Genomic DNA, 115343 nt, shown 5'->3' with positions numbered 1-115343 from the left:
GCGATGCAGGTACGCGCGAGAAGCCGACGGGTCTCGCCATCGTCAACCTGCGAACTCGGGAAATGACCATCGCAGGTCAGACCCCATCGGGCAGCGGGTTGTGGCACGTGCACGGCTCGCCCGACGGCCGCTTCGCAGTGGGCGACGACTTCAGCCGCAGCCTCTACCTGATCGACCGCAAGACCCGCGAGATGATCGTGCTGACGGCGGGCCACAAGACGACGGCGCGCGACCATCCGCACCCGACCTTCAGCCCCGATGGCCGGAAGATCCAGATCCAGTCAGCCATGCTGTCCGCCGATGGGCGCGAGATGAATATCTGCGTCGTGCCGGTGCCCCAGGCCTGGTTGGATCGCAAGCCCTGATGTTTTTTGAAATATCGATATTCATAGGGCAACTTTGGTCCGGGGTATTTGATATTCCGGAATATTGGGCTGGACTCTTTGCGAAAAGGGGTTCGGCCCATATTCATTCAGATCGCCGCTGCGGCCTAGCGCCCGAACTGCTGGGTGTGTCATGGCAGACCGATGCGCTCGTGGGAGCGCGGGCTCATGGGGGCGGCGATCGAAACCGGCCCGGGATAATCACGAACGTGATCGAAATTCCGGCGGCGCAAGGGTTTTCTCGGGGGCGAAGCAATCACGGTCGTGATTCTTTGCTGGCACGTGAACGCGGCGTAAAACCCTCGGCCTAGACTGTCCGCGGGGCAGTAAAGAAGAGGGCTCATATGGAGCCCCATCCTGGTAGATATTCTGGAGACAGACAAAATGCTGAAGAAGATTCACGGCGGCATGCCGGTTTCGCGTTGGACGCCGTTGGCCTTGGCCATCTCGGCTGCATTGGCCGGCCAGGCTCACGCCCAGCAGACCTCGGCGCCTGCCGAGAAGCCCGCCGAGAAGGCCGAGGCTGAGCCCAAGGCCGCCGACAAGAGCACGCAGCAGCTCGACACAGTCACCGTCACCGGCATCCGCCGCTCCATCCAGAGCGCCATCGATCGCAAGCGCAACGCATCCACGGTGACCGACAGCATCGTCGCCGAGGACATCGACCAGTTCCCGGACAAGAACGTCGGCGAGGCGCTGTCGCGCATCACTGGCGTGCAGCTGTCGCGCGAGTTCGGCGAGGGCTCGCAGGTGTCCATCCGAGGCGTCGAACCCGACCTGAACCGCGTCGAGATCAACGGCATGTCGGTTCTGGGCACCAACGGCGGCGCCGGCCGTGGCGCCGAGCTGCGCGAGCTGGCCTCCGAGCTGATCGCCTCCATTGACGTCGTCAAGGGCTCAACGGCCGATCTGACCGAAGGCGGTGTGGGTGGCACCGTGCGCATCAACACGCGCAAGCCGCTGGACTTCACCAAGCGCACCATTGCGGGCACGCTGGCGGCCGAGCAGGGCAGCCTGCGCGGCGGCACTCAGCCGCGGGCGACGCTGCTGCTGGCCGACAAGTTCCTTGACGGCAGGCTGGGCGTCATGGCCAACCTGGTCTACGACAACATCCACACGCGCGGCGACTTCGCCCGCAACACTTCTTGGACCTTCCTGCGTGACTGGGATTTCTCGGACGAGAAGACCATCACGAGTTTGAACCCTGCGGCAGCGGCTGTGACGGCGCGAACTGGTTGTAATGTCTTTGCAACTGGCACGACCAATCGCAATGATTGCGAGCGGCAGTGGTTTGACTACGCACCGCGCATCTCGCGCTACGGTATCTGGGAGCGCGACCACAAGCGCAGCTCCGCTGAGCTGACGGCGCAGTACAAGTTCACCAAGGACTTCGACGCCTACGTCAGCCATCAGGTCAACACCCAGGCGCAGAAGCTCAACGACATGAACTTCGGCACCGATTTCACCGCGGTGAACCGGCTGGCCGTGAGTGGCAGCGCACCGGTGTATGCGGCCAACGGCACCGTCGCCACGGCGGGCACCTGCACGGACGTCAGCGGCAGCGCGACGCCGGCCGGCATGGTGGTGGAGAACCACCACGTCACGCAGTACACGGTTGGCAACTGCCTGAACGTGGCCGGCCGGGGCGGCCAGGGCGCCTTCAGCACCTCGGCGCGTGACTTTGCGCTGGACATCAAGTCCAAGTACACCACCGCCGGATTCAAGTTCAAGAACAACGGCTGGCGCATCGAAGGCCTGCTGGGCGACTCCAAGTCCGACTACAAGAGCGAGAGCAACAACATCGTCCTGACGCAGAACGCGCCGGGCCTGGTCGTCAAGCTCGACGGCTCGCGCCTGCCGCAATTCAGCTTCCCGAGCGGCTACAGCCCCGACGCTGCCAGCTCCTACGTGCAGGCTCAGCTGCAGTACCGTCCCTCTGCCACGCAGAACAAGGAACGCCAGGGCAAGCTGGACTTCCAGTACGACTTCGACCACGATTTCTTCCACAGCCTGTGGTTTGGTGGCCAGGCACGCGAGTCCAGCTCGCGCCAGTACAACGGCGGCGGCTACCTGGTCCAGAACAACGGCAGCCTGACTGCGACCGACGAGGCGGTGGACATCAACGCTCGCGGTGCTAACGTCAACCAGACCATCATCTTCGACCCGCTGTACACCGGCACGGCGCAACGCCCTAACGACGCGCAGACCTACATCAACAGCGGTTTCAAGACGTCCTACGTGAACGGCGCTCGCATGCAGGAGATCGTCAACACGCTCCTCACGAAGTCGCCCGGCACCTTCATGGGCGGCTATGGCAGCGTGTCGGGCCTGCCGGCCAACTGGACCGCACCGAGCTACTCCGCTGCTGCGGCCTCGGGCATCTTTGATACCAGCGCCTTCAATCACAACTACCTGTACACGACGCCCGGCAGCGACGGCAAGACCTATTCGCAGATCCCGGCCTTCGACATCACCGAGAAGATCAAGTCGGGCTACGTGCGCCTGGACTGGGGTACTGAGATCCTGGGCATGCCGCTGGATGGCAACGTGGGCGTGCGCTACACCCGCACCAACGTGACGTCGACCGGCATCCAGACAGACCGCATCTGCAACCCGGCCACCGTCTCCAGTTGCTCTGCCCTCGTGATCAGCAACAAGGTTGTCTCCCTCAGCAACAGCTACAACGATGTGCTGCCTAGCCTGAACGGTACGCTGCAGCTGATCAACGGCAAGCTGCTGGTTCGTGGCGGCCTGGCCAAGGTGATGGCGCGTCCGGCGCTGAACCTTCTGGCGCCCAACGTCACTTGCACGACTGGCAGCGGCGACCCGGCACGGGGCGGTGACGGCACGGATGACTGCACGGCCGGCAACCCCGACCTCAAGCCCTACCGCGCCACCAAGTACGACCTGAGCGTGGAGTACTACCCCAGCCGTGACACGCAGGTCAGCCTGGCCACCTTCCGCACCGAGATCGACACCTACGTGCGCACCGGTATCTACCGGCCGAGCGTGGATTTCTATGGTGACGGCCGCCTGTTTGACGTGACGCAGGCCATCAACGGCGAGGGCGCCAAGACCCAGGGCATCGAGCTGGCGGGCCGCACTGCGCTGTCGTTCCTGCCAGGCTGGCTGAGCGGCTTCGGCGTGGACGCCAACTACACCCGCATGGCCTTCAGCTATGCCAAGGGCAACGAGCTGATCAGCCCGCTGGACAACTCGGTGCTGCCCTACCCGGGCCTGTCGAAGAACTCGTACAACCTGGGCCTGTGGTACGACGACGGCAACTTCAACGCACGCCTGGCCTACGCCTATCGCGACAAGTACTACACGGGCGGAAACGACGTTTCGGGCAACCCGAACTTCCGCGACAAGACAGGCTACCTGGACGCCAAGTTCCAGTGGAAGGCGACGAAGAACCTCACGTTCTCGGTCGAGGCCAAGAACCTGACCAACCAGGCCGAGCTGAGCTATGCAGGCGACCTGAGCCGTCCGAACGAACTGGCTTGGTCGGGCCGCCGCTACTACCTGACGCTGGGCTACAAGCTCTGACGTCGATTCCGAAAAGTTTCTCCGGGCCGGCATGGCCTCAGTAGTTGCGCTGACAGCGCGCCGGCCCCCGCCTCCGCTGGGGCCGTTTTTTTTGCCATCGACACCATGAGACTGCTAAGCCATTTCGTTGTCTGCCTGATGCTGGCCCGCGCGGGGCTGGTCGAGGCCCAGCCCCTTGCGCCCAAGCAGATGGAGCGACTGGACCGTGGCGTCGTGGCACTGGCCACGCCCTCTGGTGTCTTCGTCAGCTGGCGTCTGCTGGGTACCGAGTCGGCCGGCGTGCGATTCAACATCTATCGTGACGGCCGGCGCGTCAACCGCGAGCCGCAGGAGCTGACCAACCTTGTCGATGCTCAGGGCCGTGGCGACAACCTTTACACCGTGCGTGCCGTCGTCGGCGGCAAGGAGCAGCCCGCATCCGGCACCGTGGCGCCTTGGACCCAGCCCTATCTGCGCGTGCCGCTGCAAAAGCCTGACGGTGGTGTGTCGCCCGACGGCGTGGCCTACCGCTACGAGGTCAACGACGGCGCGGCTGCCGACCTCGATGGCGATGGTCAGTACGAGATCATCGTCAAGTGGCAACCCACGAATGCCCACGACAACTCGCACAAGGGCTACACCGGCCACACACTGCTTGACGCCTACAAGCTCGACGGTACGCGGCTGTGGCGCATCGACCTCGGGCCGAACATCCGCGCCGGCGCCCACTACACCAGCTTCCTGGCCTACGACTTCGATGGCGACGGCAAGGCCGAGGTCATGATGAAGACCGCCGATGGCACAGTGGATGGTCAGGGCAGGATCATTGGCGATGGCACGGTCGACCACCGCAACGAGGCTGGCTATGTGCTGGCCGGCCCTGAGTTCCTAACCGTCTTCAACGGTCAGACGGGTGCAGCGATGGCCACTGCCGACTACGCGCCGCCGCGTGGCGACGTATCGGCCTGGGGCGATGCCTACGGCAACCGCGTGGACCGCTTCCTGGCTGGCGTGGCCTACCTGGACGGCCAACGCCCCAGTGCTGTGTTCTCGCGTGGCTACTACACCCGAGCCGTCATCGCCGCCTGGGACTGGCGCGACGGTAAGCTGGACAAGCGCTGGGTGTTCGACAGCGCGGCCGATGCAGCAAGCAAACCCGCTGCGGGCCAGGGCGCGCACTGGTTCTCGGTGGCCGACGTTGATGGCGACGGTCGCGACGACATCGTCTACGGCGCGGCCACCATCGCCAGCACTGGCAAGCTGCTCTACAGCACCGGCCTGTGTCATGGCGACGCGCTGCACGTCAGCGCCTTTGATCCGTCGCGCGAGGGCCAGCAGATCTTCATGGTCCACGAGAGCCCGCGCTGCTACGGCGAGCACGGCCTGGAGATGCACGACGCCGCCTCCGGCAAAGTGCTGTGGAGCATGTCCGGCGGCAACTCTGACGTGGGCCGCGGCGTCTGCTTCGACATCGACCCTGCTTACCCCGGCGCCGAATGCTGGGGCAACGTAGGCGGTCTGATGAACGCGAGCGGCAAGCTCATCAGCGAGCGGCACCCCAATCGCTACAACTTCGCCCTCTGGTGGGACGGCGACCTGTTGCGCGAATCGCTAGACCACGTGGCCATCGACAAGTGGAACCCCGCGGCCTTCCGGTTCGAGAGCCTGTTGAACGGCAAGCCATACGGCGCGGCGTCCAACAACGGCACCAAGGGCAACCCGGTGCTGTCGGCCGACTTGTTCGGCGACTGGCGCGAGGAAGTGGTCTGGCGCAACGAGGACAGCACCGCGCTGCTGGTGTTCTCCACCGCGATTCCAACCGAGCACCGCCTCGTTACGTTGATGCACGACCCGCAGTACCGCGTGCAGGTTGCCGCGCAGAACGCGGGTTACAACCAGCCGCCGCACACCAGCTTCCACCTCGGTGCCGCGATGAAGCCGCCGCGCTATCTGCCCATCACCACGCCATGAAGTCCATTGCCCTGCTGGGCCTGATGCTGGCCCTGGCCGGCTGCGCAAGCGTCGAGCCGGCGCCGCGGCCCCTGTACCGCGACCCCGCGCTGGATGGTGCGGCCGACGTGTCCCTGGTCTTCAACCGGGGCCTTGGGCGCTGGGAGATGTTCTACACGAATCGCCGCGCTACCTTGAGGCTCGACGATCCCAAGGATGTGAGCTGGGTGCACGCCACGCCCATCGGTATCGCAACGACGGACGATGGCAACCACTGGCGCGCCGCGGGCGAGGCGAAGTTCCCCGCCGAATGCACTGGCGCCACGCTGTGGGCGCCGGAGATCCAGGAGTTCGACGGCGTCTATCACCTGTGGCTCACCATCGTGCCCGGCGTGCACAAGAGCTGGACGGGTGAGCGCCGCATCGAGCATCTGACCAGCACCGACCTGCGCCGCTGGCAATGCGAGGGCCGCGTGGACCTGGGCTCGCCCAGGGTCATAGACGCCTCCGTCATCCGCGCGCCGCAGGGCGGCTGGCGCATGTGGTTCAAGGACGAGCAGGGCGGCAGCAAGCTCAAGGTGGCGGACAGCGCCGACATGAAGTCCTGGACCGTGCGCGGCCCGGTCAGCCAACTGCCCGGCGAAGGCCCCACGGTATTCCAGTTCGCCGGAAAGTGGTGGCTGGTGGCGGACCTGTGGAAGGGCCTGCTGGTGCTTCGCTCGGACGATGCGCTGACCTGGGAGGAGCAGCCCACGCGGCTACTGTCCGACATCGGCCAGCATCCCACCGATCGTGCGAAAGGCCAACACCCCGGCGTGACCGTCGTGGACGGGCGGGCTTACCTTTTCTACTTCACGCACCAGAGCGGCGAGCCCGAGGCAAAGACGGACGACCGCTGGCACCAGCGCACCGTCATCCAGTCGGCGGAATTGACCGTCAAGGATGGCTGGCTGAGCGTGGACCGCAACGCGCCGCCGCCGGATCTGAGATCTGCCTTCAGGGCCCGCTGACGTGCGCGCGATGCTGCTGGCTTGGCTGTTGAGTGTGGCCGGCGCGGCGCACGCCGGCCTCTCCGTCGACATCAACGCCTCGCCGGGCAGCGTACCGCTGGACGGCGCGGTGATCATCACTGCGACGGGAGCCGATCCGCTGGAGGCCTTCGTCGCGCAGGACCTCGCCGATGACATCAAGCGCGTCGGCCTGCGCGCCAGCGTCGGCGGCAAGGGCGCGGTGCAGGTGTGGATCGGCACGATGGGCAAGCACAAGGCCATCGACACGGCCGGCCTCGACCTGAGCCGCCTCCAGGGTTGTTGGGAGTGCTTCGAGATCACGTTGCTGCGCGACCCTACGCCGGGTGTCAAGGCTGCACTCGTCGTCGTCGGCTCCGACCGTCGCGGCACGGCCTACGGTGTCTACACGCTTAGCCAGGCGCTGGGCGTATCGCCCTGGCACTGGTGGGCCGATGTCGCGCCGCTCAAGCGCGGACCACTGCACGTGAGGCTCGATGCACCGCTGCGTGACGGCCCCGCCGTGAAGTACCGAGGCCTTTTCATTAACGACGAGGACTGGGGCCTCTTCCCCTGGGCTGCGCACACCTTCGAGCCCGAGGCCGGCACGATAGGGCCGCGTACCTACGAGCAGGTTTTTCGCCTGCTGCTGCGCCTGAAGGCCAACACGCTGTGGCCGGCCATGCATAAGGTATCGGGCGCCTTCAACGCCAACCCGCGCAATGCCGAGCTGGCGCAGCGCTACGGCATCCTCATGGGCTCGTCCCACGCGGAGCCCCTGCTGCGCAACAACGTGTCGGAGTGGAGGGCGCCGCACGAGCAGTACAACTATGCGACGCACCCGCAGCTTGTTCGCGAATACTGGGTCGAGCGACTAAAGACCAACGGCCGCTTCGACAACCTTTATTCGTTGGGCATGCGAGGCATCCACGACTCCGGCATGCAGGGTGCCAGCACGGTGGCCGAGAAACAGGCGCTGCTGAACCAGTTGCTGGCCGACCAGCGCGAGCTCATCCGCCAGCACGTCGGTGATCCCACCCAAGTGCCCCAGATCTTCGTGCCCTACAAGGAAGTGCTGCCGCTACTGCCCGGCCTTGCCTTGCCGGACGATGTGACGTTGGTCTGGCCAGACGACAACTTCGGCTACCTGCGCCAGTTTCCCGACGCCGCCCAGGCCAATCGCCAGGGTGGCTCCGGTGTGTACTACCACCTGAGCTACCTCGGCGCTCCACTGTCCTATCTGTGGCTGAGCACGACGCCGCCGGCCTTGGTGGCCGAGGAGATGGGCCGTGCCTTCGACGCCGGAGTGCAACGGCTGTGGGTCGTCAATGCGGGAGACATCAAGCCGCACGAGGTCAACCTCAGCCACTGGTTCGACCTGGCCTGGAACCCGGTCGCCGTACGGGCGCAAGGCCAGCAGGCCTGGCTGCGCGGCCTGGCCGAGCGACTGTTTGGTGTCGCCGAGATTGCCGATCTCTGGGACGGCTACTACCGCGTCAACTTCGAGCGCCGCCCCGAGCACCTGCAATACCACCTGCCCGGAGAGAAACCGCGCCGCAGCGGCCTCGCGCCGGCATTCGTCAACGAGCGGCTCGGCCGCTTCGCGCAGCTTTTGGTGCGCCTGGATGCCTTGCGCCCGCGAATCGCCGCCGCGCAGCGCGATGCTTTCTACCAGCTCGTCGAGTACCCGCTGCGTGCCTCGGCGCTGGCCAACGAGCGGTTCTTCGCGCTGGAGCGCTACGCCGCGACGATGGAGCGCGATCCGATCGCTGCACGCGGCCTAGCCGCCCAGGCCGTGCGTGCCGACCTGCGCCTCAAGGCCCTGACAGCGCGCTACAACGCCGGCCGCTGGGCGGGCATCCTGGCCGAAGAGCCGGCCGACGGGCTGTGGACGAGCTACCGCATGCTCCCGCCCGTGCTGCCGGCCGCCGGCCTGGGCGGCGTGTCGCCTGATTCGCTGGACGATCTTGGCAGTGCCACCGTCGACTTGGCCCCCGTGGGTGCCGCCGAGGCGCCGTCCTCATTGCGCGTGATCGCCTCTGAAGGCTGGCGCCTGGTTTCCGGCCTCGGCCGTGGCATTGGCGTGCTTGCAGCCCGCCAGCCCGGCGCGGTCCTGGGCCTGCAGGCCGATGCCACGACCGCCCCAGTCTGCCTGCACGTCCATGTGCTGCCCAGCTACCCTCGGCAGCAGGGTGAGGCTTGGCAGGCTGAGCTGATCGCCGGTGGGCAGCTGCATGCGCTGCGTTGGCCGCGTGGCATGCAGGACGTGCCCTGGGGCCAGGGCGTGCTTGCCAACCGCCTGACCGCGACACTGACGCTGCCCAGGCTCGACGCCGGCCCACTGCGCCTGATTGCTGGTCAGCGCGACCTGATGTTCGACGGCGCGGAACTTCAACCCGGCGTTTGTCGCTCCTGAGGAGGGATCATGAAGCTCGTTTTGACCGCCCTTGCCGCGCTGCTTGCCACCACAGCCTGCCAGGCCCAGAACCCGCTTGCGCTCGGCCAGGGGCTGCGCACCGCCGACCCCTCCGGCCATGTCTGGCCCGACGGCAAGATGTGGCTCTATACCTCGCACGACGAGGAATGCCAGGCCGATTTCCATATGAAGGACTGGCATGCCTTCTCATCCGACGACCTCGTGAACTGGACTGCCCATGGCGCAGTGATGTCGGTCAAGGACCTGAAATGGGCTGATGACTATGCCTGGGCACCGGACGCCGCGTACAAGAATGGCAAGTACTACCTCGTCTTTCCTGCCGGCACCGGCGTGAAGGACCGCCAGAACCCGGGGAACAGCACCAAGTGGATGGGCATCGGCATTGCCGAAAGCGACTCGCCCGCCGGCCCCTTCAAAGACATGATCGGTGCGCCGCTGTGGCGCAAGCCCTACGCCAACGATCCGGCCCTCTTCATCGACGACGACGGGCGCGCCTATCTCTACGTTCACGCGTCTGGCGCCGACTACCACGTGGTGGAGATGGCCGAGGACATGCGCAGCGTGAAGGGCGGGCTGCAGAAGATGGACATGGGTGGCTATGAGCCCAAGATGGAAGGCCCTTGGGTCTTCAAGCGCAACGGCCTCTACTACTTCACGATGCCCGAGGGCAACCGCATCCTGACCTACTACACGGCCCGCACGCCCAAGGGGCCATGGGCCTATCGCGGCGTCATCATGGAAGCGGAGGGCGGCAACAACCACCATTCCATCGTGCAGTACAAGGGCCAATGGATCTTGTTCTATCACCGCTGGCTGGAGACGCCGGGGGCGGCCTGCGCGAAGACGCAGCGGCATGTGGCGGCGGAGTACCTAGCGTTCAACGAGGATGGCACGATCCAGCGGGTCGTGCGGACCAAGGAGGGCATTGGCGACTTTGCGCGGCGAACAGGCGGGCGCTGAAGTCGGGTAGAAACCACCCGGATGGTGCATCGATGCCGGCGGGCATAGTGCGCCGTCCCGGTCGATTGCAATGGCGCCCAGTCCGATGAAACCTCTGGTCCAAATGATGACCTGGCTGTGCTGCGTCGTGGGTGTCGGTGTTCTGACCTGGGTGGCGGGTGCCTGGCGTGACGCCGATGGGCTTGCGCCACAGCGGGCGGTGTGGTCGCCATCGCCGGCCTCGATGCCCGCCTCTGGGGTGGTGCACGTGGCCGAAGCTGTCTTGGCCGGGCCTGCGCAGAGCGTCGGACGGGTAATGGCGACCCCGCCAAACTCGCTGCCAGACGTTTCCCGCCTGCAGCGTGAGATCCAGTTCGCCTTCAGTAGCGACCAGCGCGGCAAGGCTGGCGAGGCGGCGCGGCACATCAAGGCCTGCGCAACCTTGGAGCGGCTGCATGGGCGGACCGAAGCGGGTTGGCATCACAAGTCCGAGGCCGATGGGCGTGCCCTGCTGACCTACACCCAGCAGGAGCTGGTCGCTTGCCAGGCAGTGGACGCGGCATCGCGTGAGCAACTGGTGCCGCTGCTGCGGCGCAGCTTGGCCGAGGGCCACCGGGGAGCGGCTGCAAGTCTGATCGTCGAGTTGGGGGCGGGCTTCGATCCTTCGGCGGAGCCGGATGTCGTTGCCGGGTTGCGGCGCGACAGCTGGGCTTGTGATGGGGTGTCGCAGGCGATCCTCAGGGGAAGTGCCTTGATGCACCCGCGGCTGCTGGTGCCCAATGAACTGGGGGCGCTGAATGAGCTGGAGCGAATGCGTCTTGGCGCGCGTACCGAGCAGTTGCGCCGCATGACTGATGCCGATCCCAAGTCCAAGGTGGCGTTCGACAAACTGATGGACGGCCTGAAGCTACCCCCTGACGCCGATGCCGCCGAGGTGGCACGCTTGGTGGCGGAGGTGCAGGCGCGATGTGCCGACAAGCCGAGGTCCTAGACCACAGCGTGACCCAAAAGTGATCAGGGCTGCAGCCGCCCCTGCATCCACCTCGCCGCCAGTGCCGGCCACTGGTCTTGCGTGCCCGCCAGCTCACGCAGCGCGAAGCCGTGCTCAGCCTGGGCGAAGACATGAGCCTCAACGTCCAGCTTCTCCTGCTGCGCAGTGACGACGAGGTTGAGCGCGTGCTGGATGGGCACGATGGGGTCATGCAGCGCATAGGCCAGGAACACCGGGCATTTCGGCAGGCCGTGGGGTTCGGTCGCGATGCCGATGGGCCAGGCATCGTAGAAGGCCTGCTTCTCGGGCGGCGGGAAGTCGGGCTTTCCCACCGGGAACTTGTGGTCGCGATGGTTGGCGTTGATCGGTGCGTAGGCGATGACGGCGCCAACGCTGTCGCGCTGGCAGGCCATCACGCCGGCCAGGTGGCCTCCAGAAGATAGGCCCACGTGCAGCAGCGGCAGCGGCGCCAGCGTGGCGAGGTGGTCCAGCGCGAGCAGGCCATCCTGCAGCGCGATGTCGGCCGCATGGCCGTCCTGGCCGGGCAGGCGGTGCACGAGCACGTAGGCATCCAGCCCGAGCGTGTTCAGCCACTGCGCGATCTCCACGCCTTCCTTGTCGTGCATCAGCTGCAGGTAGCCACCGCCCGCGTAGACAAGGGCGCGACCGCGCGCTGGCGTATGTGACAGGTAGGCGTGCAGCTCGGCGCGCGTAGGACGGCGGCAGATGCGGTCGGGGGGGGCGCCGTCGAAGGCGTTGGGTTCGCCGGCGGACAGGGCAATAACGTTCATCGTTTCTCTGGCAGGGGGAGGCCGAAGTCAGGCATACCGTCCGCGGTGATGCGCAGTGGCTGCACACGCGTGGCACGGCCGGTGTCCTTCAGAGGGTCGCCGACGATGTCGCGGTAGTTGCGGGCGTGGAAGACGTTCAGTACCGTGCCGTCTGGCTCCACGAGGAAGCTGTTGTGCCCTGGGCCGTACTGGGCATTCTCCGGGCTGCTGCTGAAGACGGGGCCCGGCGACTTGTGCCAGCTTCTCGCATCCAGAAGGTCGGCGTTCTCGTCGGCCCACATCAGGCCCAGGCAGTACTCGGCGCCGGTGCCGGCGGCAGAGTAGGCCATGAAGACGCGGCCCCCGTGCACCAGTACGGCTGGTGCCTCGTTGACGATGTGGCGTACCTTCTCCCAGGAGTATTCGGGCCTGCTGAGGAGCACCTGCGGGCCTTCCAGTTCCGTCGCACTCTTCATGCCCGAGAGGTAGATGTTGGTGCTGTGGTTCTTGCTCGCCGGATCGTTCTGCGCCCAGGCCATGTAGCGCTTGCCGCGGTGCTCGAAGATGGTGGCATCCAGTGTGAAGCTCTCCCAGGCGGTCTTGACCTGGCCGCGCTCGGTCCATTCGCCCTGCATCGGGTCTGCGCTGGCGTTCTCGAGCACCCACAGGCGGATCTTCCAAGGCTCCTTGGCTTCGCCGGCACTGAAGTGGATGTACCAGCGTCCGTCCAGGAAGGCTAGTTCGGGGGCCCAGATGTGGCGACTCATCGGGCCGCTGTCGTGCTTGCGCCAGACGATCTTGGCCTCGGCCTTTGCGAGGCCGGCGATGGTGCGCGCGCGGCGCAGTTCCAATCGGTCGTATTCAGGTACCGTGGCCATCAAGTAATACCAGCCGCCGTGGCGAAGGATCTGCGGGTCGGCTCGTTGCGGTAGCAGCGGGTTTGGCCAGGACGGGGGCGCGGGTGGGGTGGCAGGTACCTGTGCAAGGGCGGGCAGCGTGGCGGCCAGCAGGCCTGCTGCGAGGAGGCCGCGGCGCAAAGGTTGGGGGGAGGTCAAGCGGAAGTCTCCTTGCGTTGCAATTGGCCGCCTTGGCGCTCGAAGTGGGCGGTCTCGCCAGCGGCAATGCGTAGGCGCAGTCTGCCGCCACGCCAGCGCAGTTCGGTGCTGCCGCCGGTGTCGCTCCGCAGGGCCAGTGACTGCACCTCGCCGGCGTGCCAGCGCATGGCCACCTCGAAGCCGCCGCGGGCGCGCAGGCCTGACACGCTGCCGGTTGGCCAGGCGGTCGGCAGCGCCGGCAGCAGTTCGACGCGGCCGCGCTGGCTCTGCAGCAGCATCTCGGCGATGCCGGCTGCACCGCCGAAGTTGCCGTCGATCTGGAAGGGCGGGTGGGCGTCGAACAAGTTGGGGTAGCTTCGGCTCGGGTGCAGCAGGCGCTTGAGCGTGGAGTAGGCGTGCTCGCCGTCCTTGAGCCTCGCCCACAGGTTGATGCGCCAGCCGATGCCCCAGCCGGTGGTGTCGTCGCCGCGGCGCTCCATCACGTTGCGCGCGGCAGCGGCCAGGGCCGGCGTGTCGTCCGGTGTGATCTGTTCGGAGGGGTAGAGCGCATAGAGGTGCGACACGTGGCGGTGCTGCAGTTCGGGCGCTTGCAGGTCCCAGTCCTCCTGCCATTCCTGCAGTTGGCCGGCGGCGCCGATGCGGTCGGGCGGCAGTCGGTCGCGCATGGCCACGCAGGAGCGTTCGAACGGTCGGTCGGTGCGAAGTTCGCGCGCGGCCTCGGCGGCGTAGCTGAACAGGTCACGCAGTAGCTGGCTGTCCATTGCCGGGCCGGCCGCGAGTGACGAGCCGAAGGGATGGTTGTTCTCTGGCGAGATGCTGGGATTGGTGACCATGAAGCCACTCTTCGGGTCCCTCACCAGCGTGGCGAGCTGGAACTCGGCGGCACTCTTGAGCAGCGGATACAGGCGCTTGAGCAGCGCCGGGTCGCGGCGGAACAGCCAGCTCTGCCACAGGGTGTTGACGAGCCACACGCCGCCCATGGGCCACAGTCCCCACTTGGCGCCGTCGGTCGGCGCGGCTACGCGCCAGCCGTCGGTGTTGTGGAAGGCGACCCAGCCCGGCGCGTCGTACATCGCGCGGGCTACCTTGGCGCCGGTGATGGCGAGGTCCTCCACCATCGCGATCAAGGGCTCCACCGTCTCGCCGATGTTGGCGATCTCGGCCGGCCAGTAGTTCATCTCCGTGTTGATGTTGATGGTCCACTTGGATCCCCACGACGGATTGGTCTTCTCGTTCCAGAGGCCTTGCAAGTTGGCAGGGAAGCGCGTTCCGGGCCGCGAACTGGCCAGCAGCAAGTAACGGCCGTACTGCAGGTAGAGGGATGCGAGGCCGGGATCCTGGCCTTCGGCGAAGCGGGCGATGCGCTCATCGGTGGGTAGCGCGCCGTTGGGGCCGGCGCCGAGGTCGAGGGCCACGCGACGGAACAGTCGTTGGTGGTCTTCCCGGTGAGACTGGCGCAGCGTCTCGGGGCCGCGCGCCACGGCCGCGGCCAGCGTTGCCTTGTTGGCAGCAGCCGGGTCGCCAGACACATCGTCGAAGCGCTTGTAGCCGGTGGCGCCGGCGATGAGGATGAACACCTCGTCGGCGCCCTGAACGGTCAGTCCGCCGTTGCGCGGGGATACTTTCCCGCCGCGCGCGACGACCTGGAGTCTGCATTCGAACGGCAATCGGCCCTCGATGCCCTGCACCGTGGGACTGGTGCCGGCCACCCACAGCGTGTGGTCGCCTTCACCACCGCCGGTCTTCTGGTGCGGTGCGGTCAGCGTGATGTCGGCAGTGATCCACCTTGGCTTGTCAGCGGCCAGGCGCACGACGAGGAGCTGGTCGGCCGCGGAGGCGTAGACCTCGCGCACCACCGTGGCGCTGCCAGCCCGAAAGCTCGTGGTGGCAACTGCCTCGTCCAGGTCCAGGCTGCGTTCGTAGCCGCGCACGCCGTCCAGCCCGGGGAAGACCAGCAGCAACTCGGCCAGCGGCTGATAGGTCATCTGCCGGTTGGGTACACCCAGCAGCGTCTCGTTGGCAAGCTTCTCTGCGTCAGCGTAACGGCCGGCGAAGACGAGTTCGCGCACCTTGGGCAGGCCTTCCCGGGCACGCGGATTGGTCGTGTCATACGGGCCACCGGAGAAGAAGCTGCTTTCGTTGAGCTGCAGCCGCTCGGTGTGCGTGCCGCCGAACACCATCGCGCCGAGGCGACCGTTGCCGACGGGGAGGGCCTGCACCCACTCATCGGCGGGACGGCGGTACCAGAGGCGGTAGGGCTGGGACTTGGTGTCCTGCGCTTGCGCCGGTGGGGCTGCGAGCAGTGGCGTCGATGGCAGGCCGAAGCCCAGCAGTGCGGCTTGCAGTTGCAGCCAGTTGCGGCGTGAGGTGGTCATGGCAGCTTGTAGAACTCCGCTTCGACGATCGACAGTGCGCTGCGGCCTAGACGGGCGGCGCCGGTGTCGACGATCTTCTGGTTGGCGACTTCGGTCTTGGCCGTCTCGACACCGCCCTTGGCTTCGCCCGTCAGCTCGATGCCGACGACCTGGCCGTGGTGGGCTTTCAGCGGCAGCGTGACGTAGCCGAGGCTGCGCTCCGTCAAGCCACGCCAGACCTCGGTGCCGTCCACTCGGATGACGAGCGGGTACTGGCGCTCGCGCCAGCCACCGAACTTGATCGTGATCTCGCTCAGCGTCGTGGCCTCGGCCAGCTTGAAGTGGATGCTGCTCTTGCCGGACTCACTCGTCCATGACGTGCTCTCGTCGTCGTCGATGGCGTTGGCTGCGATGCCGCTGTCGGCCTCGGCGGAGGCCACGGGCACGGCGACGCGGCTGGTGGTGAACGATGGTGTTGTGGGCGTCGGGCCGCGCGTGGACTGGATGGGCACGCCGTCGGCGGGAAAGCGCGTGCTCAGGCCACCAATGACGGGCACGGGCTGCGAGTGCAGCTCCAATGTCGCTGGCACCAAGCCATGGCCTTCCGCGCGGAGTCTGACGACGCCAGCCTCCGTCGTACTGCGTATCAGCACGCGGTTGACGCCGCCTTCCACCGGTAGCTCCTTGGATAGCACATAGTTGCCCGGCCCCTGCGCGATGCCACCGCGCCATTCGGCCGGGCCATCGAGTGCGAACTTCACCATGTCGAGGGCGACAGGGTTTCGACGGCCGGCTGCGTCGACAACCTCGACCTGTACCAGCGCCAGGTCCGCACCGTCGGCCTGCAGGCCCTGCGGGTGAGTCTGTACGGTGAGCTTGAGCGCGGCTGGCGCGCCGGCGGTGATGCGCACGTCTTCGCAGACCTTGTCGCCGGCTTTGTCGAGGCCTATGGCACGCAGCTCGCCGGGCTCGAATTCCACGCCGGGGAAGTTGAAGACGAAAGGCTCGCTGGCCTCGACCGTGCCGACCAGCTTCCCGTTCAGTGCCAGCTGCACACGTGCGGCGCTGGAAATGACGGTGACGGTCTTCACCGTGCCGGCCGCGTAGTTCCAATGGCCAAGTACGTGGGCGCGCGGCTTCTCAACGTCCACCCATCCGTCCCAAATCACCTGGTGTGCGAAGAACCCGTCCTTGGGTATGCGCATCGCATCGACTTCGCCGCTCCGGCGGTAGTTCTCGGCGCCGCGGTGGTGGGTGTTGCTGTCGCTGAAGATGATGTTCACGCCGCCCGACGACACGCGCGTGCCTGTACCGGGGCGTTCGCGCCAGTAGTCCACCCAGCGCCTCACGTCTTCCAGCGCGTGCGAGTCCTGGTTGCGGTTGTAGGTGGGCGCGGGTTGACCCTTGTGCTCGGGGCCGTCGCCGTCGCGATGGAAAGGGGGAGAGAGTTCGTCCCAGAACTTGCGGGCACCTTCGTCACGCGAGTACTCCATGGCCCACATCGGGCGGCGTGCGCTCTTGTTGACATAGAGCATTTCGCCGCCGTACTCCGCAACGTGCTGCAGCGCCTTGGACAGCATCTCTCGGCTGCCGGCCGCACGGCCACCGTGCGGGTCGAAGCGGTCGCGTAGCGCACGCACCTCGGCCATGTGCTCAAGGCTGACACCGCGATTGCCCGCCTCGTACATCAGGATGCTCGGGTTGTTGCGGAAGTAGACGATGGCATCGCGCATGGCCTCCATGCGTTGTTCCCAGCGCCGGCCGGTCACGTCGGCCTCGGAGTCCCCCGTAGGCATGGCTTGCATCAGGCCAATGCGGTCCAGCGACTCGACGTCCTGTTTCCACGGCGCCGTGTGCATCCAGCGCACGAAGTTGGCATTGCTGACCAGCATCTGGCCGTTGCTGTAGTCGCTCAGCCAGGGCGGCACGGACAGGCCGATGGCCGGCCATTCATTGCTGGTGCGCTGTGCGTAGCCCTTGAGCTGGATGACGCGACCGTTCAGCGTGACCATGCCGTTGGTGAAGGCCGTTTGGCGGAAGCCCGTGCGCGTGACGACGGAATCCACGGGCTTACCGTCGACGACCAGCCTTGTCTCCACGTCGTAGAGGGCGCCGTGGCCCCAGCTCCAGAACCTCAGGCCCGTGACCGGTGCCTTGGCGCTCACGGTCGCAGTGGCGCCGGCGGCCAGGGTGTGGGTCGGTGTCTTGATGACAGCGACGACAGGTCCGGCGGGCTGGCGCAGAGTCACTTCATAGCCAAAGCGGCGCGGCCCGTGGTGCTCGTTGCGCACTTGCGCCTCGGCAGTGACGATGGCCTTGCCGGCCTGGATGTCGAAGCCGGTTGCATGCACATAGACGCCTGTGGTTCCGAGACTGCTGTATAGCGGCAGCGTCTGGTAGAGCTTGTCCGTCACGTGCAGGCGCAAGTTCTTGGGCAGGCCGCCGTAGTTCGCGTTGAAGTTGCGATCGGCCCATTGGTAGCGCTGGTTGGTTGCCCGCTCGCGGTAGTCCCAGCGGTTGTCGGTGCGAACGGCGATGACGTTGTCACCAGGCTTCACGACATGGCTCAGATCGAAACCGAAAGCCGTGACGCCGTTCTCGTGCATGCCCATGCGCTGGCCGTTGACCCAGACCTCGGCTGCCTGGCGCGCGCCCTCGAACTCGATGAAGACCTTGCGGTTGGCGACGTCGGCCGGCAGCGTGAAGCGCTTGCGGTACCAGGCGATGCCGGTGCGGTGGTCGACGATGTCCTTGGCGAAGGCATCGTCCTCATTCCATGCGCGCGGCAGTGTGACGGCCTTCCAGGCCTGGTCGGCGAAAGCCGGGGTCTCGGCCCCCTGCACGTCGCCGACGTGCACGCGCCAGCCGGTGTTGAAGTTGTAGGTCTCCCGGGCGGCCTGGGCCGTGAGCGCGAAGGCGAGGCCGAGCAGCAAGGGGGCGGTGCGATGGGGTGTCATGCTGGGGGGCATCAAGCCATTCGTCTCGAAGTCGGGCAGAGGCGCTGCAAGTCCGGGGTTCAGGGGCGGCCCGCACTGGCAGCTTGGTGTTTTGCGCCCGCGCCTCGCGCACGATCAAGCTGCCACCGCTGAAGCGACCATAGGCCGGATCTGCGTGGGTCTGGGCCAGTGGCACGAGCGGGCGCCGGCGGCCTCGGGCGAGCCAACACCAGCAACGGCGCGCCCTGCACCGACCTCATGCGGCTCAGCTTTTCACTAGGCCGGCGGCTCGCGCGGCCTCGTCCAGTGTGTCGCCGATCAGCGCGAGGTTCTGGATGGCGGCCAGCCCCCATTGCGCCGAGTCGTTGGTGCTGATGCCGGGTTGCTCGATCAGCGGGCGGATGACGTCCACGCCGCCGATCTGCCGCGCCGTTCCGCCGCCGCGCAGGGCGCGCGACGTGAAGAACTCGCGCCAGGCGCGCAGCGCCAGCGCGCGGTCACGCTCCTGGAAGGCTGCGTAGGCCGTCATGCGCGAGCCGGTGTCGCCCAGGCTACGGCCGCCGGGGTCCTTGCCCAGCAGCGCGACGATGTCAGCCTTGGGTGCGTTGTAGTAACGACAGTACTCCAGCCAGGCGCGGCGGTAAGCAGGCACATCAACGAGAGTCAGCAGTTCCGAGCTCAGTTCGATGACACCAAACACGCCGTTCAGGTGGGAGATCGAGACCTGATCGCCCGGGCCAGCGAACTTTCCGGTCCTGGCGTCGTAGGGCGCACCGCCAGCGAACCAGCGGCGCTTCATGTCACCAATGCTCTGCATGCCGTTGACCAGCTTGTCGCGCCAGCGCTTGTCGCCGGTGCGCTCCCATTCGGTCAGCCAGGCAGCGATCCACGAACCCCAGGTGGTGCCGAAGCCGACGCCGGGCAGGTCAGAGGTTTCTGGCGGTGCGGCGTTGCGGGCGAGCTTGCGTGAGATGTCCACCTTGGCGATATCGGAGTCAGAGTCCAGCAGTTCGCGGATCAAATCGCCGCAGCGCTCATCGGCGGTCAGGTAGAAGTAAAAGCGTCTGTAGGCGGCGTTGGAGATGCGAGGCTGCTTGGACGAGTCCGACCAGTGCTGCACGCCATGGCGGGTGCCGAATCCCTTGAATTCACCAAGGTGATAAACGTCCACCTCGCCGGTGTGGCGAGTCATGGCCTCGGCCAGCCGGAAGACATCGGCGCGGCCGGTGCGCAGATAGCTGTACCAGAGCCACAGGTCGGTGGACAGCTCCGAGTTATCCCAGGCATAGCCGCCGATGTCGTAGCGCCACATGTGGCGATCGGCGTCATAGGCATGCATGACATCGCCGTAGTTCCAGAAGCCGTACCAGCGGTGCTGCTCCACTTCCTTCAGGTATTGCTCCAGCTGCAGCGTCATCCGGTCTTCGATGAGCCTGCGGGCCGGCGAGCCGGAACTTGCCGGATCCCAGTCACCAAACACACCCGCGGCGTGGATGCGCTGGGGGGACAGCACGAGCCTTGCCGGCTGGGCGACCTGCTGGGCCATGTCCGAGAAGGCCTGGTGGGTGGGCGTGGCGCCCAGCACCCACAGCTGCAGCTCCGACGTGCGGGCCACGCCTACCGACGTGTCCCAGCCCGGCTCGTAGTCCTCGTAGGTGATGTTCAGGCCTTCGATCTGCTTCTCGTGCGTGTCCATGTCGCCGGGCGAGCGGTAGGAGCGCATGTCCATGGCCGGCGCCGACGGCGAGTAAAGCCAGGCGGTCACGTCGGCCAGTTCGGTGGCCGCTCCGCGCACGTCCAGCCGCACCGGGGCGCGCTGCCAGAAGTCCTTCAGTCCGAGTGCCACGCCACCAGCGGCACCGCCGGCGTAGAGCAGACCGTGGGTGCGGCTGCCGCCGTTGGAGGCTATCCAGGCCTGGCCGGCCTGCGTGCGCTTGGCGACGGTGAAGCCATCGGCATTTGCCTGCGTCAGCGAGAAGTCGTTCCACTCGGGGATCCACTGCAGCCGCTCCGAAACGCGCTTGTCCATGCCGGAAAGTGCTGGCAGCGCCTTGCCGGCGACCTGGGCGTCCTTGTAGGCCTGGCCGGGGTCTCGACGCAGGCCGGTGACGGGCCGCACCGCCTCGCCCCAAACGCCCACGCCCTCGCCCGAGAAGCGAATATGGCGGTCGTGCGTCGCGTTGGTCATGGGCACCTGGGCCGTCACGCCGAGGCCGGCGATGAAGTCCTTGGCGGGGTCACCGTCCCAGACGAAGCTATGCACTATGCGCACGCTCTCCGTGCCGGCGTAGAAGTACAGCCTCACGGAGAAGGGCAGCCAGTCGCGGCCCTTTCCATTGGCATTCGCGGAATGGATGCCGTCGAGCTTGATCACCGCGCGCACGGGGCCATGCTGCTCGACGGTGACCTTGTTGACCTTGCTGGCAAAGGACTGGCGAGCAACCTTGCCGTCCAGCTCCGGGTCGGCGCCGTCCTGGCGCAGCGCGATGAGCTTGAGATTCTTCAACGTCACGCGGCCGGCGCGGGTGGCTTCGGCGATGAGCGCCTCACCCCGTGTTGGCACGGCCCACACCAGGTCGCCGGCACTGACGACGATCTGCGTGGCTGATTGTCTGACCGTCACGCTGCCCGGCGCGGGCGTGCCGTTCTCCAGCTTGAGCTCGCCCGCCGGCACACCACCGGCTACTGCGTGCGCCGTCCACTTCAGAGAGCCGTCAGGCCAGTAGGCCAGTGGCCAGGATTGCACGGGCTGGTTGGCGATGCGGAACTCCGGCGCCTTGCCGGACGGCAGCCTGAGTTGGCCGCGCGGCCAGGGTACGCCGAGCGTCGAGCCCTCGAAGCGTGCAGGTGCCTGGCCGTCAAGCCAGCGCAGCACCGTGTCGCCGATTTGAGCAGGTGCTGCCGGCAGGTTGGTGGTGGCCGCATGCACGGCGGGCAGGGATGAGGCGAGGGAAGTCAGTGCCGTGGTTTGCAGAAATCCGCGGCGCGAGAACGGGGACGATGTCATGAAGACCTCAGGGGTGAGCAGTGCGCGTGTCAACGTGGCAGGCCGCGGTAGTGATCGGCGAGCAGTCGGAAGGCCAGCTTGTGTTGGCCGGTCTCTGAAATCAGGCCCTTGCGATTCCAGCCGTTCTGGAACACCGGGTGCTCGCGGCGCGGAGAGCGGAAGTCTTTCAGTACCCAGGGCGAGATGCCTCGCAGGTTGGGGATGCGGGCCAGCATGGACAGCGTCGCGCGGTAGTAGGCGGCCTGGAACTCCTCGCTCCATTTCCTGGGCTGTTCGCCCAGGTCGTGGTAGCCAGCCAGCGCGTCGGCCCCGAACTCCGACACCAGCAGCGGCTTGGTCGTAGGCAGCGCCCACTGGAGTCGGTCCAGGTCTTCCAACTTGTCATCGCCGTACCAGCCTGCGTAGGTGTTGACAGCCATAACGTCCAGGTGCGGCAGCAATGGGTCGGCGATCCTGACCGTGTCGCCCTGGCGCTCCACGAGCAGCGCGGCGCTGACGAGGCGGCTGGGGTCCAGCGCGCGTACGGTGGCGGCAAGCGCGGCGTGGAAGCGCGTACGGTTCTCGGCCACCGGCGTCTCGTTGCCGACGCTCCACAGCGCCAGCGCGGCGCGGTTGCGGTCGCGGTATATCGTTTCAGCCTGCTGGCGCTGGGCCTTCAGCAGGACTGCGGGGTTGTCCCAGTCCACCGTCCAGTAGACCGGTATCTCGCTCCAAACCAGCAGACCCAGCTCGTCGGCCGCGCGCAGCACGGTCTCGGAGTGCGGGTAGTGCGACAGGCGCACATAGTTGCCGTTGAGGCCCAGCTTGACCTCGCTAAGCAGTGCACGGGCCGCCGAGTCGTTGAGGCGGCGGGCCGGGTTGGCGCCCAGCTCTTCCTCATGGATGGACACGCCGCGCAGCGTGATGGGGTTGCCGTTCAGCAGGATCTCGCTGCCCTTCACAGCCAGCGTGCGGAAGCCCATGCGCTCGCCTACCGTGTCGCCGGCGCCCGAAAAGCGCACCGCGTAGAGTTGTGGCGACTCGGGCGACCAGCGCTTCAGCATGGCCGGTGCCGGGATGTCGAAGTGGGCCTCGCCGCGGACGTCAGTCGTCGCCTGCGCCTTCACACCCAGCCCCTCGATCTGCACGCTGACCGAAGTATTTGCGGCCTGCGCGCCGTTGAGCTGCAGGCTGCCCACTAGGCGCCCGGTGTCGGTCAGGCGCAGTGTCGCGTCATCGATGAAGGTGGCGGGCGTCTGGATCAGCTTCACGGGCCGCGTGATGCCGCCGTAAAGATCCCAGTCGGTGATCTCGCCGGGGATGCTCTGTGCGTCGTGGCGCGAGTCCACGCCGACGACGAGGCGGTTGCCACTGGTGCGCAGCGCGTCAGTCACTTCCAGCACGAAGGGCGTGAAGCCACCTTCGTGGCGGCCGACCTCTTTGCCGTTCAGGTAGACATTGGCGCGGTAGTTGACGGCCTCGAAGCGCAGGAAGCTCCGCTGGCCAGGCTTTGCGGCTGCAGCGTCGAAGCGGCGTTGGAACCAGATCAGACCGTCGTACCAGCGCAGCTCGGGCGTGGCAGCGTTCCAGGCGCCGGGGATCTCCATGGCCGGGCCACGGTCCAGGTCAAACTCGAAGAAGCCCGTACCAGGCTTGGTCTCCGCGGCGGCCACGTCCACGTCGCGGTGGCGCTGCATGCGCGACTTGGCGACCCAGCCGTTGATGTCGGTCAGGCCCGTGCGGTAATAGTCCTTGGAATAGGTCCAGCGGCCGGACAGGTCTTGAACGTCAGCGCGCTGGCCGGTCAGCAGCAGCGGCGGGCGCAGTGCGTCGGCGGGCGCGGCGGCGAGGGCCAGCGGAGTCAACATGGCCAACAAGGCGGTGAGGCGACGGATCATGGCTGAACCTCCACGACCAGCACTGACTTGGCCGGTAGCGTCAGGGCCAGCCGGCCATCTTTGGCCTGGGCCTGAAACGGCTGTGGCTTGACGCGCTCGGGAGCATCGAAGCGGTTCTCGGCGTCCATGGCCGCGGCGGTCAGCAACTGGCCGCTCACAGCGCGCACGCCCTTGCCGCCCACCGCCAACTGCAGTGGCAGGTCCTGGTTCGGGTTGGTGTTGGTGAGGCTGAGCAGCAGCTTGCCGTTAGCGCCCTTGGCGGCGCTGGCGGACAGGGCCGGGATGCTGTGTTGGCCAAGCGAGTAGTTGGGCACCCCGGCCAGTTGCACCGGCAGAGAGGTCGCGTCCATGAAGGGCAGGTGCATCGCGAACGAGTGGTAGGTGGGGGTCAGCACCATGCGTTCCTTGTCGGTGATGACCAGGGCCTGCAGCACATTGACCATCTGCGCGATGTTGGCCATCTTCACTCGCTCGGCGTGGCGGTGGAAGACGTGGAAATGCAGCGCCGCCAGAACCGCGTCGCGCAGCGTGTTGCGCTGGACCAGGAAGCCTGGGTCGGTGCCGGGCTCGGGGTCGTACCAGCTGCCCCACTCATCGAAGTAGATCGCCAGCTTCTTTGCCGGGTCGTTGCGGTCCAGGATCTCGCGATGCTTGGCGAGGTAGCCATCGATGACCTGCGGAACGGCCAACGTGGAGATCCACTCGCTCTCTGGGAAGGCAACGGCCGAGCCTTTCTTCTTCCAATCACGCGTGGGGAGCGAGTACTGGTGGTGCGTCACGGCGTCCATGCGCTGCTTGATCTCGGCGCTCAGCGTCTCCACCCAGTTCAGCTCCAGCTCCTGACCGCCGCTGGCGACCAGCTTGGGCCGATTGCCGCGCGGTGCTTTGGCGAAAGTGGACCAGTGCTTGTAGAGGTCGGCGTAGTAGGTCGGCTTCATGTGACCGCCACAGCCCCAACTTTCGTTGCCTATGCCCCAGTATTGGACTTTCCAAGGCTGCTCGCGGCCGTTGGCCCGGCGTTGGCGGGCCAGCGCCGTGTCGCCCTCGGCCGTCAGGTACTCCAGCCATTCGGCCATCTCCTGCACGGTGCCCGAGCCCAGATTGGCATTGATGTAGACCTCGGTGCCCAGTTGCTCGGCCAGGTCCATGAACTCGTGCGTACCCACTGCATTGGGCTCGATGACGCCGCCCCAACTGGTGTTGACACGTGGCGGGCGCTGCCCCTGCGGGCCAATGCCGTCGCGCCAGTGATATTCATCGGCGAAGCAGCCGCCGGGCCAACGCAGCACCGGCACCTTGAGGGCCTTCAGCGCGCCAACGACGTCGCTGCGCCAGCCCCGCACGTTGGGGGTCTTGGCGTCGAGTCCTACCCACAGGCCGCCATAGATGCCAGCGCCGAGGTGCTCGGCAAACTGACCGTAGATCTGGCGCGCGATGACCGGGCCGGGCTTGTCAACCTGAATGTCAATCTTGACCGGCTCCGCTGCCCGGGCAGCGAGCGACATCATGGTGGCGAGGGCGAAGCTGAGGGCGGGGAGCAGGTGTTTCATCGGCATTGGAGGATCTGGAAATCTCTGATCTGCAATCGGCTGGCTGTTGTCCTCAGCGCGAAGTAGCCGTGCAGGCGGGGATTGGCGTCGGCGCGCGTAAAGACTTCGTTGCTGTCGGCGGACCAGCGCAGGTGAATCGGGTCCGCAGCCGTCGGTTGACGCGAAACAATCTCGACGCTGATTGGTTTGTTGGTTAGCAGACGGGTCGCAGGCGTCATGGGTAGCTCGCCCGGCTCGGCGATGGACGCGTCGGCAAAGCCGGCCAGCAAGCGGCGCTGGCTGCCGTCGTACAGGCGCAGCCGCGTTGTCGTGTTGGCGTTGGCGCCGAAGCCGACGTAGTAGGTCGGCAGCCCGTCGTAGCCGGCAAACTTGCCGCTGCGCGGGTAGGGTTCGCCACCGTCGGTCTCCAGCGCATTCCAGAACATGTTGAGGTCCGAGATGCGGCCGGCATGCGGCCCGGCGCTGGCCGGTGCGGGTAGGGCCGCGGCCGTGAAGCGGATCGCGTAGTCGCCGCCCAGCGGCTCGCGCCACCACAGCGACAGACCGGCGGGCGTGGCGATGTCCAGCACGCCGTTCTCGGCTGTGACGATGGCGCGAGTGTCCTCGGCTTCCAACCGCCAGCGTGCGAGGCCGGCTCGGAAGTCGTCAGTGGCGACCCGTTCGAGTTTGCGTGGCGCTTCACACCATGCCGCTGCGGTCAGCGGCAGGCTGAGGATCAGCCCGCAAAGTGGAAGACGGAGGGGAGGTCCCATTGGCGCGGCTTGTTGTCGGGTTCAACGTCCATCAGCGGGGCCATGTAGTCCCACCAGCGGCGCATAACCGGCTGCAGCGGCAGCTCGGCAATGGGATAGCCAGGCTTGAGCTTGAGCACTGCGAACAGGCTCAGCGTGCTCTCGTCGAGGAAGATGGAGTAGTCATGGATGCCGGCGCCGCGCAGCGCCTCGGCCAGCTCAGGCCACAGCTCGTCGTGGCGCTTCTTGTACTCGGCCACGACGCCGGGTTTCAACTGCATCTTGAAGGCGCGAATCTCGTCGCTCATCGATTTGTCTCCTTGTTCTATTGAACGTCCTGTTCGGCCATGGTCAGGGACGACACATCGCGCCGCAGCAGATTGGCTTCGACGCGCCAGTGCGAGGCCGAGAGGCCCTCGAGCTGGCAGCCTGTGCCCACTTGGATGGGGGAGCCGAGCAGCAGGCGGCAGGAGTCGTCGAACTGCCAGGCCCTCACATCCTGTACGTGGCCGCCGCGGCGGGCCTCGATGTCGATGGCACTGAAGTCGAATCGGCGCAGCGGCATCTCGGCTGTCGCGTCGACCTCGAAAGCCACGTCTGCGCCACGCGCGCTCAGACGTTGGATGCGCACGCCTTCGATCCGCGTGCGTCCCTGTTCTCGCGATACGGGCTGCGCCAAGGCCCGCCAATGTCGTGGCGCGAGGGGCTGTTCGGCGTCGGGAATCCGGGACTGGCTGTATGCCGGGTTCCAGTTCATCGTGGCGCGCATTGCGACGGGGACATCGTGCAGCGCGAGGTCCGTGATGGAGACATCCTCGATGAAGCCGCCTCGGCTGGGCGCGCTCTTGAATAGCAGACCCACAGGGACCGGCGCATGCACCGCGATGCGCTGAGCCGTGACGCGGCGGAATCCACCTGAGGTCTCGCTGCCGAAGGTCAGGCCGGCGGCTCCGTCGCGGACGATGCAGTCGCTAATGGTGATGTCCTCGCAGGGGCGTGCCACACGCAGGCCATCGGCGTCGCGGCCGGCCTTGACGCATAGCGCGTCGTCGTTGACGGCGATGTCGGCGTGGCGGATCGTCACGCGACGCGAGGAGTCAATGTCGATGCCGTCGGTTGACGGACCGCGGGCCTCGTCGTTGTTGCGGATGGTGACGCCGTCGACGGTCACGTCTTCCGAATAGCACAGGTGCAGTGTCCAGAAGCCTGAGCGACGCAGCAGCAGACCCTCGCCGATGCGGATGCGTGCCGATTCGAAGACCTGTACGAGGCGGGGGCGCTGCGCATCGTAGTCCGATGCCCAGCGCAGGCCGCGCGGCTCGTAGGCAGCGCGCAAGGCCCAGTAGCTGTCCCAGAACACCTGGCCGTCGCCGTCGATGCAGCCCTCGCCGACGAGGCCTACGTCGTGTTCGCCGTAGACATTCACGAGGGCCGCCGGCCAGCGCATCTCGATGCCGGCCACGCGCGTGGGCAGTAGGGGGTAGTCGGCGAGGTCGCGGGATCCAAGCAGCGTGGCGCCGCGGTCGAGCCGCAGCGTCATGCCGCTCTTCAGGAAGAGGGCGCCAGTGAGATAGACGCCGGGCGGCAGTCGCAGCTCCATGCGCTGCAGCGCCGCGGCGTCGATGGCAGCCTGCAGCGCCCGCGTGTCGAGCGAGATGCCGTCACCGCGTGCGCCAAAGGCCTTGGCATCCACCTCAGACGATGCCGGAGCCGCTCGCGCCAGCCTTGGGCGGGCGCGTCACCGCCACCTGGTTGCGATAGCCGCTGGCGCGGTACGCCGCGACGGGATCGATCGCACCACCCGAGCGCAGGCGGGCCATCGCAAGGATGGGACTCACATCGGTGCGGAAAGCCTTCTTCAGCGTCTGTGCGGCCTGCAGCACGTCGTTTGCCTCCTGGAAGCCTGCAAGCGCCGCGCGGTCCACGAGCGCGGCCTGGACGAAGGCTCGCTGCACTTCGACGGCGCTGCTCATCAGGCTTTCGATGGGATCGGTCACGTTGTGCGACTGGTCCAGCATGTAGGCTGGATTGAACGCGCCGTCGCGCAGTGTGGCGTCGGCCAGCTCGTTGAAGACGAGGAAGAGCTGGAAGGGGTCGATGGAGCCCGAGTCCAGGTCGTCGTCGCCGTACTTGCTGTCGTTGAAGTGGAAGCCACCCAGCTTGCCGAACTGCGCCAGGCGCGCCACGATCATCTCGATATTGGTGTTGGGCGCGTGGTGGCCCAGGTCCACCAGGCACTTGGCCTTGTCGCCCAGCTGCTGTGCCACCGCGAAGCTGGTACCCCAGTCGGCGATGACGCTGCAGTAGAACGCCGGCTCGAACAGCTTGTGCTCGATGTACATGTGCCAGTCGGCCGGCAGCGCGGCGTAGATGCCCTTGGCGCTGTCGATGTAGCGCTCCAGCGCGCCGCGCAGGTTGCTCTGGCCAGGGAAGTTGGCACCGTCGCCGACCCAGACCGTGAGACCCTTGGAACCCAGCGTCTTGCCCAGCTCGATGCAGTCGATGTTGTGTGCAACAGCCTGTTCGCGGGAAGCCTGACTCGTCGAGGTCAGGCTGCCGAACTTGTAGGTATGGGCCTGGCCGACCTGGTCCTGGAACGTGTTGGAGTTGACGGCGTCGAAGCCCAGCCCCAGCTCGTCGGCCTGTTGGCGCAGGGCCTTGGGGTCGCTTGGCTTGTCCCAGGGAAAGTGCAGCGACACGGCAGGCGTGGCGCGAGTCAGTTGGTTGATGACGGCGCAGTCTTCCAGCTTCTCGGTCACATCACGGGGTTCGCCCTTGCCGGGGAAGCGCGCGAAACGCGTTCCGCCGGTGCCGGCGCCCCAACTAGGCACCGCCACGGCAAAGGTCTGGGCCTTCGCCGTCAGGGCCTCGATGTCCACGCCACGGCGCGACAGCATTCCGCCCAGCGCGTCGTAGTCGGCCTGTAGCGCGGAGCGCTGCGAGGTGTTGTGCTGCTCGACCTGGGCTGTATCGATGATGGTCTTGCTCATGCTTGTCTCCTTCGCGCCGATTCTCAGCGGGTGAACGCGGCGGCGTTGCCAGCGTCCACGTTGAGGACGTTGCCCGTGCTCTTGCCGGACTTGTCGCTGGCCAGGAAGTACACCGCCTCGGCAATGTCTTCGGGCAGCACGCTGAGCTTGAGCATGCTGCGCTGGCGGTAGAACTCTTCGATGTTGTCGCTGTCGATCTTGTTCGACGCGGCGCGCTCTTCCTTCCACTTGCCGTCCCAGATGCGCGAGCCGCGGATGACGGCGTCGGGGTTGACGACGTTGACGCGCACGCCGACGGCTGCGCCTTCCAGTGCAATGCAGCGGGCCAGGTGGATCTCGGCCGCCTTGGCCGTGCAGTAGGCCGACGCGCCAGCAGATGCGACCAGGCCGTTCTTGCTGGCGACGAAAACCATGCTGCCGCCGATCTTCTGCTGCTTCATCAGGCGGAAGGCGCCGCGGCCGACCAGGAAATAGCCGGTGACCAGGATGTCCTGGTTGCGTTGCCAGATTTCCAGCGTCGTGTCTTCCAGCGGCGCGGCGGAGGCGATGCCGGCGTTGGAGACGAGGATGTCCAGGCCGCCGAAGCGCAGCGCGGTGGCCGAAAGCACGGCTTCCACTTCGGCTTCAGACGTGATGTTGCCCTGCACAGTGGCGATGTTGTCCTTGCCGGCCACCTTCAGCAGGTTGGCCTGGGCTTCGGCGAGTGCACCGGCATCGATGTCGGTCAGCATGACGCAGGCGCCTTCCTGCAGCAACTGGCGAGCCACGGCCTGGCCGATGCCGCCGGCACCGCCGGTGACCAGGGCCACGCGGCCGGCCAGGCTCTTGGGCTTGGGCATGCGCTGCAGCTTGGCTTCCTCAAGCAGCCAGTACTCGATGTCGAAGGCTTCCTGTTCGGGCAGGCCGACGTACTTGTCCACGCCATTGGCGCCGCGCATCACGTTGATGGCGTTGATGTAGAACTCACCGGCGATGCGAGCAGTGGCCTTGTCCTTGGCGAAGGACAGCATGCCTACGCCTGGGATCAGATAGATGACGGGATTGGCGTCACGCACGGCAGGGCTGCTCGGGCGCTTGCAGCGCTCGTAGTAGGCCACGTAGTCGGCTCGGTAGTCCTCCAGGGCCTTGTCCAGGCCGGCCAGCAGCGCGTCGACGTCAGGTTTGGCCGGGTCGAAGTTCAGCACCAGCGGGCGGATCTTGGTGCGCAGGAAGTGGTCGGGGCAGGAGGTGCCCAGCGCGGCCAGCTTGGCCAGGTCGTTGCTGGCAACGAACTCCAGCACCGCGGCGCTGTCGTTGAAATCGCCCAGCTTGCGCTCGCCAGCGCTGATGCGGCCGCGCAGCGCGGGCATCAGCTTGGCGGCCAGCGCGGCGCGCTGCTCGGCGGGCAGGGTGGACGTCTTGACGCCGCCAAACACCGGTTGCTTGACGTTCTGGCCCAGCCACTCCTCGGCCAGTCGGATCATCTGCAGAGTGATCTCGTAGCAGCTCTTGGCCGTGTCACCCCAGGTGAACAGCCCGTGGCCTTCCAGGATGATGCCCTTGAGGTTCGGCTGCGACGTGGCCAAGGCCTCGAGCTTCAGACCCAGGTCGTAGCCGGGGCGCTGCCAGGGCAGCCAGCCCAGTTGGCCACCGAAGATCACTTCGGTCAGGCGCTTGCTGTCGGCGCAGGCGGCGATGGCGATGATGGCGTCCGGGTGCATGTGGTCCACATGCGCCTTCGGAATATAGGCGTGCAGGGGGGTGTCGATACTGGCCGCGCGCGGATTCAAATTAAAGGTGCAGTGCGGCAGGTAATCCACCATCTCGTCTTCATGCTCCAGGCCGCGATAACGCTTCTTCAGCGCATTCAGCTTGTCCATGTAGAGCGTGGAGAAACCATCCAGCTTGATGGATCCCAGGTCGCCGCCCGAGCCCTTGACCCACAGCACCTCGACATCCTCGCCGGTCAGGTGATCACGCATCTTGACCTTGGCCGAGGTATTTCCGCCGCCGAAATTCGTGACGCGCAGATCCGACCCCAGCAGATTGGAGCGATAAAGCAGCAGTTCGGGTTCGCTCAGTTTTGCCGCCACGTCGTCGTCCCACTTCGAGACGATGGGGTTTTGCGTGGTGGTTTGGGAAATTGCAGTCATCAGCTTGCCTGTATTCGGCCTGTCATTTGCCCTCAGGGTCGCGGCCTGCGGTCCCGGGGCCCGCTTCTGGCGGGTTAGCGGCACGCAGTGTGAAGCGAAACACTGCGCCATGCGCGGGGGCTGCGCAGTAAATCAAAAGGATGAGCGAAAGCGTGGGCGGTCGTGCCGGCGCTCACGAAACGCTCACGGCCGTGAGCGTTTTTTGATTGACGCTGTCATGCCGCTGACGTAATCTGCACTTGGAACGGCGTTTCACCCAGGCTTTGATCGGTTCTGAGCGTGAGTGGAAGTGCCGTCGGCGGCTGGCGCCTACGCACACCGGCCGCATGCCCTGACCCGGCCTCAGCCGGGCTGCCAAGCCAAGCGATGCCCGCCCTCCAGAGGCTGGGTCCCATAAGTACGAGACAACGGTCGCCGCCGCTTCTGCGAGGCGCCCGAGAAGGTGATCCACATGATCAATCACAAGCGCCACAAGCGTCTGCTCAAACTGCTGGACGAGCGCGAACACGCCAGCGTCCAGCAACTGATGGAATGGTTGTCGGCTTCTGCTGCGACCGTGCGCAGGGATATTTCCTGGCTCGCGGCGAAAAATCAGCTGACGCGAACCCGCGGCGGAGCGCAAAGGCTGGAGCAGAAGAAAAAATCTTATACGCTGTCCAGCGAAACATTCCAAAACAACGCTCAACAGAATACTGCGGCCAAGCGCGCCATTGCCCGTTATGCCACTTCCATGTGCAATAACGGAGAAACCATCATCATCAACGGTGGGACCACCACTTTCATGATGGCGGAGTTTCTCGTCGAGAAGCAGCTGAAGATTCTCACGAACTCCTTCCTGATGGCCGAGCGCCTGCTCGTGACCAGCGACAACGAGATCATCCTGCCGGGTGGCAAGGTTTACCGCGAGCAGAACGTCATCCTCAGCCCGTTCGAGAACGACGTGGCCCAGCACCACTACGCGGCCAAGATGTTCATGGGTGTGTATGGTCTGTCCATCCTGGGTTTGATGGAAGCCGACCCGCTGCTGATCCAGGCCGAGAAGCGCCTGATCGGCCAGGCCGAGGAACTGGTCGTGTTGGTCGACAGTTCCAAGTTCCAGCGCAAGGCCGGCTTGGTGCTGTGCGGACTGAACCGCGTCTCCACCGTCATTACCGACACCGGTGCCTCCGACAGTGCCGTGCAGCTGCTGGAGCATTACGGCGTGCGAGTCATCACCGTGGAGCCCGAAGCAGTGGACCCTCGGGTCGTGGAGGCCTCGGCCATGAGTTCGCATGATTACGCGGCCGTGCTGGAAGCCGGCGCCTACGGGCGCCGCGTGGGGCTGAACTCTTGAACGCTGTTCCCGGCACCGTCGTCCTCGACATCGGCAAGACCAACGCCAAGCTCACGCTGATCGATGCGGCCGGCAAGACGCTGGCGGAGGTGCGCACGCCCAACACCGTGCGCCGTGTCGGCCCATACCCCCACCACGACACGGAGCGGCTGTGGGGCTGGATGTTGGGCCAGTTGCGTGAGCTGTCGGCGCTGGCGCACATAAGCGCCATCGTGCCGGTTACGCATGGCGCGACGGCAGCACTGGTCGACGAGGTGGGGCTGGTGCTACCGGTGCTGGACTACGAGCATGTGCCGGGCGATACCACCGATGCGACGCGCTATGAGTCTTTGCGGCCTGCCTTCAGCGAGAGCGGGTCGCCGTTGCTGCCGGCCGGCCTGAACCTGGGGCGTCAGCTGGACTGGCTACAGGCACGCTTCCCCACCGAGTTCTCCCGTGCCAGGCATGTGCTGATGTACCCCCAGTACTGGGCCTGGCGCCTTTGTGGCGTCGCGGCCAGCGAGGTCACATCGCTGGGCTGTCACACTGATCTGTGGCGGCCGGACGCGGGGCGCTGGTCCAGCCTGGTGGAGCGCCACGGCTGGGAACCGCTCTTCCCAGAGCGCCGCGAAGCCTGGGCGCGCCTGGGCGTCCTTAGGCCCGAACTGGCGGCTGACACGGGACTGCCGGTCGATTGCGAGATCGTCTGCGGTATCCATGACAGCAATGCCTCGTTGCTACGCCACCTGCTGACGCTGCAACAGAGCGGCCCCTGCACGGTGCTGTCCACCGGTACCTGGGTTATCGCGGCGGCGCTGGGCTCGGCGACCAAGCCGCTGGTTGAGGCCCAGGACATGCTGGCCAACTGCAACGTCTTCGGCGAGGCAGTGCCCTGCATGCGTTTCATGGGTGGCCGCGAGTTCGGTGCCATCGCCGGCGAGCAGCCGGCCGCGTTCGTGGCCGAGGACGTCGAGCGGCTGATCGCGCGCGGCACGATGGCACTGCCCTGCTTTGCAGAGGCAGGTGGGCCGTTCGCCGGCCGGGTGGGCCGCGTGACTGGCGCCATGCCGCAGACCGACGCTGAGCGTGCGGCGCTGGCAACGCTCTACGTCGTGCTGATGACGGACCATTGCCTGGATGCGCTGGGTGCGAGTGGCCGTGTCGTCGTCGAAGGCGCTTTCACGGCGAATCCCTGGTTCGGCCCCCTGCTGGCCGGGCTGGCGCAAGGGCGCGACGTGACCGTGTCGGACGACAGCAGTGGCACCACCTGCGGTGCCTGGATGCTGGATGCCTGGGGGCGCGCGCCAGATGCGGGTGCGGCGCCGGTGCAGGTGTGGAGCCCGCCGGGGTGGCAGGGCTACCGCGATGGTTGGCGGGCCTGCGTCAGCCCATGGTTGTTCTGAACGCCTAACGAAACAGCCGGCTTGCGCCGGCTGATTCGTTTCGGGATGCCGGGCTCAGCCGCGGCGGCGGCGCAGACCAGCGACTCCCAGCCCTGCCAGCGAGGCCAGCGCCAGCGAGCCCGGCTCCGACACCGTGAAGGCGCGCACGCTGTCGATGGCCGGAGCGCTGTAGCCACTGGTGACGTTGGCGCTGTTGAAGGCGTAGACGCGCACCTCGTCGAAACCGACCGCATCGCTCAGCGCCAGCACGTCACCGATGCCGGCGCCGCCCAGCGACACGCGGCCGCTGCCCGTGAGCACGCCGTCCAGCCAGGTCTGCCACATCACGAAGATGCTTGCGTAACCGGAGTCGACGGCGAACTCGATGCCGTTCAGCGCGGTACTTGCGCTGCGGATGGACAGGTAGGCATTCAAGCCCGTGGCGGCGAAGTAGTTGCCGCTGAATGACTGGCTGTAGCTCTCGCCAGCGCCCAGGTCCACGCAGAATTCGCCGGCATAGCCGCAGCCGCCGTTGTCGTTGGCCAGGCCCGTGTGGCTGAACAGCAGCCCGCCTTCGGACCAAGGGCTCGCGAGGTCGGTGTTGGCCTCGAAGTCGGCGGCGTAGCTCAGGTAGTTGGCTGCGGGCGTGGCACTGCCGGCGCCGGTGGTCTGCACGACGGCGGCCATGGCCGGTGCGGCGAGCAGGCTGATCAAAGAAGGAACAAGGTTTTTCATCATGATGGTGTTCTAAATGGTGTTCTGGGCCGAGCGCCGGGAGGCCCAAGCCGGCCCGGGCTGGCGCTGTCCGCAGCTTGGCGTCGCGGGCATTGCCACCGTCCGTGGGCCGGTCAGTCCTTCCCACGCCCGGCGTGGCAGGCCGGGCGTGGGCTTCAGGGGAGCGCGACCAGATCGATCGCGTCGAAGGACAGGGCAGGGCTCAGGAAGGCAGCGCCCGCGGTGCCGCTGACGGTGTTGATAGTGAGCACGTTGGTGCCGACAACCAACTGCGCCGCCGGGATGTCGAAGGTGTAGGTACGGTTGAAGCCGCGATAGGTGCCCACCGTGAGGTTGCGCGAGACCTTGGGCGGGGCGGCCGGGATGCCCGACGTCCAGCTGTTGACGGTGACCTGCGGGCGGGCGCTGTTGTAGTCGGCGGTGGTGCCGATGCGCAGCCGTAGCGGGGCGGCGTTCTGACCGCGCTTGAGCGTGAAGCGAACCTGCAGGCCGTTGTTGACGTCCTTCCACTGATAGGCGGGCCAGTTGGCGTTGGTGGAGCTGCCGACGATGTAAGGGCCGACGTTCCACGACGCCATGCGCACGTCGCTGGGGTGCATGAAGGTCAGCTTGTCGCCATTGATGAACTCCTGCGGCGTGCCGTCCCAATGGCCGATGCGCCAGAGCGCCGGGGTTGTCTCCGGGTCCCCGGTGATGGCCACGGGGTTGAGCGCGTAGCTGGCGTTGGCAGTGACAGTCACCGTACCCGTCTGCACGGCCAGCTCACCCTTGTAGACAGTCATCGTGTAGACGCCCGGCAGCATGCCGGTAGCCGTGAAGTGTCCGTCCACCGGGTCGGCGTCTGCCCAGTACTGCGCCTGCGCGTTGGCGAAGCCAACGGTGTAGGGCAGGCCAGCGATGCGGCCCGTCAGGCCGGCGCCACTGACCGAGCCGCGGCCCACGGGCGGCACATAGCCCAACATGCCAACCTGCCCGTACCAGCTGGTGTCGGGCCTCGACGTAGGCGGCGTGCCGTCGTTGAAGATCATCGTGTACGTGTTCAGCACGCCCATGCGGAAGGCTTCGGTCTGTGCTTCGCCGTAGTTGACGATGTAGGTCAACTCGTTGGTCGTGTCGGTGATCTGCTGCAGCAGGCTGCGGTAGAACGGGCCGCCGGAGCCGCCCTCGTTGTTGTCGCGCCAGAACCAGACACCAACACCTGGGCCCGTGCCGCCGACGAACTCCCAGTCCTTCAGGCGGCGGTTGGCGTAGTGCTTGGAGCGCGACTGGCCGTAGCGCGGGTCGGTGGCTGCGAACCCGAACACATCGCTGGCTTCGATGGCGCCGCTGGTGCCACGGAGGTCTTCGGCCCAGTAGCTCTGACCGCCGTAGCTGACCAGGCCACCAGCCGCGTGTGCGGGGCCGCCGTTGGGCAGCCTGGCGATTGGGATTCGCGCGATGAAGCGCACAAGGCCGTGCACGTCGGGCTCCTCGGTGAAGTGAGTGCCCATGTGGATGTTCGACTCACCCTTCCTGACGACGTAGTAGTGCGTCAGCGTGCCGCCCTTGGTGCTGTTCACGGTCAGTGTGACGCGGATGTAAGCGTCGCCCGTGACGACGCCGTTGTTCACGGTGGAGGCCGGCACGACGCTGCCGTTGGCGTTTACCAGCTCTGCCTTCACGGCCACGGCGCTGACGCCGGTGTAGAGCCAGTCCGCACCCGAGTTCAGCTGCGTGCCGCGGGACGCGTCGGCGTACTCCACGCCTTTGTAGAGGATGCTGGAGAGGTCGCCGGAGGACGTGGTGCTGGAGCCGTTGTCCCAGGCACGCACCTTGAACACCAGGCCGGCATCAGTGTCGATAACGTACTGCGGACGCGCCGCGTTGCTGTTGTCGTGGACGGTGGTGATGCTGAATGCCGCCATAGCGGCCGGTGCCGAGGCGGCGAGCAGCCCCGAGGCCAGCCAGCGCGCCAGGCGCAGGCGCGTGCTTGTCTTGTGCATGAAGTCTCCTGGTTTCGTGTCGTTTTTCACGGTTGACGGCGGTGGCCGCGACCGGGAGCGGACTCTAGGCAGGGGGCTTCATCGCGTGTGCTCAAGCGCATGAGCGTTTGGAAAGCGCTCACGGACGTGAGTGATCTCGCGCCGCAGCGATAACTGCAGGGAATCGCGCGAGCGTTGCATCGCCATGATTGGCGATGGCTAGTGGGGGGCACACGGGCCGAACCTTCCGGCGCAGCGTGTGCGGGCCTTACCTGATGAGGGCCTGGTAGGTCAGCGTGCGCACGCGCAGATGCAGCGTCGAGCTGCCTGCAGGGCGCAGTTGCGTCATCAGCAGAATGATGAGGCGCTCCTTGGGGTCGACCGTGTACTGCGGGAAGTAGGCGCTGCCCCAGCCGAACGCGCCCTCGCTGCCGAGCTCCTTGAAGCCGCCACGTCGCACGTTGACCCAGAAGCCAAGGCCGAAGCCATCGGCGTCGCCGCGGGACTTGTCCGCGAGGTGGTCGGCAGTCATCAGCTCCACGGTCTTAGGCGCGAGCAGGCGCACGCCGTCCAGTTCACCCTTGTTGAGCAGCATCTGCAGGAAGCGTGTGTAATCGCTGGCGGTACTCAGCATGCCGGCGCCGCCGGACATCAGCTTGTGTGGTCCGTTGACGAAGTCACTCTTGTCGGACGTCTCCATCAGCTTGATCCGGCCGCCCTCCAAGCCGTAGACGTTGGCCAGTCGCGCAATCTTCTCTGGCGCCACGACAAAGCCGGTGTCAGGCATGCGCAGCGGGTCGGTGATGCGCGTCTTGATGAACCTGTCCAGTGACTGGCCGGATACCACCTCTACCAGCCGGCCCAGCACGTCGGTCGCATAGCCGTAGATGAACTGTTCGCCCGGCTGGCTCTGTAGGGGCAGGGCGGCAAAACGGTCGGTCCATGCGGCCAGCGTCTCGTCGTTGCCGACCAGGTACCAGTCCTTCATGCCGGCGGCGTCGTACGCGGCCTTGGCGGGGCCGGCGCCGTAGCTCATGCCGGCGGTGTGCGTGAGCAGGTCGTGGATGGTCAGTGGACGGCGCAGCTTCTCGGTGCCGCCGCCGGGCAGCGCCACCTGCACGTTGGCGAAGGCGGGCAAGTATCGGGACAGCGGATCCTTCAGCAGGAAGCGGCCTTCCTCGTAGAGCATCATGGCCGCCACAGTAGTGAGCGCCTTGCTCATGGAGGCAATGCGGAAGATCGTGTCCGTGCGCATGGCCTTGGCGTTCTCGACGTCCTGCTGGCCATAGGCCTTGAAGACGACAGGCTTGCCATCGCGCATGACGACCATGACGCCGCCGGCCAACTGCTTGCCGGCGATCTGCTCGTCGATGGCGACGTCCAGGCGCTTGAGGCGCTCGGGTGAGAAGCCTTGTGCCGTGACGGCCTCGGCGGCTTTGGGGGGAGCCGCCGTCGTGATGGGGGCGTGCGTGAGCGCGGCGCAGGCCAGCGCCCCGGCAAGGACATGGAATTTCATGGGCTCAGTCGCCCAGCGGGCGCTGTTGTGTGAAGCCGGGGCTTACCGCAACGTGGAACTGCTCCGGCGGCTGCGGCTTGGCGGGGGCTATGGAGCCCAGATCATCGCGCAGCTCGCGGGCCACGGGCACCTGGGCTTCCCTCAGGCCCAGCGCCACCAAACGTGCCAACTGGGCGGCGCCATAGTTGTTGTGGTGGGTGTTGTCCAGCTTGCCGTTGTTCAAGGGATGCGCCTGTTGCGAGCGCTCCGGCCCGAGGGCCTCGTAGAACTGGATGCTCATCGCGTTCAAGTCGATGAAGGCCAGCTTCATGTCCTGGGCCACGGTGCGCGCCGCGTTGGCGTACTCGGCCAGGCTGGGCCTGAGCTTGCCCGTCTGCGGGTCGAAGTTGCGGCGCTCCATGGACGACACCACCACCGGTACGCCGCCGTGCGCCAGGATGCGCTCGACATGCGTCCGCAGCTCGGCTTGGTAGGTCTGGGCGTTGCCGCTGCCGTCCTTCTGCTGCTTCTGGTCGTTGTGGCCGAACTGCAGCAGCACCGTGTCACCGGGCTGCAGGGTTGACAGGATCTTGTCGATGCGCCGACGCGCCAGCGAGTCGCGGAAGGTTTCGCCCGACTCGGCATGGTTGGATACGGCGACGGAGGCCTTGAACAGCGCGGGCAGCATCTGACCCCAGCTGGCATAAGGCTCGCCGGACTGGTCGGCTACCGTTGAATCGCCCAGCAGATAGACCGTTGGAACCTTGACTGGCTCGATGAGCAGGTGGGTGAGCGCCGGATGCGCACCGTTGATCTCCAACGTCAGGCGGCGGTCCCACGCCCAAGCCTCGCTGACGATTTCGCGCTCCTTCAGCTTTACGCGCCCGGCCTCTACGCCCGGCACGGCGGAGATGTTGGCGGTGCGCACGTTGACGATGAAGCTGTGCGTCTCAGTCTTGCCGGCGGGCAGCCGTACGCTGTTCAGCTGCAGGCGTCGGAGCTCCGCCTTGATCGTCGTATCGCTGGCGTCTCGGCCGCCCAATGTGGCGGTCACGCGGTAGTTGCCCTCGGGTACATCCACCGAGAAAAAGAAGGGTTGGCCGGCCGCGTTGCGTGGCGCATCGGCCTCGAAGCCATGGCCTTGCTCGCGGCTGTAGACAGTGTCGGCGGCTACCGCCACTTCACCGGCGGCGGGCTTGCCATCGAAGGCGAAACGCAGGGTTCCGTCCGCCCAGGCGGGAGCCGCCAGCAGGCCGGCGAAGAGCAGCAGATGCTTCATGTCAATCCTTGAGATGCTCGCCCACCAAGGCCAGGTTCTGGATGGCCGCAAGGCCCCATTGGGCGGTGTCGTTGGTGCTAATCCACGCAGCCTCGTCCACCGGGTTCAGCACTTGGGGACCGGTGATGCGCGTAGTTTTCAGTGGCTTGGCGCCGAAGCGCTCATCGGCCAGGAACTCCCGCCAGGCCCGCTGCGCCAGCGTCGCGTCCCTCCGTTGCGCTGCGGCGTAGGCAGTCAGGCGTGAATGACCCACGGTCAGCACCGGGCTGCCGCCGTGCGGCGCGCCTAGCACCTTGACCTGCTGCTCGCGCGGCGCGTTGTAGAGGTCGCAATACTGCACCCAGGCCTGCTTGAACGCCGGTACGTCGATCAGCTCCACCAGCTCCGTCATCATCTCCATGCCGCCGAATACGGCACTCAGGTGGCTGGCGCTAATCTTGTCGCCGCTGACGTTGTGCAGCGCGCCTTCGTTAGGCCCCGTGGGTTCGTAGCCACCGCTACCGGTGAAGAAGCCATGTGGCATGGCTGCGATGCCCTGCATGCCGCGTAGCAGCTTGTTGCGCCAGCGAACATCACCGGTGCGCTCCCACTCGGTCATGAAGTTGGCGACCAGCGAGCCCCAGTCGGTACCGAAGCCGATGCGGGCGGGCCAGGGACCTTTGTCCACGCGGCCGGCGATCTTGCGCACCGGGTCCACCTCGTCAAGCTTCTGGTCGACATCCAGCACTTCGCGCATGACGTCGCCGATGCGTTCGTCGGCGGTCAGGTAGTAGTAGAAGCGCCGGTTGGCCGACGTGGAGATGCGCGCCTGCTTGGCACTGCAGCCCCAGTGCTGCACGTTGTGCCGCGTGCCCAGGCCCTTGAAGCGGCCGGCGTGATAGATGTCCACGTCGGCGGTGTGGCGTACCATGGCTTCGGCGAAGCGGAAGATGTCGGCGCGCCCCGATCGCAGGTAGGCGTACCAGAGCCAGAGGTCGGGCGACAGCTCCGAGTTGTCCCAGGCGTAGCCGCCCACGTCGTAGCGCCATTCGTGGCGGTCGGCGTCGTAGGTGTGACGGATGTCGCCGTAGTCCCAGAAGCCGTACCAGCGGCGCTGCTCGACCTCACGCGCGTAGAAGGCGAACAGGAAGTCCAGTCGGTCCTCGATCTTCACGCGCGTGGGCGTGGAGCGGTCGGGCAGGCTCCAGAGCTTGCCGAACACTCCGGCGTGCAGGTAGCGCTGCGGCGCGGCGGCAAGCTGTGGCGGCGTCTGCACGGCGGCGGCCATCTGCACGAGGCGTTCGCGGGTGGGCGTGGCGGCCAGTGCCCATAGCGTGATCTCGCTGCTGCGCGCGATGCCCACGGGCGTGCCGAAGCCTTTCTCGTAGTCCTCGTACGTGACCTCCAGGCCCTCGAGCTCTTGCTCGTGCGTTTCCATGCCCAGGCCATCGTGATAGAAGCGCAGGTCCATGGCCGGCGCCTCGGGGGCGTGCATCCAGACGGTGACCTGGGCTGCTTCGGTGTGGGCGTTGCGGATGTCCAGCTGCACAGGGTGGCGCTGCCAGAAGTCGCGCAGGCCGAAGACCACGCCGCCGCCGGCGCCACCGATGTAGCCGGTGCCGGGGGCGCGGCGGCCGAAGGCAGCGGGGATCCAGCCATGGCCGGCCTTGGTGCGCTTCTTGATCTGGAAGCCGTCGGCGCTAAGCTGGCTCAGTGTGTAGTCGCCCCAGGTCGGGATGCGGTGGTGTAGCTTGCGTACCTGCGCTCCCCACTGCTCCAACGGCGGTGTTGCACGGCCGGCCAGTTGGGCTTCGCGCACGGCGGCGCCCGGCTCGCGGCGAAGGCCGGTGAGGTTGCGCACACCCTCGGCCCACAGGCCACCGGCCTCGCCCGCGAAACGCACGTGGCGGTCGTAGGGCGCGTCGCGCAGCGGCACATCGAAGCGCAGGCCGATGCCGCGCAGGAAGTCCTTCTGGTCGTCTCCGTCGAACACGAAGCTGTGCATTGCGCGCACGGACTCGGCGCCAGCGTAGAAGTAGAAGCGGACCGTGAACGGCAGCCACTCGCGGCCGGCGGCGCTGCGGTGCAGGCCTTCGACCTTGATGGTGGCGCGCACAGGACCGCTCTGCTCGACGCTGAGCTGGGTCGTGCGGCTCTCGAAGGCCGTCTGGGTGACGGCACCATGCTCGGCATCGGGCTTGTCGTCGGTCTGCGCGATCAGCGTGCAGCTGCCCATCACCACCCGGCCGTCGCGCTCGATGTGCTGGATGAGCCGGGCGCCCTGGCGCGGCAGCCGGCAGCGGATGACGCCGGTGTCGACCTCCACGGCATCCGCCTGCTCCTTCACGCTGACCCTAGTGCTGGCCATGGCCGCGGACTTGCCCGGACGGATGCTGGGCGCGGTGCCGGTATCCGCGCCGGCGGGCAGCGCATGCGCCGTCCACTTCAGCGAGCCATCGGGCCAGTAGGCCAGCGGCCAGGTCTGCAGCGCCAGCGGCTTGCCCTGGCTATCGACGGCGCGGAAGTCCTGACCCTTGCGCTGCTCGCCGCGCGGCCAGGGCAAGCCCAGCGTCGCGCCCAGCATCAGCTCGGGGGCAGAACCGTCCAGCCAGCGCAGCGCGGACGGGTCCGTGGTGCTGGTGGCGACAGCAACCGGCGCGGGTGCGGCTGCGGTGGATGCGGCGGTGGACAGGCCAGCCAGGCCGCTGACGGGCAGCGCGGCGGTCTTGAAGAAGTGGCGGCGGCTGAAGTCGGTCATGTGCGCTGGCGTTGGACGGAGGGCAGCTCGGACGAGGGGGCGGAGCCGCCGCCGCGGCCCCAGAGGCGGTCGTAGGGCCAGCCGGTGAGGTCTTCGACGATGCGACGGTTCTCGTCGCTCTCGGCCTTCGTGGCGCCATGACGCAGGCGTTCGACCTCGTGCACCAGCACCGCGTGCGTGCTGGCATTGAGCCGGAACGACCAGGAGGCGATGGCGCCCAGCAGCAGCATCAGCAGCGGCCCACCCACCATCAGCGCGGTGACGGTCTGGATGGCTTCGGGGCTTTGCATGACGACCTCGCCGGGCTTGGTCTTGATGTAGCCACCCCAGTCGATGATCCAGCCGCTGGCCATGATGGCGGCGCTCTGGGCCAGCTTGCGAACCAGCGTCATGACGCCGGCGAAGATGCCCTCGCGGCGCTGGCCGGTGACGGCTTCGTCGACGTCGGGCAGATAGTTGTAGACCGACCAGGGCACGAAGTTCAACGTGCCGCGGCCGAGACCCGCCAGCACGATTGGCACGAACAGCCAGAACAGCAGGCTGGCGGAGAAGCCGTCACGCGAGGGGTCCAGCGCACCGAAGAGGTTCGCGCCCAGCGCGTTGAAGCTCTCGGCGAAGCCTTCCGGACGCACCATGTAGAAGCCCAGGTACAGCAGCAGCGCGACGCCGAACAGCGATGCGGCCAGCCGGTAGGCCAGCACCGGGCCGGTGCGGATGACGATCTGTATGGCCACCATCACCGAAATCAGCTGGGCCACGTACATGACTGTCATCAGCTGCGAGATGACGAGCGTTGCGCCCATCAACACCGTCGCGACGAAGAAGGCAAAGGCGCTGTTGAAGATGTCCTGCGACAGGTAGCCGCCCAGGTAGATGGACAGGTGCTGGCGGAAGGCGCGGATCTTCAGCGTGGAGAAGAGGTCGCGGAACATCTTCACCGGCAGGCTCAGCGCCGCCTTGAGGCTGACACCTCCATAGGTCTGCGACAGCACGGCCTGCTCGCGGGGGCCATAGGGGCGCTCCCAGCTCGTCAGCACAACGATGAGTACCACCACCGAGAAGATCACGCCGAAGATGGCCGCCATCCAGAAGAAGGTGTCGGGCGAGTCCTTGCCGCCGAACTGGCTGATCAGAAGCGTGGGCAGATACGAGGCCAGGATGGCCGAGCTCTGCGCCACGATCATGCGCGCGCCAGCGAACTTGGCCTTGGCCTTGTAGTCCTTGGTCATCTCGGCCGCCAGCGTTTCCCATGGGATGAGAAACATCGTGTACAGCAGCTCGAAGAAGATGAATGCGAACAGGTAGTAGTAGAAGGTGTGGCCGGTGCGGAAGATCAGCGCGAAGCTGGGCAGCAGCGGGATGGTGATGAGCAGGAAGATCTTGCGCCGGCCGATCTTGCGGCCCACCCAGGTGTGGCGCAGGTTGTCGGACACATAGCCGATCAGTGGGCAGGTGATGGCCTCCAGCAGACGCGGCAGGCCGAGGATCAGTCCTGCCTCCACGGCGCTGAGGCCACAGAAGGTCGTGAAGAAATAGAACAGCCAGCCGGTGATGACGGCCTGGGCACCAGCGCCAAGCATGTCGCCGCTGCCCCAGCCCCAATAGTTGATCCAGTTCGGCTCGCGGGCCGCGGGGTGCAGGTTCTTCTGCTGCATGTCGGCCTCAGATGAAGCGGACGAGCAGCTCGCCCATGGCCAGCAGCGCCATCGCCTGGCCGAACGGCATGGACGTCAGCGGGATGTCCTTGTACTCCTGCAGCGTGTTGAACACCGGCGTACCGAAGCTCACCTGCGTCAGCTCGCCGGCATCGTTGATGTGCCTGCGCACGGCGAGTGCGGCCTTCACGCCGAAGGCCTCGTAGTCCTTGGAGATGTAGCCCTTGCGGACGGCCTTGAGGATGCCGTAGGCGAAGCCGGCCGAGGCGGCGGCTTCGTCATACGACGTCGGGTCGTCCAGCAGCGTGGGCCACAGGCCCGATGGCGACTGGCATGTGCTGAGCGCCTTGACTTGTGCCTCGAGCGTCGTGATGAGGAACTGGCGGAATGCGTCGCCCTCGGGCAAGTTCAGCAACTCGATGAACTCCGGGATGACGATGGTGACCCAGGAGTTACCGCGCGCCCACAGGGCGTTGGCAAAGTTGTGGCGGCCATCGAAGGTCCAGCCGTGGAACCAAAGGCCGGTCTTGCGGTCGGCCAAGTACTTGATGTGCACGAGGAACTGGCGCTTGGCCTCCTCGATGTAGCGCGGGCGATTCAGCAGCAGGCCGAACTTGGCCAGCGGCAGCACCGACATCATCAGCGTGTCGTCCCACAGCTGCTGGTCGTTAACGCTGTTGTAGACGATGTGCTGGAAGCCACCTTCCTCGGTGCGGGGCAGCTCGTTGTAGACCCACTCGGCCCAGCGGTCGATGTAGGGCAGGAATCGGCGGTCGCCGGTGCGGTCGAACAGGTTGGCCAGCGTCAGGAAGGGTGCGACCGTATTGATGTTGCGGCTGGGCATGCCTTCCTTGAAGCGCGCCTCGAACCAGCTGGTCATGATGTCCCAGGCCTTGGGGTCGCCGGTTAGCTCCCAAACCTTGTAGACACCGTACAGGCCCACGCCGTGTGTCCACTCGAAGCCGTTCCAGCCTTTGGTGTCCAGTACGCGGCCATCATCCAGGCGCAACAGGAACTTGCCGTCCTTGTCCTCGATGTTGATCAGGTTGTGGATCAGGCGGTCGATGGCGCCGCGGATGTCATCGCGGTCCGCGCCCAGATGGGCCGTGTGATGGGCCAGCAGCGGGTGGATGCGTGAGGAGTCGACGGGCTTGAGGACTTGGTTAGGCATGGCGTTGTCTCTGGGTACTGCTTAGAAGGACAGCTCGGCCGGCACGAGGCCGGGGGCGCTGACGCGCAGGCGCGCGGGTTGGGTGTTGTCGGTGCGGCGCAGGACGGCGAGGCCGCGGCCTTCGTAGGCTGCATGTTCGGCGTCACGCGGATCATCCACGTCCGCGAGGTTGCCGTTTCCGATGCCTAGGATCTCCAGCGCACCGGCGGGATCGAAGCGCAGCCGTTGGGCGGCGTCCGGCACGCGTCGGCCCCGGGCGTCGACGACGAAGAAGGCGATCTGCTCGATGCCGTCCCGGGCCGGGGCGACGCGCTGTAGCTCGATACGCGCTGCGGCGCCCGCGGTCTGCAGCCTGAACTCGGCGGCGGGCTTGCCGGCCTTCAGCCCGATGGCCTTCAACTCGCCCGCCTCGAAGGGCAGCGTCCAGCTCAGGATGCCTTCGATGGCGTCGGCGGCCTTCTGCGTGCCGATGAGCTTGCCGTTCAGCCACAGTTGCACCTCGGGAGTGTTCGCGTAGGCCGATACGACCATGGACTCGCCCGCTGGCCAGTTCCAGTGCTCGGCGACCTTGGCGCGTTTTTGCTGGTCCAGCAGTGGCGTTCCCTGGCCGGAAGCCGACGCGACCTGTGTGGCCGACGCCGTGGCGGCGGCCAGGTAGACGACCGGCTTGCCACTCCATAGGCTGGCGCGGAAGGCGCCCCGCGGCTTCATGAAGCCGGCCAGGTCGAAGAGGCCGAAGTCTGCCGCGCGCTGCGGCCAGCGACCAGCCTCGCCGAGGTAGTCGAAGCCGGTCCACAGGAACTGGGCGCTGATGTAGGGCGTGTCACGCACGACGGCCCAGGCGCGGTAGTCGTGGCGGTTCTCGCTACCGTAGATGACGCGTTGCGGGAACTTCGCATGGTCGGCCGCATAGCGGGCTTCCTGGTAGTTGTAGCCAGCCACATCGAAGAGGTCGGCGAATCCGACGGCATCGCTCATCTCCACTGAGGCCAATGCTGCCGTGACTGGCCGCGTCGGGTCCATGCGGCGCACGGCCTCCACCAACGGCCGGCCCCAGCGCACCAGGTCGCTGGCAGGCGGCGCGGTGGGGCGGTACTTTGCGCCCAGCACGGGGTGGGAGAACGGGTCGTTGGGGTAGTCGACCTCGTTGCCCACGCTCCACATGACGATGCTGGGGTGGTTGCGGTCGCGCCTCACCATGTCTTCCACATCGCGCACGCCCCAGGCAGCGAACTCTTCGCCGTAGCCCTGGCGGCCCGGAACGCCGACGTTCCAGCCCTCGATCCACTTGTTCTTGGTGGGCGTGAACTCGTCGAAGGCCTCGGCCTGTACGAGGAAGCCCATTCGGTCGGCCAGGTCCAGCAGTTCGGGCGCGGGCGGGTTGTGACTGGTGCGGATGGCGTTGACGCCGATGTCTTTCAGCTGCTGCAAGCGGCGCTCCAGCACAGCCACGGGGACGGCCGCTCCCAGGCTGCCGGCGTCATGGTGAAGGCACACGCCCTTGAGCTTCACCGCTTGGCCGTTCAGGAAGAAGCCCTGGTCGGCGTCGAAGCGAAAGCTGCGGATGCCGAAAGGCGTGTCGTTCTGGTCGACGGCTTGGCCGTTCACCAGCACGGTCTGGCGCAGCGTGTACATCTGCGGCGATTCCGGCGACCAGCGTTGTGGCTTGTCTACCGACATCACCTGGGTCAGCGTGCTGCGCTCTCCGGCTGAGAGCCGGGCCTGCGCCTCACGCGTGGTGACAACGTGGCCGTCCGGCGCGATCAGCTCGGCGCGCAGCGTGAACGCTCGGGCGGCCGGTGCGGCGTTGATCAGTTCGGCCTCGGCCTTGACGTCCGCGCGGGCGGCGCTGACGGCGGACGTCGTCACGAAGCTACCCCATGGCGCGATGTGCAGCGCGTCGGAGAAGCTCAGACGTGCGTTGCGATAGATGCCGGAGCCGGTGAAGTAGCGCGAGTCCATCTGACGTGAGTGATCCACGCGCACGGCCAGCACATTTGGGCTGCCATCGAACTTCAGGTAGGGCGTCAGCTCGACCTGGAAGCTGCTGTAGCCATAGGGCCGCCCGCCCACGTACTGGCCATTGATCCAGACCTGGGCATGGTCGTAGACGCCGTCGAAGGTGATGCGCGCGACGCGGCCCTTGTGCTCGGCCCCTACAGCGAGGCTGCGGCGATACCAGGCAATGCCGCCCGCGGCGTAGCCGTTGCCGCTGCCGTACTCGGCGCGCAAGGGTTCGTGCTGGCTCCAATCGTGTGGCACGCGGACGGCCTGCCAGCCGCTGTCGTCGAATGCGGGCTGCATGGCTGCGCCAGGGTCGGTCTTGCTGAATCGCCAGCCGGTGTCCAGAGTCTGCACCTGGCGCGCGACGGCAGGCGCCTGCGCCCAGGCCGGCGGCAGGGTAAGCGGCATTGCGAGCGTGAGGCAGAGCAGGGCGGACTTCATGGTTTGTCGGTCGTGGAGCCTGGCATGGCTGGGATGTGGGCCAGCGCCTGGAGGAGGGCACCGCGGGTCAGGAGCTGTTGCTCTTCGCGCGTGATCGTGGCGTCACCGTCGAAGAGCTGATGGCCGTAGTGGCCGAACTGTGAATGGTTGCCGCCCTTGATTTCCAGCCACTGCGTGCTGGCCGGCAGCAGGCGGCGATTGCCCAATACACGGCGGACTGGTGCAACCTCGTCGTTCGTGGCGTAGACCTTGGTGACGGGAAGTTGCAGGGCTGACAGGTCGTGATCCTTGGGGTGTGTGGTGCCCACCAGCACCAGCGCTGTCACACCCGGCGGCGGCGACTGCAGCCAGCGCGCCGCGATGGCGCCGCCCAGCGAGTGCCCCGCGGCTACCCAGCCCGTCGCCTCGGGTTGACTGGCGATCAGCGCGCGGGCCTGCGCGATGGCCTCGTCGCGGTGCGACTCCAGCGGCGCGAAGCGCCACGGCAGTCGCACGATGAACACGCGATGGCCGGCCTCGGCGACGGGACGCAACAGCGGTACATAGGCCTCGGCTGAGACGCCGGATCCACTGAAGAAGATCAGACCCCGGGCTTGCAAGCTGGCGATGGGGCGCAGCTCCAGTGCGTCCGCGGACGACAGCACCTGCACCCGCGTGTCGCTGTGCAACTGCGCCGGCGCCACGCCCTGCGTCCGCACCGAGTTCGCCAGGTACAGCATGAAACCCAGGCCCCACACTACCAAGCCGACTCGCGCCCAACGCCGCAGTGGGCGGACGGGCTTCGTGGCGAGGCGTGGCATGGTCATCACGTGCCGTGCAGGTTCAACGTTGGAGGTTGCGCGGCTGGGGCACCGCTTCTACCGGCACGCCGCCGCGGGCAACGGCCAGGGGCACAAGACGCATCGCCTCCAAAGCGTTGGCGGCCTGCCCATCGGTGGTGACGGCCAGCGTCAGCGTGTTCTCGCCATTGGGATTCAGGATGCCCGGCGGCAGCACGAAGACCCGCTGCGGACCGATGTGGGCGATGAACTGGCCGAGGTTCCAGCCGTTGACGAAGATCAGCGCGCGGTTCTCGCGCTCGGAGCGTGGCCTGCTCGTGTCGCCGAAGGCCAAGCCGAGCTGCACGTCGTGGCCTCGCGGAAGGTCCAGCTTGAAGTTCGTGCGCAGCCAGTAGGTACCGGGGGCGGGCGGCGCTGCACCCGGCGTGGTGGCGTCCCAGCCGGCCTGTGGATTGGCCGGATCGACCGGCAGGTGCCAGCCCATACGCTCGCCAAACAGGCCGCCGTTGTTCATGGGGCCACGCACCAGGTCGGCGATGTCCTCACCGCCCTTGTTGCCCTGGATCCTCCAGGCGATGGGCGTGCCGAAGCGCTGGCCACCCTTGGGGCTGAGCGAGGCGGAGATCAGGCCCCGGGCCTCCTTGTGAACGTCGTCGGCGAACAGGTCCCAATTGTGCGAGTTGTTGCGCACGACGACGGCGATGACGTGCTCGCCCGGCGGCAGGTCCTTCAGCAGGTGCTTGAAGGTGTCGGTCGTCTCGGGGAAGGGGCGGCCGGTGTCGTGGTCCTGCTGGCCGATGAATCTGCCGTCCACCCAGACCTGGATCATGCCTGCGCCGCCGCCGCCGAAGAACAGCTCAAGCTGCAGCGGCTTGGTGTCGACGGTCGTGAAGCGGCCGCGGTACCAGACGTCGCCGTGGTGGAATCCGTAGTCGCTCATGGACAGCACCGGCTGGCCCTTGTCGGGCGCGGTGTAGACGTTGGCCGCCGACACGGCAGCGTCGGCCTTGCGCCAGCCGCTGTCGTCGAAGCCGGGCGTTGCCTCCAGCGAGTCGTAGCGGCGCGTCCATACGGTCTGCGCCAGGTCGGGCAGCCGGACGGCATCCGGACCGGGCAGCGGTGCACTGGCGACGAGGCTATGGTCCCGAGTGGCTGCTGGGATGGCCTGGCCATTGAAGCTCAGCGCGTTGACGCCGTCGGGTGCCCAGGCGCGAAGACCGCTCGTCTGCGTCGTGTCCCCGGTCAGCTGCAGCGTCCTGCCGTTTACGGTGGCGGTGCGCACCAGCGCCGGGCTGCGCACCAGCACGGCTTGCCCGCCGGCCTTCAGCCGCCAGAACTCCCAGCCCGTCTTCTCGTCGGCCAGCAGCAGCAAGAGCGGTGCGCGGCCACCGCCGGTGACCAGAATTTCAAGGAGGCCCTTGTGGACGTAGTTCAGGCGCAGGTCGCCACTCTTGGCATCCCAGGTCACGTCCGCGTTGCCGCGCAGGAGCTTCACTGTCGGCTTGCTCGAATAGCGCAGCACGGTTTCACCGTCGTCGCCATCGCGACCATACAGCAGCGCCACGTCGCGCGCGCCCTGCTGCAGCTGTGTCTGAAGCTCGCTGGTGCTGTAGACCAGATGCTGGCGTTCCAGCGCGTAGCTGGCCAGCAGCATCTTGGCATCCTGGCCGGTCAGTGTCAGCTTGCCGGCCTGCGGCACCTGGTAGCTGCCGTCGCGCGTCTGCAGCTTGAAGCCAAAGGCCTCGCTGCCGCTCAGATGGTTGTGCTGGGCCAGCAGCACGTGGCTGCCTAATCCGTTGTTGACGTTGTGGTACAGCCTGACCTTGGCGTTCCCGGGGTCCAGCACCTCCCCCTTGTCCATTGCCGCCAGCACGGGCGTGGCGGCCTGCACGAAGCTGCCCATCTGCTTGAGCACCAGCGCCTTGTCGCGCATCACTCGCGACTCGTTGATGGGCGATCCGTAGTCATAGCTCGTGTAGACAACCGGTCCGCCCAGCCAGCCCCAACTGGTGCCGCCGTAGGCCATGTAGATGGAGTGGATGGTCAGCGAGTTGATCAGGCTGCCGCCGTAGACCACGCGCTGGTAGCCGGGGCCCTGGCGCTTGGCCGTGCACTCATAGGTGCCGTTGCTACCCCAATAGTCGAACCAGCCTGCGCCGATCTCAGCGACGAAGCCCGGCGTATTGGGCGAGGCGAGCGATCCCACCTTCGGGAAGTTCTTGCCGTAGATGCCCCAATCCTGCACAGGCGCAGGTGCACCAGGAGTGCCGTTCACGTCGCAGACGCCGCCCGGGTAGCCGTCGAAGGCGTACAGATCCGTCGGGCCTGGGTTGGCGAAGGGGGCGGTGGAGTTCTTCGGCGTCCAGTCCGGTAGCCGCGACGCGGCGTTATGGAACAGGGGCACGGTGATACCGTCGGCACGCGCCTTGTCCGCCAGGTGCTGCATGTGGCGGATGTTCTTGGGGTTCACCGCGAACAGCTCGTTCTCCAGCTGGTAGGCGATGACGCTGCCGGTGCCGTTGGTGATCTGGTGGCGGGCCAGAATGGCGTTGATCTGCGTCATCCATTCGTCGGTGGCGGCCTGGTACTCGGCCGCGTCGGTGCGGGCCTCGACGCGCTGGCGAAGCAGCCACCCGGGAAAGCCACCCGCCGTCAACTCGGCGTTGACATAGGGGCCCATGCGCGCAATGACGTAGAGGCCTTCCTCCTCAGCCATCTGGATCGCGCGCTCGACGTTGCGGATGCCGGTGAAGTCGTAGTGGCCGGGCTTGGCGGAGTGGTATCCCCAGCTGAAATAGAAGGCCACGGCATTCAGCCCGGAAGCCTTCATTTTCTGCAACACGTCGCGCCACAGGTCGGGCGAAGGCAGGCGGAAGGGGTGGAATTCGCCGCCGAAGATCATCTCGCGCTTGCCATCGATGATCAGCGAGTGGCGGTCCCAGGTGACGGTCCTGGGCTTGGTCTTGGGCGCCGCCGCGCGTTCCAGCTGTGCAGTGTCTTCGGAGATGACGGTGAAATGGCGCACGCTGCCCGACACGCCGCCTAGCTCCTTCTTGGGCGTCCAGGTCTGGAGCCCGTCGAAGCTGTCGGAGTACCAGTAGCGCTTCGTCATGTAGTCATCGAAGTAGATGCGCCAGCCAGGTTTGCCGTCCGAGCCCTTGATGGGCACTAGCGCCTGCCCCTCAGAGGGGCCGCCCCAACCGGCCCAGTCGCCGGTCTTCTGGATCGTCCACGGGCCGTCGAGCGACTGTGCGGTGGCCAGCTCGATGAACTTGGTCGTCTCGTTCTTCGCGAACGCGACGTAGCGGCCTTCGTGCTGGATAACGAAGGTGTCGATGTAGTTGTTCTCTAGTCCCCGCATGGGCATGGGTTCGGCAAACCTTGTGAAGCTCGCGTCCAATGCCTTCAAGGAGTAGGCGGCGAACGGCCCTTGCGTGCCCGTCTTGGACAGGCTCACGATGAGCTTCAAGCTTCCATCGGACTCGCGGAACCACTCGGGTGCCCATACGTTGCTGACTTTCTGATCGCTGCCCGGCAGCTTGACCGGCACGTCGGCCACATGCGTCCAGCTTCTCAGGTCGGCTGACCTGGCGATGCCGAAGGTGGAGCCCGACCAGTTGGTCGTGTAGGCGATGTAGTAGAGGCCGTCGCCCGCGCGGATGATGGAAGGGTCGCGCAGCAGGTCCTTGGGCGGCTGGTAGACCTCAGAGCCCAGCGAGGTGAAGGTGACGCCGTCCGCCGACGAGAACAGGCTCAGCTTGTTCTGCGAAGTGGCCATGAACGCCGACATCAGGAAGGTTTTCTCACCTTTGGCGGCGGCCAGGGGGGCCTTGGCCTGCGTGGCGCCGAGGGTAGTGGGCGCCTGGCCGGGCAAGTCCTGCGCACCGGCTGCGGCACACATCAGCAGTGAAGCGAACCAGATGGCAGTGCGGTTCGGCAAGGTGGGTGGCAGGACAGCAGGCATGGGCAGACCGGGAGTGCGTGGATCCGAGACCAGTGTCCCCGCGTTTGTCTGCGCGAATCGATCAAACGCTTGCGAGAAAGGCCGCTGCCGAGGTCCCGACGGGGACATGCCAAGACCCGGCGAAAATGCCGCCCATGTTCAGTTTCTTCAAGAAGTCGGCCCCGGCCCCTGCGCCCGCCGAAGGGCCCGAGTTGCTGCCCGAGGGTTGGACGGTCAAGCCCGCCCGCGCGCCTGCCCCGGTGCCCGTAACGCCGGCCCTCGCACCGGCTCCCGTGAGTGCGCCGCCTGTGCCAGCTGCGCCGATCGCGCCGCCTGTGGTGGCATCGGTGGAGGCGTCGCCGGTGGCCACTTCCGCGCCGCCTGTCACCGAGCCGCCCGTCGTGGTGCAGGCGCCAGCCGCACCGCCTCGTCAGGGCTGGATGGAGCGCCTGCGTGCCGGACTGCGCAAGACCGGCGGCAGCATCGCCAGCGTCTTCAGCGGCGCCAAGATCGATGATCAGCTCTACGAGGAGCTGGAGGAGGCGCTGCTGCTGGCCGACGCTGGCGTGAAGGCCACGCAATTCCTGCTCGACGACTTGAAGCGTCGCGTGAAGGAGTCCCGGGTTACTGAGCCGCAGGCCGTTCGGGGCCTGCTCGTGGAGGCATTGGCGCAGTTGTTGGCGCCGCTGGAAAAGGGCCTGGAGGTGGGCCGGCACACGCCGACCGTGATGATGGTGGTGGGCGTCAATGGTGCCGGCAAGACCACCAGCATCGGCAAGCTGACTCGCCATCTCGCCGAGGCCGACCAGCGCGTGCTACTGGCTGCGGCCGACACCTTCCGTGCTGCGGCGCGTGAGCAATTGGGTGTGTGGGCCGATCGCGCCAAGGTCGAGATCATCAGCCAAGAGGGCGGCGACCCGGCGGCGGTGTCCTTCGACGCGGTGAATGCTGGTCGGGCGCGCGGCGCCGACGTGGTCATTGCCGACACCGCGGGCCGGCTGCCGACGCAACTGCACCTGATGGAGGAGCTGAAGAAGATCCGGCGCGTCATCGCCAAGGCCCAGGAGGGCGCGCCACACGAGGTGTTGCTGGTCGTGGACGGCAACACCGGCCAGAACGCGCTGAACCAGGTCAAGGCCTTCGACGAGGCCCTGGGCCTGACCGGCCTGATCGTCACCAAGCTGGACGGCACGGCCAAGGGCGGCGTGCTGGCCGCCATCGCGCGGGAGAGACCGGTCCCGGTCTATTTCATCGGCGTGGGCGAGAAGCTGGAAGACCTGGAAACATTCAGTGCCCGCGAGTTCGCGCGGGCACTGCTGGAGTAAGGCGCATGCCGGAATGCTGATCCGCCGCATCCTGCTCGCAGCCGCGATGGTGGCCGGCGCCTTCAGTGGGCCGATGGCGCTGGCCTCGGCGGCCTCCAGCCAGCCGCCGACGACCTGGGGCGAGCTGGCCTTCATGGCTTTGGGCGCGCTGGTGGGCCTGCCATTGGTGCTGGGCCTGCAGGCCATGCAGGGCAACTTCAACGCCTTGCGTCTGGGTTGGACGCTATTTCTATACGTGGCTGCCTATTGCCTGACCGCCGGGATTGCGGCACTGGTTGTCGCGGCGCGCGGCCCGGGCGTGGCGCCGCATGCGTTCATGTTCCTGCTACTGGGTGCCGCGATGCTCGGTGGCCTGGCCCTGGTACGCATCGTCTTCAGGCGCCGCTTTACGGTTCACTAGGCGGCGCAGGGTTTACATCCCCGGCAGGCCCTTCATGCCGCCCATGCGCTTCATCATCTTCATCAGGCCGCCGCCCTTCATCTTCTTCATCATCCCCTGCATCTGGTCGAACTGATTCAGCAGGCGGTTGACGTCCTGGATCTGTACGCCCGCGCCGGCGGCGATGCGGCGCTTGCGGCTGGCCTTGCTCTTGCCGTCCATCAGCAGAGAGGGATGGGCGCGCTCCTTGGCGGTCATCGCACGCAGGATGCCTTCCATGCGCTTCATGTCGCGCTCAGCGCGGTCCATGTCGGCCTGGCCGGGCTGCTTGTTGCCCATCATGTTCTGCGGCAGCTTGTCCATCAGGCCGCCGAGCCCCCCCATCTTCTTCATCTGCGCGATCTGCTGCAGGAAGTCATTCAGGTCGAAGCCGCTGCCGCTCTTGAGCTTCTCGGCCATGGCCTGGGCCGAGGCCAGGTCCACGCTCTGTGTGACTTGTTCGACCAGCGCCACGATGTCGCCCATGCCAAGCACCCGACCGGCGTGCCGCTCGGCATCGAACACCTCCAGCCCGTCGATCTTCTCGGACACGCCAGCGAACTTGATAGGTGCGCCGGTGACCTGCCGTACCGACAGTGCTGCACCGCCGCGGGAGTCGCCGTCCAGCTTGGTGAGGATCACGCCCGTTAGCGGCAGAGCTTCCTTGAATGCCTTGGCGGTGTTGACCGCATCCTGGCCTTGCATGGCGTCGACTACGAACAGCGTCTCGACCGGGTTCAGGGTTGCGTGCAGCTCCTTGATCTCGGCCATCAGCGCTTCGTCGATGGCCAGGCGGCCGGCCGTGTCGACCAGGAGTACGTCGAAGTAATGGCGACGCGCATAGTCCAGTGCGGCCAGAGCGATGTCGCGTGGCTTCTGGTCGGGCGTGGACTCGAACCATTCGGCGCCGGCCTGGCGTGTGACGGTCTTCAGCTGCTCAATGGCGGCGGGGCGGTAGACGTCGGCAGAGACCGTCAGCACCTTCTTCTTGCGCTTTTCGATCAGGTGCTTGGCCAGCTTGGCCGTCGTGGTTGTCTTGCCGGCACCTTGCAGGCCGGCCATCAAGATCACGGCGGGAGGCTGGGCGGCCAGGTTGATGTCGGCCACGCCTTCACCCATGGTCGCGGCGAGCTCCTTGTGCACGACCGAGACCAGCACCTGGCCTGGGTTCAGCGAGCCGACCACCTCCTGGCCCAGCGCCTTCTCCTTGACCCGCGCGATGAAGTCGCGGACCACGGGCAGCGCCACGTCTGCCTCTAGCAGGGCCATGCGCACCTCGCGCAGCATGTCCTGCACATTGCTCTCGGTGATGCGGGCCTGGCCGCGCATCGTCTTCACGAGGCGACTCAGGCGGTCGGTGAGGTTGGAAGCCATGGATGGGGAAGGGCCGGTCCCGCAGAACGGCGGAGGCCAAAAGTACACTGCAGCCATGAGTTTATCGCCCGCCCTTCTCGCCGATGCCGGAGGTGCCGCCGCCACCAGTGCCAATGCGGCCGGGTCAGGCCCAGCGCTGGCGGTGGCCAGTGCCCTGGCATTGCTGGGCTATGTTTGGGTGGGGCTGCTGCGCGCCCGCGCCGCGGAGGGCGAGGTTGTCGCGCGGCGCCCGCTGCGCTCAGTACCGCCTATGGCCCTGGCCTGGACGGCGCAGTTCGCCGCGCTTTTCATCGATATCAGCGGCTATGGCCTGGAGACACGCGGCGCGCGCTTCGGATTCGCGCCAGCACTGTCGATGACGATCTGGCTGGTGCTGACCGTCTATCTGATCGAGAGCCGTTTCCTGCCACTGCACAGCGTGCGCCGCGTGCTGGCATGGCTGGCCGCGGCGGCGGTGCTGCTTGCCTGGGGCTTTCCCGGCGAGAGCCGGCCACTGGCGGCATCGCCCTGGGCACCACTTCACTGGGTGCTGGGGCTGGCGTCCTACGGGCTGTTCGGCGTGGCCGTGCTGCATGCATCGCTGATGAACCGGGCCGAGGCACGGCTGCGCCAGAAGCACGCTGCGCCTGGTGGATTGCCGCTGCTGCAGTTGGAGCGGCTGACATTCCAGTTTGTTGCCGCCGGTGTTGGCGTGCTGTCGCTGGCCATCTTCCTGGGCTGGTGGTTCACGCCGACTTGGCACTGGGACCACAAGAACCTGCTTGCCGTGCTGGGGTGGCTGGTGCTGACCGGCCTGCTCGTCGGCCGGCGCATCTATGGCTGGCGCGGCCGGCGGGCCACGCGCTGGCTCTATGCCGGTGCGGCGTTGCTGCTGCTGTCCTACGCCGGCTCGCGCTTCGTGCTTGAGGTCATCCTGCAGCGCGCCAATGGGGGAGGCGCATGAAGTATCTGCTGCTGCTCCTGCTGCTGGGAGGCCTCTTCTTCGTGCTGGGCGCCAGGCGCGCGCGGCCGCGTGAGCCCGAATCGCGTACGCCGCCACCGCCGTCGGCGGCACCGAAGGCGATGCTGCGCTGCGCCGAATGCGGTGTGCACCTGCCTGCAGATGATGCGCTGCCGGGCAAGGGCGGAGTGTTCTGCAGCGCCGCGCACCGGGCCAGCTTCGAAGCCCGGGACCAGGCTTGAGCGTGGGCGGCCTGGCTGGCGAGGGCGGCTGGTTCGTCGAGTCTGCGCCGGCCGAGCCGGCCGAGAGCAGCGCCAGCTTCAGGCGCCTATATCGTGCCTTCGTCGCGGCGCGCGCGGCGCTGGGCCTGGCCTTGATCGCCGCGCAGTTGATCGCGGCGGCATTGGGTACGTCGCCCGCTGCCTCGACGTTGGCCCTGAGCGCGTCGTACGCCGTTGCTGCGGTGGTGCTATGGCTGCTGCCTCAGTTGCAGCGCGGCGCGACGGCGCGCAGCCTGGCCCGCATCAGCAGCCCACACTGGTGGAGTGCCATCGGCATCGACTTGATCCTGTTCGGAGCGCTGCATGCGCTGGATTCGAGCGGGGTGAACTACGGCGTGCTCTTTGTGATGCCGGTGCTGATGGCGGCGGTGCTGAGCCCGCGCCTTCTGGCGCTGGCGACTGCGGCGATGGCGACGCTGGGGCTGTTGGGCGCGGCGGCGTGGTCGGTGCTGTCGGGCGCGGACGTCGGCTTGAAGACGACACAGGCGGGGCTGGTGGGCAGCGGCTTGTTCGCCGTCAGCCTGCTCGCCGGTGAACTGAGCGCGCGCCTGGCCCGCGAGGAAAAGGCCGCGCGTGGCAGCCTGGCGCTGGCGCGCCAGCAGGAGCTGCTGAACCGGCTGGTCATCGACGAGATGCAGGAGGGGGTGCTGGTCGTTGATCGGCGCGGCCGAGTGCGGGCGATGAACCCGGCGTCGCGTGCGCTGCTCGGAGCGGCCAGCGGCGAGCTGAGCTGGCAACTGCGTGGCCGTGCAGACTGGCAACCGCTGGTGCAGGCGCTGGAGAGCGCATATGCAGGAAGCACGGGCAGGGCGGGGACGGAGCTCGACGTGGCGCTTCCGCTGGACAGTGGCGCCAGCCGCAGTCTGCGGCTGCGCCTGCGTTTCACGCGTCAACGCGAGGGTAGCGAGGAGTTGTGCGTGCTGTTCGTCGAGGACAACCGTGAGCTGTTGGCCCGCACCCGCCAGGAGAAGCTGGCCGCGATGGGGCGCGTGTCGGCCGGCATCGCGCACGAGATCCGCAATCCGCTCGCGGCCATCGCGCAGGCGAATGCGCTGATCGCCGAGGATGTGGCCGGCATGCGAGCCGAGCAGCTGACGCGCATGGTGGCGTCCAACGTGCAAAGGCTCAAGCGTCTCGTCGATGACGTTGGCGAGCTTGCGCCAAGCGTGCAGCCGGCGACACTGAGTCTTGACGTCAGCGCGCTGGTGCAGGAGACCTGCGAGGACTGGGCCAAGGTCAACGGCGTGGCGTCCGGCGCGCAGGGCCGGTTCCAGCTCCGTGTCGCGGCGCCGGGGCTGAAGGGGCAGTTCGACGCCGAGCATCTGCGCCGCGTGCTCGTCAACCTGCTGGACAACGCGCATCGCCATGCCGATCCGGTTCCGGGCGCGATCCGGGTCACGCTGGAACGCCTGGGCGCCGGGCTGGAACTCGTCGTGGGCAGCACCGGTGCGCCGGTGCCGATGGAGATCGAGCGACATCTCTTCGAACCCTTCTTCTCGACACGCAGCCGCGGCTCGGGCCTGGGCCTCTATATTTGCCGCGAGCTTTGCGAGCGCCACGGCGCGCGCATCGAGTACCGCCGCGCTGCCGAGGCGGCGGCCAACGAGTTCAGCGTCCTATTTCGCACATGAATAACGCCACTCCTTCGCGCCTGCTGGTCGTCGACGATGAACCTGACCTGCGCACACTCTACGAGCTGACGCTGCTCCGCGAAGGCTATGAGATCGATAGTGCCGGCACGGTCGCGGAGGCGCTCGCGCATCTGCGTGATGCCACCTACAGTGCAGTCATTACGGACATGAAGCTGCCCGATGGCTCGGGCCTGGAACTGCTGCGCTGGCTGGAGCAGGCGGGCCGTCCAGAGAAGGCCATCGTCATCACGGCATTCGGCTCGGCCGAGAACGCGGTGGAGGCACTCAAGGCTGGTGCCTATGACTACCTGACCAAGCCCGTCGACCTGCGCCAGTTCCGCCTCGTCGTCGGCTCGGCGCTTGGGCGCGTGGCACCCGAGCCGGCGCCGGCTGCCGAGGAGAAGCGGGCGGCGGCGCCAGCCTCTGCACTGCGCCTGGTGGGCGAGTCGCCGGCCATGCAGGCGGTGCGCTCGCTGATCGCCAAGGTCGGACGCAGCATGGCGCCGGTGCTGGTGCAGGGCGAGTCGGGCACCGGCAAGGAGTTGGTCGCGCGCGCCATTCACGACCACGGCGCTCGTGCTGGACAACGCTTCATCGCCGTCAACTGCGGCGCCATCCCCGAGAACCTGCTGGAGGCAGAGTTCTTTGGCTATCGCAAAGGCGCTTTCACCGGCGCGAACGAGGACCGCGAGGGCTTCTTCCAGGCGGCCGACGGTGGCACGCTCTTCCTCGACGAGATTGGCGACCTGCCGCTGGCCATGCAGAGCAAGCTGTTGCGCGTGATCCAGGAGCGTTCGGTGCGACCGGTTGGCGCGACGGCCGAGAGCCCGGTGAATGTGCGCATCCTGAGTGCAACGCACAAGGACCTGGCGGCCGAAGTGGCGGCCGGCCGTTTCCGGCAGGACTTGTTCTACCGCCTGAACGTCATTCAGATCCGTGTGCCGCCGCTGCGCGAGCGGCTGGAGGACCTGGGGCTGATTGGCGCGCGGGTGCTGGCGCGCATTGCTCAGGACGCGGGCGTGTCGCCCACGCCACGGCTGACTGCGGCGGCGCTGCAGACGCTGTCGCGCTACGCCTTCCCCGGCAACGTGCGCGAACTGGAGAACCTGCTGCATCGCGCTTTGGCACTGGCAGGCGGCGAGTGGATCGATACGGACGACCTTGGGCTGCCCGAAACGCTGCTGGATGAAGACCGGAGCGAGTCGCAGTTCGCCGCACTGGAGGCGCCGCTGATCGTCGAGCCAGGGGGCGAGGGGCTGGTGTTGCAGGAAGAGCTTCCCAATGATCTGGCGCGCTATCTCGACGAGGTCGAGCGAAACATCTTGCTGCGTGCACTGGAGTTGCACCGCTTCAACCGCACCGCGGCGGCGGCCAGCCTCGGGCTGTCGCTGCGCCAGATCCGCTACCGCATGGCGCGGCTGGCCATTTCGGCGGGCGATAGCTGAAACACAGGAGCCGTCCCGCCTCCCGGCCCCGGGGGCGGGCGGGGCTGGCATCGTGGAACGGCATCGATCGGGCTTGCCGTTGCGTGCAGCAAGCAGCCCCCTGCAAAAGCCACCAAGGCCGCAAGGGCTACTCACGATTCGACACATGACAGGCCCTCGGGATTTGCCCTGCTTGAATCCAGTCCATCCAGTGCTTTGGCTGCTGGCTCCACCTTGAAAACCCAGTATTGGCGCGGCCTCGCGTCCCGCGGCGCCCCGCCAGCCCAATGGTGATGCGGGTCGTGCGCTTCGTGCCCCGATCTGATCGGACAAAGGCGGGTGTATCTGGTTTCTCGGGACAGATTCCGGCCAGGGTTTGACACTAGGGGTAGTGCTTGAGGGGGCTGCGAGCCATAGATATAGTGTTCCCTCGTGATATCCTGCTGACCCAGTCGATCCCATGACCACCCCCTCGGATTCGCTGTTCGCCGTGGCCTGGCCGCGGCGGCATTGCGCCCGAGGAACCAGCCGGAATGCCGGCCTGGCAACGGAGCGGCAGGGACGAAACACCCCCACTGAAGCAACGCATGATGCGCCGCCCCACCTCCGGGTTGCTGCTGCGCATTTGCCCGTCATTTCTCGATAAAGGATCCCCTCATGCTGCATGAAGCCGCCACGGGCCAGGCCGCCGCCTCGCTCACTCCGCTCTCCTCGGCATCCCCGGTCGCGTTTGGATCCGACGCGCAAGCCCCCAGCGCTCCCGCGCTGACGACCTACCATGCTTACCAGATCATTCGCCGCAACGGTGCCGTGGTCTCGTTCGAGCCCAGCAAGATCGCCGTCGCGTTGATGAAGGCGTTCCTGGCTGTGCACGGCACCAGCGGCGCGGCTTCGGCCAGCGTGCGAGAGACGGTGGAGCAACTGACGCAGAACGTTGTGCGCGCGCTGCTGCGTTCGCGCCCGAGTGGTGGAACCTTCCATATCGAGGACGTACAGGACCAGGTCGAACTGGGTCTGATGCGCAGCGGCCACCACGAGGTGGCGCGCGCCTATGTGCTGTACCGCGAGCGCCGCGCGCAGGAGCGCGCCGCGCAGGGCGAAGCTGCCCGTGCCGCAGAGCCGTCCCTGATGGTGGTGGATGGCGGCGAGCGCCGTCCGTTGGATCTGGGCGCTCTGAAATCGCTGATTGCCTCCGCCTGCGAGAACCTCGGCGCCGACGTAGCACCAGAGCCCGTGCTGGCCGAGACACAGCGAAACCTGTATGACGGCGTCGCCATCGACGAGGTCTACAAGGCAGCCATTCTGGCCGCGCGCACGCTGATCGAGAAGGATCCGGGCTATAGCCGCGCCACTGCCCGGCTGCTGCTGCACACCATCCGTCGCGAGATCGTTGGTGGCGAGGTCACGCAGGCCGAGATGCAGGCGCGTTACGCCGACTACTTCCCCGGCTATATCAAGAAGGGCATCCAGGCCGAGTTGCTGGACGAGAAGCTCGGCCAGTACGACCTGGCCAGGCTGGGTGCCGCGCTGAAGGCCGATCGCGACCTGCAGTTCGACTATCTGGGTCTGCAGACGCTGTATGACCGCTACTTCCTGCATGTGGAGGATGTGCGCATCGAGATGCCGCAGGCCTTCTTCATGCGCGTGGCCATGGGCCTGGCGCTGAACGAAATTGACCGCGAAGCCCGTGCCATCGAGTTCTACGAGGTGCTGTCCAGCTTTGACTTCATGTCCAGCACGCCGACGCTGTTCAACAGCGGCACGCGCCGCTCGCAGCTGTCGAGTTGCTACCTGACCACCGTCAGCGACGACCTCGACGGCATCTATGAGGCGCTGAAGGAGAACGCGCTCCTGTCAAAGTTCGCCGGCGGCCTGGGCAATGACTGGACTCCCGTGCGCGCGCTGGGCTCGCACATCAAGGGCACCAACGGCAAGTCGCAGGGCGTCGTGCCCTTCCTGAAGGTGGTGAACGACACGGCCGTGGCCGTGAACCAGGGTGGCAAGCGCAAAGGCGCCGTCTGTGCCTACTTGGAAACCTGGCACTTGGACATCGAAGAGTTCCTGGACCTGCGCAAGAACACCGGCGACGACCGCCGTCGTACGCACGACATGAACACGGCGAACTGGATCCCCGACCTGTTCATGCGGCGTGTCATCGAGGGTGGCGACTGGACGCTGTTCAGCCCGTCCACCTGCCCGGACCTGCACGACAAGTTCGGTAAGGCCTTCGAAGAGGCGTATGTCGGCTACGAGAGCAAGGTTGATCGCGGCGAGCTCAAGCTCTTCAAGCGCATGCCCGCAAAGGACCTGTGGCGCAAGATGCTGTCCATGCTGTTCGAGACGGGGCATCCCTGGATCACGTTCAAGGACGCCTGCAACGTGCGTAGCCCGCAGCAGCATGTCGGCGTCGTGCACTCGTCCAACCTGTGCACCGAGATCACGCTGAACACCAACGACAGCGAGATTGCTGTCTGCAACCTCGGCTCCGTCAACCTGGCCCAGCATCTGAAGGATGGTCAGATCGACCAGGTCAAGCTGAAGAAGACGGTGCGTACGGCGATGCGCATGCTCGACAACGTCATCGACATCAACTATTACGCCGTCAAGAAGGCGCGCGACTCCAACTTGCGCCACCGCCCGGTGGGTCTGGGCATCATGGGTTTCCAGGATGCGCTGTACGCGCTGCGCACGCCCTACGCGTCGCAGGCCGCCGTGGAGTTCGCCGACCGTTCGATGGAGGCCGTGTGCTACCACGCCTATTGGGCCTCGACCGAGCTGGCCGAGGAGCGCGGCCGCTATTCCTCCTACAAAGGCTCCCTGTGGGATCGCGGCATCCTGCCGATTGACTCGCTAGACCTGCTCGCCGACGCCCGCGGCGGCTACGTCGACGTGGACCGCTCGACCTCCATGGACTGGGACGCGCTGCGCGGTCGCATCGCCACGTACGGCATGCGCAACAGCAACTGCGTGGCCATCGCGCCGACGGCCACTATCTCCAACATCATCGGCGTGGACGCGTCCATCGAGCCCTGCTTCGGCAACCTGTCGGTGAAGTCCAACCTGTCCGGCGAGTTCACCGTGATCAATGAGTCGCTGGTGCGCGACCTGAAGTCGCTGGGGCTGTGGGACGACGTGATGGTCATGGACCTCAAGCACTTCGACGGTTCGCTGCGCCGTATCGACCGCGTGCCGGAGGACATCAAGGCGCTGTACGCCACGGCCTTCGAAGTCGACACCGTGTGGCTGATCGAAGCCGGTGCGCGCCGCCAGAAGTGGATCGACCAGGCGCAGAGCCTGAACATCTACATGGCTGGCGCCTCGGGCAAGAAGCTGGACGAGACGTACAAGCTTGCGTGGCAGCGCGGTCTGAAGACGACCTACTACCTGCGCACCATCAGCGCGACGCAGGCCGAGAAGAGCACGGTCACTCGCTCGGGCCAGCTCAACGCGGTGTCGTCGGGTGCTGCGCCGGTGGCTGCCGCGGCAGCCGCGCCGGTCGCTGTCGTCGAGTCCGAGTTGCCGGCGACGGACATGAAGTTCTGCGCCATCGACGACCCTGGTTGCGAGGCTTGCCAGTAATGGAAGCAGCGGCACCAACTTGTATAGACAAGTTGGTGCCGCGTGTTTTCGATGTCCTCGCGCAACAAAGATTGCGCGAATGATGCAAATAGCAGTTGCTGGTTCTTGTTGATTTGCTACAGCACTGCCGATAATTCGAAGCGATAGGAAGCACACCATGCTGGATTGGGACGAAGACCTGAAGTCCACTGACAACCCCACCGCGAAACCTCTCGCGGCCACACCTTCGGCGACGCAGTCGCGCGAAGCTGCCAGCGTCTCGATGCCTGCTCCCCAGCTGTCTGGCGAAGCTACCACCGCGCGTCGCGTGAAGGCTGCCGACAAGCGCATCATCAACGGCCAGACCGACGTCAACCAGCTGGTGCCGTTCAAGTACAAGTGGGCCTGGGAGAAGTACCTCGCCACCTGCGCCAATCACTGGATGCCGCAGGAAGTGAACATGAGCCGCGACATCGCGCTCTGGAAGGATCCCAACGGCCTGAGCGAGGACGAGCGCCGCATCATCAAGCGCAACCTCGGCTTCTTCGTCACTGCCGATTCGCTGGCCGCCAACAACATCGTGTTGGGCACCTACCGCCACATCACGGCGCCGGAGTGCCGCCAGTTCCTGCTGCGCCAGGCGTTTGAAGAAGCCATCCATACGCACGCGTACCAGTACATTGTGGAATCGCTGGGTCTCGACGAGAGCGAGATCTTCAATGCCTACAACGAAGTCCAGTCCATCCGCGACAAGGATGAGTTTCTGATCCCGTTCATCGACGCGATCATGAACCCGGACTTCAAGACTGGCACGCCTGAAACCGACCAGACGCTGCTGAAGTCGTTGATCGTCTTCGCCTGCCTGATGGAAGGCCTGTTCTTCTACGTTGGCTTCACGCAGATCCTGGCGATGGGCCGCCAGAACAAAATGACCGGGGCTGCTGAGCAGTACCAGTACATCCTGCGCGACGAGTCGATGCACTGCAATTTCGGCATCGACCTGATCAACCAGATCAAGCTTGAGAATCCGCACCTGTGGACTGCAGAGTTCAAGGCGGAGATCAAGGCGCTGTTCCTGAAGGCCGTCGAACTGGAATATCGCTATGCCGAGGACACCATGCCGCGCGGCGTGCTGGGCCTCAACGCCTCGATGTTCAAGGGCTATCTGCGCTTCATCGCCAACCGCCGTGCGGTGCAGATCGGCCTCGAAGCCCTGTTCCCCAACGAAGAAAATCCCTTCCCGTGGATGTCCGAGATGATCGACTTGAAGAAGGAACGCAACTTCTTCGAGACCCGTGTCATCGAGTACCAGTCGGGTGGGGCACTGAGCTGGGATTGACCCCCCAGCCTTAACAAGATCAAGACCTGGCCAATGCAGTTACCGAGCGAAACCCGCTTCAACACCCTCGAGGTGGCGGGGCTGCATGGCGATCCCATTCACCGTACCGAGGCGTTCCTCCTGAGCGACTCTCGGACGGTGAATAGCCGTATCCACGCGGACCGGTCCGTGTGGGGCGGTGACTTTTCCACTTGATCAAGGAGAAAACCATGGCAACTGCAAAGACCCCGGCCAAGGCCGCACCGAAGAAGGCTGCCGCCAAGAAGGCCGCTCCGGCCAAGAAGGCGGCTCCGGCTAAGAAGGCGGCTCCGGCCAAGAAGGCCGCTCCGGCCAAGAAGGCCGCTCCGGCCAAGAAGGCCGCTCCGGCCAAGAAGGCCGCTCCGGCCAAGAAGGCCGCTCCGGCCAAGAAGGCCGCTCCGGCCAAGAAGGCCGCTCCGGCCAAGAAGGCAGCTCCGGCTAAGAAGGCGGCTCCGGCCAAGAAGGCCGCTCCGGCCAAGAAGGCCGCTCCGGCCAAGAAGGCCGCTCCGGCCAAGAAGGCCACTCCGGCCAAGAAGGCTGCGCCCGCCAAGAAGGCCGCTCCGGCCAAGAAGGCTGCTGCGCCTAAGAAGGCTGCTGCGCCTAAGAAGGCTGCTGCCAAGCCTGCTGCGAAGAAGGCTGCTGCGCCCAAGAAGGCCGCTGCCAAGCCTGCTGCGAAGAAGGCCGCTGCGCCCAAGAAGGCTGCTGCGAAGCCCGCCGCTGCCGCAAAGCCTGCCGCTGCTGCGAAGCCCGCCGCTGCCGCTCCGGCTGCCAAGACGGCACTGAGCCCGCAAGCTGCCTGGCCCTTCCCGACCGGCAACAAGCCCTAATCAGGCGATCTTCTGACCCGCTGACCGGGCGGTCCTCCGCCCGGCCCGTGACGCCAGACCACCCGGCCCGAGCTTTCGGTGCCGGGTTTTTTTTGTCTGGAGGGGCCGTCGCGAATCCCCGCGACCTGGCTTGGTCACGCCCCTTGAAGTCTCAGGACTCCACGCGGTTCCGTCTCAGGGATAAAAGATGTTGACGCTGTAGCCGCTGATGCGCTGGCCACCGGTGCTGAAGACCAGGCTCAGGGCCTGCTCCGACTCGGCATTGATCTGTGTGAGCGCCGGGCTCATGGCTTCAGGGCCGAGCACGCGGCGCGCGAGCGGGGCGCCGTTGGTGTCGGTCAGGCTCAGCTCGATGGAGGGGGCTGCGACGTCCACGCCGGTCTTGTTGCGCAGCGCCAGATTGAGCTTGTAGCCGCCACTGCCGATGGGATTCAGCGAGGTGGAGTCGATGCTCAAGGCCTCGATGCGCTTCCAAGGCTTGATCTCGCAACCCGCGATACCGCATAAGGTGCTGAGCGGTTCGCGCAGCGGTGGATACAGGGCTGCGAGCGCATGGCGGAAGTGCAGCGCGACCTGCAGGGCAAGCAGCACGACTAGCAGCAGCGACACGCCAAGCAAAGCCAGGCGGATGCCGGGCCGGCTCCAGCGCGCGCTGCTTTCGGCACGGCGCATGAACTCCGGCACTACGGGCTCTGGTGCGAGTGCTGGCTCGGCCGCCGTGATTGGGGCTGCCTCGGGAACATGGGTGGGCGGAAACACCGCCGCGCTCTGCTCCTCATCGACCCATCGCGGTTCGTGCCGTGCAATGTCCGGCGACGGCCAGCCTGTGGGCAAAGCCTCTGCGTGCGGTTCGGGCTCGGGCGGTGGCATCCAGGGCTGCGACGGCTCGAAGGCTGGGGCCGGAGGAGGAGGCGGTGGGGAGGACGGAGGAGTTTCGGGCTCGTCCGTCGCGAATTGTGAGGGCCACGGCGGAGGTGCGTCGCGTTCGATGTCGAACAACAGTTCGCGGGCGTCGAAGATCTCGGCACAGCGACCGCAGCGCACCCAGCCATCGGAGACGCGCAGCTGGTCCTCGACGATCCGGAAGATCGTGCCGCAGGCGGTGCAGCGCGTTGCGAGGCTCATGCTGGGCGTTTGGCCGTCATCAGGATCCAGCCGTCCTCTTCGTCGCCGACATCGAGCGTCAGCCACGGTGCATAGGCAGCCTTCAGCTCATCGGCTTGGCGGCTGAGGATGCCGGCGAGGATCAGGTGGCCGCCCGGCGAGACATGGGCGCAGAGCAGCGGCGCGAGCAGCTTCAGCGGCGTGGCCAGGATGTTGGCGATGACCAGCGGATACTGGCCCCGGGCCAGCTCGGGCAGGCCGGGGTTCAGCGTGACGCCATTGGCCGTCGCGTTGTCGCGCGACGAGGTAATGGCTGCAGGGTCGATGTCCACCGCATCGATATCGTGGGCGCCGTGCAGGGCCGCGCCGATGGCAAGAATGCCAGAGCCGCAGCCGTAGTCCAGCACACGCGGCCAGGCTTGCGCGTGCATGGCGATCCAGCGTAGGCACATGCGCGTCGTCGGATGCGTGCCCGTACCGAAGGCCAGGCCCGGATCGAGTCGCATGACGCGCTGCGCCTGCGGCGGCGCCTCATGCCAGCTCGGCACGATCCAGAACTCGGGCGTGATCTCGACGGGGGCGAACTGGCTCTGTGTCAGCCGTACCCAGTCCTGCTCGGGCACGGCCTGGATAGCCTGTATGTGCACGTCGGCCGCCCAGTCTTGGGCCAGGATCAGCGTCGCCGCCTCGGTGGCCTCGGGCTCGGTGGGAAAGAGGGCCTTGACGACCGAGCGTTCCCAGCCGGCCTTGGGCGCTGGCATGCCGGGCTCGCCAAACAAGGCCTGCTCGGCGGCGGTGTCAGCGTCGGCGTCTTCCACCGACACCGCGAGCGCGTCGATCTCCATCAGCGCATCGCTGACGATCTCGACGTCGGCCTCGCGGCAGACCAGGGCAAGCTCAAACAGGTTGCTCATCAGCGTTTATGGGCGGCCATCCAGCCTTCGAGGTAGTGGATGGAGGTGCCACCTTCGATGAACTTGGCGTCAGCCATCAGTTCGCGGTGCAGCGGGATGTTGGTCTGGATGCCTTCGACCACTGTCTCGCTCAGCGCGATGCGCATGCGGGCCAGCGCCTGCTCGCGGGTGTCGCCGTGGACGATGATCTTGCCGATCATGGAATCGTAGTTGGGCGGCACGAAGTAGTTCGTGTAGGCGTGGGAGTCCACGCGCACGCCGGGGCCGCCGGGGGCGTGCCACATCGTGATGCGGCCAGGCGACGGTGTGAACTTGACTGGGTCTTCCGCGTTGATGCGGCACTCGATGGAGTGGCCCTTGAGTTCGATCTGACGTTGCGTGAACGGCAGCTTCTCGCCGGCGGCGATGCGAATCTGCTGCTGCACGATGTCGATGCCCGTGACCAGCTCGGTGACCGGGTGCTCCACCTGCACACGCGTGTTCATCTCGATGAAATAGAACTCGCCGTTCTCGTACAGGAACTCGAAGGTGCCGGCGCCGCGATAGCCCATCTTCTTGCATGCGGCGGCGCATCGATCTCCCACCTTCTCGATGGTGCGGCGGGGAATCCCGGGAGCAGGTGCCTCCTCGATGATCTTCTGGTGACGGCGCTGCATGGAGCAGTCGCGCTCCCCCAGCCAGACGGCGTTCTTGAAGGTGTCGGCCAGCACCTGGATCTCCACGTGGCGTGGGTTCTCCAGGAACTTCTCCATGTAGACCTCGGGGTTGCCGAAAGCTGCACCTGCCTCGGCGCGCGTCGTTTGCACGGCATGCACGAGTGCGGCCTCTGTGTGCACCACGCGCATGCCCCGACCGCCGCCGCCGCCGGCGGCCTTGATGATGACCGGGTAGCCCACCGAGCGGGCGATCTTGATGATCTCCTTCGGATCCTCGGGAAGGGCGCCTTCTGAGCCGGGCACGCAGGGCACGCCGGCACGAATCATGGCCTGTTTGGCCGAGACCTTGTCGCCCATCATGCGGATGGACTCGGGCGTCGGGCCGATGAAGGTGAAGCCGCTTCGCTCCACGCGCTCGGCAAAGTCGGCGTTCTCGCTGAGGAAGCCGTAGCCGGGGTGGATGGCTTCGGCATCGGTCACCTCGGCGGTGGCGATGATGGCCGGCATGCTGAGATAGCTCTGGGCCGAAGGCGCCGGGCCGATGCAGACGGCCTCATCGGCCAGACGCACATACTTGGCGTCGCGGTCGGCCTCGGAGTAGACGACGACGGACTTGATGCCGAGCTCGCGGCAGGCGCGCTGGATACGCAACGCGATCTCGCCTCGGTTGGCGATAAGAACCTTCTTGAACATCAGAAGTCCTTACTCAATCACGAACAGCGGCTGACCGAACTCGACCGCCTGGCCGTTTTCGCACAGGATCTTGGTGATCGTGCCGGTCTTGTCGGCCTCGATCTCGTTCATGATCTTCATCGCTTCGATGATGCAGATGGCCTCGCCTTCCTTAACTGCCTGGCCTACGTCCGCGAACGGCTTGGCGTTCGGGCTGGAGGCGCGGTAGAAGGTGCCGACCATCGGCGACTTGACGATGTGGCCGGTCTCGACCGGCGCTGCGGCAGCGGGCGCGGCAGCAGCGGCTACCGGTGTGGCGGCCGGCGCTGCGGCGGTGGCGACGGGTGTGACCGGTGCGGCGGCATAGACCGGCTGCACGGCGACGGCGGCGGCCGGGTCGGACTTGACGATGCGGACCTTGCCGTCGGCCTCGGTGATTTCCAGTTCAGAGATGTTGGATTCCGAGACCAGGTCGATCAGGGTTTTGAGCTTGCGCAGGTCCATCGTGGCTCCAGGCTATGTTGTTGTTGTGGGGGGGAAGAAAAAGCGGCGCCAACGCGGGGTCAGGCACCGGCTTCCAACGATTCGAGGGCGTGGCTCAGTGCGAGGCGGTAGCCGTTCGCACCGAGGCCGCAGATGACACCCACCGCCAACTCGCTCACATAGCTGTGATGGCGGAAGGCCTCTCGGCGGTGAATGTTGGACAAATGGACTTCGATGAAAGGCAGGGACACGGCCGCCAGCGCATCGCGGATGGCAACACTGGTATGCGTGTAGGCGGCCGGGTTGATGATGATGAAGCGCGTGCCGTCGCTGCGCGCTGCCTGGATGCGGTCAACCAGAGCGCCTTCGTGGTTGCTCTGGAAGCTGCTCAGCGTGGCGCCGGCATCCGTGGCGATCGTGGCCAGTTCGGCATCGATCTGCGCGAGAGTCTGCGCGCCGTAGACCTCTGGCTCGCGTGTGCCGAGCAGGTTGAGGTTAGGGCCATGCAGGACGAGAACTTGCATCAAACACGCGGCGACTCGCCTGACCTAGGGTCTAGAGAGCCGCCACTAAATTGAGGAAGGGCGAACTTTACGCGTTTTGGCGCCGATTTCCCGCCGGATAGGGAAATTCTCAGTTTTTGATCAGCAGCCTCAGATCTTCCAGGCTGCTGACACCCAAACGGCGCCAACTGATCTCCCCGGTCTCGTCGAAGACCACGGAAAACGGCAAGCCGCCGGCCGGATTGCCCAGCTCGCGCACCAGTCCCAGGCCCTCTGGCCCGGCCAGGGCGACTGCGAAGTCCAGTGGAGCCTTCTGCAAAAAGGCCTTGACCGGCTCGGCCTGGTCTACCGCCAGGCCCAGCACCTGCCAACCCTGGCCCTTGGCCTCCTTATAGAACTGGTTGATTTCGGGCAGTTCCTTCACGCAGGGCGGGCACCAGGTGGCCCAGAAGTTAACAAGCAGCGGCCGGCCGCGCCAGCGGGCGACGGCCAGTTCTGTGCCGTCCAGGCCGGGGAAGCGCCGTGCCCAGAAGGCCTGCGCAGTGGCGGAAGCTTGCGGCGGGTGAAGCTGGCGCCAGGCGATGCCAGTGCCCAGGGCCGCGGCCCCAAGGCCGGCGCCGGTCAAGAGTAGGCGGCGAGTGAAGGGGCTCATTCGGAGAGGTCCAGCAAAGTCTGGAGGGCCGCCAGGTCGCCGCGCTCGGTCTGGCCGCGTGAATCGGGCTTGAGGGCGCCTCGCAGGTCGTCGAAGTCCAGGATGGTCAGGCACAGCGTCACCCGCTCGCCCAGGGCGGCGCAGGGGACGTCAAGTATGAGCATATCCACTGGCCGGCCTCGGCCCGCCGTAGTCTCGGCGACGTCGAAGCTCAAGCCGCGGTTGAGCAACTCGATCTCGGCGGCCTTGCTGTCGTCGCAGTAGAGCTGCAGGTGGACGTTGGACAGGCGCGTGGCCGTGCCGCGCCAGACAGCGCCGGCCAGATGGGGGCGAAATTCTGCCAAGCGTGCCATCCATTGGGCGGCAAGTTCACGCAAGGCGCGCAACTCGGCCGGCTGAGTGTCGGCGTGGAAGATGGCGATGTGCTCGCGCACGGCGTTCTCAACCTCGTCGTTGCCTGGCAGGGCGGCGCGCGGAGCTCCCAGATCTCGGGCGGCGCGCTGCTTGGCGGGGCCCCAGTCCATGCCCTCGTCGACGATGAGGCGGGCCGCCATCGCGGCGATCTCGGCGGCGATCTCGGCGCCACTCATGGCAACTGGGCGCCGTTCATGCGACCGGCGATGAGGCCGGCTCGGCCCATCACATAGGCCGACGCCGGCTGGCGCTCGAAGCGCTTGGGCGCTGGCAGCATCACCGCCAGTCGAGCGGCCTCGAAAGTGCCCAGGCGGGCTGCATCGACGCGGAAGTAGTGGCGTGCCGCGGCCTGAGCGCCGAACAGGCCTTCACCCCATTCGACATTGTTCAGGTAGATCTCGAGGATGCGGCGTTTGTCGAGCAGGTTTTCGAGCATCAGCGTCAGGACGAGTTCCTGGCCCTTGCGCAGCAGCGTGCGTTCGCCCGACAGGAACAGGTTCTTGGCCAGTTGCTGCGTGATCGTCGAGCCGCCGATGACCTTGGCCGTTCTGCCGCGCGCCTCCGCGCGGGCCTGTGCCTTCTCGTTCTTCTTCCAGGCGCCCTTTAGGGCGTCCCAATCGACGCCGCCATGCTCGGCGAAGGAGTCATCCTCGCTGGCGATGACGGCGCGCTTGAGCGTGGCAGGCAACTGGGCGTCGTCCACCCATTGCTGTGCCCAGGCGACCTGGTGCTTCTCGCCGAGCAGGCGCAAGGCCTCGCTGCGCTGGAAGCTGGTCGACTGTGGCGCGACAAAGCGCATCAATGCGATGCGGCCGGCAAACCAGAGTTGCAGGCACAGCACGGCCAGCAGCAGCACGGCGAGTAGCCGGCCGAGGTGGCGAGTCACGGTGTGGTCCCCAGTTCGGCGCGCAGGGCTGCCAGAACTGGCGCCGTGTCGGGGCGCACGCCGCGCCAGAAGAAGAAGGCTTCCGCGGCCTGTTCGACCAACATGCCCAGTCCATCGCGGGACTCGGCACCGTGGGCTGTCGCCCAGTCGAGGAAGCCCTGAGCCTTGGGGCCGTACATCATGTCCAGCGCCAGCGCGCCACGGGCCAACACATGGGGCTCCACCGGCGAGGTCGCTCCGGCTAGGCTGGTGCTGGTGGCGTTGACGACGACGTCCTGGTTCGCGGGCGCCTCGGCCAGCGTCGCTGCAGCCAACCTGACGCCCGAGGTGTGACCGAGATGTGCATGGTTGGCGACCAGCGCCTGGGCCTTGTCCACCGTGCGGTTGACGACGCAGATGCGCTCTGGGCGTGCCGCGATGAGGCTGCCCAGCACGCCGGCCGCCGCGCCGCCGGAGCCGACCAACAGCACCTGCAGGCCAGCAAGCGGGCGGCCGGCGTTGTGCTGGATATCGTTGACTAGGCCGGCGCCGTCGGTGTTGTCGCCCGCCCAGCCGTCAGCGTCGAAGCGTAGCGTGTTGACGGCACCGCCCAACTGCGCGCGCTCGGTACGTCTGGCAGCCAGGACAAAGGCATCGAACTTGAAGGGCACCGTAATGTTGCAGCCCTTCGCGCCCGCTGCCGCAAAGGCGCGCAGCGTGGACTCGAAGCCGTCAAGCGGCGCCAGCAGACGTTCATAGGCCAGCCGCTGCCCGGTCTGCGCCGCAAACATTGCGTGGATGGCCGGCGAGCGGCTGTGCTCGACGGGGTTGCCGACCACCGCATATCTATCAGTCATGGGTTCTGTCCGGTCAGGGTCGCTTCCAGCCCTTCGTCGCGTGTGAACTTGAAGCGTGAGGTGATGACCAGCACTTCGGCGCCGCGCAGCATCTCGGCGCTGAAATTGCCGAAGGGCGAGGCCGCTTGCACGATGGCGACGGCGCGTCGGTCCAGCGTCGCGTTGCCGCTGGAGGCCACGATCTCTGTCTCGATGACGCGGCCCCTGTGGTCGATGTGGATGTTCATCGTCAGCTCGCCGTAGAGCTTCTTGCCACGTGACTCAGGAAAGTCGCGCGTGCCGCGCTCTTCGATGCGACGGCGCAGGCCATCGTAGTACTGCGCGTAGACGACCTCGCGCGTGGCCGGGCTGACGTAGCGCTTCTTCGGCCGAGCATTCTCGGCGTTGACTCGCTTCTCGATCTCGGCGAGCAGCTCGACAAGCTGGCGGCGCTTCTCGGCCAACGCGCGCTCGGCTGCGTCGCTTTTCTCACGCTTGGGATCGGGCGGCGGCAGTAGTGCCAGCTCCCGCCTCACCTGCGTCAGCAACTGCTGCTGCTGACGCTGCAACTGGGCGATCTGCGAGCTTTGCGCCTCGGCCGAATCGCCCATCTCGCTGTGACGCGCAGGCGGCAGGGGCGACGTGGCGCGGCCGGCCTCAAGGCTACCGCCGCCAGCGAGGTTGGCCTGAGCCAGGGCCGCCGCCTTGGTTGGCGCCTCGTTGGAGCGTGTATTGACGAGGATGACCTCCAGCGGTGTGTCCTGGAAGATGCGGTTGAAGGCCTCGGGCGCCGCGATGCGCAGGCTCAGCAGCGCCCCATGGACGCCGAGCGAGAACGCGAGCGCGATCTGTAGCGTGCTCGGCCGGCGCATCTCAGCCCAGGGGGGCGGCCGGCTCGGCCTCGCCGGCACCGTCGTTCAGGTCGATGGCCAGCGCGATAGGGGCCGCAGCGGCTTCGAGTTCGTCCTCGTCGCTGTCTGGTTCCTCGGCCGCCGCGGCTTCGTCCAGGCGTTCGATCAGTGTCGCGTGCACGTCCAGCGTCATCTCGTCGAGGCCGGTGATGCGGACCTTCACGTGGCTGCCGCGCGGCAGGCTCTCGCAGCCCAGGGCCTTGAAGACCAGCGGCAGTTCGTCGGCGCGCACCAGACCTTCCTTCATGACGGCGGCAGTGAGTTCGGTGACGCCGTTCTGCTGCAGCCAGCGCAGCGTCCAGAAGCGCTCGATGCCGTTCTGGAAACCGTTGTAGGCTGCGTAGGCGGACTCGAAACCCGAGATGATAGAGAACAGCTGCGCATCCTTGGGCTTGAAGGGCGCGGCCAGCGCTGCCGTCTTGCCATGGCGGGCGCAGGCAATGATCTGCCACTGGTTCACTAGGTCCACGTAGCGGCGCAGCGGCGACGTGGCCCAGGTGTACTGCGCCACGCCCATGCCTGCATGCGGCAGAGCCTTGACGCCCATGCGTACCTTGATGCCCGGCGCCAGGCTGGCCTGGCTGCGGTAAATGCCGGGCAAGCCCAGCTCGGCCAGCCAGCCGCCCCAGGCGGAGTTGGCCATGATCATGGCCTCGGCCACGATGAGGTCCAGCGAACTGCCGCGGGCGCGCACGCCGATTTCGATGGACTCGCTGCCGTCAGGTGCTTCAATGCGCTCGCCGGCGAGGCGGAAGTTGTAGTCCGGGCGGTTGAAGTTCTCGGGCTTGCCGCGCACAACTTCGCGCTGTGCCTTCAAATGCTTGGCCAGACGCCAGGCAAAGGCCAGCTCGGGCGCGAAGGCGTAGTCGGCTGACGCCTCACCGGACAGCGTGGCATCGGTGACGATGCCGTCCAGCTTGTCGTGACGCAGGTTGGCGGCGATAGGCACGCGCTCCAGTTTGGTTTCGCGCGACTTGACCTCGAATGTCGCCTCGTCCAGCGTGAAGTAGATTGATACCGCCGGACAGTCGCGACCTTCGATCAGCGTGTAGGCCTGCACGACGTCATCGGGCAGCATTGTGATCTTCCAGCCCGGCATGTAGACAGTGGACAGGCGCTCGCGTGCCACCTTGTCTACGGCCGAGTCCGGCGTGATGGCCAGGCCCGGCGCCGCGATGTGTACGCCGAAGATCACGGTGCCGGTGCCCAGGCCCTGCACGGAGAGGGCATCGTCGATCTCCGTGGTCTGCGAGTCGTCGACGGAAAAGGCGCGCACGGGCGCGAGAGGCAGCGCTTCCTTGATCTCGGGCGGGGCAAGGGCCGGGAAGCCTGTGCCTTTTGGGAAGTTCTCGAACAGGAAGCGCTTCCAGTGGAACTGGTACGCGCTGGTGATGGCGCCGGCTGCCTGCAGCAGGTCCAGCGGCGCCTTGTGCGAACGCTTGCTGGCCTCGACGACGGCTTTGTACTCGGGGCCGTTCTTGTCGGGCTTGAAGAGGATCTTGTAGATCTGGTCCTGAATTGGCTGGGGGCAGGCGCCCTTCGCCAACTCCTCGGCCCATGCCTCGATCTGCAACTGCTGCTGGCGCTTGCGCTCGATGCCCAGCAATGCAGCCTTGACTGTCTCCTCGGGCGCCTTCTTGAACTGGCCTTTGCCCGCGCGGCGGAAATAGTGCGGCGCATCGAAGAGGCGAAAGAGGGCAGCGGCCTGCTGCACGACGCCGGCTGATGCCGAGAAGTAGTCCCGTGCAAGGTCGGCGAAGCCGAACTCGCCCTCGGGCGCGAATTCCCAGGCGAGATCGAGGTCGATCTCGTCGGCCAGCTTGCGGGCCTCGGCCAGCAACATGGCTGGCGCTGGCTGCTCGAACTTCAGCAGCGCGTTGGCGGACTTCACCTTGACCCGCTTGCCCGAGTCCAGTTCCACCTGCAGCGAGGCGTCGGCCTCGGACATCACCCGGCCGGCGAGGAATTTCCCGGCGTCATCAAACAGCACAAACATAGGCGGGCGATTGTCCCTTACGCCAGCAAGTGCCCGACGATGCCCGCCAGGTGGTCCTCGAAGTCCGTCAGGGCATGGTCGCCGCCCTCGAGTACTTCGCCGTCGCAGCCGGAGTAGCGTGCCAGCATCTCGCGCCAGTCCAGCAGTTCGTCGCCCTTGGCGATCAGGGCGTAATAGCGCGCCGGGTTCGTCAGTCGCATCGGCGGCGACAGGCCGGCGAGCTCGGCCACGTGCTGTTCCGTGAAGTCGAACTGCAGTGCGGGGTCGTGCCAGGCGGTCAGCGTGCCGATGTGGCGCGACAGGTCTCGCGCCGGGTCTATGGCCGGGTTCAGCACCACTACGCGCCAGCCGCGACGGGCGCGCTGCTCGGCCAGCGACGTGGCGTAGAAGCCGCCCAGCGAGCTGCCGATGACGGCGGCGCCCTGAGCCGGCCAGCCTGCGACGATGTCTGCCACAAGGTCCATGGCGGCCAGCGGGGAAGGTGGTAACTGCGGGCAGGCGAAGACCAGGTCCGGCTGCCCGGCGGCCCAGGCCGCCATGCGGCGTGCCTTGGCCGAGGCCGGCGACGAGCGAAAGCCGTGCAAATAGAGCAGATGTGTGAGTTCCATGACGGAAGTTTTGAGCCGAGCTTTGTGCCCCCCGCGACGGGGGTGGATTTGAATTGACGCGAGTGTCGCCGCCCGCCACAGTCCCTGCCTTTTCCTTTCCTCGGACCCGTTACCCATGATTCCGACGCCCCGCACCGCCCTGGCCACCGCCATCCTGTTCGCGCTCGCCGCGGCCGCTCAAGCCCAGACCCCGCCCAACGGCGCCGCTTCCGCGCCCCCCGCTGCTGCCGCCGCTGCCGCCGCTGCCGCAGCCGCCCCCAAGCCATTTGCCGATGTCATCAAGGGCGCCAAGGAGCAGCCCGGCCTGTTCCCGATATGGCGCAAGGACGAGAAGGTCTGGATCGAGATCCCAAAGGAAGCCTTCAACAAGCCCTTCCTGTTCAGCGTCAACGTCGCCAACTCGATCGGCGAACGTGGCCTGTACGCCAGCCAGATGCTCGGTGATGAGTTGGCCGAGTGGCGCCGTGTCGGCAATCAGGTGCAGCTGATTGCGCTGAACACCAAGTTCCGCTCCGACAACGCCGCCAGCAAGCTGGCGCTCGAGCAGGCCTTCTCGCCTAGCCTGATCGCCGGCACTCCGGTGGCCAGCGCTGAGCACCCGGACCGCAAGTCGGTGCTGGTTGATGCCAGCGGTCTGCTGCTGGGTGATATCCCCGGCTACTCCACGCGCCTGGAGGCTGCCTACCGCCTGCCCTACGCGCCCGACCGCGCCAACTCCTACATCGAGGCAACGCGTGCCGACGCCCAGATCTCGACCCTGACCTCACGCGTGCACTTCGCCACGCCGCGTATCCCGGCACCCTCGCTGGTGCCCACGCCCGTGCCGATGCCGACGCCGCCGCAGGCCACGCCGGATCCGCGCTCGATGTTCTTCAGCTTCGTCTACAACTTCCGTGCGCTGCCGGAAACGCCCGCCGCGATCCGCCACGCCGACCCGCGGCTGGGGCACTTCATGGAGAGCTACAGCAACCTTGGCGACGACATCAAGGCCAACCCGCGCGTGCACATGATCGCGCGCTGGCGCCTGGAGAAGAAGGACCCGAGCGCTGCCCTGTCCGAGCCGGTGCAGCCCATCGTCTACTGGATGGACAAGAACATCCCTGCTAAGTACCGCGAGTCGGTCAAGGCCGGCATCGAGGAATGGAACAAGGCCTTCGAGAAGATCGGTTTCAAGGGTGCGGTCGTGGCCAAGCAACAGCCCGATGACGCCGACTGGGACAACATGGACTCGACGCACGCGTCTGTGCGCTGGTTCACCGGCGCCGACGTGGGCTTCGCCATCGGCCCGAGCAACAAGGATCCGCGCACCGGTGAAATCCTGGACGCTGATATCGGCATGAGCGACGTCTTCGGCCGTGGCTCGCGTCGCCTGGCTGCCGACGACGTGCTGCCCGGCGGCCTGCAGCCCACCACCAGTTGGATGGGCGAGCGCAGCGTGCATCTGACCGAGCAGCAATGCAGCTACATGGCCGACCAGGCCCATGAGTTCGGCTTCGCGCTGGATCTGCTGGCCTTGCGCGACGGCCTGGACATGGATGGCCCAGAGGCCGAGGCGCTGGCCCAAGCCGTCATCAAGGACGTGGTCATGCACGAGGTGGGCCATACGCTGGGCCTCAAGCACAACTTCAAGTCGTCCACGACGGTCACTCAAGCCCAGCTGAAGGACAAGGCCTTCACCGACGCCCACGGCATTTCCAACTCGGTGATGGACTACAACGCCTACAACCTGCCGCTCAAGGGCGAGGCCAAGACCACCGTCACCAACACGACGCTGGGTGCCTACGACTACTGGGCGATCGAGTACGCCTACAAGCCCATCCCGGCCGAACAGGAAGCTGCCGAGCTCGCCCGTATTGCGGCCCGCTCGACCGAGCCGCTGCTGGCCTACGGCGACGACTTCGACCAGGGCGTTGGTGGCCCCTATGACGGCTTCGACCCGCGCAGCAACCAGCGCGACCTCGGCGACGATCCGCTGGCCTATGCCAAGAAGCGCCTCAAGCTCAGCCAGGAGCTGTGGGAACGCGTGCAGTCGCGTCCGGCCGCCGTGGGTGACGACCCGTTGCGCAACCGTCGCTCCATCGCCGAGTCCTTCCGCCAGATGGGCATGACGGCCAACAACGTCAGCAAGTACGTCGGCGGCATGTATGCCGAGCGCGTGGTGCCGGGCGTCACCAGCGGCCCGGCCTTCAAGCCGGTGGAGAACGCGCAGCAGCGTGAGGCCCTGCGCTTCATCGCCAGCGGCCTGTTGTCCAGCGACTCGTTCAAGTTCAAGCCCGAGTTCCTGGTCACGCAGACGCTGGACTACAACGAGTGGGACCGTGGCCTGCCGCTGTCCATTCCTGACGCCGTCGCTGCAGTGCAGGGGCGCGTGCTGGACCGGCTGATGTCTGCCAACACGGCTCGCCGCCTTATCGAGCAGGGCGCTTACCTGCCCGAGGCCCAGCGCAAGGGCGCGGTGTCGCTCAGCGAGGTCTACGGTGCACTGCAGGGTGCGATCTTCAGCGAGCTCAAGACCGGCGCCGAGATTGACCGCATGCGCCGTAGCCTGCAGCGTGAGTATCTGAAGCGCTTGCAGGCCCAACTGAATCGCTCGACCAACGGTGCGACCGTCTATGCCGACGCGTTCTCGATGGCACGCTGGCACGCCAACCTGCTGGCCAACGACCTGCGCGCGGCCGCGGCCAAGCCGGGGCTGTCGGTCGAGACCAGGGCCCATGTGGTCGAGATGCAGGACATGCTGAACTCGATGCTGAAGGCATCTCTGACGCGCAGCTGAACGCTACCGTTTCAGCCCCAAGGCCGGCCGCTGAGTCGGCCTTTTTCATGCTCGCTAGCATGCGGGCTTGTGATCAAGGAAGCCCCATGAGCAGCGTGCCCGCACCCTCACCCTATCTCCCCGACCACCTCGGGATCGTCGTCACCCGCAATGCGGGCGGCGAGGTGCAGGGTGAGATGCCGGTGACGCAGCAGCTGATGGCGCCCAACGGTTTCCTGCATGCCGGCAGCGTTGTCACGTTGGCAGATAGCTGTGCCGGCTATGGCTGCATGGCCCATCTGCCGACGGGCGCCGTGGGTTTTACGACCGTGGAGTTGAAGTCCAACTTCCTTGGGACCGCGCGTGACGGCACGGTGGATTGTGCGGCGCGGCTGGTGCACGGCGGACGCACCACGCAGGTCTGGGATGCGGTGGTGACGCATCGAGAGACCGGCAAGACGATGGCCCTGTTCCGGTGCACGCAGATGGTGTTGTACGGGAAGGGCTGACCGCGGCTCGCCGGCCGCGACCGTCAGGCTCGGGCAGCCAAGCCTTTCAAGAGCTTGTCGTGAATGCCGCCAAAGCCGCCGTTGCTCATGCACAGGAGATGGTCGCCAGGCTTTGCGGCCTTGACGACGGCGGCCACTAGCGCATCGACATCCACTCCGACGAAGGCCTGCGCACCCATGGGGCCTAGCGCCTCCTTTGCGTCCCAGCTCAGCCCCTGCTGGTTGCAGAAGGCCAGATCGGCCTCTTCCAGGGCCCAGGGCAACTGCGCCTTCATGGTGCCTAGTTTCATCGTGTTGGAGCGCGGCTCGAAGATGGCCAGGATACGCTCGGCCGGCGCGATGCGGCGACGCAGCCCGTTGATGGTGGTGCGAATGGCCGTCGGGTGGTGGGCGAAGTCGTCGTAGACCCTCACGCCGCCCACCTCGCCGCGCAGTTCCATGCGGCGGCGCACGTTCTGGAAGTCGGCCAACGCGGCGGCGGACTGCTCGGGCGTCACGCTCACATGCTCGGCCGCCGCGATGGCCGCTAGCGCGTTGAGCTGGTTGTGCTCGCCGATCAAGCTCCACTCGACGCGGGCGACCTTCAGGCCGCCGCGCAGCACGTCGAAGGACTGCGGCTCGCCGCGGGCGCGCAGCATGCCGGCCTCTTCCTTCTTGGCGCCGAAGCGCTGCACCTCGCTCCAGCAGCCGCGCGCAATGACGCGCTGCAACGCCTCCTCGCGGGCGTTGACGACCAACCGGCCGCTGGCCGGCACGGTACGCACAAGGTGGTGGAACTGTGTCTCGATGGCAGCCAGGTCCGGGAAGATATCGGCGTGGTCGTGCTCGAGGTTGTTCAGGATGGCCGTGCGTGGGCGGTAGTGCACGAACTTGCTGCGCTTGTCGAAGAAGGCGGTGTCGTACTCGTCGGCTTCGATGACGAAGGGCGAACCCTTGCCGAGGCGCGCCGACACGCCGAAGTTCTGCGGCACGCCGCCTACCAGGAAGCCGGGCATTAGGCCCGCGTGCTCCAGGATCCACGCGAGCATCGATGTCGTGGTCGTCTTGCCATGCGTGCCGGCCACCGCAAGCACATGGCGACCCTGCAGCACATGCTCGGCCAACCATTGCGGGCCGGAGGTGTAGGGCAGGCCGGCGTCGAGGATGGCTTCCATCAGCGGGAAGCGCTCGCCGCGCGTGACGACGTTGCCGATGACGAAGACGTCCGGCTTGAGCTCAAGCTGCTCCGCGCCGAAGCCGGTAATGAGCTCGATGCCTAGCGCCTCGAGCTGCGTGCTCATGGGCGGGTAGACGTTGGCGTCGCAACCGGTCACGCGGTGGCCGGCCTCGCGCGCAAGTGCCGCCAAGCCGCCCATGAAGGTGCCGCAGATTCCGAGGATGTGGAGGTGCATGTCGGGATCGCTCCCGAAGGAGCGCCTCTGGTTCAGCGCAAGGCGGTGCGCGCGGCCGCGAGGGTGGCGTGGATGTCGGCCTGAGTGTGGGCTGCCGACACAAATCCTGCCTCGTACAAGGCCGGAGCAAGATAGATGCCGGCATCCAGCATCGCGTGGAAGAAGCTGTTGAAGCGCTCCTTGTCCGTCGTCATGACCGTCGTGTAGTTTTGCGGCAGCTCCGGCAGAAGGAAGAAGCCAAACATGCCACCCTCGCAGTCAGCGCTGAAGGGCACGCCGTTCTCGGCGGCGACGGACTTCAGGCCATCGACGAGCTGGCGCGTGCTGGCTGACAGTGCCTCGAAGAAGCCGGGCTTCTGGATCTCGCGCAGCGTTGCCAGGCCGCAGGCCGTGGCCACCGGATTGCCCGACAGGGTGCCGGCCTGGTAGACACCGCCCAGCGGCGCCAGGTGTTGCATGACCTCGCGCTTGGCGCCGAAGGCTGCCAACGGCATGCCGCCGCCGATGACCTTGCCGAAAGTCGAGATGTCGGGCGCGAAGCCTGGGATCAGTCCGGCGTAGTGAGCCTGCGCCGAGCCCAGGCCGACGCGGAAGCCCGTCATGACTTCGTCCAGCACAAGCAGAGCGCCATGCTGCGTGCACAGGCGGCGTAGCGCGGTCATGAAAGGCACCGAGGCGCGCACGAAATTCATATTGCCAGCGATGGGCTCGATGATGACGCAAGCCAGTTCGTGGCCAGCTTCGGCGAACGCAGCCTCCAACTGTTCGACGTTGTTGTACTCAAGGACCAGTGTGTCCGCCGCCGAGCCGGGCGTGACGCCTGCGCTGGTGGGGTGGCCGAAAGTGGCCAGGCCCGAGCCGGCCTTCACAAGCAGCGCGTCGGTGTGACCGTGGTAGCAGCCCTCGAACTTGATGAACTTGTGTCGACCGGTGGCGCCGCGTGCCAGCCTGATGGCGCTCATGGTCGCTTCGGTGCCGGAACTAACCAGGCGCACCTGGTCCATGCTGGGCACCAGTTTCAGGATCTCTTCGGCCAGCTCGATCTCGCGCTCGGTCGGCGCGCCGAAGGAGAAGCCCTCTGTAGCGGCCTTCTGCACGGCCTCCAGCACGGCCGGGTGACCGTGGCCCAGGATCATGGGGCCCCAGGAGCCGATGTAGTCGATGTAACGCTTGCCTTCGGCATCGACGATGTAGGCGCCCTCGCCTCGGGCGATGAAGCGCGGCGTGCCGCCGACGGCGCGGAAGGCGCGCACGGGAGAGTTCACACCGCCGGGGATGACGCGGGCGGCGCGCTCGAAGAGCTCGGAATTGCTGGCCATGGGAAGGGAATTTGGAGATCAGTGCATGCGCCGCGGCGTCTTGGGCGGCTGCTCGGGTTCGGGGTCGGGCTCGAAGTCGGGCGGCTCGCCGCCTTCCTCGTCCGCCGCTGGTAGGGCCCAGAAGAAGCGGTCGGGGATGACGTTGCCCATGCCGGGGCGAAAGCCCGCATCCAGCGACTGGTCGAGGAAGGAAAGTGCCTCGCTGACGGCCGAGTGCAGCTCGGCGCCCACCGACAACAGCGCTGCCAGCGCTGCCGACAATGTGTCGCCGGCACCGACGAAGGCGGTCTCGAAGCGCTCGAACTTCTCGCCGGTGATGGGCCCTTGCGCGTTCGCCAGCACATTGTCCACGTACTGGTTGGGCAGTTGCACGCCGGTCACCAGCACATGCTGGGCGCCGGCCTGCGCGGCGGCTACGGCCAACTCGCGCGCTGAGGGGCTGCGCTCGCTGTCCCAGTCGGGCAGCAGGAAGTCGGTCATGGTCTTGTGGTTGCCCACCAGCACGGCCGTCTGCGGCAGCACCAGCTCGCGCAGTGCGTCCAGGTAGCTCTGCTGCTCGTCCTCGTCGATCCAGGCGACTGAGGGCAGATAGGTTACCAGCGGAACGTCCGGGTAGTCGCTGAGCACCTCGGCCACGGCACTGACCGCTTCGGCGTTGCCGAGGAAGCCGACCTTCCAGGCGGTGATTGGTACGTCCTCCAGGATGTGGCGAGCCTGTTCGGCGACGGTGTCGGCGTCGAGGTTCTCGTGTTCGAAGACCTCGGCGGTGTCGCGCAGCACGACCGCAGTGACCACGGGCAGGCAGTGGGCGCCCATGGCGGCGATGGTGGCGACGTCGCCGGCCAGGCCGCCAGCGCCGGAGGCGTCACTGGCGTTGAAGCTCAGCACGCAAGCCGGCGGGGGGCTTTCCTGCTCGTCTTGGGGGGCATCGACCTCTGGGTCGGCGGGATGGGGTGTTGGGCTCATGGGGAAGTCATGGCGGGCGCGGCCGAGGAGCTGCCGCAAAGCGTGGAGTCTGCCGCTAAAAGGGCGTTTCCGAGGCCCTGGGCACAGGCGTTTGCCCTCAGCATTGCGCTCTCGGGCCCTGGCTAGAATGATTTGATTGTAGTGAGCAAACTCTAAGCACCGTGAGCGAACCCAGTACCTGGATGTGCCTGATCTGTGGATGGATCTATGACGAAGCCACGGGCGATCCCGAGCATGGCATTGCGCCCGGCACGGCTTGGGCCGATGTCGACATGAACTGGACCTGCCCGGACTGCGGCGCGCGCAAGGAAGATTTCGAGATGGTGCGCATCTGACCCTGCCTCACAGGCGGCCGAACGGGCCTGGCCTCGAGCTGAAGTTCCCAGGAGACGACGTTTGAACGAGCAAGTTTCCGGTGCGGGACCCACCCGCATCCTGGTCATCGACGACAGCAACACCATCCGCCGCAGTGCGGAGATCTTCCTGAAGCAGGGCGGTCACGAGGTGGCCCTGGCCGAGGATGGCTTCGATGCGCTGGCCAAGCTGGGCGACTTCCATCCCGATCTCGTGTTCTGCGACATCCTGATGCCGCGTCTGGACGGTTACCAGACCTGCGCCATCATCAAGCGCAACCCGCAATTCTCGGGAGTGCCGGTGATCATGCTGTCGTCAAAAGACGGTCTCTTCGACAAGGCCCGCGGCCGTATGGTGGGCTCGCAGGACTACCTGACCAAGCCCTTCACCAAGGATCAGTTGCTTCAGGCTGTGCTGCAGCACCGGCCCTGAGAAGCGCCTACCGAGAGAGACCCGCCATGAGCATTCACAACATCCTGCTGGTTGACGATTCCAAGACCGAACTCCATGTGCTGTCGGAGATGCTGACCAAACGCGGCTTCAGCGTGCGTACGGCCGAGAATGGTGAAGAGGCGCTCAAGCGACTGGCCGAAGGCAAGCCCGACCTGATCCTGATGGATGTCGTCATGCCCGGCCAGAACGGCTTCCAACTGACCCGCGCCATCACGCGCGACGAGCGTTACGCTGGCGTGCCTGTCATCATGTGCACGAGCAAGGGTCAGGAGACCGACAAGGTCTGGGGGATGCGCCAGGGTGCCAGCGACTACGTCGTCAAGCCCGTCAAGGCCGAAGAGTTGTTGGCCAAGATCAAGGCCCTCGGCTGAACATGGCGAACAAGACGGCACTCCGCGAGCTTCAGCAGCGTCTGGCCGAGCGCATGCAGGCCGCGCGGGAGCAGACGCTGATAGCGAACTGGCTGGCGGTGGAATGTGCCGGTGTCGGCCTGCTGTTTTCGTTGAAGCAGGCCAGCGAGATCTTCGCGCCTGTGCCCATCAAGCCCGTGCCGTATGCCAAGCCATGGTTGGCCGGCGTGGCGAATCTGCGTGGCGGCCTGTTTACGGTGGTCGACCTGGCTGTGTATCTCGGCCTGCGTGATCCTGCGCCCGGCCGTGCCGTGCCGGCGCAGAGTCGCCTGGTGTCGCTGGGTAGCGAGCTGAACCTGAACTGTGCGCTGTTGGTGGACCGCTTGGCTGGTCTGCGGAGTGACGACCAATTGCCGCTGGCCGCCCAGCAGCCGTCGGGGCCGCTGCCGCGTTTCGCTGGCGCACTGCGTCGCGACGAGGCCGGCCGCCAATGGCAAGAGATCGATCTCGAGGCGTTGTCGCGGCAGGAGAACTTCTTGCACATCGTCGCTTGATGGGCGCTCCATTTCCAAGCTTCAAGCCGCGCGTGAACGCGGACATCGCAAACACTGAAGGACGAGGGTGAGATGAGCCTGCTGGACAAATTCAGGGGAAAGTCCGAAGCCGATGAGCAGCCGCTGGCGCCGCCGGAAAGTGCCGACACGACCATCGATTCGCGCACTAACGCCGGCTTCGATGCCAGCCGTAATCCCGACTCCACCCTCGTCGGCGGCGAGATCCCCACGCGTGCGGAGATGCCATCGATCATTTCGCAGGCCCTGCCATCCGAGCCAGGCCCGATCAGCGAGTTTCCTCCCAGCAACACGATGGGCTTCGCGCCGACGACGCAGGCGGCCGACCCCACCCAACTGCCGCCCCCGGCTGCTCCCGGCGCCGGGAAGCTGGGCGAGTTCTTCGGCCGCCACCGCCAGCAAGTGCTGACTGCACTCGTGGCCCTGGGCTTCATCGGCACCGCAGTCTCCGTCAGCCTGGTGCTGGTGTCGTCCAACCGCAGCGCCGCCCAGGTGCGCGCCTCCGGCCAGGCGCTGATGCATTCGCAGCGCATGGCCAAGTCCGTGTCCGCGGCACTGGTCGGCAACCCGACAGCCTTCGCTGAGCTTCGCGAGTCGGTCAGCACGTTGAGCGGTGTCGTCAACAACCTGCGCACCGGCGAAGGCGACCTGACTATCGCGCCGGCCGCAGTGCAGCCGACGCTAGAGTCGCTGACACCGCTGGTCGAACGCGCCGAGAAGAATGGTAAGGTCGTGCAGGCTCAGGAAAAGATCCTGACCCAGGTGGGCCAGGCGCTGCGCGCCATCAACCGCCAGTCCAGCGACCTGCTGGAGAGCGCCGAAGCGGTGTCGTCCCAGGCGTTGCAGATCGGTTCGTCCGCGGGAGAGGTCTCGGCGGTGGGGCAGTTGGTCATGCTGACCCAGCGCATCGGCAAGAGCGCCAACGAGTTCCTGACCCAGGAAGGTGTTAGCCCCGAAGCCGTGTTCCTGCTCGGCAAGGACTTGAACTCCTTCAAGCTCATTACCGAGGCCCTGATCAGCGGTAGTCCCGAGCTGCGCCTGAACGCCGCACGCGATCCGCAACTGAAGGAACGCCTGCAGACCCTGCTCAAGCAGTACGAGCAGACCCGTACCCAGGCCTCCGCCATTCTGGGGAACCTGCAAGGACTTGTGTCCGCCCGCGAAGCGCAGACGGCCATCCTGAACGACTCCGAACCGTTGCGCAAAGGCCTGGAGCAGGTCGCCGGCGAATTGGAGAAGTCCGGCGGTGCCGGCTGGGGCTTGAGTCTGCTGCTGGCACTGTCACTGCTGGCTCTGGTTGTCGGTGCGGGTGGTTTCCTGCGCCTCTTCGTGGCCGACCAGTCCGAACGCGCCGCGCTCGCCGAGGCACAGCGTCGCGAGGCCGAGGCTCAGGAGCAGGAGGCCAAGCGCGTGAATGACGCCAACCAGGCGGCCATTCTGCGGTTGATGAACGAGCTGGCCAGCGTCGCAGAGGGCGACCTGACGCAGCAGGCGACGGTGACGGAAGACATCACCGGCGCAATCGCCGACTCCGTGAACTACACGGTGGAGGAGTTGCGGACTCTGGTTGGCCAAGTGCAGGCCACTGCGGCCCGGGTGACAGACACGACCGGTGCGGTGGACCAGACTTCTACCGATCTGCTGGCAGCCTCCAAGGAGCAACTGCACGAGATTCGCGCGACTGGTGAGGCCGTGCTGGGCATGGCGAATCGAATCACCGAGGTTTCCGCTCAGGCGCAAACGACCGCCGAGGTGGCGCGCCAGAGCCGTCAGGCCGCCGAGCAGGGCCTGTCCGCGATGCAGAACAACATCGCAGGCATGAACGCGATCCGCGACTCCATTCAGGAGACCTCCAAGCGCATCAAGCGTCTTGGCGAGTCTTCACAGGAAATTGGCGAGATCACGGAGCTGATCTCGGACATTACCGAGCAGACCAACGTGTTGGCCCTGAACGCAGCCATCCAGGCCGCGTCCGCTGGCGAAGCCGGCCGCGGCTTCTCGGTGGTGGCGGAAGAGGTGCAGCGCTTGGCAGAACGCTCCGGCGACGCGACACGCCGGATCGCCGCGCTGGTCAAGACCATTCAGACCGACACACACGACGCCGTGGCTGCTATGGAGCGCTCGACACGCGGTGTGGTGGAGGGCACGCAGCTGTCCGACGCGGCCGGCAAGGCGCTGGAAGACATCGACAGCGTGTCGCGCCAACTGGACCAACTGATTGTGCGCATCTCCTCGCAGGCCCAGCAGGAGGCTGCGCACGCCAACGACGTGGCTTCGAACATCCAGCACATCTTTGCCGTGACCGAACAGACCTCAGAGGGCACGCGCTCTACCGCCCAGATGGTGCATGAGCTCTCCCGCTCGGCCGAGGCGCTGCGCACGTCAGTGTCCCGATTCAAGGTCGCCTGACCGGCGCCCCCGCACACCGCACCGAGCAGAAAGCCCATCGCATGGACAGCTCCCTGCGCGACTCCGAACTCCCGGCCGACCTCAGCCCGCTGGCCTGGGTGCAGGAGGAACTGCGCCGCTCCCTGGAGTCGGTACACAAAACCCTGCGTCGCCTCGTGCGCGACGGCAGCGACAGTCGTCTTGCCGCACTCGGCGCCGATGCCCAGCCCAGCCCGCCGCTGCAGCAGGCGGCGGCGCAACTGCATCAGGTCAGCGGCGTGCTGTCCCTGGTCGGCCTGCCGGCCGGTGCGGCCGTGCTGCGCGCTGCAGAGACCGCCGTTGCCCGGCTGGCCGAGCGGCCACTGGAGGTTGAGGCCAGCACGGTCGACGCCATCGAACGCGCCGACTTCGCGCTGCTTGCCTATGTCGCCCGGCTGCTGGCCGGGAACAAGACCTCGTCGCTAGCCCTCTACCCGGGCTATCGCGCCCTGCAGCAGATCAACGGCGCAGAGCGCGTCCACCCGGCCGACCTTTGGCAGTTCGACTGGGCCTGGCGCAGCATCCCACAGGAAGCTGGCGTGTCGCCGCGCTCGCCCGAGGCCGTGCGCGCGCCCTTCGAGGCTGCGCTGCTGCGTCACATGCGTGAGCCCAGTTCCGCGCATGCGGCCAATCTGTCCAGCCTGTGTGCCGGCCTTGCCGCCGCGTTGCCGGCGGGCACCTCGCGCACGCTTTGGCAGCTTGCCGCCGCCGTCTTCGAGGGCCAGGCATTGAAGCTGCTGGGTAGCGATGCCTACACCAAGCGCCTGGGGTCCAAACTGCTTCACGAACTGCGAGTCATCGGCCAGGGCGACCAGGCTGACTCTGCGCGTGACCGGCTAGCCCAGGACCTGCTGTTCTTCTGCGCCCAATGCCGCATCACCCAAGGCGCGGGGCCGCGTCTGACCGCCGTCCATGAAGCCTATCGCCTGAGCGACGAGCAGGCTGGCGACTACGAAGACGCCAGCCTTGGCCGTATCGACCCAGCCTGGGTCGCGCAGGCCAAGCGCCGAGTGCTGGCGGCCAAGGAGAGCTGGTCCAGCGCCGCTGAGGGCGATCAACATCGGCTGAGCAGCCTGGACGAGCAGTTCGCCGCACTGGCGGACTCCCTGACCCGCCTCTTCCCCAGTGGCGAAGTGCTGGCCCAGACGCTGCAACGCGCAGTCGTCGCAACGCTGCGCTCGCGCACCACGCCGCCGCCAGCGTTGGCGATGGAAGTCGCCACCAGCCTGCTGTACGTGGAAGCTGCGCTGGAAGATGCCGCCTTCGACCAGCCCGAGCAGGCTGACCGCGTGCGCCGTCTGGCTCGCCGCGTCGAGGCCGTCGCCCATGGGCAGGCGGCCGAGCCGCTTGAGGACTGGATGGAGGACCTGTATCGCCGGGTCTCCGACCGGCAGACCCTGGGCAGCGTCGTCCACGAGCTGCGTGCCAGCCTGTCGGAGATCGAGCGCCAGTGCGACGAGTACTTCCGCAGTCCCACCCAGCGTGAGTTGCTGATCCCCGTACCCGGCCAACTGCAAGCCATGCGTGGCGTGCTCAGCGTGCTGGGCCTGGATCAGGCTGCCCATGCCACCGTGCGCATGCGCGACGAGATCGACGGCCTGGCCAATACCGAGGTCGACTTCAACCGTCCCGGCGCGCGCGACGTCTTCGAGCGTCTGGCCAACAACCTCGGCGCTCTTGGTTTCCTCATCGACATGCTTAGTGTCCAGCCCCAACTGGCAAAGCGCATGTTCCAGTTCGACGAGACCACCGGCCGGCTGGATGCCGTCATGGGCCGCCGAGAAGGGGCCGTGGAGCTGCCCGATTTCGAAGCCAGTGGCTTCCACGTCGATCTGGATGCCGAGACGCCGGCTCACCCCGCGTCCGCCATGGACGCGACGCAACCCCTGCATGTCGACTTCGGCAGCTTGGACCTGCCGGACCTCAGCCTGCCCGATGTCGACCTGTCGGAGCCCGCGCCTGCGGCGGCGCCCGCGGTCGAGGCACCCGCGCCGGCCCCCAGCGTCGCTGATGACCCGGAGATGCGCGAGATCTTCCTGGAGGAGGCCGACGAAGTCATCGCCAACGCACGTGCCGCGCTTGCAGAGCTGCACCAGCAGCCGAGCGACCACGGCCAGCTCACCATCGTGCGTCGTGCCTTCCATACGCTCAAGGGCAGTGCCCGCATGGTGGGCCTGAACGACTTCGGCGAAGGGGCCTGGGCCTGTGAACAGCTCTACAACGCCCGCCTCGCCGAGGCCAGCCCGCAGGCCGATGCGGCCCTGATCGGCTTCACAACCGAGGCGCTGGACTATTTCGCCCACTGGCGCCAGCAGATCGCCGGTACTGAGCCTGGCCACAGCCTGCCGGACCCGCTGCGACGCAGCGCCGATTCCCTGCGCTTGCAGGGCCAGCCCATGCCGCTTGGCTGGCCTGCCGAGGCCCCAGTGACGGAGGCTGTCGAGCCCGCGCCCGAGCCAGTCGAGGTGATGGAGGCTCCGCTGCCCGAGCCCGACTTCGTGCTCGAGCTGGACGTGCCTGGCACCGAGGCCAGCCTTCCTGTGCCTGAGGTCACGCTGGACCTCGATACGGTGGAGCCGTTTGCCGACGAACCCACCCTGGACCTTTCCGCCCCGACCCACGCGCCGACCGAACCGCTGCCGTTGCCCACGCAGCCACAGGAAGAGCAGACGCTGGCCAATTTCCGCGTCATTCTTGATCTGGACGATCCCGAACCAGTGGCGCTGCCGGATCATCCGCCAGCCGAGATCCCGCCCAGGCCCGAGGAAGTGACGCTGGCGCTGCCCCGGCTGGTGGTCGACAACGAGGCCGCGGCGATTGAAGTGGAGCCTGAGCCGGCCGACCCGGACGAGGGCTTCAAGGTGATCGGCCCGCTGCGCATCAGCATCGCCCTCTTCAACATCTTCCTGAACGAGGCCGACGAGCTGTCGCGCAAGCTTTCCGTCGGCCTGGCCGAATGGGCGGCCGAGCTGGCCCAGCCGGTGCCGCCCAGTTGCGAGGCCCTGGCTCATGCGTTGGCCGGCAATGCGGCAACGGTTGGCTACGAGGACCTGTCCGCGCTTGCCCGGGAGCTTGAGCACACCCTGGGCCGTGCGCAGCGCGCCGTGCGCTACGAGGAGGTCGATGCCGAACTCTTCGTGCGCGCCGCCGACGACATCCGTCGCCTGTTGCACCAGTTCGCGGCCGGGTTCCTGAAGCCCAATGATCCGGAGGTCATCACTCGCCTGCACGCCTACGAGCCGCAGGAGGAGTCGCTTACCGCCGCCGCCGAATTGGACGGATTGCCCGTCGAGGCCGTCGTCGAGATGCCGATGGCCGAGGCCATCGAAATTCCCGAGGTCGTCGAGGCCGCGCCCGAGCCGGTGCTGGCCGTGGAGCCCGAGCCCGAGCCCGGTCTGCTACCGCCTGCCGAGCCCGAGCCCGAGCCCGGTCTGCCCGACAACATTGAGCCCGAGCTCTATCCGATCTTTGAGGAAGAGGGGCGTGACCTGCTGCAGCAGCTGCACGGCGCGCTGCGCGACTGGCTGGCCCATCCGGGCGAGTTGGGTCGCTCTGACGCCTGCATGCGCGCGCTGCACACTTTCAAGGGCGGTGCCCGCCTCGCAGGCGCCATGCGGCTGGGCGAGCAGGCCCACCACCTGGAGTCGGCCATCGAGGCCTTGCTTCGGGGCGGCAATGCCGACCACGCTCAGGTCCAGGCGTTGCAGCACGAGGGCGACGCGCTGGAGCATGCCTTCGAGGAGCTGGGCCGCAGCCTCTCGGTTGCTGCCGCGGCGCCGCCAGCGCCCACCCCGCTCGCGCCACCGCTGCCTGCTCCGGTTGCCCGGCCCGTGGTGGCGGTCGAAGCGCCGCCGGCCCAGCCCGCCACGACCGACAGGCCTGCCGAGCAGGCTCGCGAGATCGACTGGGGCCGCTTTGCCGACAGCGCTGAGATTGCCCCTGGCAGCGACAACCTGGCCATCGGCTTGGCCCAAGTGCGCGTACGCGGCAGTCTGCTGGAGCGTATGGCCACACAGGCCGGCGAGGTCAGCATCCGCCGCGCGCGCATGGAGTCCGAGCTGGCCCAGATGAAGGGCGCGCTGCTGGACCTGGATGACAACCTGGAGCGTCTGCGCGCACAGCTGCGCGAGCTGGAACTGCAGGCCGAGGCCCAGATGCACATCCAGCAGGAGATGGCCCAACAGGGGGGGCGCGAGTTCGACCCGCTGGAGTTCGACCGCTACACGCGCTTCCAGGAACTGACGCGCATGCTGGCCGAGTCGGTCGGCGACGTGGCTACGCTGCAGCGTGCGCTGGGCCGCAACGTGCAGACCGGAGAAGACGAGCTGGCCGCCCAGTCGCGGCTGACGCGCGAGCTGCAGGATGATTTGCTGCGTACCCGGCTGGTCGAGTTCGACTCCATCGGCGAGCGCATGCACCGTGTCGTTCGCCAGGCTGCTCGCGAGAGCGGCAAGCAGGTCAGGTTGGAGATCGTTGGCGGCCAGACCGAGCTGGACCGCTCGGTGCTTGAACGTACCGCGGGTGCCTTCGAGCATCTGCTGCGTAACAGCGTGGCTCACGGCATCGAGACGCCCGAGGTTCGCGCGGCAGCCGGCAAGGATCCTGTAGGCACGCTGCGCATCGAGGTCGGCCAGCATGGCAACGAAGTCCTGCTGAACTTCTCCGACGACGGCGCCGGCCTCAACCTGTCCCGCATCCGCGAGCGCGGCCTGCAGCTGGGCCTCATCACCTCCAACGCGGAGCCCGACGACGCCCAGCTCCAGCGCATGATCTTCGCGCCGGGCTTCTCCACGGCCAGCCAGGTCACGGAGCTGAGCGGGCGCGGCATCGGTATGGATGTCGTGCGCGCGGAGGTCGGCACGCTGGGCGGCAGCATCGAGACGACGTCTACGGCCGGGCAGGGCACCAGTTTCCTGCTGCGCTTGCCGCTGACGACGGCGCTGACGCAGATCGTGCTGCTCAAGAGTGCGGACCAGGTCGTGGCTGTGCCAGCGGCCCTGATGGCCTCCGTGCAACGTGTGTCAGTCGAGGTGGTCGAGCAGGCCTACGCCACCGGCAAGCTGCAACATGGCGGAATCGAGATGCCCTTCTACTGGCTGGGTGGCCTGCTCGGCCATGCCGGCCGCGGCCATGTCCATGGCCGTCATGCCCACATCGTGCTCGTGCATAGCGCCCAGGCTTCGCTGGCCTTGCATGTGGACGAGGTCGTCGGCAATCAGGAAGTCGTCGTCAAGAACCTCGGCGCGCAGCTCAATCGCGTGCCGGGTCTGGCGGGCATCAGCCTGCTGGCGTCGGGCGACGTGGCACTGATTTACAACGTCGTGGCGCTGGCCGACTGGTACGGCGTCGAGGCCAGAGCACGCCTGGTCGCAGCCCATGCGCTGGTGCAGTCGTCGGCCCCGCTGCCGACGGAGCCGGTGGCGGAAGCGGAGCAGGCGCCGCTGGTGCTGGTTGTCGACGATTCGCTGACTGTGCGCCGCGTGACCCAGCGCTTCCTGGAGCGCGTCGGCCTGCGCGTCGTGCTGGCCAAGGACGGCCTGGACGCGATGGAAAAGCTGGCCGGCGACGAGCTGCCCGCAGTGGTGCTGTCCGACATCGAGATGCCCCGCATGGACGGTTTCGACCTGGTGCGCAACATGCGTGCCGACTCGCGGCTGGCCGGTCTGCCGGTCATCATGATCACATCGCGCATCGCGCAAAAGCACCGCGACTACGCCGCCCAACTCGGCGTGGACCACTATCTCGGCAAACCCTATGACGAGGACCATCTCCTCGGCCTGATCCAGCAGTACACCCAGCGAACCATGGCGGCCTGAGCATCCCATGTCCCAGGTTGTCGATCACCTCGCCGAGTTGACCGGGTTCCGTGACCGCGACGTCATGGACGTCACACTGGTCATGGCCTTGCGCGACCTTCTGGAGCCGGAGTCGGTAGCCATCTACCGCTGCGTCGGTGAGCCTGGTGAGGAGCGCTGGCTGACCCGTGCCCACCTGCGTGCAGGTGACGCCGTGGCATCGGCCGACCCGCTGTGGGCCAAGCCCACGGCGTTGCCGCTGGCCACTGCGCATCCGCTGCGCCTGGAGGCCATGCGCAGCCGCGCCGTCACCCAGGTGGCGCAGGGCGGGCAGTGGCTCTACCTGTTCCCAATCGCGACCGAGCGTGATGTCATCGGAGTCATCGAGATCCTCTCCACGCGCCGCCTGGGCACGGGTGCGCAGCGCATGGTCAGCAGCGTGCTGCGGATTTATCACAACTTCCAGGGCCTGCTCGACTACTCCGAGCGGGACACGCTGACGGGGCTGCTGAACCGCAAGACCTTCGATGAGAGCTTTCTGAAGGTTCTGTCGGACATCCCGTCCCGGCACGAGGTCAGACACGAGGCCGAGGACCGCCGCCACGAGACGGCCACGCCGCATTACGTACTGGGCGTCATAGACATCGATCACTTCAAGTCAGTCAACGACCGGTTCGGCCACCTGATCGGCGACGAGGTGCTGCTGCTGCTGTCTCGACTGATGCGCGGCTCCTTCCGTTTCCACGACCTGCTCTACCGCTTCGGCGGCGAGGAGTTTGTCGTGCTGATTCGCTGTGACGAGGAGATTCACGCCGGCGAGGCCTTCGAGCGGCTGCGCGTGAACACCGAGCGCTACGTGTTTCCGCAGGTCGGCCGCATCACGGTCAGCATCGGCTTCACCGAGGTGCGCGCCGGCGACGCGCCGGCTGCAGCGTTCGAACGCGCCGACAAGGCCGTCTATCACGCCAAGGCTCACGGCCGGAATCAGGTGCACAACTACGCGGCCCTGGTCGCCAGCGGCGTCATCCAGGAAGCTGCACAGCTCAGCGACGTCGAGCTGTTCTGATCTGGCCCTAACGGGATGGTCAGCTGCCGTGGAGGGTGGCTTGATTTTTTCTCCAGGGGGCCATAGCCTAACGACGTTACCCGGAATGGGTGCTAGAGATGCCCACGGGTGGCCCAGTATGGGTAGGCGTGGGCTCCGTTTGCCATGATCGCGAGGCGCCGGTGCGGGCGCCATCGGCAGGCCCACAGGTTGTGGTATTGCTGCAAGGCAAGCATGCGCTATTCCTGGCTTCCGTCCAGCCTGTTGGTGGCGGCCTTCGTGGCATTCGTCGGTACTGCCGTGGGCGCCTCGCAGAGCCTGGGAACGCTGGTGCAGCGAGACACCGAACGAAGTTTGGCGCTTCGGGTGCAGACTGATCTCCAGCGGCTGCTCACCTTGCTGGTCGACGTTGAGACCGGCCAGCGCGGCTTCATCATCACCGGCCAGCAGTCTTTCCTGCGCCCGTACAACGACGCGCTGGCCGAACTGGGCAAGCTGCGCGTCGGCCTCCGCCAAAGCCTTGCGGTGACCGGTGCCAGTCTGGCCGCGCTGCAGCGGCTGGACGCCCTCATCGACCGTCGCTTGGCGCAGACCAAGGCCACCATCGAGCGGCGCCTGGTAGCAGGGTATGACATGACTCGAGACCTGAGCGCCTATGTCGAAGGCAAGCGCGTAATGGACGAGTTGCGCGCCGAGATCAAGGGGCTGGCGAGTGAGCAGCAAGATCGTGTCTCCGCGGCCGATGCGGTCACCCAGCAGGTTCAAGATCGCACGACGCGGTTGATGTTGTTGTTGCCCGGCGTGGGCCTCGCTACGCTGGCACTGGCACTGGCGTTGATGCTGCGTGAGCGGCGCCTGCGCGATCGTGCAGAGTCGGCGCTGCGCAATGTCAACTCCGGCCTGGAGCGAAAGGTGGCGCAGCGTACCGAGGCGTTGAGTCGTGCGCTGGTGCGTATCCGTAGCTTTGCCTCTGAGCTGGACCGGGGCGTCGAGGTCGAGCGGCGCCGTCTCGCGCGTGAGGTGCACGATCAGGTCGGCCAGGCGGGGACTGCCATCAAGATGCTGGTGATCTCGCTGCGCGCCAAGCTCGCGCCGCATGGGGAGCCGCTGCTGGATGAGCTGCAGGGTATGGCAGATGAATCCATACGTGCCGCCCGCAACATCTCCGCCGCGTTGCGGCCTCCGTTGCTGGATGAGCTGGGCTTGGAGGCTGCGCTGGGTCATTACCTGCAGAAGCTGCAGCGCCAGTCGGGCCTGACGACGACCCTGGAGCTGTCCGGCGTGGAAGCCCTCGCGTCCTGCCAGGCCAACCCATTGTTCCGCATCGTGCAGGAGGCTTGTACCAACGTGTTGCGGCACGCCGCCGCGACGGTGTTGCGCGTGGGCGGCCATCGGCGTGTGCGGGACGGGCGTGAGGGCTTTGAGCTTGAAGTGGTCGACAACGGCCGAGGACCTGGCGACACGCGCGCCGATGCCTCCGGTCTGCGGGGCATGCGCGAGCGCGCCGCACTGGCCGGCGGCACATTCGACTTCGGCCCGGACCCGGGGGGGGGCACGCGCGTGAGCGTCTGGCTGCCGCTGGAAGCTCCGACGCCCGAGGTCGCCGAGGATGAGAGGGAGGCTTGGCTATGAGAGTGCTCATCGTCGACGACCACCCACTGATGCGCATGGGCATCGTCCAGCTTGTACGCCAGGAGTGGCCCCACGCGGAGATCGATGAGGTATCGAGCATCGCGGCGGCGCTGGACTGTGCCAAGCTGGGGCGGCCTGACCTCATCACGCTGGACCTGTCCTTGCCCGACGCCCAGGGCACTGAGGGTGCCAACCGCCTGCTGCGGGCGCTGCCCGGCGTGCCGCTGCTTGTGCTGAGCCTCAACGCCGAGGCCGCCTATGCGGCACGGCTGATGCAGATGGGCGCCAGTGGCTACTTGCCCAAGGACCGCGCGGCGGACGAGCTGCGCGTGGCGCTGCGCCGGCTGTCTGAGGGTGGACGTTATGTCACCTCGTCGATGGCCGACCACTTGCTCGCCCTACTTAGTGGCAAGGCCCCCGATGCACTGCCGCACGAGCAGCTTTCGGCCCAGGAACACCGTGTCATGCTGCTCATCGCCGCGGGCCGCACGCCGGCGCAGATTGCACAAGCCATGCACCTGTCGGTCAAGACGGTGGGCAGCTACCGTGCGCGCATCTTGGAGAAGGCCGGCTGGGCCAACAACACAGAGCTGACGAAGTACTGCGTCCAGCATGGCTTGACGGGCCTGTGACGGAGGTGATCACTACCGCCGGGCCGCCCGTGTAGGCAAATCACCTACGCGAGGTCGGGGGAAAGCCGCCCTCGGGCTCGCGGCATCGCCCCCTGCCGCCCGGGACGTGCCGCGACGAGGATGGTGGCCATGAACATATTCCTCGTCGAAGACTCCACTTCCATCCGCCGCCTGCTGGTGCGCCGACTGGAAGCCATGCCTGGGATGCGCGTCGTCGGCGAGGCTGCCGGGCAGCAGCAGGCCTTCGGCCTGATCCGCTGGACCTCACCCGACGTCGTGCTGATGGATCTGTCCCTGGCCAGCGGATCCGGCCTAAGCCTGGTTCGTGAACTGCGGCAGTCGGGTTACGCCGGCCGCATTGCCGTGCTGACCTGCGAGGACTACGACGCCTACCGCCGTGCCTGCCTGGACGCTGGCGCCGACGCCTTCTACGACAAAGCCAGCGGGCTGGAGACTCTGTTCGGCGACCTGCTCGAGTTGCTGCCCGAGGCTGATGCCGCGGAGGAAGAGAAGCCCGTCGCCGTGCTGCGGGACGGCCTGACCGGCCTGTACGGTGCCTCTGCCCTGTGCGAACGCCTGGGAGAGGCTGCCCGCGCTGCCACGTATGACGGTGTCGACCTGGCGGTCTACGTGCTGCGCCTGGCCGGTCTGGCGGAGCTGCCGGCCGACATCTCCGACGCGCTGGCCCTGCAGGTCGCCGACCGACTGCGGGAAGCCAGCGGCGAGGCCGACATCGTGGCCCGCAGCGCCACCGACCAGTTCGCCTTCGTGCTGGCTCACCTGGACCAGGCCGGGCAGGCGGCTGCCCATGCCCAGCACCTGGGTGCGCTGATGACCAGGCCCTTCCACACCGCCGGCCGGGAGTACACGCTTGCACTTGCTCTCGGCATGGCGGTCTTTCCTGCAGACGCGGTGTCTCCGCGCGGCCTGCTGACGCTCGCCGAAGCCACAGCCTTTGGCGCCTTGTGAATCCCGGCAAGGGGCCGCAGCCTGGCCAGAGGCGCCCGCGCGTACGAGCCGGTGAGATTCCGCGTCGGCGCGAGAGCACCTCGAGCGGCGACAGCCCGCAGCCCAACGTTGTGCCGCGGCATTAGGCGAGGAGTCCCCGCGGGGGGATCGTCGCCGACGGTTGACGGCCGCGCCGCCCGCGCAGATGCTCGCAGTTGGCCGTATAGGGTCGTCGCGCCGCCAACTACGCCACGGATTCCACGGTGTGTAGGCAATCGCCCTACGCGAGCTCACGGAAATCGCGCTGCCGTGATACCGGCATCGCCCGCTGCTGCAAAAACGGTGCTGATTCGAAGATCACGTTCGTCGAGAAACGGCTGGGGCGCTCAACAAGTTACGCCGGTCCTCTCGCAAGTGCTTCCCATCAACCCCGGAGACCTGTCGATGACCATCCTGAAGCTTCGCAAGCCGCTGCCCTTCCTGATCGCTCTGCTGCTGCCAGCACTGGCCAGCGCCGGCACGGCCAGCAACACCTTCCAGGTTCAGGCCACCGTTACCACCTCCTGCACGGTGTCCGGCACAACGCTGAACTTCGGCGCCAGCATCGACCCTCTGGCCGCCGTCACGCCGTTGGACGCCACATCCACGTTGACCGTCGTGTGCACGAACACCACGCCGTACACCATCGCGCTGAACGCCGGCGTGAACGCTGGCGGCGCATCCAACTTCAGCACCCGCAAGATGAAGAGCGGCAGCAACACGCTGGGCTACCAGCTCTACACCGATACGGGTCGTTCCACCGTCTGGGGCGACGGCACTGCCAGCAGCAGCACCTCGGCGGGCACCGGCACGGGCAGCGCCCAGACGCTGACCATCTACGGCCGCCTGCCCTCACTTGCCAACGTCGTCCCGGGGAGCTACACCGACACCGTCACAGTCACAGTCAGCTACTGAAGGAGGTTAGTGATGATGCGTCCTGCACGATTGCTGCGGCAGCTGGCCCTCTGGGCACTTCCCCTGCTGTCCTGGTTGTGGACGACGGCGCATGCCGCCGACGTGACGCTGACTCCCGTCAACGTCAAGCTCGATCGTGCCAATGACCGCGCCACCGTGCAGGTCATGAACAACGGCCAGGAGCCCGTGCTGATGCAGGCCGAGGCCATCGCCTGGCTGCGGGTCGGCGGGCTGGACGTGGACGGCCCCACGACGGACCTCATCGTCAACCCGCCCGTCTTCACTGTGCAGCCGGGCCAGACACAGGTGCTGCGGCTGGGCCTGCGTCGCCCGCAGGAGCGGGCGGAAGAGGGCACCTACCGCATCGTGCTGCGAGAGGTGCCGATGCCGCGCCCGTCGGACGACATGAACGTGGCGGGTAGTGTGCGCGTGCTCGTGGCGCTGCGCGTGCCCGTCTACGTGGCGCCGGCACAGGTCAAGCGCGGTGAGCAGTGGAAGCTGACCCGCGCCGCCAATGGCGAGCTGCTGGCCCAGGTGGCCAACACCGGCAACGTCCACCTCAAGGTGGCCGAGCTCAGCCTGCAGGGGGAGAGTGGCCAGGCGCTGGCCAAGGTGACGCAGCAAGGCAGCAACTCGGTCATCTTCCCCGGCGAACAGCGCACTTTCCGCCTACCGGCTGCCGCGCAGGCCACGCAGTTGCAGGTGCGGACCGACGACGGCGTGCAGAGGGTGGCGCTGAATGACGCTGCCGGGGCCAAGCCCTGACATTCGCCGGAGCCTGGCGGCTTTGGCCGCACTGCTGATCGCCGCCACGGCTACCGCGCAGACACCACGCCCCGATTCCCTCGTGAACTGGGGCGAAACCCTGCTGCTGGCGCTGAAGGTCAATGGCGTGCCGCAGGAGGGCATGCTTCGCGCCGTGCGCCTCAGCGAGGGTCTGGCCATTCCGCAGTCCAACTGGGACGAGATGCATCTGCGCCTGCCCACCGGTGGCGCGCCGCGCGTCATCGACGGCGAGACCCATGTGCTGCTGGCCACAGCTGGCCCACTGCGCTGGCGCATCGACGAAGCCAGCCAGACGTTGGAGCTGGACGCGCCAGCGTCCGCCTTCGTCGGCCAGAGTCTGGACTTGGCCGCCAGCAAGCCGCGCGTGACACAGCCCTCGGTCTGGGCGCCCTTCGTCAACTATGACGCGCAATGGCAGAACAGCTCGCGCAGTCGCAGCGCGGCCGATGCGCTTTGGGAGGCAGGCCTGTTCGGCCCACGGGGCGACTTCAGCAGCAGCGGGCTGCTGCGCAGCGCGGGTCGCGGCGTGCGGCTGGACACGCGCTGGCAGCTCGATGACCCCGTCCGCCTGACCCGTCTGCGCGTGGGTGACAACATCAGCCAGGCTGGCGCCTGGGGCCGCGCGCTGCGCTATGGCGGCGTGCAGTGGGGCACGGACTTTTCCCTGCAGCCTGGCTTCCTCAGCTTTCCGCTGCCGGCGTTGCGTGGCGAGGCGGCGCTGCCTTCCACGCTGGACGTCTACGTCAACAACGGTCAGCGCCTGCAGAGCCGTCTGCAGGCAGGCCCTTTCGACCTGAGCGAGCTGCCCGTCGTCACCGGCCAGGGCGAGATCCGCACCGTCGTGCGGGATCTGCTTGGCCGCGAGCAGGTCGTCGTGACCCCGTACTACGTGAGTCCCGCGCTGCTCAAGCCCGGCTTGACCGCCATGGGCGTTGACATCGGCGTCGAGCGCAGGGACTACGGATCGGCCAGCAACCAATACGGCGGCTTGCTGGCTGGTGTGACGCAGAGGCGGGGCATCACGGAGCGCTTCACGCGCGAACTGCGCCTGGAGGCCAGCGGCGGACGCCAAGCCGCGGGCGCCACCGGCTGGCTGCTGTGGCCCAGCCTCGGCACGGCCATGGCTTCGGCCGTGGCCAGCCGTTCCGACGAGCGTGGCACGGGCTGGATGCTGTCCGCCGGCATGGATCGCCAGGCGCGCGACTGGAGTGGCAGCGTGCTGCTGCGCCACGCCAGTCCACGCTTCATCCAGGTCGGCCAGACGGACGCCAATGCCGCGCGCACTGTGCTGACAGCCGCCGTTGGCACATCCTGGGCGGGGCATTCCTTCGGCATGAGCTTCGCGCGGCAGCGCGGCGGCAGTATCGAAAGCAGGATCGCCCAGCTCAACTACAGCCGCGACTTTGGTGGCCTGGGCTACATCGGCCTCATTGTCTTTCGCGACCTCGCTCCTGGCGGGGGCGGCAGCAGCATTGGCCTGACCTGGTCGCGCGCGCTGGACGCCCGCCATGGCACCAGTGTCGGCGTACAGCGCCAGCCCAGCGCCAGCGCCAGCGCCAGCGGTGGCCACGAAACCGTCCTGCAGGCGCAGTTGCAGCGCAACCCGGCCTTCGGCACTGGTCTGGGCTACCAGCTGATGGCCGAGAGCAGCCGTCGCCAGCTTGCCCAGGCACAGTGGCAGGGTGAGCACGCCATCTTCAGCGGTGGCGTCGCGCGGCGTGGCAGCGACGTCGAGGCCCGCGCTGGCGTCTCGGGCGGGCTGGCGTGGCTGGACGGCAGCTTGTTCGCAGGGCGACGCATCGAGGGCGGCATTGCCGTCGTCGACGTCGGCGGCTATGAGGGCGTGCGCGTGCTGCAGGACAACCAGCTCGTCGCCCGGACCGACGCACGCGGCCGCGCCTTCGTCAGCGGTCTGCGCGGCTATCAGTCCAACCGTGTCGGCATCGACGCATCCGACCTGCCCATGGACGCCGAGCTGCAGGCACTGGAGATCAGGCTCACGCCGGCGGCCCGCAGCGCCGCACGCATCGAATTCCCGGTGCAGCGAGGCCGCTCAGCCACGTTGACGCTCATCGATATGACCGGTCTTCCGCTTCCACCTGGAGCGCTGCTGCAGCCTGCGGGCCAGTCGCGTCAATTCCCCGTCGGACTCAACGGCCGCGCCTACGTGGCCGCACTGGCCCCGGGCCGCAACATCGTCCAGGTCCGTTGGCGGGGCGAGGGTGACGGCCAGTGCCAGTTCGAACTCGTGCTGCCGCCCACGCGCGACAGCGATGATCTGCCCGACCTGGGCACGCTCTTCTGCCGGTGACGCCATGACAAGACTCCTGACCCGCTCCCTGTTCGCGCTGCTGGCGCTGCTCGCCTTGGCAGGCCAGGCGCGGGCGCTGTGCTTGCCGGCGGTGTGCACCTGTACGGTCGGAACAACCAACGTTGCCTTCGGAACCTACAACCCGCTCGCATTTGGCAACACTGATACCACCGGCACCATCAAGATCGACTGCGGAGGCGTGGTGGGCCTGCTCATCCCCTTCAATATCGCCATCAGCACGGGCAGCAGCGGCAGCTATGCCAACCGGCTGATGAAGAGCGGTGGCAACCTGCTGACCTACAACCTCTATACCGACGCTTCTTACACCACCGTCTGGGGCGATGGCAGCGGCGCGACCCAACTCATCAACGCCGGGGTCACGCTGGACCTGCTGGGCCTGGCTCCGACGCAGAACTTCTATGTCTATGGCCGCATCCCCGGTCGCCAGCTCAGTACCGTGCCGGGCGTCTATGCCGATACCATCAGTGTCACGCTGACCTACTACTGAGCGCCCGACGGTTGCCAACATTCGGCACGATCAACCAAGCTGTGCCAGCGTCCAGCGCACCACGCCGACCATGGTGTCGAACTCGTCGACCGAACGCACAGGAATGCTGGGATGTCGCTCGCGCCACATCGACGCCAGCGCGGTGCCGGGGCCGACTTCCAGCACACACTTCACCCGTCGTTCGGCGATGACATCCATACAGTCGTCCCAGCGGATGGTGCAGGCGATTTGTCCAGCAAGGGCCGCGGCCAGCTTCGTCGGCCGGCGGTCTGCGGAGGCACTGAAGTTGCATACAACAGCAGTACGGGCCGGTTGTAGGTCGACCGCCGTGAGCCTTTGTGCAAACGCTGCCGCTGCGCTGGCCATGAACGGCGTGTGTGATGCCACCGCGATGGGTAGGTGCGTGCAGCGCAGACCGGCGGCGCTCCATTGCGCCGAACAAGCGTTCAGCGCAGCCACCAGGCCGCCGACGATGACCCGCTCCTGGTTGATGCGGATCGCGACCGATAGTGCCTGTGAGGTCTCGGCTACCAGTTGTGCGTGAGGCCCCTGCACGGCGAGCAGGCCGGTGTCCTGTCCGGCGACGCTATCGCTCATCAGCCGGGCCCGTGCGCTGGCTAGTTCGAGGGCGGTGGGCAGGTCGAACACGTCGGCCGCAGCGAAGGCGGCGAGTTCGCCGACGCTGTAGCCGGCAATGACGGCGGGGGGCGGCAGGTGAGGCGCCAGTGCCCGCCAGGCTGCGATGCCAAGACCCGTGAGCAGTACTTGCGCCACTGGGTTCGCATGCAGCCAGGTTGGGTCGTGGAAGCGATGCTGCCAGCCGCTGCCAAGAGCGCCGGCCATAGCGTCGAGCGCAGGATGGGCATCGGGCTGCGCCGTCAGCCAGCGCAGCATCTGCGGGTGCTGGGCACCCTGGCCTGGGAACAGCAGTGCCAGGCTCATCCGGCTAGGCGAGCCAGCCAACAGGTGGCCGCCAATGTGTCGGCCGCGCCGCCGGGCGACAAGCGGCGGCGGACAAACTCGTCCGCGATGGCTCGGGCGACTGCTTGGCCTTGAGGCGCAGCCGCGCCACCTGCAGCCAGGAAGCCGCGCGCCGCGCGCTGGGCGAAGCGCAGCCCTTCAAGGCCTCCGCGGTGAGCGAGGTTGCTGTCATCCAGCACGGCCATCACCGCGAACAGCGTGTCTAACTGCGCGCATGGCATTGACAGGCCGCGGGCGCGTGCCATGTGCAGCGCCGGCACGGCGGTCTCGAAAAGCGTCGGGAAGCCCATCGCCGCCTCTGTTGATGCGCTTCGCAGACCCAGCCGCCGTGCCGCGATCCCGCCCGGCAGTGTCGATGGCTGCTTTGCCCGTGCTGCGAGGGCGTCACCCCAGCGCTGCACCAGCGTGTCGCGCAGTGCCTGAGGTGTCAGCCGGCGATCCTCTGCCGCCAGCGCGCCAGCCGATGCGCATAGCAGGCCGATCATGAAGATTGCGCCGCGGTGCGTGTTGATGCCGCCGGTGGCGGTCAGCATGTGCGCCTCAGCGGCGATGCCGCAACGCTCCAGCGCCTCGAACTGTGCCCCAGCAGCGCCCAGTCCGGCAATGCGGACGAAATAGCCACGCAGCGCGAGAAGGCTGCGCATGAAGGTGTGCGCGTCCATGTCGACGTGGCTGCCGCAGTCAGTCAGCGTGACGAGGCCGGGCTTGGGAGACAACGCGAGCTCGTCGTAGAGCGCAAGCGTCGCTGCGCGGCCAATCTCCTGCACTGACGGGGCCGCAGCGGCCAGCTGTGGGTGTGCGCTCATGCCGGCACCTCCATTGACGTCGGCATCGACGCGCCGCGCAGCCTCTTGACGAGTAGCGCCTGCGTGCGACCGTCGCGCCAGGCCAGCCACTCGCGCCAGGCCACCGCCGCATCGCCGTCGAAGACCAATTCGCCATCCAGGCGGCAGGGAGAGTTGAACGCATTCAGTGCGGCGGCAACGGCATCGGCTTGAGCCGTGCCGCTGATGCTGACCCACACGTCCAGATCAGAACCATCCCGAACGTGAGAGAGCCCAGTCAGGTGCTGCCAGCCATGGCTGCCGTAGACGCGTGCCGTGACGCCGCAGGCCTTTAGGGCCGCTGCGAGCCGGCGGGCCGGCGTGCGCGCCCTGTGGGGGAGCTGAGTGATGAGCTTGTCCAGGCATGGGAACTCGTCGAAGAACAGCACCTCGGTCCGCGCCACGCGAAGCGCAAGGCGGCGATGCCGCCACCGGGCAGGCGCGCACAAGCCCATGGCGATGTAGCCGCTGTCGTTGGACTGCTCGGGCTGCCGCGTGACAACGACCGGCAGGCCGCGTCCTGCCCAATAGCCCAGGCATTCGCGCGCCTCGGAATCCCAGTCACCTGCCCGCAGGCGGTGCCAGCCGGCGGCTGACAGCCGGGCGATCTGGTGACGGTGCATGGAGGTCATCAGCTCAGGCGGCGTCGAGCACAAGCTGCACGACGCTGGCGGCCAGGCGCCGGCCGCCGCGGGCGGCACCGTCTTCGGCCCGGCGGTCCTGTGTTGGTGCATCGGCCAGCGCCTCGCGCAGAGCCTGCGACATGTCGCCCTGCCAGAGCCGGCGTACGCCGCCCATCGAGACGTAGTTGCCCACGCCGGGCGCGAACACCGGGTTGGACTCGGAAAGCTCGGCCAACAGCGACTCGGGCAGCTTGGTGACGCGGGCCATCGCGGGCAGTCGCATGACGCGGATCTCCGCCTCTGGCAGAGCGTCACAGGCATCGGCGATGAGGCCGGATGTGATGAAGCCGCCGGACAGCGCCTGGTCGTAGACCAGCCCGATGACGCGGTGGCCGCTGCGCCTCGCGAAATCGATGGCCATGCCGAGGTGGGCCATTGCACGATTGATGCCTAGCAACTCGTCACGGCGGCGCAGCTGCTGCCCCTGCGTGTCGATCAGCAGCAGGATGGCACGGCCGGGATGGTGGGTGACGACGTCTAGCACCGCGCGCGCCTGGGCAAGGGCCAACTGCACGCCGATGGCGGCGTGGGCTGTCGTTCCGATGATGACGAGCGGCGCTCCGTCGAACGTCACGGTACCGTGCAGGAAGTCGCCGTCGCGGCTGATGCCGTGGTTGACACCGAAGAGCCGCTCGGCCAGCGAGATCCAGTCCATCAGTGCACTCCCAGGCCGCGCACGGCAGCAGCGTCCAGCTCCGGTACGCGGGCGGCTTCCACCACGCCCAGCGAGGCCCACAGCGGGATGGCGTCGGCTCCGGCGTAGCCCAGCCGGGTGGCCAGCAGCGCGTGTTCGGCTTCGAGCGACGCTAGGGTTACCGGCCGCGTCGTGTCCAGCGCTGCCAACGCCGCGGCGCGGAACTCGGCCACGTCATCTTCGACCAGGGCGTCGCAGTCGCCGCACAGCCAGCGGTGCTTGCCTCCGGTGGTGCGCCACACCAGTGCGCGGTCGCGGGAGTCGAATTCCTCGACACCGTGGGAGGCCTCGATGACCTCGGGGCCGGACATGGCCAGGCGGCCGATGTCGCTCATGACGACCTGATCGGCGCAGCGCGCGACGATGCCCATGCCGCCGAAGCAGCCGTTGGCACCACCGATCAGTACGATGACGGGAATGCCGGCCGCGCGCGCGTCAAGCAGCGCACGCATCACCTCGGACACGGCTATCAACCCGGCGTTGGCCTCGTGCAGCCGCACTCCGCCGGACTCGACCAACAGCAGTACGGCCTTCGGTCTATCGCGCAGTGCGCGCTTGAACAGGCCTACGAGCTTGGCGCCGTGCACTTCACCGACGCCGCCGCCCATGAACTCACCCTCCTGGGCGGCGACAAAGACCTCATGGCCGCCCAGCGTTGCGCGGCCGACAGCCACGCCGTCGTCGAAAGCCGCAGGCAGGCCCAACTGCGCGAGGTGAGGGCTGGTGAATCGTTGCGCGGGCGGCAGCCATTCATGGAAGCTCCCGGTGTCGACGAGCTGGGTCAGTCGCTCGCGGGCCGAGCATTCGGCAAAGGAGATCATGGTTGCAGCTCCTGCGCGGCTTGGTCGAGCCGAAGGCTGACGACTGCGGGCGTGGCGCCCATGTCATGGATGGACAGCTGCACGCCGGCCAGTTGGTGGCGGTTGTGGAAGTCGCGCACGACAGCGGCCCAGATCGGGGCGAAGCCGCGTGCCGAGGTCTCGATGTGGACGCGGCAGTCGCTGCCGGGCGCGGGTTCCAGCAGCACTTCAAGGTTGCCAGATCCGACGACGCCGACCAGTACGGGCGCAAATGCGCCAGCGGGGCGTGTGCCGGCCAGCGCGTAGTCCAGGGTTTCGATAGCGGGTTGATTCATGCTCGGCCTCTCACCAGTTGCGGAACCGCCTGGGTGGGCTGTAGAGGTTGTGCGAGGCGCGAACGAGATCGCGCATGCTGCGGGCGGCCAACAGGTTGCGCGTGGCTTCACGCGGGTTGATGCCAAGGTCGGCCGGTCGGCGGATGACGCCGCGGTCGCGCAGGTCCTCCACCACGCGCGTGTCTCGTGCCAGTCCCACGGCTGTATAGCCGGCCACGCCGCGGATGGCCTGCTCGCGCTCCTCATCGCTCCGACACAGCAACAGGTTGGCGATACCCTCCTCGGTCAGGATGTGGGTCACGTCGTCGCCGTAGATCATGATGGGCGGCAGGTCCATACCGGCCTGCTGCTGCAGCGTCCAGGCGTCCAGACGCTCGACGAAGGCTGGCTGCATGTGCTCGCGGAAGGTCTCCACCATCTGCACGACGAGCTTCTGGCCCCGTGGCGTACCGCTGGCACCGCTGCGGCCGGCGCGCGCCTCGGCGCCAGCCTTTAGCCAGGCGGGGCTGGCGTGCCGCCGACCACGGGCGTCGGCGCCCATGTTGGGCGCCCCTCCAAAGCCAGTGATGCGGCCGAGCGTCGCGGTGGAGGAGTTGCCATGCAAGTCGATCTGCAGCGTGGAGCCGATGAATAGATCGCAGGCATAGTGACCTGCCGCCTGGCAGAAGGCGCGGTTGCTGCGCAGGCTGCCGTCGGCGCCGGTAAAGAAAACGTCGCTGCGCGCACGGATGTAGTCCTCCATGCCCAGCTCGGAGCCGAAGGAATGGATGGACTCCACCCAGCCGGCCTCGATGGCGGGGATCAGTGCGGGGTGCGGATTCAGCGCCCAGTGCTTGCAGATCTTGCCCTTGAGACCGAGAGACTCGGCGTAGGTCGGTAGCAGCAGTTCGATCGCCGCAGTATCGAAGCCGATGCCGTGGTTGAGACGCTGTACGCCGTACTCGGCATAGATGCCTTTGATAGCCATCATGGCCATCAGAACCTGAATCTCGCTGATCTGCGCCGGGTCGCGCGTGAACAGTGGCTCGATGAGGTTGGGCTTGGGCGCCTGGACGACGAAGTCCACCCAATCGGCCGGAATGTCGATGCGCGGTAGCGATGTGCTCCCTGGCACGATCTCGTTGATCTGGGCGATGACGATGCCACCTGAGAAGGCCGTGGCCTCGACAATGGCAGGCGTGTCCTCGGTGTTGGGCCCGGTGTAGAGGTTGCCTTGCGCATCGGCCGCATGCGCGGCCACCAGCGCGACCTTGGGCGTCAGGTCGACGAAGTAGCGGGCAAAGAGCTCGAGGTAGGTGTGGATGGCACCGATCTCGATGCCACCGCTGCTCACCAACCTGGCCAACCGTCCGCCCTGCGGGCCGGAGAATGAAAAGTCCAGCCGTTTGGCGATGCCGCTGTCGAACACGTCCAGATGCTCGGGCAGCGCCAGCACTGACTGAACCATGTGCAGATCGTGCACGTGCTGTGGGTCCACCTGCGTCAGGGCCTGAGCGAGGAAGTCGGCCTGCTTCTGATTGTTGCCCTCCAGGCAGACGCGATCGCCGGGCTGGAGCACGGCTTCAAGCAGGCACACAGCGGCGTCCGTGTCGACGTGCCGGCCCTGCAGCCGGCCACCGAGAGCCTCGGCGGCGCGTGACAGGCGTTCGCGGCGCTGGCGGTCACGCAGGTTCCAGGCGGGAGCGTTCATCAATGGCTCCTCAGTGAGGCTTGACGACGGCGCCCATGACGGCGTCCGGCAGCAAGGTGGCGATACCTGGGAAGACGCAGATCAGCAGCACTGCCAGCAGCATCAGCACGACGAACGGCAGTACGCCCCAGATGATTTCGCGCAGCTCGATGTCGGGCGCGATGTTCTTGATGACGAAGATGTTCAGCCCCACCGGCGGGTGGATGAGACCTGTCTCCATGACGATGGTCATCAGGATGCCGAACCAGATCAAATCGAAGCCGGCGGCTTTGAGGGGCGGCAAGATGATGGGCGCCGTCATCAGGATGATGCTGACGGGGGGCAGGAAGAACCCCAGCAGGATCACCATCAGGAGCACTGCGGCTAGCAGCACCCACTTGGACAGTGCCATGCCGACTATCCACTCTGCCGCTGCCTGGCTGATGTGCAGATAGCTCATCACGTAGGAGAACAGCAGCGACATGCCGATGATGAACATGAGCATCGTCGACTCCTTCAGCGTCGACGTGAGGATGGGGGCCACATCCCTCGGCCGCCAGACGCCGTAGATCGTGGCAATTAGCAGCAGCGCCAGCAGCGCGCCCAGACCGGCCGTCTCTGACGGTGTCGCGAAGCCGCCGTAGAGTGCCACCATGACACCGATCAGCAACAGTACGAAAGGCACGACGCGCGGCAGCATCTCGAACTTCTGGCGGCTCGTGAAGGACTCCTGGGCCAGCAGCGCTGAGGCGGTGCCGGTGCGCCTGAACTCGGCCTCGGCCAACGCGTGCTCCTTTCGGTAGCGCATGGCGGCGTAGATAGCGAACAGCGCCACCAGCAGCACGCCCGGCACGATGCCAGCCAGGAAGAGCCGGCCGAGTGACTGCTCCGCGGCCACCGCGTACAGGATCATCGTGATGGACGGCGGAAGCAGAATGCCCAGCGTGCCGCCAGCTGCGATGATGCCGGCTGCGAAGCCTGGCGAGTAGCCGCGCTTGCGCATTTCAGGGATGCCGGCGCTGCCGATGGCCGAGCAAGTGGCCGGGCTGGAGCCGGCCATCGCCGCGAACAGAGCGCAGGCGAATACGTTGGCGATGCCCAGGCCACCAGGGATGCGGCCCATCCAGACATGCATGGCGGCGTAGAGGTCCTGCCCCGCGCGGGACTTGCCGATGGCCGCCCCCTTGAGGATGAAGAGTGGAATGGAGAGCAGTGTGATGCTGGCCATCTCCTCGTAGACGTTCTGCGTGACTGTGTCGAGCGCCGACGCAGGCATGAAGATGGCCATGAAAAGTACCGCGACGCTGCCGAGAGCGAACGCGATCGGCGCGCCCGAGAACATGAACAGCAGTGTGACGACGCCGAACAGGGAACCGAGGACGAGCATGCTCATGCAGCTACTCCAGGGGTGTTGTGCTTGAACAGCCCGTTGATGCGGGCAGCGAGTTGGACGAGCAGTTGCAGGCTTAGCAGCGACATGCCCAAGGCCATCAGGCCGTAGGGGATCCAGAGCGGCGGCGCCCAGGAGGACGATGTGGTCTGGCCTTCCATCCAGGCCTCGTGGAACAGCGTCCAGGACTTCCAGGAGAAGAAGGCGCAGAAGGCCGTGCACATCAGGTCTACCAGCGCCATTCGCAGACCATTCAACGAGCGTGGCAGCATGCCGGCGATTGCCTCGATGCCCACGTGGCCGCGCAACGACTGAACGAAGGCGCCGCACAGGAAGGTAGCACCGACGAGGCAGAACACCGCAGCTTCGTCCTGCCAATCAGTGGATGCCTTCATGAGGTATCTTGATACGACGCTGTAGGTCAGTACGCAGGACGCCACGAGCAGGGCCAGCATTCCGAGCACGACCATGGCCCGGTTGACGGTGTGCAGCAGCCGCGCCAGTGGCAGCAGCAGCCGGGGCGTATCGGGGTCAACGCCGGCCACTGCCGGCTTCATTTCGAATCCGTGGCTCATGGCAGTTCAGAGCAGCTTCTGCGCGGCCTTGAGGATGGCCGCGCAAGACTCGTTCTTTTCGCCAAAATCCTTCCACGCGGTATCACGGGCGATGACCTGCCACTTCTTCAGTGTTGGCTCGTCCATGTCGTAGACCTTGGCGCCGGCCTTGGCGTAGATTTCCGCGGCGGTCTGGTCATCGGCTTTGGCAGCGTCGCGGGCATAGATCTCCATCTCGGCGCCGACAGCCATGACGATGTCCTGCTGAGCTTTGGGTAGCTTGTTGAACACCTCCTTGGAGATCATTAACGGTTCGAGCATGAACCAATAGGTGCGTTGGCGCCCAGAGGTCAGATGCTTGGCGATCTCCTCCAACTTGAAGGAGATAAAGCTGGTGGAAGAGGTCATGGCCGCATCCATCGCACCGGTCTGCATTGCGGCGTAGATTTCGTTGGATGGCAGCGTGATGACGGAGGCACCGGCTTGCTTGAGCATCATGTCCATCTCGCGGCTGCCGCCGCGCACCTTCAGGCCCTTGGCATCGGCTGGGGTCACCAGCGGCCGTGCGCGGCTGGCAACGCCGCCGGCCTGCCAGACCCAGCTGACAATGAGTACGCCCTTGTCGTCGAGCACCTTGGACAGTAACTTGCCAACCTCGCCCGTCTTCCAGGCCGCACCCTGCTCGTAGCTGGGCACCAGGGCCGGCATAAGCCCTGCGTTCGTCTCGGCCACCTCGCCGCCGGCATACGACAGCGGCACCAGGCTCATGTCCAGAGCGCCCTTGCGCAGCGCCGAAAACTGCGCGTTGGTCTTCATCAGCGATGAGCCAGGGTAGACGGAGGCTTTCAGCGCGCCACTCGTGCGCCTCTCGACCTCGGCCGCGAACTTGCGGCACAGACGATCGCGGAAGTCGCCTTCCGTCAGCGAGCCTCCTGGAAACTGGTGTGAGATCTTCAGGCCGCCGGCCTGGGCGAAGGCGCCGGTCCAACCAGTAGCCGCGGTTGCGCTGGCCGTGGCGGCGATCCATTGGCGTCGTGTCAGGGTCATGACTTGTCTCCAGAGTTCCGCCTAGGTTGGCGGTATGCGGCGCAGTGTGGGAGCGCCTCCTCCGTGGATCAATCAACCTGGCGTGACGACGTTTACGCCGCGCGAAACGATCGTGGGTTAACCCTTGAGTTCTTCGGCATGGCTGCGGCAGGCAGCCAGCAGCGACAGCAGATTCGGGTCGCGCTCACGGGTGCGCAGGAAGCAGACGCTGATCTTCTGCCGCATCTCGTAGTGCGGATGCAGCGGCACCAGGGTCACATTGCGCGGCAACACGCTGCGGATGCGCCCCGGCAGCAGCGTGCAGCCGATGCCGCCGCCTACCAAGTTCATCAGCGAGAAGATGTCGTTGGTGGTCATCACCACGTTCGGCTCGAAGCCCGCCACGCGGAAGGCGTCGACGAAGCGGTCGTGCGTGACATAGCCCTCGTTCAGCGACACGAAGCGCTCGTCGGCGAAGGCACTCAGGTCGATCTCCCGCAACTGCGCATGCGGCGAGTCAACGGGCGCGGCGAAGTAGATCTCGTCCTCGAACAGCAATTGCGATTCCACGTCGGGCGCCTCTTCGGGCTGCCCCATGACCGTTGCGTCGAGTGCACCCTCGCGCAGCTTTCGCCGCAGGTCTTGGTTGGAGCCCATCACCAACTCGGTCTGCACGTCCGGGCGGCGTAGCCGCAGGCCCATCAGCAGCGCCGGCACTGTGACGCTTGTCAGCGAGTAGAGTGAGCCGATGCGGATGCGGTCCGCCGCGTAGCCCGCGATCTCACGCGTGGCGCGGATTCCGTGTGCCATCGCCTGCAACACCTCGCGGGCCACGTCGGCCAGCGTGTGGGCAGCGTCATTGGGCTGGAGGTTGCGGCCTTCCAAGCGGAACAGGCTGCAACGTGTACCTGTTTCCAGCGAATGCAGCGCACGGTGCACGCTGACTGCGCTGATGCCCAGCCGTTCCGCTGCGCGCGCCAGACTGCCGCTCTCCATGAAGGCGAGCAGGATCTCGAGCTTTCGGAAGGTGATCTCTTCGTCGATGCGGTTGAGCATGACGGCAGATCCTAGCGATCCTCTGGGGCCGCAGCACTACACCTTGCGGCTCTTGACGACGGCGTAGCGCGCCAGTGTCCGATCCCGAGCCATGGCGTGGTCGACGACGGGGCGCGGGTAGTCCACGCCCTGCATCGCTAGCGGTGCACGCTCCCAGGGGGCGTGGATGGCCTTGCCATCCAGGGTTGCCAGCTCGGGGCAGTAGCGGCGGATGAAGCGCCCGTCGGCGTCGAACTTCTCGCTCTGCGCGGTGGGGTTGAAGATGCGGAAGTAGGGCTGAGCATCGCAGCCGCTGCTGCTGGCCCACTGCCAGCCGCCGTTGTTTGCGGCCAGATCGAAGTCCAGCAGCTGCCGGGCGAACCAGGCCTCGCCGCGGCGCCAGTCCAGCCCAAGGTCCTTGCTCAGGAAGCTGGCCGTGACCATGCGCAGGCGGTTGTGCATGTAGCCGGTCTGGCCGAGCTGGCGCATGGCCGCATCCACCAGCGGGAAGCCGGTGCGGCCATCGCACCATGCCTGGAAGAGGGCGTCGGCCTGTGGGCCCGTGTCCCAGCGGATGGTGTCGTACTCAGGCCGGAACGAAGCCTCCATCGCGTGCGGGTGGTGGTGCATGACCTGGTGATAGAAGTCGCGCCAGATGAGCTCCGACAGCCACACTTCGGCGCCATGGTCGCCGCCTTGCATGCGCTGATGGGCGATGCGGGCAAGGCGGCGAATGGATACGGTACCGAAACGCAGGTGCACGCTCAGATAGCTCGGTCCCTTGAGGGCCGGGAAGTCGCGCCTGGCGTCGTATGCGTCGATGCGATCGAGGAAATCGTCCAGCAGCGCCTCTGCACCGCGGCTGCCCAGGCCGATGTGCCCTGTCAAGCCGGCTGGCTCGAAGCCGATGTCCTGCAGTGCCGGTACGCCCCTGGCCAAGTCGCTCGTCGCCAGTGCCTGTGCATGCCGCTCGACGGGATAGCTGCTCAGGTAGAACCCGTCGACCTTGCGCAGCCAGGCGTTCTTGTAGGGCGTGAACACGCTGTACGGCCCGCCCGTGGCCGTCATGACCTCGCGGCGCTCGAAGACGACATGGTCCTTGAAGCTGTGCAGCTCGACGTTGAAGCCCCGCAGCAGCCCGGCCACACGGGCGTCGCGCTTCAAGGCCTGTGGCTCGTCATCGTGGTTGGTGAACACGGCCTGGACGCCCAGCTCTGCTGCCAGGCGCGGGATTTCGTCAACGGCGTAGCCGTGACGGACGATCAGCGCGCCGCCAAGCTTGCGCAAGTCCAGGTCCAGTTCCCGCAGTGCGCCGAGGATGAACTCCACGCGGCGATCCGCACGGGGCAGGGCGTCCAGGATGTCGCGGTCCAGCACGAAGGCGCAGAACACTTGCCTGGCGCCTCGCAGCGCCCTGTAAAGCGCGGCCTGATCGTCCGCCCGCAGGTCGCGGCGGAACCAGACGAGGGCCCGGTCGACGAGGTCGGCGGAGGGTTTCATACCCGCAGAATAAAATGCTCTTCATGCCCGCCGACCGGATTGTCCTGACCAACCAGTTCCTCATCGCCATGCCCGGCATGGCCGACGAGGCTTTTGCCGGTACGGTGGTTTACCTCTGCGAGCACAACGACAACGGCGCCCTGGGCCTGGTCATCAACAAACCCATTTCGTTGACGCTCGGCCATCTGTTCGAAAAGGTGGAGCTGAGCCCGCCGGCAGAGCCGCTGGCGGACAGCCCGGTCTTCTATGGTGGCCCGGTGCAGACCGATCGCGGTTTCGTACTGCACGAGCCGCTTGACGAGCAGGGGGGGCACTACAACGCCACGCTCGCCGTGCCTGGGGGCCTGGAGATGACCACCAGCCGCGACGTGCTGGAAGCCCTGTCCAATGGCGCCGGCCCCAAGAAGCTGCTCGTCACGCTGGGTTACAGCGGCTGGGCAGCCGGCCAGTTGGAAGAAGAAATCGGTCGCAACGGCTGGCTGACGGTGGACGCTTCGCCGGCCATCATCTTCGACACTCCGGTGGAGCTTCGCTACGAGAAAGCCCTGGGTCTGCTGGGCATCGACCCGCGCATGCTCAGTGCGGACGCGGGGCATGCGTGATGGCCATCATGGCTGACGCGCCCCGCCTTCAATCCTTTCTTGCTTTCGACTTTGGCCTGCGCCGCATCGGCGTGGCCAGTGGCACGCGGCTGCTCGGCTCGGCCGAGCCGCGCGTCACGATCAAGGGGGGCGATTTCGATGCCATCGCCGACCTCATCAAGACCTGGCAGCCCGACGCTCTCGTCATTGGCGTGCCGCGCCACCCCGACGGTGCGCCGCACGAGATGACGGCCAAGGCGCAGAACTTCGGCCGTCGGCTCTCCGGGCGCTACCACCTGCCGGTCTTCGAGGTGGATGAGCGTTACACCAGCGTCGAGGCCGAGGCCGAAGGCGCGCGCGACGTGGACGCTGCGGCCGCCGCACTGATCCTGGAACAGTTTTTTCGAGAACACCCATGAGTGAACTGCTGCTCGATGCCGAGGCCCTGTACCTCGAGCTCAAGAAAGGGGTGCAGCGGCTGCTGACACCCGACACCGCCCTAGTCGGCATCTGGAGTGGCGGCGCGTGGTTGGCCGAGCGGCTGGCGACTGACCTCGGCGTCGCGTCCGGCGTCATCTCCAGCGCGCTGCACCGCGACGACTTCGGCTCGCGTGGCCTCGCGAAGGCCGACCACACGACGCTGCCGTTCGATGTGAACGGTCGCGACATCCTGTTGATCGACGACGTGCTCTACACCGGCCGCACCACGCGTGCAGTCATCAACGAGCTGTTCGATTTCGGTCGTCCGGCGCGCGTTCAGCTGGCCGTACTGGTGGACCGTGGCGGGCGTGAGCTGCCCATTGAGCCGGCCTTCTCCGCGGCCCGTGTCACGCTCAAGCCGGACCAGAGCCTGCGCTTGGTCCGCGGCGAAGACCGACGATTCACGTTCGAGGTGAAGTGATGCTCAGCAAACGAAACCCCCAGCTGAACAAGCACGGAGAGCTCATCCACCTGCTGTCCATCGAAGGGCTGCCGCGTGCGGTCATCGAGCAGATCCTGGACACGGCCGGCAGCTTCCTGTCCGTCAACGACCGCGAGGTCAAGAAGGTGCCGCTGTTGCGCGGCAAGTCGGTGTTCAACCTGTTCTTCGAGAACAGCACCCGCACCCGCACCACCTTCGAGATCGCGGCCAAGCGTCTGTCAGCGGACGTCATCAATCTGGACATCGCGCGCTCCTCCACCGCCAAAGGCGAGACGTTGCTGGACACGGTGGCCAATCTCAGCGCCATGCACGCCGACATGTTCGTCGTACGCCACAGCGAGAGCGGCGCGCCCCACCTCATCGCCCAGCACTGCGCGCCGCATGTGCACGTGGTGAACGCCGGCGACGGCCGCCATGCGCATCCGACGCAGGGGTTGCTGGACATGTACACGATCCGGCACTTCAAGAAGGACTTTCGCAACCTCACAGTGGCGATCGTTGGCGACATCGTGCACTCGCGCGTTGCCCGCAGCGACATTCACGCGCTCAACATCCTTGGCGTGGCAGAGATCCGCGCTGTTGGTCCCAAGACGCTGGTGCCGGGCGACCTGCGCGACATGGGCGTGCGTGTCTGCCACGACATGGCGGAGGGCGTGAAGGACGCCGACGTGGTCATCATGCTGCGCCTGCAGAACGAGCGCATGAACGGCGGCATGCTCCCGAGCAGCGGCGAGTTCTTCAAGCATTTCGGCCTGACTCCGGACAAGCTCGCACTGGCGAGGCCTGACGCCATCGTCATGCATCCGGGGCCCATCAACCGCGGCGTGGAGATTGCATCCGAAGTGGCAGACGGCAAGAGCAGCGTCATCCTTCCTCAAGTGACATTCGGCATCGCTGTCCGAATGGCTGTCATGGCCATCCTCGCAGGGAACGAAGCATGAAGATCCTCATCAAGGGCGGCCGGCTGATCGACCCGGCCTCCAGCCTCGACCGCATCGGCGACCTTGCCATTGCCAACGGCCGAATCGTGCACCTCGGCGACGTGAGCGATTTTGGCGCCGAGCGCACGGTGGACGCCACCGGCCTCATCGTCGCCCCGGGTCTCGTCGACTTGTGCGCCCGCCTGCGCGAGCCTGGGCATGAGCATGAAGGCCTGCTGGAAAGCGAACTGGCGGCTGCTGCGGCTGGCGGTGTGACCAGCCTGGTCTGCCCCCCCGACACTGACCCCGTCCTTGACGAGCCGGGGCTCGTGGAGATGCTGAAGTTTCGCGCCCGCAAGCTCAGCCGCTGCCGGCTGTTCCCGCTGGGCGCATTGACGCGCCAGCTGCAAGGGGCGGCGCTGACTGAGATGGCCGAGCTGAC

At 66.7% G+C, this 115343-nt stretch carries 89 protein-coding genes (2 of these 89 running past the window's edge); 39 read left to right on the top strand and 50 right to left on the bottom strand.

The window, feature by feature from the left end:
* The 7 genes from QM732_RS18015 to QM732_RS17985 all read left to right on the top strand — a co-directional run.
* On the top strand, nt 1-365 hold the final stretch of the coding sequence (locus QM732_RS18015) for a hypothetical protein (RefSeq protein ID WP_415657474.1). It extends 994 nt beyond the left edge of the window; the window shows 365 of its 1359 coding nt (coding positions 995-1359); its start codon lies off the left edge, out of view; it ends in the stop codon at nt 363-365.
* Nucleotides 366-767: 402 nt separating this feature from the next.
* Nucleotides 768-3932 carry a TonB-dependent receptor gene (locus QM732_RS18010; protein WP_415657473.1) on the top strand — a complete coding sequence of 1055 codons (3165 nt, stop codon included), beginning with the start codon at nt 768-770 and terminating at the stop codon, nt 3930-3932.
* A 105-nt stretch (nt 3933-4037) separates the two neighbouring features.
* Entirely contained in the window at nt 4038-5882 is a 1845-nt protein-coding gene (locus QM732_RS18005; protein WP_415657472.1) for a rhamnogalacturonan lyase, read from the top strand.
* Nucleotides 5879-6871, top strand: a complete 993-nt coding sequence (locus tag QM732_RS18000) for a hypothetical protein (RefSeq protein WP_415657471.1) — start codon at nt 5879-5881, stop codon at nt 6869-6871. Before QM732_RS18005 ends, QM732_RS18000 begins: the two co-directional genes overlap by 4 nt.
* A 10-nt stretch (nt 6872-6881) precedes the next feature.
* Nucleotides 6882-9284 carry a glycosyl hydrolase 115 family protein gene (locus tag QM732_RS17995; protein WP_415659409.1) on the top strand — a complete coding sequence of 801 codons (2403 nt, stop codon included), beginning with the start codon at nt 6882-6884 and terminating at the stop codon, nt 9282-9284.
* Between the two features lie 9 nt (nt 9285-9293).
* Nucleotides 9294-10265, top strand: coding sequence for a family 43 glycosylhydrolase (locus QM732_RS17990; protein WP_415657470.1), 972 nt, complete (start codon nt 9294-9296; stop codon nt 10263-10265).
* 85 nt (nt 10266-10350) lie between these two features.
* A complete protein-coding gene (locus tag QM732_RS17985) occupies nt 10351-11235 on the top strand; it encodes a hypothetical protein (RefSeq protein WP_415657469.1) in 885 nt (294 codons plus the stop codon).
* A 23-nt stretch (nt 11236-11258) separates the two neighbouring features.
* Here the strand turns inward: QM732_RS17985 and QM732_RS17980 are convergent, their stop codons facing one another.
* The 12 genes from QM732_RS17980 to QM732_RS17925 form a co-directional block, all read right to left on the bottom strand.
* Nucleotides 11259-12026, bottom strand: a complete 768-nt coding sequence (locus tag QM732_RS17980; RefSeq protein WP_415657468.1) for an alpha/beta hydrolase family protein — start codon at nt 12024-12026, stop codon at nt 11259-11261.
* Nucleotides 12023-13060: a family 43 glycosylhydrolase gene (locus QM732_RS17975; protein ID WP_415657467.1), complete on the bottom strand. Its 1038-nt coding sequence runs from the start codon at nt 13058-13060 to the stop codon at nt 12023-12025. Before QM732_RS17975 ends, QM732_RS17980 begins: the two co-directional genes overlap by 4 nt.
* Nucleotides 13057-15435 (bottom strand): glycosyl hydrolase family 95 catalytic domain-containing protein, encoded by a 2379-nt coding sequence (locus tag QM732_RS17970; protein ID WP_415657466.1) that lies wholly within the window; start codon nt 15433-15435, stop codon nt 13057-13059. The genes QM732_RS17975 and QM732_RS17970 overlap by 4 nt, the downstream gene beginning before the upstream one ends.
* Nucleotides 15432-18371 (bottom strand): glycoside hydrolase family 2 protein, encoded by a 2940-nt coding sequence (locus tag QM732_RS17965; RefSeq protein ID WP_415657465.1) that lies wholly within the window; start codon nt 18369-18371, stop codon nt 15432-15434. The genes QM732_RS17970 and QM732_RS17965 overlap by 4 nt, the downstream gene beginning before the upstream one ends.
* A gap of 244 nt (nt 18372-18615) precedes the next feature.
* The gene (locus tag QM732_RS17960; RefSeq protein ID WP_415657464.1) at nt 18616-21357 is read right to left on the bottom strand and encodes a Tat pathway signal sequence domain protein; all 2742 of its coding nucleotides are present in this window, start codon (nt 21355-21357) and stop codon (nt 18616-18618) included.
* A 29-nt stretch (nt 21358-21386) separates the two neighbouring features.
* Nucleotides 21387-23234, bottom strand: coding sequence for a glycoside hydrolase family 2 protein (locus QM732_RS17955; protein ID WP_415657463.1), 1848 nt, complete (start codon nt 23232-23234; stop codon nt 21387-21389).
* Nucleotides 23231-24784: an alpha-N-arabinofuranosidase gene (locus QM732_RS17950; RefSeq protein ID WP_415657462.1), complete on the bottom strand. Its 1554-nt coding sequence runs from the start codon at nt 24782-24784 to the stop codon at nt 23231-23233. The genes QM732_RS17955 and QM732_RS17950 overlap by 4 nt, the downstream gene beginning before the upstream one ends.
* The gene (locus tag QM732_RS17945) at nt 24781-25536 is read right to left on the bottom strand and encodes a DUF6250 domain-containing protein (protein WP_415657461.1); all 756 of its coding nucleotides are present in this window, start codon (nt 25534-25536) and stop codon (nt 24781-24783) included. Before QM732_RS17945 ends, QM732_RS17950 begins: the two co-directional genes overlap by 4 nt.
* Nucleotides 25500-25823 (bottom strand): L-rhamnose mutarotase, encoded by a 324-nt coding sequence (locus QM732_RS17940; RefSeq protein WP_415657460.1) that lies wholly within the window; start codon nt 25821-25823, stop codon nt 25500-25502. Before QM732_RS17940 ends, QM732_RS17945 begins: the two co-directional genes overlap by 37 nt.
* Nucleotides 25824-25840: 17 nt before the next feature.
* Complete coding sequence (locus tag QM732_RS17935; RefSeq protein WP_415657459.1) at nt 25841-27208, bottom strand: glycoside hydrolase family 28 protein; 1368 nt, start codon at nt 27206-27208, stop codon at nt 25841-25843.
* Between the two features lies 1 nt (nt 27209).
* Entirely contained in the window at nt 27210-28505 is a 1296-nt protein-coding gene (gene rhaI, locus QM732_RS17930; protein ID WP_415657458.1) for an L-rhamnose catabolism isomerase, read from the bottom strand.
* Nucleotides 28506-28528: 23 nt separating this feature from the next.
* Nucleotides 28529-30637: a bifunctional rhamnulose-1-phosphate aldolase/short-chain dehydrogenase gene (locus QM732_RS17925; RefSeq protein WP_415657457.1), complete on the bottom strand. Its 2109-nt coding sequence runs from the start codon at nt 30635-30637 to the stop codon at nt 28529-28531.
* A gap of 451 nt (nt 30638-31088) precedes the next feature.
* On the opposite strand from QM732_RS17925, the gene QM732_RS17920 reads away from it, so the two are divergent.
* Together QM732_RS17920 and QM732_RS17915 are read left to right on the top strand one after the other, a co-directional pair.
* The gene (locus QM732_RS17920; RefSeq protein ID WP_415657456.1) at nt 31089-31970 is read left to right on the top strand and encodes a DeoR/GlpR family DNA-binding transcription regulator; all 882 of its coding nucleotides are present in this window, start codon (nt 31089-31091) and stop codon (nt 31968-31970) included.
* Complete coding sequence (locus tag QM732_RS17915; RefSeq protein ID WP_415657455.1) at nt 31967-33352, top strand: FGGY-family carbohydrate kinase; 1386 nt, start codon at nt 31967-31969, stop codon at nt 33350-33352. The genes QM732_RS17920 and QM732_RS17915 overlap by 4 nt, the downstream gene beginning before the upstream one ends.
* Before the next feature lie 54 nt (nt 33353-33406).
* On the opposite strand, the gene QM732_RS17910 is transcribed toward QM732_RS17915, so the two are convergent.
* The 10 genes from QM732_RS17910 to QM732_RS17865 form a co-directional block, all read right to left on the bottom strand.
* Nucleotides 33407-34069 (bottom strand): hypothetical protein, encoded by a 663-nt coding sequence (locus QM732_RS17910; RefSeq protein ID WP_415657454.1) that lies wholly within the window; start codon nt 34067-34069, stop codon nt 33407-33409.
* Between the two features lie 152 nt (nt 34070-34221).
* Nucleotides 34222-36048 (bottom strand): rhamnogalacturonan lyase B N-terminal domain-containing protein, encoded by a 1827-nt coding sequence (locus QM732_RS17905; RefSeq protein ID WP_415657453.1) that lies wholly within the window; start codon nt 36046-36048, stop codon nt 34222-34224.
* Between the two features lie 247 nt (nt 36049-36295).
* Entirely contained in the window at nt 36296-37543 is a 1248-nt protein-coding gene (locus tag QM732_RS17900; RefSeq protein WP_415657452.1) for a serine hydrolase domain-containing protein, read from the bottom strand.
* A gap of 4 nt (nt 37544-37547) precedes the next feature.
* Nucleotides 37548-38801, bottom strand: a complete 1254-nt coding sequence (locus QM732_RS17895) for a rhamnogalacturonan acetylesterase (protein WP_415657451.1) — start codon at nt 38799-38801, stop codon at nt 37548-37550.
* 1 nt (nt 38802) lies between these two features.
* Complete coding sequence (locus tag QM732_RS17890) at nt 38803-41538, bottom strand: Tat pathway signal sequence domain protein (protein ID WP_415657450.1); 2736 nt, start codon at nt 41536-41538, stop codon at nt 38803-38805.
* Nucleotides 41535-43193 (bottom strand): MFS transporter, encoded by a 1659-nt coding sequence (locus QM732_RS17885; protein ID WP_415657449.1) that lies wholly within the window; start codon nt 43191-43193, stop codon nt 41535-41537. The genes QM732_RS17890 and QM732_RS17885 overlap by 4 nt, the downstream gene beginning before the upstream one ends.
* A 7-nt stretch (nt 43194-43200) precedes the next feature.
* On the bottom strand, nt 43201-44364 hold the full coding sequence (locus QM732_RS17880) for a glycoside hydrolase family 88/105 protein (RefSeq protein ID WP_415657448.1): 1164 nt from the start codon (nt 44362-44364) through the stop codon (nt 43201-43203).
* 21 nt (nt 44365-44385) lie between these two features.
* The gene (locus QM732_RS17875; RefSeq protein ID WP_415657447.1) at nt 44386-46809 is read right to left on the bottom strand and encodes a glycoside hydrolase family 2 TIM barrel-domain containing protein; all 2424 of its coding nucleotides are present in this window, start codon (nt 46807-46809) and stop codon (nt 44386-44388) included.
* On the bottom strand, nt 46806-47609 hold the full coding sequence (locus QM732_RS17870; RefSeq protein ID WP_415657446.1) for an alpha/beta fold hydrolase: 804 nt from the start codon (nt 47607-47609) through the stop codon (nt 46806-46808). The genes QM732_RS17875 and QM732_RS17870 overlap by 4 nt, the downstream gene beginning before the upstream one ends.
* 22 nt (nt 47610-47631) lie before the next feature.
* Nucleotides 47632-51552: a beta-galactosidase gene (locus tag QM732_RS17865; RefSeq protein ID WP_415657445.1), complete on the bottom strand. Its 3921-nt coding sequence runs from the start codon at nt 51550-51552 to the stop codon at nt 47632-47634.
* 134 nt (nt 51553-51686) lie between these two features.
* Here QM732_RS17865 and ftsY point away from each other — a divergent pair, with 134 nt between their 5' ends.
* On the top strand, nt 51687-52856 hold the full coding sequence (ftsY, locus tag QM732_RS17860) for a signal recognition particle-docking protein FtsY (RefSeq protein ID WP_415657444.1): 1170 nt from the start codon (nt 51687-51689) through the stop codon (nt 52854-52856).
* Between the two features lie 13 nt (nt 52857-52869).
* Complete coding sequence (locus tag QM732_RS17855; protein ID WP_415657443.1) at nt 52870-53256, top strand: hypothetical protein; 387 nt, start codon at nt 52870-52872, stop codon at nt 53254-53256.
* Between the two features lie 12 nt (nt 53257-53268).
* Here the strand turns inward: QM732_RS17855 and ffh are convergent, their stop codons facing one another.
* On the bottom strand, nt 53269-54648 hold the full coding sequence (ffh, locus tag QM732_RS17850) for a signal recognition particle protein (protein WP_415657442.1): 1380 nt from the start codon (nt 54646-54648) through the stop codon (nt 53269-53271).
* A 55-nt stretch (nt 54649-54703) separates the two neighbouring features.
* Here ffh and QM732_RS17845 point away from each other — a divergent pair, with 55 nt between their 5' ends.
* The 7 genes from QM732_RS17845 to QM732_RS17815 all read left to right on the top strand — a co-directional run bounded on the left by QM732_RS17845 (nt 54704) and on the right by QM732_RS17815 (nt 64666).
* The gene (locus tag QM732_RS17845; protein ID WP_415657441.1) at nt 54704-55591 is read left to right on the top strand and encodes an inner membrane protein YpjD; all 888 of its coding nucleotides are present in this window, start codon (nt 54704-54706) and stop codon (nt 55589-55591) included.
* A complete protein-coding gene (locus QM732_RS17840) occupies nt 55588-55830 on the top strand; it encodes a PP0621 family protein (protein WP_415657440.1) in 243 nt (80 codons plus the stop codon). The genes QM732_RS17845 and QM732_RS17840 overlap by 4 nt, the downstream gene beginning before the upstream one ends.
* Before the next feature lie 2 nt (nt 55831-55832).
* Complete coding sequence (locus tag QM732_RS17835; RefSeq protein WP_415659408.1) at nt 55833-57500, top strand: sensor histidine kinase; 1668 nt, start codon at nt 55833-55835, stop codon at nt 57498-57500.
* Complete coding sequence (locus QM732_RS17830; protein WP_415657439.1) at nt 57497-58945, top strand: sigma-54-dependent transcriptional regulator; 1449 nt, start codon at nt 57497-57499, stop codon at nt 58943-58945. The genes QM732_RS17835 and QM732_RS17830 overlap by 4 nt, the downstream gene beginning before the upstream one ends.
* Nucleotides 58946-59581: 636 nt before the next feature.
* Nucleotides 59582-62503, top strand: a complete 2922-nt coding sequence (locus QM732_RS17825) for a ribonucleoside-diphosphate reductase subunit alpha (protein ID WP_415657438.1) — start codon at nt 59582-59584, stop codon at nt 62501-62503.
* Nucleotides 62504-62660: 157 nt separating this feature from the next.
* Entirely contained in the window at nt 62661-63821 is a 1161-nt protein-coding gene (locus QM732_RS17820; protein WP_415657437.1) for a ribonucleotide-diphosphate reductase subunit beta, read from the top strand.
* 209 nt (nt 63822-64030) lie between these two features.
* Nucleotides 64031-64666 carry a histone gene (locus QM732_RS17815; RefSeq protein WP_415657436.1) on the top strand — a complete coding sequence of 212 codons (636 nt, stop codon included), beginning with the start codon at nt 64031-64033 and terminating at the stop codon, nt 64664-64666.
* A 174-nt stretch (nt 64667-64840) separates the two neighbouring features.
* Here QM732_RS17815 and QM732_RS17810 read toward each other — a convergent pair whose 3' ends face one another.
* From QM732_RS17810 to QM732_RS17755, 12 genes are all read right to left on the bottom strand, one after another.
* Nucleotides 64841-65791, bottom strand: a complete 951-nt coding sequence (locus tag QM732_RS17810) for a zinc-ribbon and DUF3426 domain-containing protein (RefSeq protein WP_415657435.1) — start codon at nt 65789-65791, stop codon at nt 64841-64843.
* Nucleotides 65788-66675, bottom strand: coding sequence for a 50S ribosomal protein L11 methyltransferase (prmA, locus tag QM732_RS17805; RefSeq protein ID WP_415659407.1), 888 nt, complete (start codon nt 66673-66675; stop codon nt 65788-65790). Before prmA ends, QM732_RS17810 begins: the two co-directional genes overlap by 4 nt.
* 8 nt (nt 66676-66683) lie before the next feature.
* Nucleotides 66684-68033, bottom strand: a complete 1350-nt coding sequence (accC, locus tag QM732_RS17800; RefSeq protein ID WP_415657434.1) for an acetyl-CoA carboxylase biotin carboxylase subunit — start codon at nt 68031-68033, stop codon at nt 66684-66686.
* Nucleotides 68034-68042: 9 nt separating this feature from the next.
* Nucleotides 68043-68516, bottom strand: coding sequence for an acetyl-CoA carboxylase biotin carboxyl carrier protein (gene accB / locus QM732_RS17795; RefSeq protein WP_415657433.1), 474 nt, complete (start codon nt 68514-68516; stop codon nt 68043-68045).
* Between the two features lie 59 nt (nt 68517-68575).
* Nucleotides 68576-69022, bottom strand: a complete 447-nt coding sequence (aroQ, locus tag QM732_RS17790; protein ID WP_415657432.1) for a type II 3-dehydroquinate dehydratase — start codon at nt 69020-69022, stop codon at nt 68576-68578.
* A gap of 106 nt (nt 69023-69128) precedes the next feature.
* On the bottom strand, nt 69129-69650 hold the full coding sequence (locus QM732_RS17785; RefSeq protein ID WP_415657431.1) for a TlpA family protein disulfide reductase: 522 nt from the start codon (nt 69648-69650) through the stop codon (nt 69129-69131).
* Nucleotides 69647-70240: a hypothetical protein gene (locus tag QM732_RS17780; RefSeq protein WP_415657430.1), complete on the bottom strand. Its 594-nt coding sequence runs from the start codon at nt 70238-70240 to the stop codon at nt 69647-69649. Before QM732_RS17780 ends, QM732_RS17785 begins: the two co-directional genes overlap by 4 nt.
* Nucleotides 70237-70950 (bottom strand): monofunctional biosynthetic peptidoglycan transglycosylase, encoded by a 714-nt coding sequence (gene mtgA, locus QM732_RS17775; protein WP_415657429.1) that lies wholly within the window; start codon nt 70948-70950, stop codon nt 70237-70239. The genes QM732_RS17780 and mtgA overlap by 4 nt, the downstream gene beginning before the upstream one ends.
* A complete protein-coding gene (gene aroE / locus QM732_RS17770; protein WP_415657428.1) occupies nt 70947-71786 on the bottom strand; it encodes a shikimate dehydrogenase in 840 nt (279 codons plus the stop codon). The genes mtgA and aroE overlap by 4 nt, the downstream gene beginning before the upstream one ends.
* Complete coding sequence (locus tag QM732_RS17765; RefSeq protein ID WP_415657427.1) at nt 71783-72637, bottom strand: energy transducer TonB; 855 nt, start codon at nt 72635-72637, stop codon at nt 71783-71785. The genes aroE and QM732_RS17765 overlap by 4 nt, the downstream gene beginning before the upstream one ends.
* A 1-nt stretch (nt 72638) precedes the next feature.
* Nucleotides 72639-74672 (bottom strand): ribonuclease catalytic domain-containing protein, encoded by a 2034-nt coding sequence (locus tag QM732_RS17760; RefSeq protein ID WP_415657426.1) that lies wholly within the window; start codon nt 74670-74672, stop codon nt 72639-72641.
* Between the two features lie 17 nt (nt 74673-74689).
* Nucleotides 74690-75280 (bottom strand): YqiA/YcfP family alpha/beta fold hydrolase, encoded by a 591-nt coding sequence (locus tag QM732_RS17755; RefSeq protein WP_415657425.1) that lies wholly within the window; start codon nt 75278-75280, stop codon nt 74690-74692.
* 115 nt (nt 75281-75395) lie between these two features.
* Here QM732_RS17755 and QM732_RS17750 point away from each other — a divergent pair, with 115 nt between their 5' ends.
* Both QM732_RS17750 and QM732_RS17745 read left to right on the top strand, forming a co-directional pair.
* Nucleotides 75396-78056 carry a zinc-dependent metalloprotease gene (locus QM732_RS17750; RefSeq protein ID WP_415657424.1) on the top strand — a complete coding sequence of 887 codons (2661 nt, stop codon included), beginning with the start codon at nt 75396-75398 and terminating at the stop codon, nt 78054-78056.
* Between the two features lie 86 nt (nt 78057-78142).
* A complete protein-coding gene (locus QM732_RS17745; protein WP_415657423.1) occupies nt 78143-78544 on the top strand; it encodes a PaaI family thioesterase in 402 nt (133 codons plus the stop codon).
* 23 nt (nt 78545-78567) lie between these two features.
* Here QM732_RS17745 and mpl read toward each other — a convergent pair whose 3' ends face one another.
* Genes mpl through thiD form a run of 3 tightly spaced genes read right to left on the bottom strand, consistent with a single transcriptional unit; the run spans nt 78568 to nt 82220 of the window.
* A complete protein-coding gene (gene mpl / locus QM732_RS17740) occupies nt 78568-79935 on the bottom strand; it encodes a UDP-N-acetylmuramate:L-alanyl-gamma-D-glutamyl-meso-diaminopimelate ligase (RefSeq protein ID WP_415657422.1) in 1368 nt (455 codons plus the stop codon).
* Nucleotides 79936-79967: 32 nt separating this feature from the next.
* Nucleotides 79968-81254 (bottom strand): glutamate-1-semialdehyde 2,1-aminomutase, encoded by a 1287-nt coding sequence (gene hemL / locus QM732_RS17735; protein WP_415657421.1) that lies wholly within the window; start codon nt 81252-81254, stop codon nt 79968-79970.
* Between the two features lie 18 nt (nt 81255-81272).
* On the bottom strand, nt 81273-82220 hold the full coding sequence (thiD, locus tag QM732_RS17730; RefSeq protein ID WP_415657420.1) for a bifunctional hydroxymethylpyrimidine kinase/phosphomethylpyrimidine kinase: 948 nt from the start codon (nt 82218-82220) through the stop codon (nt 81273-81275).
* 182 nt (nt 82221-82402) lie between these two features.
* Here thiD and QM732_RS17725 point away from each other — a divergent pair, with 182 nt between their 5' ends.
* The 14 genes from QM732_RS17725 (at nt 82403) to QM732_RS17660 (ending at nt 100987) form a co-directional block, all read left to right on the top strand.
* Nucleotides 82403-82555 (top strand): rubredoxin, encoded by a 153-nt coding sequence (locus QM732_RS17725; protein ID WP_119043521.1) that lies wholly within the window; start codon nt 82403-82405, stop codon nt 82553-82555.
* Between the two features lie 61 nt (nt 82556-82616).
* Nucleotides 82617-83006, top strand: coding sequence for a response regulator (locus QM732_RS17720; protein WP_293501545.1), 390 nt, complete (start codon nt 82617-82619; stop codon nt 83004-83006).
* A gap of 26 nt (nt 83007-83032) precedes the next feature.
* Nucleotides 83033-83398: a response regulator gene (locus tag QM732_RS17715; protein WP_415657419.1), complete on the top strand. Its 366-nt coding sequence runs from the start codon at nt 83033-83035 to the stop codon at nt 83396-83398.
* 2 nt (nt 83399-83400) lie between these two features.
* The gene (locus QM732_RS17710) at nt 83401-83931 is read left to right on the top strand and encodes a chemotaxis protein CheW (protein WP_415657418.1); all 531 of its coding nucleotides are present in this window, start codon (nt 83401-83403) and stop codon (nt 83929-83931) included.
* A 72-nt stretch (nt 83932-84003) separates the two neighbouring features.
* A complete protein-coding gene (locus QM732_RS17705) occupies nt 84004-86358 on the top strand; it encodes a methyl-accepting chemotaxis protein (RefSeq protein WP_415657417.1) in 2355 nt (784 codons plus the stop codon).
* 41 nt (nt 86359-86399) lie between these two features.
* On the top strand, nt 86400-92192 hold the full coding sequence (locus QM732_RS17700) for an Hpt domain-containing protein (RefSeq protein ID WP_415657416.1): 5793 nt from the start codon (nt 86400-86402) through the stop codon (nt 92190-92192).
* Nucleotides 92193-92199: 7 nt separating this feature from the next.
* A complete protein-coding gene (locus QM732_RS17695) occupies nt 92200-93237 on the top strand; it encodes a GGDEF domain-containing protein (protein ID WP_415657415.1) in 1038 nt (345 codons plus the stop codon).
* 213 nt (nt 93238-93450) lie between these two features.
* Complete coding sequence (locus QM732_RS17690) at nt 93451-94848, top strand: CHASE3 domain-containing protein (protein WP_415657414.1); 1398 nt, start codon at nt 93451-93453, stop codon at nt 94846-94848.
* Entirely contained in the window at nt 94845-95480 is a 636-nt protein-coding gene (locus QM732_RS17685) for a response regulator (protein ID WP_415657413.1), read from the top strand. The genes QM732_RS17690 and QM732_RS17685 overlap by 4 nt, the downstream gene beginning before the upstream one ends.
* Nucleotides 95481-95609: 129 nt before the next feature.
* On the top strand, nt 95610-96449 hold the full coding sequence (locus QM732_RS17680) for a response regulator (protein WP_415657412.1): 840 nt from the start codon (nt 95610-95612) through the stop codon (nt 96447-96449).
* Nucleotides 96450-96872: 423 nt separating this feature from the next.
* Entirely contained in the window at nt 96873-97382 is a 510-nt protein-coding gene (locus tag QM732_RS17675; protein ID WP_415657411.1) for a spore coat U domain-containing protein, read from the top strand.
* Between the two features lie 12 nt (nt 97383-97394).
* On the top strand, nt 97395-98147 hold the full coding sequence (locus QM732_RS17670; RefSeq protein WP_415657410.1) for a molecular chaperone: 753 nt from the start codon (nt 97395-97397) through the stop codon (nt 98145-98147).
* 22 nt (nt 98148-98169) lie between these two features.
* The gene (locus tag QM732_RS17665) at nt 98170-100479 is read left to right on the top strand and encodes a fimbria/pilus outer membrane usher protein (protein ID WP_415657409.1); all 2310 of its coding nucleotides are present in this window, start codon (nt 98170-98172) and stop codon (nt 100477-100479) included.
* Nucleotides 100480-100483: 4 nt separating this feature from the next.
* Nucleotides 100484-100987, top strand: coding sequence for a spore coat U domain-containing protein (locus tag QM732_RS17660; RefSeq protein WP_415657408.1), 504 nt, complete (start codon nt 100484-100486; stop codon nt 100985-100987).
* A gap of 30 nt (nt 100988-101017) precedes the next feature.
* Here QM732_RS17660 and QM732_RS17655 read toward each other — a convergent pair whose 3' ends face one another.
* The 12 genes from QM732_RS17655 to QM732_RS17600 all read right to left on the bottom strand — a co-directional run bounded on the left by QM732_RS17655 (nt 101018) and on the right by QM732_RS17600 (nt 112478).
* Nucleotides 101018-101929, bottom strand: coding sequence for an acyltransferase domain-containing protein (locus tag QM732_RS17655; RefSeq protein ID WP_415657407.1), 912 nt, complete (start codon nt 101927-101929; stop codon nt 101018-101020).
* Nucleotides 101926-102774, bottom strand: a complete 849-nt coding sequence (gene mdcB, locus QM732_RS17650; protein ID WP_415657406.1) for a triphosphoribosyl-dephospho-CoA synthase MdcB — start codon at nt 102772-102774, stop codon at nt 101926-101928. The genes QM732_RS17655 and mdcB overlap by 4 nt, the downstream gene beginning before the upstream one ends.
* Nucleotides 102771-103424: a malonate decarboxylase holo-[acyl-carrier-protein] synthase gene (mdcG, locus tag QM732_RS17645; protein ID WP_415657405.1), complete on the bottom strand. Its 654-nt coding sequence runs from the start codon at nt 103422-103424 to the stop codon at nt 102771-102773. Before mdcG ends, mdcB begins: the two co-directional genes overlap by 4 nt.
* A gap of 4 nt (nt 103425-103428) precedes the next feature.
* Complete coding sequence (locus QM732_RS17640; RefSeq protein ID WP_415657404.1) at nt 103429-104130, bottom strand: biotin-independent malonate decarboxylase subunit gamma; 702 nt, start codon at nt 104128-104130, stop codon at nt 103429-103431.
* Nucleotides 104130-104990 carry a biotin-independent malonate decarboxylase subunit beta gene (locus QM732_RS17635; protein ID WP_415657403.1) on the bottom strand — a complete coding sequence of 287 codons (861 nt, stop codon included), beginning with the start codon at nt 104988-104990 and terminating at the stop codon, nt 104130-104132. Before QM732_RS17635 ends, QM732_RS17640 begins: the two co-directional genes overlap by 1 nt.
* A complete protein-coding gene (mdcC, locus tag QM732_RS17630) occupies nt 104987-105304 on the bottom strand; it encodes a malonate decarboxylase acyl carrier protein (protein WP_415657402.1) in 318 nt (105 codons plus the stop codon). Before mdcC ends, QM732_RS17635 begins: the two co-directional genes overlap by 4 nt.
* 10 nt (nt 105305-105314) lie before the next feature.
* Nucleotides 105315-106994, bottom strand: coding sequence for a malonate decarboxylase subunit alpha (mdcA, locus tag QM732_RS17625; RefSeq protein ID WP_415657401.1), 1680 nt, complete (start codon nt 106992-106994; stop codon nt 105315-105317).
* Between the two features lie 10 nt (nt 106995-107004).
* Nucleotides 107005-108366, bottom strand: coding sequence for a TRAP transporter large permease (locus QM732_RS17620; RefSeq protein WP_415657400.1), 1362 nt, complete (start codon nt 108364-108366; stop codon nt 107005-107007).
* The gene (locus tag QM732_RS17615) at nt 108363-108938 is read right to left on the bottom strand and encodes a TRAP transporter small permease (protein WP_415657399.1); all 576 of its coding nucleotides are present in this window, start codon (nt 108936-108938) and stop codon (nt 108363-108365) included. Before QM732_RS17615 ends, QM732_RS17620 begins: the two co-directional genes overlap by 4 nt.
* Nucleotides 108939-108944: 6 nt before the next feature.
* Nucleotides 108945-109964, bottom strand: a complete 1020-nt coding sequence (gene dctP, locus QM732_RS17610; protein ID WP_415657398.1) for a TRAP transporter substrate-binding protein DctP — start codon at nt 109962-109964, stop codon at nt 108945-108947.
* Nucleotides 109965-110081: 117 nt separating this feature from the next.
* The gene (locus QM732_RS17605; RefSeq protein WP_415657397.1) at nt 110082-110999 is read right to left on the bottom strand and encodes a LysR family transcriptional regulator; all 918 of its coding nucleotides are present in this window, start codon (nt 110997-110999) and stop codon (nt 110082-110084) included.
* Between the two features lie 36 nt (nt 111000-111035).
* A complete protein-coding gene (locus QM732_RS17600) occupies nt 111036-112478 on the bottom strand; it encodes a cryptochrome/photolyase family protein (protein ID WP_415657396.1) in 1443 nt (480 codons plus the stop codon).
* A gap of 23 nt (nt 112479-112501) precedes the next feature.
* On the opposite strand from QM732_RS17600, the gene QM732_RS17595 reads away from it, so the two are divergent.
* The 5 genes in view from QM732_RS17595 to QM732_RS17575 are tightly spaced (each overlapping or abutting the next) and all read left to right on the top strand, a layout consistent with a single transcriptional unit that may run on beyond the window.
* Nucleotides 112502-113080 (top strand): YqgE/AlgH family protein, encoded by a 579-nt coding sequence (locus QM732_RS17595; protein WP_415657395.1) that lies wholly within the window; start codon nt 112502-112504, stop codon nt 113078-113080.
* On the top strand, nt 113080-113478 hold the full coding sequence (gene ruvX, locus QM732_RS17590) for a Holliday junction resolvase RuvX (protein WP_415657394.1): 399 nt from the start codon (nt 113080-113082) through the stop codon (nt 113476-113478). The genes QM732_RS17595 and ruvX overlap by 1 nt, the downstream gene beginning before the upstream one ends.
* Nucleotides 113475-113960 (top strand): bifunctional pyr operon transcriptional regulator/uracil phosphoribosyltransferase PyrR, encoded by a 486-nt coding sequence (gene pyrR / locus QM732_RS17585; RefSeq protein ID WP_415657393.1) that lies wholly within the window; start codon nt 113475-113477, stop codon nt 113958-113960. Before ruvX ends, pyrR begins: the two co-directional genes overlap by 4 nt.
* A complete protein-coding gene (locus tag QM732_RS17580; protein ID WP_415657392.1) occupies nt 113960-114922 on the top strand; it encodes an aspartate carbamoyltransferase catalytic subunit in 963 nt (320 codons plus the stop codon). Before pyrR ends, QM732_RS17580 begins: the two co-directional genes overlap by 1 nt.
* Nucleotides 114919-115343, top strand: partial view of a dihydroorotase gene (locus QM732_RS17575; RefSeq protein WP_415657391.1) — the 5' portion only. It continues 880 nt past the right edge of the window; only the first 425 of its 1305 coding nucleotides appear in the window; it begins with the start codon at nt 114919-114921; its stop codon lies beyond the right edge, outside the window. Before QM732_RS17580 ends, QM732_RS17575 begins: the two co-directional genes overlap by 4 nt.

Origin of the sequence: Roseateles sp., assembly GCF_047654805.1 — a bacterium.
Lineage (GTDB): Bacteria > Pseudomonadota > Gammaproteobacteria > Burkholderiales > Burkholderiaceae_C > Pelomonas.
Note: the sequence above shows the minus strand (reverse complement) of the source record. Positions and strands in the feature narration are given on the sequence as shown.

Coding starts and splice junctions, on each gene's coding strand:
- QM732_RS17600 (WP_415657396.1), bottom strand. CDS start 112,478: ATGAAACCCTCCGCCGACCTCGTCGACCGGGCCCTCGTCTGGTTCCGC.
- rhaI (WP_415657458.1), bottom strand. CDS start 28,505: ATGAGCAAGACCATCATCGATACAGCCCAGGTCGAGCAGCACAACACC.
- QM732_RS17760 (WP_415657426.1), bottom strand. CDS start 74,672: ATGTTTGTGCTGTTTGATGACGCCGGGAAATTCCTCGCCGGCCGGGTG.
- QM732_RS17695 (WP_415657415.1), top strand. CDS start 92,200: ATGTCCCAGGTTGTCGATCACCTCGCCGAGTTGACCGGGTTCCGTGAC.
- ruvX (WP_415657394.1), top strand. CDS start 113,080: ATGGCCATCATGGCTGACGCGCCCCGCCTTCAATCCTTTCTTGCTTTC.
- QM732_RS17620 (WP_415657400.1), bottom strand. CDS start 108,366: ATGAGCATGCTCGTCCTCGGTTCCCTGTTCGGCGTCGTCACACTGCTG.
- pyrR (WP_415657393.1), top strand. CDS start 113,475: ATGAGTGAACTGCTGCTCGATGCCGAGGCCCTGTACCTCGAGCTCAAG.
- QM732_RS17840 (WP_415657440.1), top strand. CDS start 55,588: ATGAAGTATCTGCTGCTGCTCCTGCTGCTGGGAGGCCTCTTCTTCGTG.
- QM732_RS17705 (WP_415657417.1), top strand. CDS start 84,004: ATGAGCCTGCTGGACAAATTCAGGGGAAAGTCCGAAGCCGATGAGCAG.
- ffh (WP_415657442.1), bottom strand. CDS start 54,648: ATGGCTTCCAACCTCACCGACCGCCTGAGTCGCCTCGTGAAGACGATG.
- QM732_RS17690 (WP_415657414.1), top strand. CDS start 93,451: ATGCGCTATTCCTGGCTTCCGTCCAGCCTGTTGGTGGCGGCCTTCGTG.
- QM732_RS17745 (WP_415657423.1), top strand. CDS start 78,143: ATGAGCAGCGTGCCCGCACCCTCACCCTATCTCCCCGACCACCTCGGG.
- QM732_RS17950 (WP_415657462.1), bottom strand. CDS start 24,784: ATGAAACACCTGCTCCCCGCCCTCAGCTTCGCCCTCGCCACCATGATG.
- QM732_RS17945 (WP_415657461.1), bottom strand. CDS start 25,536: ATGGGACCTCCCCTCCGTCTTCCACTTTGCGGGCTGATCCTCAGCCTG.
- QM732_RS17985 (WP_415657469.1), top strand. CDS start 10,351: ATGAAACCTCTGGTCCAAATGATGACCTGGCTGTGCTGCGTCGTGGGT.
- QM732_RS18010 (WP_415657473.1), top strand. CDS start 768: ATGCTGAAGAAGATTCACGGCGGCATGCCGGTTTCGCGTTGGACGCCG.
- QM732_RS17825 (WP_415657438.1), top strand. CDS start 59,582: ATGCTGCATGAAGCCGCCACGGGCCAGGCCGCCGCCTCGCTCACTCCG.
- aroE (WP_415657428.1), bottom strand. CDS start 71,786: ATGACTGATAGATATGCGGTGGTCGGCAACCCCGTCGAGCACAGCCGC.
- QM732_RS17890 (WP_415657450.1), bottom strand. CDS start 41,538: ATGACCGACTTCAGCCGCCGCCACTTCTTCAAGACCGCCGCGCTGCCC.
- hemL (WP_415657421.1), bottom strand. CDS start 81,254: ATGGCCAGCAATTCCGAGCTCTTCGAGCGCGCCGCCCGCGTCATCCCC.
- QM732_RS17920 (WP_415657456.1), top strand. CDS start 31,089: ATGATCAATCACAAGCGCCACAAGCGTCTGCTCAAACTGCTGGACGAG.
- QM732_RS17655 (WP_415657407.1), bottom strand. CDS start 101,929: ATGAGCCTGGCACTGCTGTTCCCAGGCCAGGGTGCCCAGCACCCGCAG.
- QM732_RS17605 (WP_415657397.1), bottom strand. CDS start 110,999: ATGCTCAACCGCATCGACGAAGAGATCACCTTCCGAAAGCTCGAGATC.
- accB (WP_415657433.1), bottom strand. CDS start 68,516: ATGGACCTGCGCAAGCTCAAAACCCTGATCGACCTGGTCTCGGAATCC.
- QM732_RS17660 (WP_415657408.1), top strand. CDS start 100,484: ATGACAAGACTCCTGACCCGCTCCCTGTTCGCGCTGCTGGCGCTGCTC.
- mdcB (WP_415657406.1), bottom strand. CDS start 102,774: ATGAGCGCACACCCACAGCTGGCCGCTGCGGCCCCGTCAGTGCAGGAG.
- QM732_RS17830 (WP_415657439.1), top strand. CDS start 57,497: ATGAATAACGCCACTCCTTCGCGCCTGCTGGTCGTCGACGATGAACCT.
- QM732_RS17880 (WP_415657448.1), bottom strand. CDS start 44,364: ATGCCTAACCAAGTCCTCAAGCCCGTCGACTCCTCACGCATCCACCCG.
- QM732_RS17820 (WP_415657437.1), top strand. CDS start 62,661: ATGCTGGATTGGGACGAAGACCTGAAGTCCACTGACAACCCCACCGCG.
- QM732_RS17895 (WP_415657451.1), bottom strand. CDS start 38,801: ATGAAGCATCTGCTGCTCTTCGCCGGCCTGCTGGCGGCTCCCGCCTGG.
- QM732_RS17980 (WP_415657468.1), bottom strand. CDS start 12,026: ATGAACGTTATTGCCCTGTCCGCCGGCGAACCCAACGCCTTCGACGGC.
- dctP (WP_415657398.1), bottom strand. CDS start 109,964: ATGACCCTGACACGACGCCAATGGATCGCCGCCACGGCCAGCGCAACC.
- QM732_RS17865 (WP_415657445.1), bottom strand. CDS start 51,552: ATGCCTGCTGTCCTGCCACCCACCTTGCCGAACCGCACTGCCATCTGG.
- QM732_RS17595 (WP_415657395.1), top strand. CDS start 112,502: ATGCCCGCCGACCGGATTGTCCTGACCAACCAGTTCCTCATCGCCATG.
- QM732_RS17905 (WP_415657453.1), bottom strand. CDS start 36,048: ATGCACAAGACAAGCACGCGCCTGCGCCTGGCGCGCTGGCTGGCCTCG.
- QM732_RS17870 (WP_415657446.1), bottom strand. CDS start 47,609: ATGCCACGCCTCGCCACGAAGCCCGTCCGCCCACTGCGGCGTTGGGCG.
- mdcG (WP_415657405.1), bottom strand. CDS start 103,424: ATGACCTCCATGCACCGTCACCAGATCGCCCGGCTGTCAGCCGCCGGC.
- QM732_RS17910 (WP_415657454.1), bottom strand. CDS start 34,069: ATGATGAAAAACCTTGTTCCTTCTTTGATCAGCCTGCTCGCCGCACCG.
- QM732_RS17885 (WP_415657449.1), bottom strand. CDS start 43,193: ATGCAGCAGAAGAACCTGCACCCCGCGGCCCGCGAGCCGAACTGGATC.
- QM732_RS17680 (WP_415657412.1), top strand. CDS start 95,610: ATGAACATATTCCTCGTCGAAGACTCCACTTCCATCCGCCGCCTGCTG.
- QM732_RS17750 (WP_415657424.1), top strand. CDS start 75,396: ATGATTCCGACGCCCCGCACCGCCCTGGCCACCGCCATCCTGTTCGCG.
- mdcC (WP_415657402.1), bottom strand. CDS start 105,304: ATGAATCAACCCGCTATCGAAACCCTGGACTACGCGCTGGCCGGCACA.
- QM732_RS17725 (WP_119043521.1), top strand. CDS start 82,403: ATGTGCCTGATCTGTGGATGGATCTATGACGAAGCCACGGGCGATCCC.
- QM732_RS17615 (WP_415657399.1), bottom strand. CDS start 108,938: ATGAGCCACGGATTCGAAATGAAGCCGGCAGTGGCCGGCGTTGACCCC.
- QM732_RS17670 (WP_415657410.1), top strand. CDS start 97,395: ATGATGCGTCCTGCACGATTGCTGCGGCAGCTGGCCCTCTGGGCACTT.
- QM732_RS17755 (WP_415657425.1), bottom strand. CDS start 75,280: ATGGAACTCACACATCTGCTCTATTTGCACGGCTTTCGCTCGTCGCCG.
- QM732_RS17715 (WP_415657419.1), top strand. CDS start 83,033: ATGAGCATTCACAACATCCTGCTGGTTGACGATTCCAAGACCGAACTC.
- ftsY (WP_415657444.1), top strand. CDS start 51,687: ATGTTCAGTTTCTTCAAGAAGTCGGCCCCGGCCCCTGCGCCCGCCGAA.
- QM732_RS18000 (WP_415657471.1), top strand. CDS start 5,879: ATGAAGTCCATTGCCCTGCTGGGCCTGATGCTGGCCCTGGCCGGCTGC.
- QM732_RS17845 (WP_415657441.1), top strand. CDS start 54,704: ATGAGTTTATCGCCCGCCCTTCTCGCCGATGCCGGAGGTGCCGCCGCC.
- thiD (WP_415657420.1), bottom strand. CDS start 82,220: ATGAGCCCAACACCCCATCCCGCCGACCCAGAGGTCGATGCCCCCCAA.
- mdcA (WP_415657401.1), bottom strand. CDS start 106,994: ATGAACGCTCCCGCCTGGAACCTGCGTGACCGCCAGCGCCGCGAACGC.
- QM732_RS17640 (WP_415657404.1), bottom strand. CDS start 104,130: ATGGACTGGATCTCGCTGGCCGAGCGGCTCTTCGGTGTCAACCACGGC.
- QM732_RS17960 (WP_415657464.1), bottom strand. CDS start 21,357: ATGACATCGTCCCCGTTCTCGCGCCGCGGATTTCTGCAAACCACGGCA.
- QM732_RS17675 (WP_415657411.1), top strand. CDS start 96,873: ATGACCATCCTGAAGCTTCGCAAGCCGCTGCCCTTCCTGATCGCTCTG.
- QM732_RS17785 (WP_415657431.1), bottom strand. CDS start 69,650: ATGAGCCCCTTCACTCGCCGCCTACTCTTGACCGGCGCCGGCCTTGGG.
- QM732_RS18005 (WP_415657472.1), top strand. CDS start 4,038: ATGAGACTGCTAAGCCATTTCGTTGTCTGCCTGATGCTGGCCCGCGCG.
- mpl (WP_415657422.1), bottom strand. CDS start 79,935: ATGCACCTCCACATCCTCGGAATCTGCGGCACCTTCATGGGCGGCTTG.
- QM732_RS17765 (WP_415657427.1), bottom strand. CDS start 72,637: ATGCGCCGGCCGAGCACGCTACAGATCGCGCTCGCGTTCTCGCTCGGC.
- QM732_RS17710 (WP_415657418.1), top strand. CDS start 83,401: ATGGCGAACAAGACGGCACTCCGCGAGCTTCAGCAGCGTCTGGCCGAG.
- QM732_RS17965 (WP_415657465.1), bottom strand. CDS start 18,371: ATGACACCCCATCGCACCGCCCCCTTGCTGCTCGGCCTCGCCTTCGCG.
- QM732_RS17970 (WP_415657466.1), bottom strand. CDS start 15,435: ATGACCACCTCACGCCGCAACTGGCTGCAACTGCAAGCCGCACTGCTG.
- QM732_RS17940 (WP_415657460.1), bottom strand. CDS start 25,823: ATGAGCGACGAGATTCGCGCCTTCAAGATGCAGTTGAAACCCGGCGTC.
- QM732_RS17955 (WP_415657463.1), bottom strand. CDS start 23,234: ATGATCCGTCGCCTCACCGCCTTGTTGGCCATGTTGACTCCGCTGGCC.
- QM732_RS17635 (WP_415657403.1), bottom strand. CDS start 104,990: ATGATCTCCTTTGCCGAATGCTCGGCCCGCGAGCGACTGACCCAGCTC.
- QM732_RS17700 (WP_415657416.1), top strand. CDS start 86,400: ATGGACAGCTCCCTGCGCGACTCCGAACTCCCGGCCGACCTCAGCCCG.
- accC (WP_415657434.1), bottom strand. CDS start 68,033: ATGTTCAAGAAGGTTCTTATCGCCAACCGAGGCGAGATCGCGTTGCGT.
- QM732_RS17995 (WP_415659409.1), top strand. CDS start 6,882: ATGCTGCTGGCTTGGCTGTTGAGTGTGGCCGGCGCGGCGCACGCCGGC.
- QM732_RS17815 (WP_415657436.1), top strand. CDS start 64,031: ATGGCAACTGCAAAGACCCCGGCCAAGGCCGCACCGAAGAAGGCTGCC.
- QM732_RS17990 (WP_415657470.1), top strand. CDS start 9,294: ATGAAGCTCGTTTTGACCGCCCTTGCCGCGCTGCTTGCCACCACAGCC.
- QM732_RS17580 (WP_415657392.1), top strand. CDS start 113,960: ATGCTCAGCAAACGAAACCCCCAGCTGAACAAGCACGGAGAGCTCATC.
- QM732_RS17685 (WP_415657413.1), top strand. CDS start 94,845: ATGAGAGTGCTCATCGTCGACGACCACCCACTGATGCGCATGGGCATC.
- QM732_RS17855 (WP_415657443.1), top strand. CDS start 52,870: ATGCTGATCCGCCGCATCCTGCTCGCAGCCGCGATGGTGGCCGGCGCC.
- QM732_RS17810 (WP_415657435.1), bottom strand. CDS start 65,791: ATGAGCCTCGCAACGCGCTGCACCGCCTGCGGCACGATCTTCCGGATC.
- QM732_RS17875 (WP_415657447.1), bottom strand. CDS start 46,809: ATGAAGTCCGCCCTGCTCTGCCTCACGCTCGCAATGCCGCTTACCCTG.
- QM732_RS17780 (WP_415657430.1), bottom strand. CDS start 70,240: ATGAGTGGCGCCGAGATCGCCGCCGAGATCGCCGCGATGGCGGCCCGC.
- QM732_RS17900 (WP_415657452.1), bottom strand. CDS start 37,543: ATGAAATTCCATGTCCTTGCCGGGGCGCTGGCCTGCGCCGCGCTCACG.
- QM732_RS17925 (WP_415657457.1), bottom strand. CDS start 30,637: ATGACTGCAATTTCCCAAACCACCACGCAAAACCCCATCGTCTCGAAG.